The 114,558-nt window shown below is 70.6% G+C and carries 81 protein-coding genes and 9 pseudogenes (1 of these 90 cut by a window edge); 48 read left to right on the top strand and 42 right to left on the bottom strand.

Going from position 1 to position 114,558, the window contains the following annotated elements; genetic code table 11:
* Both LV78_RS29645 and LV78_RS29640 read right to left on the bottom strand, forming a co-directional pair.
* A partial coding sequence (locus LV78_RS29645) for an IS701 family transposase (protein WP_253849104.1) occupies positions 1-779 on the bottom strand: 779 nt, incomplete at its 3' end.
* A 307-nt stretch (positions 780-1,086) separates the two neighbouring features.
* On the bottom strand, positions 1,087-1,932 hold the full coding sequence (locus LV78_RS29640) for a helix-turn-helix transcriptional regulator (protein WP_253849102.1): 846 nt from the start codon (positions 1,930-1,932) through the stop codon (positions 1,087-1,089).
* A gap of 85 nt (positions 1,933-2,017) precedes the next feature.
* Here LV78_RS29640 and LV78_RS29635 point away from each other — a divergent pair, with 85 nt between their 5' ends.
* From LV78_RS29635 to LV78_RS29610, 6 genes and pseudogenes are all read left to right on the top strand, one after another.
* Positions 2,018-2,452, top strand: a complete 435-nt coding sequence (locus tag LV78_RS29635) for a hypothetical protein (protein ID WP_253849101.1) — start codon at positions 2,018-2,020, stop codon at positions 2,450-2,452.
* Between the two features lie 161 nt (positions 2,453-2,613).
* Positions 2,614-3,288: an IS630 family transposase gene (locus LV78_RS29630; RefSeq protein WP_253849116.1), complete on the top strand. Its 675-nt coding sequence runs from the start codon at positions 2,614-2,616 to the stop codon at positions 3,286-3,288.
* An 87-nt stretch (positions 3,289-3,375) separates the two neighbouring features.
* Positions 3,376-3,534 carry a hypothetical protein gene (locus tag LV78_RS29625; protein ID WP_253849099.1) on the top strand — a complete coding sequence of 53 codons (159 nt, stop codon included), beginning with the start codon at positions 3,376-3,378 and terminating at the stop codon, positions 3,532-3,534.
* 132 nt (positions 3,535-3,666) lie between these two features.
* Entirely contained in the window at positions 3,667-4,620 is a 954-nt protein-coding gene (locus LV78_RS29620; protein WP_253849097.1) for a recombinase family protein, read from the top strand.
* Positions 4,621-4,770: 150 nt separating this feature from the next.
* Positions 4,771-4,968, top strand: a pseudogene (locus LV78_RS29615) (IS5/IS1182 family transposase); the annotation flags it as partial.
* A gap of 193 nt (positions 4,969-5,161) precedes the next feature.
* On the top strand, positions 5,162-6,610 hold the full coding sequence (locus LV78_RS29610) for an ATP-binding protein (protein WP_253849095.1): 1,449 nt from the start codon (positions 5,162-5,164) through the stop codon (positions 6,608-6,610).
* A gap of 135 nt (positions 6,611-6,745) precedes the next feature.
* Here the strand turns inward: LV78_RS29610 and LV78_RS29605 are convergent, their stop codons facing one another.
* Positions 6,746-7,186, bottom strand: a complete 441-nt coding sequence (locus LV78_RS29605) for a transposase (protein ID WP_253849093.1) — start codon at positions 7,184-7,186, stop codon at positions 6,746-6,748.
* 671 nt (positions 7,187-7,857) lie between these two features.
* On the opposite strand from LV78_RS29605, the gene LV78_RS29600 reads away from it, so the two are divergent.
* The 6 genes and pseudogenes from LV78_RS29600 to LV78_RS29575 form a co-directional block, all read left to right on the top strand.
* Positions 7,858-8,115, top strand: coding sequence for a hypothetical protein (locus LV78_RS29600; protein WP_253849091.1), 258 nt, complete (start codon positions 7,858-7,860; stop codon positions 8,113-8,115).
* Positions 8,116-8,313: 198 nt separating this feature from the next.
* Positions 8,314-9,831, top strand: coding sequence for a hypothetical protein (locus LV78_RS29595; protein WP_253849089.1), 1,518 nt, complete (start codon positions 8,314-8,316; stop codon positions 9,829-9,831).
* A 249-nt stretch (positions 9,832-10,080) separates the two neighbouring features.
* Positions 10,081-10,651, top strand: a pseudogene (locus LV78_RS29590) (IS110 family transposase); the annotation flags it as partial.
* A gap of 470 nt (positions 10,652-11,121) precedes the next feature.
* Complete coding sequence (locus tag LV78_RS29585) at positions 11,122-11,658, top strand: hypothetical protein (RefSeq protein ID WP_253849087.1); 537 nt, start codon at positions 11,122-11,124, stop codon at positions 11,656-11,658.
* 2 nt (positions 11,659-11,660) lie between these two features.
* A complete protein-coding gene (locus LV78_RS29580) occupies positions 11,661-12,017 on the top strand; it encodes a hypothetical protein (protein ID WP_253849085.1) in 357 nt (118 codons plus the stop codon).
* A gap of 150 nt (positions 12,018-12,167) precedes the next feature.
* Positions 12,168-12,440 (top strand): annotated as a pseudogene (locus LV78_RS29575) (Tn3 family transposase); the annotation flags it as partial.
* On the opposite strand, the gene LV78_RS29570 reads toward LV78_RS29575, so the two are convergent.
* Entirely contained in the window at positions 12,418-13,374 is a 957-nt protein-coding gene (locus tag LV78_RS29570; RefSeq protein ID WP_253849079.1) for an SDR family NAD(P)-dependent oxidoreductase, read from the bottom strand. The pseudogene LV78_RS29575 and the gene LV78_RS29570 sit on opposite strands and share 23 nt — an antisense overlap.
* A gap of 96 nt (positions 13,375-13,470) precedes the next feature.
* Between LV78_RS29570 and LV78_RS29565 the strand changes: the two genes are divergently transcribed.
* Entirely contained in the window at positions 13,471-14,034 is a 564-nt protein-coding gene (locus LV78_RS29565) for a TetR/AcrR family transcriptional regulator (protein WP_253849077.1), read from the top strand.
* A gap of 12 nt (positions 14,035-14,046) precedes the next feature.
* Here LV78_RS29565 and LV78_RS29560 read toward each other — a convergent pair whose 3' ends face one another.
* The 3 genes from LV78_RS29560 to LV78_RS29550 all read right to left on the bottom strand — a co-directional run bounded on the left by LV78_RS29560 (position 14,047) and on the right by LV78_RS29550 (position 16,834).
* Entirely contained in the window at positions 14,047-14,241 is a 195-nt protein-coding gene (locus LV78_RS29560) for a hypothetical protein (protein ID WP_253849076.1), read from the bottom strand.
* A 268-nt stretch (positions 14,242-14,509) separates the two neighbouring features.
* Positions 14,510-15,523: an NsdA family TPR-like regulatory protein gene (locus LV78_RS29555; protein WP_253849074.1), complete on the bottom strand. Its 1,014-nt coding sequence runs from the start codon at positions 15,521-15,523 to the stop codon at positions 14,510-14,512.
* A 51-nt stretch (positions 15,524-15,574) separates the two neighbouring features.
* A complete protein-coding gene (locus LV78_RS29550) occupies positions 15,575-16,834 on the bottom strand; it encodes an IS701 family transposase (protein ID WP_443612914.1) in 1,260 nt (419 codons plus the stop codon).
* Between the two features lie 64 nt (positions 16,835-16,898).
* On the opposite strand from LV78_RS29550, the pseudogene LV78_RS29545 reads away from it, so the two are divergent.
* A pseudogene (locus LV78_RS29545) lies at positions 16,899-17,304 on the top strand (IS110 family transposase); the annotation flags it as partial.
* A 323-nt stretch (positions 17,305-17,627) separates the two neighbouring features.
* Here the strand turns inward: LV78_RS29545 and LV78_RS41125 are convergent.
* Both LV78_RS41125 and LV78_RS29535 read right to left on the bottom strand, forming a co-directional pair.
* The gene (locus LV78_RS41125; RefSeq protein WP_301307549.1) at positions 17,628-17,939 is read right to left on the bottom strand and encodes a transposase; all 312 of its coding nucleotides are present in this window, start codon (positions 17,937-17,939) and stop codon (positions 17,628-17,630) included.
* A 239-nt stretch (positions 17,940-18,178) separates the two neighbouring features.
* On the bottom strand, positions 18,179-21,277 hold the full coding sequence (locus LV78_RS29535; protein ID WP_253849068.1) for an AfsR/SARP family transcriptional regulator: 3,099 nt from the start codon (positions 21,275-21,277) through the stop codon (positions 18,179-18,181).
* 465 nt (positions 21,278-21,742) lie between these two features.
* Here LV78_RS29535 and LV78_RS29530 point away from each other — a divergent pair, with 465 nt between their 5' ends.
* Both LV78_RS29530 and LV78_RS29525 read left to right on the top strand, forming a co-directional pair.
* On the top strand, positions 21,743-22,213 hold the full coding sequence (locus LV78_RS29530) for a hypothetical protein (RefSeq protein ID WP_253849066.1): 471 nt from the start codon (positions 21,743-21,745) through the stop codon (positions 22,211-22,213).
* A gap of 35 nt (positions 22,214-22,248) precedes the next feature.
* On the top strand, positions 22,249-23,160 hold the full coding sequence (locus LV78_RS29525) for a sporulation-delaying protein SdpB family protein (RefSeq protein ID WP_253849064.1): 912 nt from the start codon (positions 22,249-22,251) through the stop codon (positions 23,158-23,160).
* Here the strand turns inward: LV78_RS29525 and LV78_RS29520 are convergent.
* Entirely contained in the window at positions 23,113-24,423 is a 1,311-nt protein-coding gene (locus tag LV78_RS29520; protein ID WP_308208772.1) for a serine hydrolase domain-containing protein, read from the bottom strand. The two genes, LV78_RS29525 and LV78_RS29520, sit on opposite strands and share 48 nt — an antisense overlap.
* Before the next feature lie 655 nt (positions 24,424-25,078).
* On the opposite strand from LV78_RS29520, the gene LV78_RS29515 reads away from it, so the two are divergent.
* The 4 genes and pseudogenes from LV78_RS29515 to LV78_RS29500 form a co-directional block, all read left to right on the top strand.
* Positions 25,079-25,519 (top strand): transposase, encoded by a 441-nt coding sequence (locus LV78_RS29515; RefSeq protein ID WP_253849060.1) that lies wholly within the window; start codon positions 25,079-25,081, stop codon positions 25,517-25,519.
* On the top strand, positions 25,516-25,710 hold the full coding sequence (locus LV78_RS29510; protein WP_253849057.1) for a hypothetical protein: 195 nt from the start codon (positions 25,516-25,518) through the stop codon (positions 25,708-25,710). Before LV78_RS29515 ends, LV78_RS29510 begins: the two co-directional genes overlap by 4 nt.
* A gap of 732 nt (positions 25,711-26,442) precedes the next feature.
* The gene (locus tag LV78_RS29505; protein WP_253849055.1) at positions 26,443-27,486 is read left to right on the top strand and encodes a ParB/RepB/Spo0J family partition protein; all 1,044 of its coding nucleotides are present in this window, start codon (positions 26,443-26,445) and stop codon (positions 27,484-27,486) included.
* 348 nt (positions 27,487-27,834) lie between these two features.
* Positions 27,835-27,995 (top strand): annotated as a pseudogene (locus LV78_RS29500) (transposase); the annotation flags it as partial.
* A gap of 165 nt (positions 27,996-28,160) precedes the next feature.
* Here the strand turns inward: LV78_RS29500 and LV78_RS29495 are convergent.
* Positions 28,161-28,370, bottom strand: a complete 210-nt coding sequence (locus LV78_RS29495) for a helix-turn-helix domain-containing protein (RefSeq protein WP_253849113.1) — start codon at positions 28,368-28,370, stop codon at positions 28,161-28,163.
* Between the two features lie 376 nt (positions 28,371-28,746).
* On the opposite strand from LV78_RS29495, the gene LV78_RS29490 reads away from it, so the two are divergent.
* From LV78_RS29490 to LV78_RS42175, 6 genes and pseudogenes are all read left to right on the top strand, one after another.
* Positions 28,747-29,551 (top strand): IS5 family transposase gene (locus LV78_RS29490; protein ID WP_372495005.1). Its coding sequence is split into 2 segments (ribosomal slippage): positions 28,747-29,090 and positions 29,089-29,551, totalling 807 coding nucleotides; the frame shifts between segments, so codons are not numbered across the junction.
* A 42-nt stretch (positions 29,552-29,593) separates the two neighbouring features.
* Entirely contained in the window at positions 29,594-30,052 is a 459-nt protein-coding gene (locus LV78_RS41810; protein WP_308208773.1) for a transposase, read from the top strand.
* A 354-nt stretch (positions 30,053-30,406) separates the two neighbouring features.
* Positions 30,407-30,610 carry a hypothetical protein gene (locus LV78_RS29480; protein WP_253849051.1) on the top strand — a complete coding sequence of 68 codons (204 nt, stop codon included), beginning with the start codon at positions 30,407-30,409 and terminating at the stop codon, positions 30,608-30,610.
* A 90-nt stretch (positions 30,611-30,700) separates the two neighbouring features.
* Positions 30,701-31,002: pseudogene (locus LV78_RS29475) on the top strand (transposase); the annotation flags it as partial.
* Positions 31,003-31,064: 62 nt separating this feature from the next.
* Positions 31,065-31,843 (top strand): annotated as a pseudogene (locus LV78_RS29470) (transposase family protein).
* A gap of 44 nt (positions 31,844-31,887) precedes the next feature.
* A pseudogene (locus tag LV78_RS42175) lies at positions 31,888-32,799 on the top strand (IS701 family transposase); the annotation flags it as partial.
* 185 nt (positions 32,800-32,984) lie between these two features.
* On the opposite strand, the gene LV78_RS29455 reads toward LV78_RS42175, so the two are convergent.
* Positions 32,985-33,770 carry a response regulator transcription factor gene (locus tag LV78_RS29455; protein ID WP_253849045.1) on the bottom strand — a complete coding sequence of 262 codons (786 nt, stop codon included), beginning with the start codon at positions 33,768-33,770 and terminating at the stop codon, positions 32,985-32,987.
* A gap of 463 nt (positions 33,771-34,233) precedes the next feature.
* Here LV78_RS29455 and LV78_RS29450 point away from each other — a divergent pair, with 463 nt between their 5' ends.
* Positions 34,234-34,845: a transposase family protein gene (locus tag LV78_RS29450; RefSeq protein ID WP_253849043.1), complete on the top strand. Its 612-nt coding sequence runs from the start codon at positions 34,234-34,236 to the stop codon at positions 34,843-34,845.
* Positions 34,846-35,290: 445 nt separating this feature from the next.
* On the opposite strand, the gene LV78_RS29445 is transcribed toward LV78_RS29450, so the two are convergent.
* A complete protein-coding gene (locus LV78_RS29445; protein ID WP_253849041.1) occupies positions 35,291-36,817 on the bottom strand; it encodes a condensation domain-containing protein in 1,527 nt (508 codons plus the stop codon).
* Between the two features lie 171 nt (positions 36,818-36,988).
* Here LV78_RS29445 and LV78_RS29440 point away from each other — a divergent pair, with 171 nt between their 5' ends.
* Positions 36,989-37,804: a hypothetical protein gene (locus tag LV78_RS29440; RefSeq protein WP_253849038.1), complete on the top strand. Its 816-nt coding sequence runs from the start codon at positions 36,989-36,991 to the stop codon at positions 37,802-37,804.
* 253 nt (positions 37,805-38,057) lie between these two features.
* Here LV78_RS29440 and LV78_RS29435 read toward each other — a convergent pair whose 3' ends face one another.
* Positions 38,058-38,267: a hypothetical protein gene (locus LV78_RS29435; RefSeq protein ID WP_253849037.1), complete on the bottom strand. Its 210-nt coding sequence runs from the start codon at positions 38,265-38,267 to the stop codon at positions 38,058-38,060.
* A gap of 142 nt (positions 38,268-38,409) precedes the next feature.
* On the opposite strand from LV78_RS29435, the gene LV78_RS29430 reads away from it, so the two are divergent.
* The 8 genes from LV78_RS29430 to LV78_RS29395 all read left to right on the top strand — a co-directional run bounded on the left by LV78_RS29430 (position 38,410) and on the right by LV78_RS29395 (position 49,042).
* The gene (locus LV78_RS29430) at positions 38,410-39,045 is read left to right on the top strand and encodes a cytochrome P450 (RefSeq protein ID WP_253849036.1); all 636 of its coding nucleotides are present in this window, start codon (positions 38,410-38,412) and stop codon (positions 39,043-39,045) included.
* Positions 39,042-40,310, top strand: a complete 1,269-nt coding sequence (locus LV78_RS29425; protein ID WP_253849034.1) for a hypothetical protein — start codon at positions 39,042-39,044, stop codon at positions 40,308-40,310. The genes LV78_RS29430 and LV78_RS29425 overlap by 4 nt, the downstream gene beginning before the upstream one ends.
* 142 nt (positions 40,311-40,452) lie before the next feature.
* Entirely contained in the window at positions 40,453-41,265 is an 813-nt protein-coding gene (locus LV78_RS29420; protein ID WP_253849032.1) for a phytanoyl-CoA dioxygenase family protein, read from the top strand.
* Between the two features lie 41 nt (positions 41,266-41,306).
* The gene (locus LV78_RS29415) at positions 41,307-43,037 is read left to right on the top strand and encodes a B12-binding domain-containing radical SAM protein (RefSeq protein ID WP_253849030.1); all 1,731 of its coding nucleotides are present in this window, start codon (positions 41,307-41,309) and stop codon (positions 43,035-43,037) included.
* On the top strand, positions 43,037-44,044 hold the full coding sequence (locus LV78_RS29410) for an isocitrate/isopropylmalate family dehydrogenase (protein WP_253849028.1): 1,008 nt from the start codon (positions 43,037-43,039) through the stop codon (positions 44,042-44,044). Before LV78_RS29415 ends, LV78_RS29410 begins: the two co-directional genes overlap by 1 nt.
* Positions 44,041-45,801, top strand: a complete 1,761-nt coding sequence (locus LV78_RS29405; RefSeq protein ID WP_253849026.1) for a carbamoyltransferase family protein — start codon at positions 44,041-44,043, stop codon at positions 45,799-45,801. Before LV78_RS29410 ends, LV78_RS29405 begins: the two co-directional genes overlap by 4 nt.
* On the top strand, positions 45,794-46,483 hold the full coding sequence (locus LV78_RS29400; RefSeq protein WP_253849024.1) for a methyltransferase family protein: 690 nt from the start codon (positions 45,794-45,796) through the stop codon (positions 46,481-46,483). The genes LV78_RS29405 and LV78_RS29400 overlap by 8 nt, the downstream gene beginning before the upstream one ends.
* Positions 46,484-46,501: 18 nt before the next feature.
* Positions 46,502-49,042 (top strand): pyridoxal-phosphate dependent enzyme, encoded by a 2,541-nt coding sequence (locus LV78_RS29395; protein ID WP_253849022.1) that lies wholly within the window; start codon positions 46,502-46,504, stop codon positions 49,040-49,042.
* Positions 49,043-49,136: 94 nt separating this feature from the next.
* Here the strand turns inward: LV78_RS29395 and LV78_RS29390 are convergent, their stop codons facing one another.
* The 9 genes from LV78_RS29390 to valS form a co-directional block, all read right to left on the bottom strand.
* The gene (locus LV78_RS29390) at positions 49,137-50,549 is read right to left on the bottom strand and encodes a class I adenylate-forming enzyme family protein (RefSeq protein WP_253849020.1); all 1,413 of its coding nucleotides are present in this window, start codon (positions 50,547-50,549) and stop codon (positions 49,137-49,139) included.
* A gap of 44 nt (positions 50,550-50,593) precedes the next feature.
* Entirely contained in the window at positions 50,594-51,103 is a 510-nt protein-coding gene (locus tag LV78_RS29385; protein WP_253849019.1) for a LeuD/DmdB family oxidoreductase small subunit, read from the bottom strand.
* Complete coding sequence (locus LV78_RS29380; protein ID WP_253849017.1) at positions 51,100-52,341, bottom strand: aconitase/3-isopropylmalate dehydratase large subunit family protein; 1,242 nt, start codon at positions 52,339-52,341, stop codon at positions 51,100-51,102. The genes LV78_RS29385 and LV78_RS29380 overlap by 4 nt, the downstream gene beginning before the upstream one ends.
* A gap of 73 nt (positions 52,342-52,414) precedes the next feature.
* Entirely contained in the window at positions 52,415-53,548 is a 1,134-nt protein-coding gene (locus LV78_RS29375) for a hydroxymethylglutaryl-CoA lyase-like TIM-barrel protein (protein ID WP_253849015.1), read from the bottom strand.
* 13 nt (positions 53,549-53,561) lie between these two features.
* Complete coding sequence (locus tag LV78_RS29370) at positions 53,562-55,226, bottom strand: carbamoyltransferase family protein (RefSeq protein WP_253849012.1); 1,665 nt, start codon at positions 55,224-55,226, stop codon at positions 53,562-53,564.
* A gap of 96 nt (positions 55,227-55,322) precedes the next feature.
* Positions 55,323-56,303, bottom strand: a complete 981-nt coding sequence (locus tag LV78_RS29365; RefSeq protein WP_253849011.1) for a glycosyltransferase family 2 protein — start codon at positions 56,301-56,303, stop codon at positions 55,323-55,325.
* Positions 56,300-57,586: a cytochrome P450 gene (locus tag LV78_RS29360; RefSeq protein WP_253849009.1), complete on the bottom strand. Its 1,287-nt coding sequence runs from the start codon at positions 57,584-57,586 to the stop codon at positions 56,300-56,302. The genes LV78_RS29365 and LV78_RS29360 overlap by 4 nt, the downstream gene beginning before the upstream one ends.
* A complete protein-coding gene (locus tag LV78_RS29355) occupies positions 57,576-58,724 on the bottom strand; it encodes a glycosyltransferase (protein ID WP_253849007.1) in 1,149 nt (382 codons plus the stop codon). The genes LV78_RS29360 and LV78_RS29355 overlap by 11 nt, the downstream gene beginning before the upstream one ends.
* 205 nt (positions 58,725-58,929) lie before the next feature.
* Positions 58,930-61,479 (bottom strand): valine--tRNA ligase, encoded by a 2,550-nt coding sequence (valS, locus tag LV78_RS29350; RefSeq protein WP_253849005.1) that lies wholly within the window; start codon positions 61,477-61,479, stop codon positions 58,930-58,932.
* 477 nt (positions 61,480-61,956) lie between these two features.
* Between valS and LV78_RS29345 the strand changes: the two genes are divergently transcribed.
* On the top strand, positions 61,957-62,781 hold the full coding sequence (locus tag LV78_RS29345) for a hypothetical protein (RefSeq protein ID WP_253849003.1): 825 nt from the start codon (positions 61,957-61,959) through the stop codon (positions 62,779-62,781).
* 4 nt (positions 62,782-62,785) lie between these two features.
* Here LV78_RS29345 and LV78_RS29340 read toward each other — a convergent pair whose 3' ends face one another.
* Complete coding sequence (locus LV78_RS29340; RefSeq protein WP_253849001.1) at positions 62,786-63,061, bottom strand: acyl carrier protein; 276 nt, start codon at positions 63,059-63,061, stop codon at positions 62,786-62,788.
* A 239-nt stretch (positions 63,062-63,300) separates the two neighbouring features.
* Here LV78_RS29340 and LV78_RS29335 point away from each other — a divergent pair, with 239 nt between their 5' ends.
* The 4 genes from LV78_RS29335 (at position 63,301) to LV78_RS29320 (ending at position 71,442) form a co-directional block, all read left to right on the top strand.
* The gene (locus tag LV78_RS29335) at positions 63,301-64,290 is read left to right on the top strand and encodes an ABC transporter ATP-binding protein (protein ID WP_253848998.1); all 990 of its coding nucleotides are present in this window, start codon (positions 63,301-63,303) and stop codon (positions 64,288-64,290) included.
* Positions 64,291-64,295: 5 nt separating this feature from the next.
* Positions 64,296-65,108: an ABC transporter permease gene (locus tag LV78_RS29330; protein WP_253848996.1), complete on the top strand. Its 813-nt coding sequence runs from the start codon at positions 64,296-64,298 to the stop codon at positions 65,106-65,108.
* Between the two features lie 18 nt (positions 65,109-65,126).
* Positions 65,127-65,918: an ABC transporter permease gene (locus tag LV78_RS29325; RefSeq protein ID WP_253848995.1), complete on the top strand. Its 792-nt coding sequence runs from the start codon at positions 65,127-65,129 to the stop codon at positions 65,916-65,918.
* Between the two features lie 127 nt (positions 65,919-66,045).
* Complete coding sequence (locus LV78_RS29320; protein ID WP_253848993.1) at positions 66,046-71,442, top strand: type I polyketide synthase; 5,397 nt, start codon at positions 66,046-66,048, stop codon at positions 71,440-71,442.
* Between the two features lie 36 nt (positions 71,443-71,478).
* On the opposite strand, the gene LV78_RS29315 is transcribed toward LV78_RS29320, so the two are convergent.
* Positions 71,479-72,288 (bottom strand): SDR family oxidoreductase, encoded by an 810-nt coding sequence (locus LV78_RS29315; RefSeq protein WP_253848991.1) that lies wholly within the window; start codon positions 72,286-72,288, stop codon positions 71,479-71,481.
* A 131-nt stretch (positions 72,289-72,419) separates the two neighbouring features.
* On the opposite strand from LV78_RS29315, the gene LV78_RS29310 reads away from it, so the two are divergent.
* From LV78_RS29310 to LV78_RS29300, 3 genes are read left to right on the top strand one after another with little or no spacing between them, the layout of a single operon-like run.
* A complete protein-coding gene (locus tag LV78_RS29310; protein ID WP_253848989.1) occupies positions 72,420-73,733 on the top strand; it encodes an ATP-grasp domain-containing protein in 1,314 nt (437 codons plus the stop codon).
* Positions 73,730-75,061, top strand: coding sequence for a hypothetical protein (locus LV78_RS29305; protein ID WP_253848986.1), 1,332 nt, complete (start codon positions 73,730-73,732; stop codon positions 75,059-75,061). The genes LV78_RS29310 and LV78_RS29305 overlap by 4 nt, the downstream gene beginning before the upstream one ends.
* A complete protein-coding gene (locus LV78_RS29300; protein WP_253848984.1) occupies positions 75,058-76,965 on the top strand; it encodes a methylaspartate mutase subunit E in 1,908 nt (635 codons plus the stop codon). Before LV78_RS29305 ends, LV78_RS29300 begins: the two co-directional genes overlap by 4 nt.
* Positions 76,966-77,041: 76 nt before the next feature.
* Here LV78_RS29300 and LV78_RS29295 read toward each other — a convergent pair whose 3' ends face one another.
* Complete coding sequence (locus LV78_RS29295; protein WP_253848983.1) at positions 77,042-77,824, bottom strand: 2OG-Fe dioxygenase family protein; 783 nt, start codon at positions 77,822-77,824, stop codon at positions 77,042-77,044.
* Between the two features lie 125 nt (positions 77,825-77,949).
* Here LV78_RS29295 and LV78_RS29290 point away from each other — a divergent pair, with 125 nt between their 5' ends.
* Positions 77,950-82,914 (top strand): non-ribosomal peptide synthetase, encoded by a 4,965-nt coding sequence (locus LV78_RS29290; RefSeq protein WP_308208771.1) that lies wholly within the window; start codon positions 77,950-77,952, stop codon positions 82,912-82,914.
* A gap of 119 nt (positions 82,915-83,033) precedes the next feature.
* Here the strand turns inward: LV78_RS29290 and LV78_RS29285 are convergent, their stop codons facing one another.
* The 7 genes from LV78_RS29285 to LV78_RS29255 are packed head-to-tail and all read right to left on the bottom strand — an operon-like array spanning position 83,034 to position 102,934.
* Positions 83,034-85,271, bottom strand: coding sequence for a lantibiotic dehydratase (locus LV78_RS29285; protein ID WP_253848980.1), 2,238 nt, complete (start codon positions 85,269-85,271; stop codon positions 83,034-83,036).
* 11 nt (positions 85,272-85,282) lie between these two features.
* A complete protein-coding gene (locus LV78_RS29280) occupies positions 85,283-90,505 on the bottom strand; it encodes a type I polyketide synthase (protein ID WP_253848978.1) in 5,223 nt (1,740 codons plus the stop codon).
* A gap of 20 nt (positions 90,506-90,525) precedes the next feature.
* Complete coding sequence (locus tag LV78_RS29275) at positions 90,526-90,855, bottom strand: acyl carrier protein (RefSeq protein WP_253848976.1); 330 nt, start codon at positions 90,853-90,855, stop codon at positions 90,526-90,528.
* Positions 90,852-93,926: a non-ribosomal peptide synthetase gene (locus LV78_RS29270; protein ID WP_253848974.1), complete on the bottom strand. Its 3,075-nt coding sequence runs from the start codon at positions 93,924-93,926 to the stop codon at positions 90,852-90,854. The genes LV78_RS29275 and LV78_RS29270 overlap by 4 nt, the downstream gene beginning before the upstream one ends.
* Positions 93,923-94,678 (bottom strand): thioesterase II family protein, encoded by a 756-nt coding sequence (locus LV78_RS29265; protein WP_253848973.1) that lies wholly within the window; start codon positions 94,676-94,678, stop codon positions 93,923-93,925. Before LV78_RS29265 ends, LV78_RS29270 begins: the two co-directional genes overlap by 4 nt.
* Entirely contained in the window at positions 94,675-97,737 is a 3,063-nt protein-coding gene (locus tag LV78_RS29260; RefSeq protein ID WP_253848970.1) for a non-ribosomal peptide synthetase, read from the bottom strand. The genes LV78_RS29265 and LV78_RS29260 overlap by 4 nt, the downstream gene beginning before the upstream one ends.
* 1 nt (position 97,738) lies before the next feature.
* Positions 97,739-102,934 (bottom strand): type I polyketide synthase, encoded by a 5,196-nt coding sequence (locus LV78_RS29255; protein WP_253849111.1) that lies wholly within the window; start codon positions 102,932-102,934, stop codon positions 97,739-97,741.
* 185 nt (positions 102,935-103,119) lie between these two features.
* Here LV78_RS29255 and LV78_RS29250 point away from each other — a divergent pair, with 185 nt between their 5' ends.
* The gene (locus tag LV78_RS29250) at positions 103,120-104,754 is read left to right on the top strand and encodes a DUF885 domain-containing protein (RefSeq protein WP_253848967.1); all 1,635 of its coding nucleotides are present in this window, start codon (positions 103,120-103,122) and stop codon (positions 104,752-104,754) included.
* A gap of 44 nt (positions 104,755-104,798) precedes the next feature.
* Here LV78_RS29250 and LV78_RS29245 read toward each other — a convergent pair whose 3' ends face one another.
* The 5 genes from LV78_RS29245 to LV78_RS29225 form a co-directional block, all read right to left on the bottom strand.
* Positions 104,799-105,062: a phosphopantetheine-binding protein gene (locus LV78_RS29245; protein ID WP_253848965.1), complete on the bottom strand. Its 264-nt coding sequence runs from the start codon at positions 105,060-105,062 to the stop codon at positions 104,799-104,801.
* Positions 105,063-105,070: 8 nt separating this feature from the next.
* Complete coding sequence (locus LV78_RS29240; RefSeq protein WP_253848963.1) at positions 105,071-105,838, bottom strand: thioesterase II family protein; 768 nt, start codon at positions 105,836-105,838, stop codon at positions 105,071-105,073.
* 74 nt (positions 105,839-105,912) lie between these two features.
* On the bottom strand, positions 105,913-107,115 hold the full coding sequence (locus LV78_RS29235; RefSeq protein WP_253848961.1) for a GNAT family N-acetyltransferase: 1,203 nt from the start codon (positions 107,113-107,115) through the stop codon (positions 105,913-105,915).
* Positions 107,116-107,200: 85 nt separating this feature from the next.
* Positions 107,201-107,986 carry an LLM class flavin-dependent oxidoreductase gene (locus LV78_RS29230; protein ID WP_253848959.1) on the bottom strand — a complete coding sequence of 262 codons (786 nt, stop codon included), beginning with the start codon at positions 107,984-107,986 and terminating at the stop codon, positions 107,201-107,203.
* A gap of 9 nt (positions 107,987-107,995) precedes the next feature.
* Positions 107,996-108,214: a hypothetical protein gene (locus tag LV78_RS29225; RefSeq protein WP_253848956.1), complete on the bottom strand. Its 219-nt coding sequence runs from the start codon at positions 108,212-108,214 to the stop codon at positions 107,996-107,998.
* Positions 108,215-108,847: 633 nt separating this feature from the next.
* Here LV78_RS29225 and LV78_RS29220 point away from each other — a divergent pair.
* Positions 108,848-109,634: pseudogene (locus tag LV78_RS29220) on the top strand (transposase family protein).
* A 24-nt stretch (positions 109,635-109,658) separates the two neighbouring features.
* On the opposite strand, the gene LV78_RS29215 reads toward LV78_RS29220, so the two are convergent.
* From LV78_RS29215 to LV78_RS29205, 3 genes are all read right to left on the bottom strand, one after another.
* On the bottom strand, positions 109,659-109,922 hold the full coding sequence (locus tag LV78_RS29215) for a hypothetical protein (protein ID WP_253848954.1): 264 nt from the start codon (positions 109,920-109,922) through the stop codon (positions 109,659-109,661).
* A gap of 114 nt (positions 109,923-110,036) precedes the next feature.
* The gene (locus LV78_RS29210) at positions 110,037-110,255 is read right to left on the bottom strand and encodes a hypothetical protein (RefSeq protein WP_253848952.1); all 219 of its coding nucleotides are present in this window, start codon (positions 110,253-110,255) and stop codon (positions 110,037-110,039) included.
* A gap of 281 nt (positions 110,256-110,536) precedes the next feature.
* A complete protein-coding gene (locus LV78_RS29205) occupies positions 110,537-110,752 on the bottom strand; it encodes a hypothetical protein (protein ID WP_253848950.1) in 216 nt (71 codons plus the stop codon).
* Between the two features lie 277 nt (positions 110,753-111,029).
* On the opposite strand from LV78_RS29205, the gene LV78_RS29200 reads away from it, so the two are divergent.
* On the top strand, positions 111,030-113,717 hold the full coding sequence (locus tag LV78_RS29200; protein ID WP_253848948.1) for an ABC transporter substrate-binding protein: 2,688 nt from the start codon (positions 111,030-111,032) through the stop codon (positions 113,715-113,717).
* A 526-nt stretch (positions 113,718-114,243) separates the two neighbouring features.
* Here LV78_RS29200 and speB read toward each other — a convergent pair.
* Positions 114,244-114,558: the end of an agmatinase gene (gene speB, locus LV78_RS29195; protein ID WP_253848946.1), read on the bottom strand. 699 nt of this gene lie beyond the right edge of the window; only the last 315 of its 1,014 coding nucleotides appear in the window; its start codon lies off the right edge, out of view; the stop codon is at positions 114,244-114,246.

The raw sequence follows: 114,558 nt of genomic DNA, 5'->3' as shown, positions 1-114,558 counted from the left end.
CCGTCACCGCAGCTCAGGCGCTGCCAGTTCTCGTCCGGGACGGCGGCGATCAGGCCGTCCGCCCGTTCCTTGGTCAACCACATGGTCACGACCGAGGCGCTCTTCGGGACCGCCACCACATGCGCGATATCCCGACCCTCCATCCACAACCGAAACTTCGTGTCCATCCCGTAGAGCTCGTCGGCGGTCACCCACGCGAACGGCACCCCGGAATCGACGGCACGTTCGACCATCCGCCGGGCCAACACCTGCTTGGTCGCGAACCCCACCTCGTCGCCGACACCGGCCTCCCGACACCTGGACCGGTCCGCCGTCCATTCCCTCGGAAGGTAGAGTTCACGGTCGACCAACGCCCGCCCCCGGTCGGACGCGTAGGCCAGGAAGACGCCGATCTGCGAGTTCTCGACCCGACCGGCAGTCCCCGAGTACTGCCGCGCGACCCCGGCCGACTTCACACCCTTTTTCAGGAAACCCGTCTCATCCACGATCAGGACACCGTTCTCCGGATCGCCCAGCACTTCCGTCACCATCGCCCGCAGGTCGTCACGGACGCCGTCCTCGTCCCAGGCGTAGAAGTTCAGCAACCGCTGCATCCGCTCAGGCCCCGACTGGCCGGTCGCCTCCGCCAGGGCCCATCCGTTCTTACGCTCCACTTCGGACAATAATCCTCTTACGTGGCAACGCATCTGACGTCTCGACTCCACACGCGGGAACCTGGCCGCGAAACCGCCCACAAACGCTTCGAACCCCGCCGACCACGACCGCACGTCCTCGACCACCATCAAGACGGTATACCCGCCCCTGGTCAATAAATAACAACCTGTCGTTGTCGTAATAAGGAGGACAGTGCAGGAGTACGCCCGCGAAGTAGGGGATTTGAACTGGAAACTGGTCCCGCCTGGCACCGGGTGGCGACTCAAGCGCGCCAGGAAGAAGCAGCGGACCGGGGTACTCGTGGAAGCCCTTCGACCGGAATCGTCCGCCGGAGCGCTGGAACCTGGGGCTGCTCCGGGACGGCGAGCAGGAGTTCCGCTCGGTGCTCACTGGCGTGCGCCCGAACCGCTGGACACGTCTCGGTGAAGCCCCCTACCGCGCCACCAGCGCCCCCGCCGTGATCATGTGCAGCAACTCCAGGTTCCGCGCGTCCCGCGATCCCGGCTCGGCGGTGAACAGCACCAGGTGCTGGTCGCGGTCCGGGAGGAGCAGGGTGTCGCAGTCCACGGTGATCTCGCCGACCTCGTCGTGCCTGAACGTCTTGGTGAGCACCGGTTCGGGTCGCACGTCGTGGCCTCGCCAGAGAGTCGCGAAGTCGGTGCTGCGCTCGTTCAGCTCGGCCACCAGGGCGCGGATCGCCGGGTCCTCCGGGTAGCGGGCGGTCGCGGTGCGGAGTTGGGCGACCACGTGGTGGCGCAGTTCCGCCAGGTCGGTCACGTCGGTCCTGGTGCGGTGGGTCACCTCGGGAAGGAAGGCGTGCCTGGCCAGGCTGCGGTTCGGCGGGGACATCGCCTGCAGGTCGCCCACCAGGGCCACGGCCAGGTCGTTCCAGGCCAGGATCTCGTACGCGGCGGACAGCACGATGCCGACGGTGCCCTGGAGGCGGTCGATCAGGGTGACCACGCTCGGCCTGACGGTGCGGTCGTGCGCGGTGGTGGTCCTGCGGACGGCGCCCGCCAGGTCGTGCAGGTGGGCGCTCTCCGGGGCGGTGAGCCGCAGGGCGGTCGCGATGCCCGCCAGCACCTCGCTCGACGGCCTGGGGGCGCGGCCCTGCTCGAGGCGGGTGTAGTACTCGGTGGAGATGTGGGCCAGCACTGCCACCTCCTCGCGGCGCAGGCCGGGGGTTCGGCGGCGCGGTCCCGCGACCAGGCCGACGTCCGGCGGGCGTAGCCGCTCGCGCCTGCTCCGGAGGAAGTCGCCCAGTTCCCGCTTGTCCACCCGGCGAGTATGCCCCCGCCCGAGGGCGGCACACCGGTACAGGTTGTGCCTGTCTCACGTGGACGGCCCCGGTGAGGGTGGTGCCGTGAACACCGAAGAGAACGCCGAAGTGAACGTCGAAGAGAATCCTGCCGGTTTCGTGCTCAACATCGGGCTGCACCCCCGTGCCGTCGACGGGCCCGGCAGGCCACGGGACCTGATGCCGCACGTCACCGCCGAGCAGGTGCAGGCCGGGCTGGACGCGGCGGGCGCCGAACTCGCGGGCATGGGGCTGCGGTTCGACACCTGCCTGCTCGACCGCGCGCCCGGCGGGGAGGAGCGGGTGCGCGACGCGCTGCTCGCCCAGGACTACGACGTGATCGTGTTCGGCGGCGGGGTGCGGTTGGACCCTGCGATGACGCCGCTGTTCGAGAAGCTCGTCGACGTCGCGCGCGTCCACGCCCCCGGCGCGGCGCTGTGCTTCAACACCGGGCCCGACACCACGATCGACGCGGTGCGGAGGTGGTGGCCTCGGGGGTGACGCCGTCGGGCGGCAGCCAGGGTGTCGCGGACCTAGTGCTGCATCTCTGAACGTTGTCCCGGTAATTGGCCTGGTGGGTTGACGGTCCAGGCTGGTCCTCCCATGTCGAGCGGGAGGTGGTTGTGGGTCGTCGTCCGGAGGTGTTCGTCCGGCCGTTGTCCATGGATGAGGGCCGGAAGCTGGCCCGAATCGGGCGGACCGCGAAGGACCCGGTGCGCCTGCGTCGGGCGATCGTGGTCCTGATGTCGACCCAAGGGCAAGCCGTTCCCGACATCACGTCGTTGATGCAGGTCAGCGCCGATTACGTGCGGGATGTGATCCACGCGTTCAACGAGCGGGGGTTCGCGGCGCTGGACCCAAAATGGAGCGGGGGACGCCCGAAGGTGATCGGTGAGGCGATCCGGCAACGGATCTGCCTGATCGCCCGGACCTCCCCCGCCTCCCGGGGCATCACCGCGTTCTCGACCTGGTCGCTGTCCAAGCTCCGCGCCCACCTGCTCAACCGCGGCACCGTGGCGGCGATCAGCCGGGAGACCCTGCGCCGCATCCTGCGCGCAGGCGGCGTGCCCCGGCAGAGCACCTCCACCTGGAAAGCCTCCACCGACCAGGACTTCCTGGCGAAGATGCACCGGATCCCGGACCTCTACGACCATCCACCCGCCGACGGCCGGGTCATCTGCGTGGACGAGTTCGGACCACTGAACCTCATGCCACGCAAGGGCAAAGCCTGGCGCCCGGTCGGGTCACCACATCGATTACGGGCGACCTACAACCGCCATCACGGTGTGATGCACATGCTCGCCGCACTCGACCTGACCACCGGGAAGATCCACTAGCGCACCCGGCGCCGCAAACGCCATGGCGAGTTCCTCGACCTCCTCAAGGCCCTGCGCGACCGGTGGCCTGCGCAGAAGCTCTACATCGTGATCGACAACTTCTCGCCCCACCGCACCCACGCCGAGCAGAACGCCGCGATCGCCGCCTACATCCGCTGGCGCAACGCCCGAGCCCGACCCAAGACCGGCTGCGCCACCGACTCACCCATCCGAAGCTGGACCGATTACCCGACCAAGGTTGCGTAACGCGGCACTAGCGCGATCCCGGACCCGTCGGAGCAGGGACCGGGCGGCGCGTGTGTCGTGGGTGCTGGCCGGGGTGACCAGGACCGCGATCAGCAGCCCCATGGTGTCCACCACAAGGGTGAGCGGAACCGGGTGCGGATCAGGGTGCGCTCGGCGATGGCGGCTCAGGCTTCCGTTGAGGGTCGCTTCCTCGGTGGGCGTCCGCCGTATGGCTACCTGATCGCCGACGCCGGGCCGCACCCGAACCCCGGCAAGGCCGCTGACGGCAAGCGGTTGCACCGCTTGGAGGTGGACCCGGTGGCCGCGCCGGTGGTGCGGCGGATCTTCGCGGAGTACGTGGGTGGTCGGGGGATCTTCGCGATCGCGGAGGCGTTGACCCGTGACGACATCGCCTGTCCGTCGGCGCACGACCGGGCGCGGAATCCGCATCGGTCGGGGGTGGCGTGGTCGAAGGGGGCGGTGCGGGCGATCCTGGCCAACCCGCGCTACACCGGGCGGCAGGTGTGGAATCGGCAGCGCAAGGACGAGGTGCTGATCGACGTCGACGATGTCGCTCTGGGGCATGAGACGCGGTTGCGGTGGAACGAGCGGGACAAGTGGGTGTTCTCCGAGCAGGTCGTGCACGAGGCGATCGTCGACCCCGACACCTTCACCCGCGCCCAGGAGATCGCCGGCGCCCACGGGGCGGGGCGCAATACTCGTGAGGGGAACAAGCGGGTCACCAACACCTACCTGTTGCGCGGTCTGGTCCGGTGCGGGTTGTGCGACCGGAAGATGCAGGGGCAGAAGGTGAAGGAGTTGTTGTACTACCGGTGCCGGTTCCCGAACGAGTACGGGCTGGCGAACAAGGTCGAGCACCCGGTGAACGTCTACCTGGCCGAGCGGGACGTGATCGGTCCGTTGGACGACTGGTTGCACACCTGCTTCGCGCCGCACCGGTTGGACGAGACAGTGCGGGCGATGTGCGAATCGCAGCCCAATGACGCCCACGATCCGGCCGCTGAGGCGGCGCGGGTGGTGGTGCGGGAGTGCAAGCAGAGGATCGCCCGGCACCGGGCCGCGCTGGAGGCGGGGCGGATCCGCTGATGATCGCGGAGTGGACCCGGCAGGAACAGGCCCGACGTGCCGAGGCGATGGCGCGTCTGGCTGCGTTGCCCGCTGTGGTGCCGCGCATGAGCGAGGGGGACATCCGGCACGTGATCGACCGGCTGGGGGATGTCCGACGGGTGCTCCGTGCGGCCACGGCTGTCACACGGGCAGAAGGCCGCCAACCGGGCACACGCCCGCAACTGAGCCCAGGGTGAACGTGCCGTGTCACCGCTCAAGGGCTGGAAACTCCTTGCCACGCTGCGCTGCTGCCCACGCCGAGCCACCGCGACCGTCGCGGCCATCCTCGTCCCGCACCCCATCGAGCCCCGCCGCCAACCGCGATGAAAAGGCTCAGTGGTCTGGGTCGCCATTCGGATCTCCGTCGGCCTTGAAGTGGACGATGGTGCGATCGGAGCGACGTGATCGACAATCAAAGGATGCTGGGCGGTTTCAGCTCTTTGGTCTAGGTTTCAGACCCGCGCGGAGTAACGGTCATGCCGTAGATGGCGTCTATGTAGATGTCACCTACACTAAGTGTATGGCTGGTTTTGTCGGCAGGACTGCAGAGTTGCGGCTGCTCTCCAAGCGTCTGGACCGGGTATCGGGTTCAGGGGAGGGTGCCGCGGTCGCGGTCCGTGGTAGGCGTCAGGTGGGCAAGTCCAGGTTGGTGCAGGAGTTCTGCGACCGCGCGGACGTGCCCTACTTCTACTTCGCCGCCACCAAGGGGGCTTCGCCGGTCGAGTCGGTCACCGGGTTCCTGGCCGAACTGGCGGACTCCTCGTTGGCTGCCGCTGCGGACGTGTCGCCTCCTTCCGGTGTCACGGGCGGGTGGGCGGATGCGTTCCGGGTTCTGGCGTCTGCGTTGCCGGAACGGCCGTCGATCGTGGTGCTGGACGAGGTGCCGTGGTTGGCCGAGCAGGACGAGGTGTTCGGCGGGGCGTTGCAGACCGCCTGGGACCGGTTGTGGTCGCGGCGTCCGGTGCTGCTGGTGTTGTTGGGAAGCGACCTGCACATGATGGAGCGGCTGACCGCGTACGACCGCCCGTTCTACGGGCGTGCGGACAACCTGGTGCTCGGACCGCTCAACCCGGCCGAGGTGGGAACCGCCCTGGGGTTGGAGGCTGCGGAGGCGATCGACGCGCACCTGGTGACCGGGGGGCTGCCCGGCATCGTGCGGAGTTGGGCGCATGCCGTGCCTCCGGCGGAGTTCTTGCGGCAGGAGTGCGAGGACCCGGCGGCTCCGTTGTTCAGCGTTCCGGAGTCGGCGTTGATGGCGGAGTTCCCGGCGCCCGATCAGGCGCGGCGGGTGGTGGAGGCCATCGGCGGGGACAGTCGCACCCACGCCAACATCGCCGCTGCGGCGGGCAGCAGTCACGGGCAGGTCCCCTCGGGCACCTTGTCGCCGTTGCTGCGCAAACTGGCTGAGGAGAAGCGGGTCCTGGCCGTGGACCACCCGCTGTCGACGGTGGCGGGCAAACCCGCGCTGCACCGGGTGGCGGACAGCAATCTGCGGTTCTACCTGTCGATCGGGCGTGCGGTGCAGGAGCAGGCCCGGCGGGGACGGCCGCAGACGGGCAGGCGGGTGCTGGAGCGGCAATGGACCACGTGGCGTGGTCGGGCGGTGGAGCCGCTGGTACGCGAGGCGCTGGAGATCGCCGGGCAGGCGGGGGAGTTGCCCTGGCCTGAGACCGCGGTGGTGGGCGGCTGGTGGAACCGGCAGCACAACCCGGAGATCGACCTGGTCGGCGCGGACCGCACACCGGTCGCGGGCAGGATCGACTTCGCGGGGTCGGTCAAGTGGATCGGCACCCCGTTCGACCGCCACGACCTGACGGCGCTGCGTCGAGGGGCCCTTGAGATCCCCGGTTACGAGGCTGGGCGCTGTGGCCTGGCCGTGGTTTCACTATCCGGCGAAGACCTGGGAGGTGAAGAGGTCGACCTGCTCTGGGGGGCCGGTGACGTCATGAACTGCTGGAACGCGCTCTAAACTTGTCTTTTCGCCCTCCTTTCAGGATAAGTGGAGGCGTCGGTAGCAGATCAGGGCACAGGCCAGGTGCAGAAAGCCTTGGTGAAGGTCGGCGCGGCGGTCCCAGCGGGTGCGCAGGCGTCGGTACTGGTGCAGCTAGGACATGGTGCGTTCGACCACCCAGCGCAGTGTGCCCAGCCCGGAGCCGTGGGGGTGGCCGCGGCGGGCGATCAGCGGGACGATCCGTCGTTGTCGCAGGGCGTTCCGGTTGGCCTGGCTGTCGTAGCCGCGGTCGGCGAGCAGCACCGCGGGCCGCCACCTCGGCCTGCCGGGTTTGCCCGCGATGCGGGGCATCGCGTCGAGCATCTCGGTCAGGGCGCTGGTGTCGGGGGTGTTGGCCGCGTGGGACCAGTCGATCCTGTTCGCCGCGTGCAACTCGACCAGCAGCACCTCGTGCAGGCGCTGCGTCCAGATCCTTGCCAACCCGGCCGGACGACTGGTGCGGACGGCATGATGCGCACTCCGTTCAAGCGCCACACCGGCGTTATCGAACGGCTCGCCGTCCTCACCGGCTACAACACCACCCAGCTCGGGCACGTCTTCCCGATCACCCCGAACCCACCCCGCGTCCCCTGGGCCTTCGCGTCCCGGAACCAGCCGAGCCTGGCCGACCTGCACCAGCGCTACCTCCCCTGGGCGCTGGTCACGTGCGAGCACTGCGCCGCACCCAGGCCCCCACCGCGTCACGGTCCGCTGCTGGTACCGCCGCGAACAACGGACCTGCCTGCGCCACCGACGATGGCTCGGTGCCGCAGGCATCCGCGTCACACAGGACCAGCTCGCTCTCGACCACACCCCCGACGTTCTCAAGGCCGGCCACCGACTGCACGACCTCGCCCGCCGCCACGACCCCATCCAGGTGGCCGGAACCTGGTCTACGCCAAGCAGTGGACCCTGGACCTCCAGACGATGGCCGGCTCGTTCAACCACGACCGACACAAACGCCCCATGCGTTCCGGCGAGGCCCCACGCCAGCGCTTCTCCTCCGGGGTGGAAGTCCAGCGCACTGCCCGATCCGAACCGGCAGTTCACCTTGTGGCCGAACCCGTACGGCCCGTGCGACGCGGCGACGGACCGGTCAGGGAACCCCTGGGACATCACGGCGGCGCCACCCCGGAACCCCGGCGCCAACCCGGCCAGGGCACACTTCTGCCTTGACCGGAACCTGGCGACCGACCCGTCGCACAGCCGGGGAGGGTGAGGCGAACGTGGTGGTGATCGCACTGCTGGTTCTCATCGCCGTCGTGTCGGTGGTGGCAGCGGCGCTGAAGGTGGGCAGCAAGCGCACGACGGCGGCGGTCCTCCTGCTGCACGTGGTGGCGTCGGTGACGCTGATCGCCACCCTGGAGGGCCCGCTGAACCTGTGGATCATCACCCTGGGCCCTGGCCTGCTGGTGGCCACGCCCCGCCTGGTCACCACCCTGGTGGGACTGAGCCGGGCCCGGAGCGCATCCGCAGGCGCGTAGCACTCGGCGGCTGCCGGTGGAACCCGGCAGCCGCCGCCCGGTCCGTGCCCGCCCGGCGTCGCTGTCGCGACCTGCCTCAACGGGCACGTCATGGGGGAGCGGTCGTGCCCGCGCGCCCCTTCCCCCCCGGTCCGTCCCCGCTGGGACCGTCCTCGTGACCACCGCGCCCGTTCCCGGTCACGAGGATGTGGAGTGCCCATGCGCGCACAGGAGCACGACCCGGCAGCCCCGCAGGGACCTCGGTCGCGCCGGGGCGCGGTGCCGATCCCCGGCCAGCTGGCCCCGGACGCGCCCTGGGGGCGGCACGACGTCCTGCACCTGCAACGCACCCTCGGCAACGCCGCAGCGTCCCGCCTCGTCGAATCCCGGCGGCAGGGCTCGCGAGCGCAGGCGAGCGTGCCGCCGGTGCAGCGCGTGCCGCACCAGACCCTCGAAGCACAGGTGAACCAGCTCGACAACCTGCCCGCGATGTGGGTGCCGAACGAGGAGTTCGACCAGGACGGCAACGTCGTCGGCGCACTGCCCGCCGCCCACGCGGGCAGGCGCGGCGGGAACGTGGTGGACGCGCTGCGCGTCGAGCGGAAGCTGAGCCTGCCCCGCGTCGGCGGACGCCGGGACCGCCTGGTGACCACCTGGGAGGTCGAGTACCAGACCTCGTTCTTCGTCTACACGGTGCAACTGATCAACGACCCGTCGGCGTCGACTTCCGGCACCCTGATCGACCTGGAGCAGCCGTTCCAGGTCGTCAAGAGGGTGCCCAAGGGGTCGAAGGGCGTCTCGATGGGGCGGCCCTACCGGTTCGGGGACTACTGGGCGGTCAACCCGGCCTGCCAACCCGACTTCGGCACGCTCGGGCGCGACAAGGGCATGGAGGAGCTGGCCAAGGCACGCGGTCTGAAGAAGGAGGACCAGGTCGACAACGCGGGCCACGACTGGCTCGTGCAGCTGCCCAGCGACCCGACCCAACCGTTCCTCTTCTACACGCGCGGCGCCACGGACCCGAACTTCACGCACCGGGACGGCAGGCGCAAGGACGACCGCCGCTTCCTGCTCCCGGCTGATTACGACGCGCTGGCGCAGCAGGCCAGGACCGGGGGCCGGACGCGCGACCAGGTGGGCGTGAGCATGAACCCCACCGTGACCCGGCAGGACGCCCGCCGCGGCACGGCCGCGGCGATGGGCGGCGTCCAGGCGCACGCCACCATGCCGGACACCGGTCGCGGCGGGGGCGGCGGCCGGCTCGCCTCGCACGAGTGGTGCCACCTCATCGGCGACGGCGACGGCGGCCCCAGCCAGTTCCAGAACCTGGTGGTCGGTACCAACGCGGTCAACACCGAGCAGCTGGCCATGGAGACCGCGCTGCGCGACTTCCGGCAGCGCATGGACGGGATCGGGTGCGCGATACGGCTGAACGTCGAGGCGATCCTGGAGCAGGTCGAGGCGCAGGACGTCTCCGGGATTCCCGGCGGTCGCTACAACAAGGCCGACTGGATCAGCTTCACCATCGACGTGGTCGACAAGGACCCGAGCGCGGGTCCCGTGCGGGACAGGCCGCGGAAGGAGCTCGTGCACCGGCAGGTCATGGACGCGAATCGCGGCACCATCAGCGAGCTGGAGTTCAAGAGCCTGCACATGCAGGTGCGGAACCAGCTGAGGTTGACGCACGAACGGCTGAAGCCCCAACGGGCTGGCTCTCCCATGGACGTCGACGGTTAGGGCTTCGGGGGCGGTGCACGTGCCCCATTGCCTTTTTCGTAGCTCCTGATCAAGGAGTTGTGGTCGCCGGGTCCGGCATGACTGACGCCCCCAGTCGAAGGCACGATCCGGGGGGTGTCACCGGAGTCGGTGGCATCGCCGGACCGCTGACAGGGACACGGCCACCCCTGGGCAGGTCTCGTCGTAACGTGGGTGCCGGCCTGCGACGCCCACCCGGCGGCCACCCGCGACGAACGAACGGCATGACCTGTGAACAGCGGTTACCAGGTGTTCCCAGGCCTGGACGTGGGCAAGGGCGAGCACCACGCGGTGGGCCTGGAACCCGCCGGAAAGCGGCTGCACGACGCGCCCCTGCCCAACAGCGAACCGAGGCTGCGGGCCCTGTTCGACAAGCTCGCCGTCCACGGGCCGCTGCTGGTGGTGCTCGACCAGCCCGCCACGATCGGCGCGCTGCCGGTCGCGGTGGCCCATGGCCCGCGTGGCCTACCTGCCCGGTCTGGCCATGCGCCGGATCGCCGACCCCTACCCCGGCCGGGCCGAGACCGACGCACGCGACGCCTTCGTCATCGCTGACGCCGCCCGCGGCCTGCCGCACACCCTGCGCCCGGTCGACGTCAGCGACGAGGCCCTGGCGGAGCTGGACGTGCTCGTCGGCTTCGACGACGACCTAGCCGGCGAGGCCACCCGCATCGCCAACCGCATCCGCGGCCTGCTCACCGGCGTCCACCCCGCACTCGAACGCGCCATCGGCCCGCGCATCGCCCACCCGGCGGTGTTGGAGCTCCTGTCCCGTTGCGGCGGCCCCACCGGCATCGCCAAGCCCAGGCCCTGCGCCGCACCGCGCACCGGGTCGAGGTGCTGACCGAGTCCCGCAACCGGCTGCTACTGGTGGGCGGGCGCCGGGTGCGGGTGTTCGCCCGGCGCACCGCCGAGCAGCGCCCGATGCGACGAGGGCGCTGGCAACGGCGTCGGACAAGGACGCGCAGGCAGCGGCCACGGCGGCGTCCGACGCGTTGAAGGCCTCCCAGGAGAAGCAGGAAGCGGAGGACGCCCTGCGCCGCAACCAGGTTCCGGGCAAGGGGGCCCTGGCAGCGGTATCGACAACTTCGCGGAGTTCGACAACGGCGCGGTCATTCTGTCGTTCGACGGTGTCTGCTACCTGAACGAGTACCAACTGCCCACGAACATGGGGAGTTCGACTGCCAGTCGATAGGCCGGTCGTTCGATAACTGGGTTGGCCGTAACAGCGGTGACATAAACTGGAGCGGCCTCGAAGACCGCTCGGATGCCGTGAAGCAGTTGCTGGGCGCGTTCTGCCACAGCTTCTGGCGCGACTGCGGCCCCGACCTCGCCAAACTGATCTATGAGCGCGAACCTTTCTTCGTCTTCAACCCGCCACTGCCGATACCCGGTGTGGCTGGCGCTGCAGCCGTGCCGCTCAAGCGGCTCGTCAGTCTGATCCCTCGAAGCACGCTGCCGAACAACCGGGCGCTACACGAGCAGCTCCTCGAAACCCTCCGCACGGAGATGGGCAAGCCCAGCGTCAAGGGCCCGAAGCTCAAGGGATTGTTCGACGACCTCTGGCGGCCCGGTGCGAAAGTCGGCAACGGCAGCACCGTCGCAGCGGCTAGATTCGAGGTCAGGGGCGGACCGATGGTCAAGGGCGGGGACCACATCACCAAGGCGAAGAACTATGCCGACGCCCTTCAGAAGTGGATCAAGAAGCAGGACAAGCCGCCAGCGGGTACCGATCCTGCTTCAGCCCACGACTACCGAGCCGCGCAGAACGTCTTGCAGGACCTGCTCAACGCATTGGAAGGAAAATGACAATGGAGCCGGTCTGGTGGGCGGAGCTGCGGCAGACGATCGGCCCACTGGACACCGGAGACCAGGACGAGCCGCTCATGATACGCCTCGCCTACCTCGGCAGGGCGCTCACCGACGACGTGGACGCGCTGACCGAGCAGCAGCGGGCGGACCTGTTCGCCCTGCTGGAACGGGTGGTAGTGCACGGCGCCAGGAACGAGAGCACGTCGGTGACCACCGGCTTCTTCGAGGCGCTGCTCAACGCCTGGGACCTCGGCTTCGACCTGAAGCTGGTCTGGCACCACGTCGGCCCGGAGTCACGGGCCTTCTGCCTGGCGTGGAACGCCTACAACGGCATCGCTTCCCCGGACTGGATGTGAGCTGAGCGACGGGGCCGCGGGCAGGCGCGGCACAGCGCCTGCCCGCAGCCCGTCCGCTGCACCGGCCCTCACTCCGAATATGGAGGACCGGCTCGGCGTTCTGGGCCTGGTCCTGAACGCGATCGTGCTGTTCACCCCCGCTACCTCGACGCCGCGATCACCGAACTGCGCGCGGCCGGGCACGAGGTGCGCGAGGAGGACGCCGCCAGGTTGTCGCCGTTCGTGCGCCACCACGTCAACCTGCTCGGCCGCTACTCCTTCCTGCTGGCCGAGGTGTTCGCCGGGCGGCTGGCCACGCTGATGCGGCGCGATGCGACCGTCCGGAGAACACCAATACCGGAGGCGGGCGGAGCACCCGGCATCGGCGCGGGAGCTGTCACCTGCCTACGCGGGACACGTCTCAGCTCAGCGCCGCGAGGGTGAGGGCGAAGAGCCGGTCGGCCAGTTCGCGGTCGAGCGCGTAGTCGGCCACGCCGGGCTTGAACGGGTCACCGTCCGGCGAGGGCGCGGCCTCGGCCGCGTCCTCGAAGTAGCGGCCGGTGATACCGGCGACCAGTGGTGAGGCGGCCAGCAGCACCGACGTCGCGGCGCCCTGCTCGACGGTTTTCCAGCCGGGCGGGACGGCGAGCGTGGTGCCGTCGGCGTCCTTGGCGCCGATGGCGGCCAGGCCGGCGTCGTCGAGATGGCGCTGGAGGTTGGTCATGATCCCGCCGGGGTGCAGGGCGTTGACGGTGATGCCGTCCGACGCCCACCGCGAGGCGAGGGCGACCGTGAACAGGATCATCGCGGTCTTGGACTGGCCGTAGGCGCCGTAGGGGCTGTAGGGGCGGTGTTCGAAGTTGACGTCCTCGAAGTCGACAGGCGCCATCAGATGCCCGGAGGAGGAGACGTTGACGACCCTGGCGCTGTCGGCGACGGCCAGCGCGCGGTGCAGGCCGAGGGTGAGCGCGGCCGAGCCGAGGTGGTTGACGGCGAACTGGCGCTCCCAGCCGGAGTCGACGCGTTCGAGCGCCGGGAGCGCCATCACGCCGGCGTTGTTGACGAGGATGTCGAGTGGGCCGTTCCAGGCGTCCGCGAACGCCTGGACACCGCCGAGGTCTGCCAGGTCGAGCGGCGCGGCCGTGACTGCCGGATTGCCGGTGGCCGCGGTGATCGCGGCCGCGACCTCCGTGCCTGCGGCGGTGTCGCGGACGGCCAGGGTGACCTCGGCGCCTGCCGAGGCGAGCGCGCGGGCGGTCTCACGCCCGATGCCCGAGGCGCCGCCGGTGACGACGGCGCGCTTGCCGGTGAGGTCGACGCCGGTCACGACGTCCGCGGCCGTGCTCGTGGCGTCGAAAGGGGTGGTGACAAGGGTCATGGCGAGGGCTCCCAGAAATAATCCAACCAGATGGTTTAAACCTAGGGCGGCTCGGCGGGTTTTTCAACCATCTAGTTGGGTTTACTCTTGGCGGCGATGTCCTACGACTCGACAGCCACCCGCGCCCGCCTGCTCGCCGCAGCCCACGACGAGTTCGCCGAGAAGGGCTTCGCCGGGGCGCGCGTGGACCGCATCGCCTCCGCCGCGACGGTCAATAAGCAGGCCATCTACGCGTACTTCGGGTCCAAGGAGGCGCTGTTCGACGCGGTGCTCGCCCAGCGCTACACGGTGCTGGCCGACGCCGTCCCGATGGACGCGCGGGATCTGCCCGCCTACGCGGGCGCACTGTTCGACGAGATCACCAACGATGCCGGGCTCCAGCGCCTCACCCTCTGGAAGACGCTCGAACGCCCGGAGGTGTTCCCCGAGGAGGCCCAGGCGCACCAGGGCAAGGCGCAGGCTGTCGTCGATGCCTACGGCGTGAGCGCGGAGACCGCGATGGACGCCCTGATGCTCGTGCTCGCTGCCGCGCAGGCGTGGAACCTCACCCCGCCGGCTGTCCGCACCCCGGGAGAGCAGGATGAGACCGCGCGTCGCGCCCGCCACCGCCACGCGGTCGTGACCGCCGTCGCCGCGATCACCGCGACATTGCTCGAATAGCGTACCCACCGATCAGGCCCCGACGTCCTCGTCCGGCACCACGGGGTCGACGACGACGGCCGGGATCGCGTCCAGCAACTCCTGGCAGTTCTCCCCGGACTTGGCGCGTTCGGCCAGGCAGTCGCGCATCCTGCACGCGCGGCCTTGCTCTCCCACGCCGCCGGTCTCCAGGTCCGAGCTGGTGCGCATCCGCTCCAGGCGCTGCACCTGGACGATCTCGGTCTCGCCCCCGGCCCGGCGGTGGTGTGGGGCTGATCCCGGCCGGCATCCGCTCGACCGGCTCCCGGAGCCGCCCGCCTGTGGCGACGGCTGCCAGGGCCGCGGTGAAGGCGCGTCTCATCGAGTCGTCTTTTTCCCCTTGCTGTGGGGCGATCTCGGTGAAGGTAGTGACGTTGTCGTGCTCGTGTGGGGTGGTGACGGGGTGGCCGAGGGCGTGCTCGTAGGCGGCGAGCAGGTCCCTCCGGGGTTGATGCGCTCACTTAGCCGGTAGCGCCGCCCGCAGAGCACTACTGGCCTGGCGCGCCTCGCTGTGGCGACGCAGGCGGCTGGTGTCGAGGTCGGTGGCGAGGGCTTCGAGAATGCTGTGGTTCCAGGTGGAACGGACGGTCGCGGCCTGCGGTAGTAGTGACCTGGTGGTGACCAGCGCCTGCTCGAGTTCGTCCTGGCGCAGGTAGGAGCGGGCCAGCCAGGCGCCGTGGAGCAGGCCGTCGCGGTCGCGGGTGTGCTCCGCGTGGGGGCCCAGCCAGCCGCCGATGAGCGGGGTCGCGGCGGTGAGCAGTTCGGTGCGGCGGCGGTCGGGGGTGCTGTCGGCGAATCCGGCGATGATCATGCTTTGGCCGGTGACCACGCGCAGGTCGCTCATCCAGTACAGCCAGGGCGGCCGGGTGGTCAGGGCGTCGGGGTGGTCGAGGTGGGTGTGGGCCTCGTCGGTGGAGCGGTGCAGGCCGTGCAGGTCGCCGAGGGCGGCGTGGACGTGGGCGTGGCGGGCGGCGGCCAGCGCGCGGGTGGCCGGTGGTGCGGTGCGGGCGGTGGTGATGGCGGCGTTGGTCATCGCGAGGGCGTCGCGGAGTCGGTCGCGGGCGATGGCCTGGTAGGCCAGGCAGCCGTAGAGGTGTGAGCCCAGGGCGGGGTCGGCGGTGTGGTGGGCTGCGCGCAGTCCGGTGAGCCAGTAGCGCTGGGCCAGGCCGAGGTGTCCGGCGTCCATGGCCATCCAGCCGACGGTGGCGGCCATCTGCGCCCACAGGTGCACGGTGCGCTTACCGGTGGCGGTGTCGGTGTAGCTGTCGCGGTGCACGTGCTCGGCCAGGAGCGCGAATTGGGCGCGGGCGTGGGTCAGGGCGCCGCCGCCTTCCGCGTCGTCCAGGTCGCGCAGGTTCGTGAGCGTGGCGGCGAAGAAGTCGGCTAGTAGGGCTTTGTTAGGTGCTGTTGACCTGTGGTTTCTGTGGGTTGGTTGTGGCCTGGACGGGTTGTCGGCAGGTGTGGCAGACACCGGTCCAGGCCGCGAGTAATGCCTGAAGTTCGCGCAGGACGGCATAGAGGGTCAGTCCCGCGCAGGGGCTTTTGGGGTGCGGCGCAGCTTCGTGCAGATCGCCTGGGCGACCGAGGCGAGGGTGACGTGGCGGTGCCAGCCCAGCCATGAGCGGCCCTCGAAGTGGTCCAGGCCGAGGCCGTCCTTCAGTTCGCGGTAGTCGTGTTCGACGCGCCACCGCATCTTGGCGATCCTGACCATGTCCCGCAGGCGGATGTCGGCGGGCAGGGTGGAGAGCCAGTAGTCGGTGGGTTCGGGTGCGTCGGTGGGCCATTCGGCCAGCAGCCAGCACTCGGGCAGGCTGCCGTCGGGGTGGCGGACGATGTTGCGGTTGGCCGGGCGCACCCGCAGCGCCAGGAAGCGCGAGCGCATGGTCGCGGTCGGGTTGGCCGTGCTCTTGCGGGAGCCGTGGCGCCAGAGGACGAACCGCCCCGCCGAGCGCCCGGCCTCGGTGACCAGCGTTTTGGCGGTGACGGGCTTGTCGGGGTAGGTCGTCTTCGTCGGTGGGCGGCCGGTGCCCGACCAGGTCGGCGGGACCGGGACCGAGGAGGCCGGGTGCAGGCTGGTGGAGGCCGAGACCGCCACCGCGTAGGTCAGGCCGCGGTCGGTCAGCCCTTGGCGGAATGCGGTGTTGTCGCCGTAGGCGGCGTCGGCCACCACCGGCCGCCGGGGCATGCCCCAGCCCAGCAGTTCGTCGATCATGTCCAGGGCCAGGCGCCACTTCTCCCGGTGCCGCACCTGGTCGGGGATCGCGCAGCGGGCCCGCTTCCGGACGATCTGTGCGGCTGTCGACTCGTCGTCGGTTGTGCGGTCGTCCCAGGACTCGGGCAGGAACAGCCGCCAGTCCACCGCCGCGGAGGTCCAGTCGGTGACCGCGTGCACGCTGACCCCGACCTGGCAGTTGCCCCGCTTGCCCAACGCCCCGCAGTACATCCGCGCCACCCCCGGCGACGATGTTCCGTCCTTGGGGAAGCCGGTGTCGTCGATCGCCAACGCGTCCGGATCGACGAACCCCGCCGCCCACACCGCCAACCGCCGCCTCACCTCGACGTGATCCCAGGTCGAGGTCGTGACGAACTGCTGCAACTGCTGATGATCGACACCGAGACGCTCCGCCATGGGCTGCATCGACTTGCGCCTGCCGTCCAACAACAGCCCACGCAGGTACAGCTCGCCCTTCCCGCGCTGGTCACGACGGGCGAACCCGCCGAACACCTCCGCGGCGAACCCCTCGATCACCGGCCGCACCTCGGCCATCTCCTCCGGCATCACTCCGCAAGAAGACCACACCACCACCGGACGCTCTCGACCAACCTAACAAAGCCCTACTAGTGGTGTGCTCGACCAGCCCGCCACGATCGGCGCTGCCGGTCGCGGTGGCCCGCGCGGCCGGTCCCACGGTGGCCTACCTGCCCGGTCTGGCCATGCGCCGGATCGCCGACCTCTCCCCCGGTCGGGCCGAGACCGACGCCCGCAACGCCTTCGTCATCGCCGACGCCGACGCCGCCCTCCGCACACCCTGCGCCCTGTCGACCTCGGCGACGAGGCCCTGGCGGAGCTGGACGTGCTCGTCGGCTTCGACGACGACCTGGCCAGTGAGGCCACCCGCATCGCCAACCGCATCCGCGGCCTGCTCACCGGCGCCCCCCGCACTCGAACGCGCCATCGGCCCGCGCATCGCCCACCCGGCGGTGTTGGAACTCCTGTCCCGTTGCTGCGGCCCCACCGACATCGCCGAGGCCGAGGGCCCTGCGCCGCACCGCGCACCGGGTCGAGGTGCTGACCGAGTCCCGCAACCGGCTGCTGCTGGTGGGCGGGCACCGGGTGCGGGTGTTCGCCCGGCGCACTGCCGAGCAGCGCCCGATGCGCCAGGGCAGATGTGGCGTTCGCGCCCTTGGACCTTCTTGGCGCTGTTCCATCCCCGGCTGTCGCGGCCGACGGTCGGGGCGGCGCGCAGCGACTGGGAGTCGATCACCCCGGCTGAAGGCGCCACCACGTGCCCGGCCCTCGAGCGCGCCCGGTCGCGGACGGTGTCGAGCAGGCGTTGACTCACACCTGCCGACTCTCAGGCGGCGAAGCGCTGGTAGACGGTGTTCCAGGGCGGGAAGTCGGTGGGCAGGGCGCGCCACTTGATGCCGTTGTCGACCGTGTACAGGATCGCGTCCACGACCAGGCGTCGACAATGCTTCTCCGGACGGCCGCCCCGCCCGGAAAGCCAGGGCGGGTCGGACAGCAGCGGGTCGATCACCGCCCACTGGGCGTCGGTCAGATCTGTCGGGTGGCGACGTTGCCGAACGGCAGGTCGGTGGGTGGCCGCCAGGCGGCAACACTGGGTGTCGCCGGTGACAGCTCCCGCCGGGATCGGGCAGGATAACAACGGAACTCCCAGTGGAGCGAATGCCTAGACAACACCCGATCTACCAGGAGTTCCTCTGTCCTCGCACCACAGAGCTCAACTCGCCAACACTTCCCAAACAGCCACTTAGCACAAGCAACTCTGCCTCCTTGGCCGCCTCGCCGCGCAGCAGCACCGACGGGATGGCCAGTAGCTTCCGGGTCACCTCGAATCCTCGACCGACAACAGGATCTCGGCAGGATCGGGCTCAGGCGGCTGATCTACCGGATCGCCCGGACAACCAGCGGTTCCCCGGCAGACGAGGTGGAGGCGGTCTCGCAGCGGAAGCATGTCGTTCGCCTGTTGTCCAGCGAGGCGAGGTGGGTGCGAGCGTACCCGATGTCTACCAGGCCCGCCGGATATATATCGATGGCCCGCTCCCAGTACTGCCTGGCACCTGCGACGTCATCGTTTGTCAACGACAGGTGCGCCAGCCCTTCCAGCGCACGAGCCTGGTATCGAATCGATTGATCGCGCTCGCCCAACTGGCCCACCTCTACGAATACCTGCCGCGCCCGCTCCAGATCGGCCAAGAGGAAGAACGCCTCGCCGAGGCAGCTGAGCGCTTCGCGCTCGAACTCGCGAAAACCGAACTCCCGTGCCGTTTTCAACGCTTGCCGCCCGTATTCCACCGATGCTGTGAGGTCACCCAACAGCCGGTACACGGAGGAAACGCCCTGCAAGGCCATCACCTCGCCGTGCGGGAACCTGTCCGCAGTGGCCTCGCTGAGCACCTTCTTGAGCGTGTGCAAAGCCCTGTCGTGATCACCGCGCAGGTGCAGCACGGTACCCAGGACGCCCTCGGTGATCAACTCGTCCCGCAACGAGTGCCCTGGCATCTCGACTGCTCGATACAGATGGTCGAGCGCCTGGTCGAACTCGCCGAGGTCCCGGCAGAGCACCCCCAGGTTGTTCACGACCGCGGAACGCAGGCGCGTGTCCGCGGATCCGGCGAGCAGCCTGTCCGCCGTCAGGTACAGGTCGCGTGCCTCCGGCAGGCGGTCCGTCTGGAACGTCAGGTTGCCGAGATCCACGGTCTGATGCGCTTCCCGATCAACGTCGCCCACCTGTCTCATGAGCTCAAGCGCGCGGTTGAGATGCTCGATCGCCTCGGTGACGGTTCGTTGCTCCTTACAGGCTGCCGCAAGGCCATGCAGGGAGATCGACTCACCGAACTCGTCACCCGCCGCACGCGCGGCTTCGACCGCGCTCTTGTAGAGCTCGTACGCCTTCCCTCCGAAGTTGCGCAACTTCAAAAACGGGTGAAGCGTGCACACCAACTGCCACGCGTGCCGATGCCAGCCGCGCTGCGCGGCGAGTAGCGCGGCCGCGGTGAGGTTGGCGAACTCGGCATTCAGCGCATCGACGGCTTCCTCATAGGAGCTGACCTCGCGGATCTCTCCCGGTGTGTAGTCCACTTGGGGTGCGTGCGGGTAAATACCAGGGTCCAACCGCCTGCACCACGTGTGCGCCACGTGGAGGTAGTAGTCGAGCAGCCGGTACACGGCGGCGCGTTCCTCTTGCTCCGCAGCGGCTTCCGCGAGCAACTGAGTCGCGCAGTCACCGATGAGGTCGTGGAAGTGGTAGCGCCCAGCGACGTTCTGCCTTAAAAGGTTGTCGTCGAACAGGGACTCCAGTGCGACCATTGCCTCCTCGACGTCGAACCCGCCCAGTGCTGCGACCGTGTACGCGTCGAAGTCCGTGCCCGGATGCAGACTCAGCAACCGGAAGAGCCGCTGTTGCGATGGCGCCAGGTAGCGGTACGACACCCTCAGCACCGCCATCACGCTCTGTCCACCCGCTTGGAGGAACAGTGAACGCTGCTTCTGTGTCTTCAATCGGCGCACCAGGTCGGCGACCGCCCAGCTCGACCTGTCCCGCAGCCGTGCGGCGGCGATCCTGATCGCCAGTGGCAGACGTCCGCACAGCTCGACCGCAGTGTTGACGGCGTCCGGCTCGCTTTCGACGCGGTGGGTGCCAGCCACTGTGGTGAACAGGGAAATGCCATCTTCTGTGGTCATTACGTCCAACGAGAGCGGTACCGCGCCATCCAGCGCGCTGAGCTTGCGGCGACTAGTGATCACCACGAGCACGCCGGCGGTGCCAGGCAGCAGAGGAGTCACCTGGCCGGCATCGACGGCGTTGTCGAGTACGAGCAGTGCACGCTCTCCTGCCATGCGCGAACGCCACAGGGCACTGCGCCGATTCAGGTCTACCGGCACGAGCTCGGGCGGCACCCCGCTGTCGAGCAGTAACGCATCGAGAGCCTGCGCCGGCGTGACGGGGTCCATCCCGGGGCTGAACCCGCGCAGGTCGATGAAATACTGGCCGTCGGGGTACTCACCCGCAACACGGTGGGCGAGGTGGATCGCCAAAGCCGTCTTGCCCACCCCGCCCATACCGTCGATGGCAGAGATCACCAGAGCAGTCGGCAGTGCGTTCCTCGTGACCTCGACCAGCTCAACGAGTTCGGCGACCCGCCCAGAGAAGCTCGTCGTGTCACGCGGCAGGTAAGACCTGGTTGGTACCCGCCGATCTGCGGCCCGCTCGACTTTGTCGACTGACGGCGCAACGGAGTCAGTGGTGCCCCTCAAGATCTTCGCATGGACCTCACGCAACCGTGGACCCAGGTCGAGGCCGAGCTCGTCGGCAAACAGCCGCTCGCCTTCCGCGTAGACAGCCAGCGCGTCGGGCTGCCGTCCACTGCGGTGCAGAGCGAGCATCAGGCTGCCGCGCAACGATTCCCGCAGCGGGTGCTCGGCCACCAGTTGAGTGAGCCCACCGACCAGCGAGGCGGACTCACCCACACGCAGATGAAGGGCGAACAGCTCCTCCAGGCAGAGGACCCGCTGCTCGTGCAAGTTCGCCGCCGCGCTCTCGATCACACTCCCGCTGAGACCGGAAAAAGCGTCACCGCGCCACACGGCGAGTGCGGACTGCAGTAGCTTCACGGCTTTCGGCAGGTTCCCCTGCTTCTCGGCCTGCTTCGCGTCCCGCATCGCGGTGACGAAGTGGTACGTGTCCACTGCGTCGTCCGGTATGTCGAGCAGGTACCCAAACTCGGTCCGGACCAGCCGGGTGTCCCCACTCTCTGCGGCAAGCGACCGGCGGAGAGCGCTGACCGCGTTGTGTACCTGCTGCCGCACCGACGCGGGCGGCTCGCTCCACAACTCGTCAATCAGCCGGTCCACTGGCACTACCCAGCCGGGCTTGAGCAGAAGCAGGGCGAGGAGCTTCTGTTGGCGTGCCCCCCCGATCCGGATGCGTTCGTCCGAGACGTATACCTCTAGCGGCCCCAGGACCCGGAACTTTGCCGCCATGTCTCCCTCAGGCTCCCCACCTGCCGGGCCCAGCCTCCCCACGGCCATGACCGGAGCGGTAGATTGTTAGACTACGGATGGTAGCATCGTGTATACTCTTGGTTGCTCACGCGGGGGTGCGGAGAGCGCGAATCCAGGGGGAACCGATGGGGCGTTCATTCTTGGCCGGGCTGAATTTAGCGCTGGTGGCACTGGCCTTGCTGGTCACCACCACGATGTTCGCAGCGGAACCGATGGCCCAACCGTCGGCGAACACAGTCGTGCGCACTGCTTTCTACGACAGCATGAAAGCGTGGAGCCGGTGGCCCAACCCATGAACACTGTCGTGCGCACTGCTTTCTACGACAGCGTGAAAGCGCGCTGATGCCCCGAAGGTATCCCGATGAGGTTTCGGACGCGGATCGAGCGCTGCGGAGTGCCATCCTGACCGGCACCCTGTTGATGACCAGTTTAACCATCGCCGTGGTGGCACAGCTCGACTTGGGCGCGGTGAGCGGCCGGTTGGCCGGATATCAGGTGCTGTGGCCACAGAACTGGTACTTCTTCACCGGTTTTCACCGGCCGACACCCACCGCGTACCGGATCGAGCCTGCTGCGGCGGATTTGGATCCACGCGACGAACGGCACGGAAGGGCCGAGCGGCTGTGGGGGATGAACCGAATCGACGACGTGCGGCAGACCGAGGTCAACCCGCTCGCCAGGCTCGTGCCCGACCGGTACTGGCAACCGTGTGCGCAAGAGCTGCTGACCGCGTGCGTGAACCAGCTGGACCGCAGTTTGTCGTATCGAGTGCTGAATCCGGCGCGGCGGCCGGTCGTGTGCGGTCCCACTGCGATAGCCGTCGAAATCACGCCGACGCCTGACTCCGGACGTCTGCCGAACCGCCCGAGCAGCGTGGCTCAAGTCGCGTTCACTGAGGTGGAGTGCGCGGGATGAGGGCTGCGGGTCCGGCGCACAGCCTGCGGTGGGCGGTGGAGCAAGCGGAACCCCGTGTGCTGTCCCTGGCGCTTGGCCGCACCCTGATCGCCGCTGTGCCGCTGCTCACGCTGCTCGCCAACCCGGACTCCACGCTGTTCTCGGCCAGCGCCGAGGCGCCACGTTGTGCGGGCGTGCGCGCCATGTCGCTGTGGTGCTTGACGGGCCCGACTGACACCGGCCTATTGCTCGGCCGGATCCTATCCATCGTCATCCTGGTGGTCGTCATCTCCGGGTACCGCCCGCGGTGGACCTGCGTGCCGCATTGGTACGTCACGTTCAGCCTGACCGTGAGCGGATCCATCACGGACGGGGGCGACCGGATCGCCCAGATCGCCGCCATGCTGCTTATCCCGGTCTGCCTTGGTGACGGCAGACGCTGGCAGTGGTTACCGCCGACAGCCCCGCTCACGCCGAAGTGGTGTGGTAGCGCGTTCGCGGGCCTGATCACGCTGAAGGCTCAGATCTTTATCATCTATGCCACTGCGGTTATCACGAAGCTCAACGACCCGCTTTGGCGACAAGGCAGCGCCATGTACCTGGTGGTACACGACCCCGATTACGGCTTCCCTGCCCAGGTCCGCGCGTTCCTCGGGCAGGCACTGCGTTCGTTTCCGGCGGTTGCCGCAGCCACTTGGTCGGTGATCGGGATACAGGCGGTACTCGCGCTCGCGATTCTTGCGGGAAAGCGGCTCCGCAAGGTCGTCCTAGTGCTCGGCATCGGTTTGCACCTGAGCATAGCGACACTGATGAACCTGCCTACCTTTGGGATGGCCATGATCGGGCTGCTGACCGTAGGCACGATCGTGCTGATCGGTCCTGAAAGGGCGTCGGTGCCGATGGACGAAACGAGCCGACGACTATCCGCTGACGAGGTCGCGGACGACTGCCCGCCCGGTCAACCGTAGGAACCTGGCGCGGCCTGCTGCATCGGCATCGCCGAGGCCATACACCACGTGCCTGCCTTCCTGTGGTGTCACGGTGATCAACGCGTCAGCGTTCAGCGCGACCAGCTCGAATTCCTCGTCCTCCTCGTCCTCGTCCGACGACGACACGCCGACCCACGCACGACCGTCGGCGTCCACGCGCACCACCCACTCACCCGCGGAGGACCGGTACGTCCCGACCACCCGATTCGCGTCGACCGGCGGAGGGCTCGCAGGAGGAGAGGGAAGTTCGGGCTGGCGCACGCCCGCCAACTCGTGCAGCAAGTGCCCGAACACCTCGGTAAACACCGGGAACACATCACCACCGTTGGTCAGCATCGCCACCGCGACACCAGCATCGGGCACCACGCGCAGGAACGCGCGTTGCCCCATCGTGTAGCCGTTGTGACCCAACACGACCGGCCCACCGTAGTCAGGCATGGACCAACCGAGACCCCAATGACCGTTGATCGGCCCAGGCTCGGGCACCTCGACCTGGGGCTCTCGCATCGCCTCGTACTCGGGCGTCGAAAGATGGTGGCGGACGAAGCCGACCAGATCACGCGCGCTCATCGCAAGCATCGCACCGACGGGAGCTGCGGCTGGCACGAGCGACCACTTCCGCACCGGCTCAAGCGGTGCGTCGGGCCGCGCCTTCTCGTGCCCCACCGCAGGCGAGGCCAGGATCGCCTCCTCGACGGACGTCGCGGCGTTGGCCAGTCCGAGCGGTTCGATCAGGTGCTCGCGCAGCGCGCGGTTGTACGATTTCCGGCGCAGCACCTCCACCAATCTGCCGAGCACCACGTAACCGCTGTTGCAGTACGAGAAAAGCTCACCGGGTGCAAAGAACTGGACGGCCCCGGCGAGAGTCTCGACGTACTTCCGCACTGCGTCCTCGTTGCGGCCGGTGTCCGTCCAGATATCCCCGTCGAAACCTCCTGTGTGGCTCAGGAGTTGCCGAGTGGTCACGGTCCTACTCGCGCCCCCGTCGGCGAGCCGGAATCCGTCGAGGTAATCGGCCACAGGCCGGTCCAGGTCGACCGCACCTTCGCGCACCAACTGCATCACCAGCGTCGCGGTCCACACCTTGGTGATCGAGCCGATCTGGAACAACGCGTCGCTGGTCACCGGCACACCGGTGGCCAGGTTGAGCACCCCGGCCGCCGCATCCACGACTTCCCCGTCCACCAGCACGGCCACCTGGGCGCCAGGCAGTCCGTGCCGGGCCGCAAGCTCTGGCAGCACCTTGCTGATCCACTCATCAGCGGCTCGTGCTCGACTCGCCAATTCCCCGCTCCGCTCCACTCGGCGCCCCCTCGGTACGCGTGTTCCAACGAGACTACTGCGCCACACGCGCCCGACAGTGCCAACATGCACAACATAGGCACCAGCATGAAGCCCGCCGACCTTCGGTCGGATCACCCGTCTCGCCAAGGAGCGTGCCTCCGATCGTCAAGCCGGGAATCGATCATCGCGCGGATCGTTGACATCGAGTTGGACGGACGGCTTGCCTCGCGTTAGGCCAGGTGGAAGAACGCCTTCGGATTGCCGATGCCCGCCGACCTCGATAATCCGACTGAGGTGCTCAACCACCCGTATCTCCTGGCCGAGCACGGGTACCCGGTGTGGTCAGGGCTGGCAGCAGATCCATGCCCTGCACGAGGTCGAAGTTGGGCTGCTGGACTACTCACGCAGCCTCGGCCTGGCACTGAACACGGTCAAGCGATACGCCCGCGCGGCCAGGCGAAACGCATCCAGCGGGCCCCAAGCACCGGGCCTGCATGGTCGACCCGTAGCGGGACCACCTGCGTGCCCGTCGTGCACAGGAGCCGGGCGTGGTGGCCACCGCGCTGCTGGGTGAAATCCCCGCTTTGGGCGACAACGCAGCCAGAACCTCCTCGTGCGATACCTGAACCAGGGGCGGCATCTCGACAAGCATCCGCACCCCTCGCCACGTCGGGCCGCTCGGCTGCTGCTAACCTGGCCGGAGAATCTCACCGAACGGCAACGCGAACAAGTCGAAGCCCTGACTGCGGCCTGTCCCGAGATCGCGGTGCGGGCCGCCGCCGTGCGTTCTTTCGCCGAAGACCTTTTACGCTGCAAGGACAACCCGGTCCGGATGGCGGCATGGACCACCGCGGCACGCGAGGCGGAGCTACCACATGTGCATCCCTTCGCGCGAGGCATCGACCAGGCCATCGATGCCGTCACCGCTGCGATCACCCTGGACCACCACAATGGGCGCACCGAAAGCATGAAAACCAAGTCAGAGCTGCTCAAGTGTCAGATGCACGGAAGAGCCAGCTTCGCTCTCCTGCACCACCGCATCCTCCTCGGGTGACACCACCACCGGAAGTGCGCCAGAGCCGCTTGATTGACAGACTCCTCCAGGGCGACACGGCGGTCGTGGCAGCGCACTGCGGCCGCAGGCTCGGCAAATGCTCGCAAGCCGGGATGGTGATATGGCTGCTCGGTGACCGGGAAGTCATTCAGCGGTTCGAGACGGTGACGAACGCCAACACCAGCACATGACCTGGGTCAACCAGAGCCTCGGCTACACCATCCGGCGCACCGCACTCGTGGTCGCGACCGATCTCGCGGTTCTGGCGGACAGGCTCGCGGCACCGGGGTGACCGGGGAGCCGGACCACCCGGTGGACTACTCGCCGGTTCCCGACTTCGAGTAGTCCATCGGTAACGACCCCTGCGAGCCTGACTCCGCCCACGCCGAAGCGTGCGCGATCCTTGAGGGCGGGAAGCGATGGGAAGGGGCAGGGACGGGCGACGCGGCGAGCACCCAGTGTGCGGGCTCGCGGCGGGCACACCATGCCGCTCCAGCAGTTCAGGCAACATACCGGTGATCTACTCGGCGGCAGCGTGCACTCGGCTCATCACTGGATCCTCCGATCAATAGGGTTCCCGGCACCGCACCCAACCCAGATTTCCGGAACACACACGTGTGCTGTCGGCTCTGATGGGATTCCTGCGCAGTCCCCGGATATCGTTGGCGGCGACCTCGGGACCGGCGTCGGTCGGCGGGACGTCGTCTTCGGGCAGAAGAGATCGCGTACTGGTCGTACGACCCGATCCGCGATGCTAACGCGATAAATTCGCCGCGGATTCGCCGCGCCGCGTTTCTGGTCGGGATGCCCCATCGGCACGCGTAGTGCCGTCTAGTAGCCCACCGGTAGTGGCCTCTGCCAGCCTGGTGTCGTCCATGGCACCACAGCACGCGAATCACGTAATGAATCCGGACCGGGGGTCGGTGAGCAACACGGTGACCATCAGATCAATACGCCAGGCCGATGTGCCCGAAGACGCCGAGGCGCACTTGGAGAACCTCGAAGAGGAGCGGCTGGGGGAGGCGTTCGACGCCCTTGTACCGCTCACCGCACTCCTGCCTGCGGACTCGCCGCGGTTGGGCGGGAGGGACGAGACGCACTCCGCACTGCTCGCCGAGGTGGAGTCGGACCTACCGCCGATCCTGGTGCACCGCAGGACGATGCGCGTCGTAGACGGCATGCACCGGCTGCGTGCGGCCGAAATGAGGGGCGCGAGCGAGATTCGCATCCGCTTCTTCGACGGGGACGAGAACGAGGCGTTCTTGCTCGCGGTCAAGGCCAACGTTGCGCACGGCCTGCCGCTCTCGCTCGCCGACCGGAAAGCAGCGGCGCTCCGGATCATGGCCTCGCACCCGCAGTGGTCGGATCGCGCGGTGGCTGTCGCCACCGGACTGGCCCGGCGCACGGTCGCGCACATCCGGTCGCGTTCAACCGGCGCAGTGAGCCAGTTGAACAGCCGCGTCGGCCTTGACGGCCGGGCTCGGCCGCTCAGCAGTGCGGACGGCAGGCGTCAGGCGAGTGAACTGTTTGAGCAGTACCCCGGCGTCACCCTGCGCGAGGTGGCGAGCGCGTCCGGCATCTCGGTGGCCACCGCGCGCGACGTCCGGGAGCGCATCCGCAACGGCGAGGACCCGGTGCCGCCTAGGGTGCGGCGTGCAGAGGCGGTTGCGCGCGCCACGGACCTGCGGCAGGAGACGGGGCGTTCCGGCGGTAGGGTCGAGACGATCGACCTCGACTCGGCGTTCCACCGGCTGGCGAGGGACCCGCGCCTGCGCCTCAACGACTCGGGACGCCGTCTGTTGCGCTGGCTCAACGCCAACGCTATCGGGCGCGGTGAACGGGACGTACTGCTCGATGCCGTGCCGAGTTACTGCGCGTCGGTGGTGGCAGGGCTCGCACGGGAGTACGCACGGATGTGGCACGAGGTGGCCGATGAACTCGACCACCGGGCGCGGAGCGCTTCCTGAGCAGGCTATCCGCTCGGCCGAGAGGTCAGCTTGGACACCGAGAACTTTGTTGTACAGCAACGGGTCAGGCACCGAGACTCTCCTCGTGGGGACGCAGCTGAGCGAGCCGGCGGACGTGCTGAGGGCATCGTCCGCCGGGACGCTGCACGGCCACGCCAGTATCGACGGCGGTATGGCTCGCTTCATCCGACATCGGCGCGCAGAACATCGGCGCACCGCATACCACGCGGCTGGCATGAGACTGAGGCGGTGTACTGCCCGCAGGGCAGGCAGCGCGCGTCGCGACCGATGCCTATGCCGTCGAACACCTCGCCGGTGGTGACGGCGTGCTGGTGGCGGCAGTACTCCGAGTCCTGGGCTTCGGATCGGGATCGTTGCCGGGCCGCTGGCGTCCCGGACGGGGCGGGGTCGTCACCAAGCCGCGTCTGGCGATGGCTATGCTTGAACGGGCCTTCGACGCGCGGGTGCCGTTCGGGTGGGTGACCGGCGACGAGGCCTACGGCCAGGTCGGGCAGGCAGCAGGTCGCGGACATCGCCAAGAAACTGGAAGGGTTTCTCGTCCATGCACACCACCGGACGGACGGGATCGTGCGGGCGGGCGTAGACGGAGAGGACGTCCTCCATGCGGGCGGTGAACTCCGCGTTGACCCGCGGCAGGATGTGCCAGGACTTCCTCAGATAAGGACGCAGTTCCGTTTTTTCAAAACCCGGCCGATTGTCGAGTGGTCCAGGTTCGGGATGTCCTCGGTGAGCTGGACGTGTTTCTCCAGCAGCCGCAACGACCACCGGGCATATCCTTCCGGCTGCGCCGAGCACGCCAGGGCGATCAGCCTCGCCTCCACTTCACCCGTCACCGGCAGGAGCCCCCGCTTCTTGCGCGAGATCGTGGCCAGGACACCGCCGCCGGTCTCGGCGAACCGCCTGGCGACCAGCGCAGCGTCTCATCTGAGACCCCGAGTCGGGCCGCGACCACTTCCTTCGGATCCGGCTCGCCTGCCGAGGTGTCCAGCGCGAGCAGCACCCAGGCCCGCATGATCGGCGACGCCGGATGTGCACCCGTCGTGGTCCACCGGATCAACTCCTCACGATCCCGCGCCAGCAACCTGACCGGCCGCTTCAAATTCGATACCACCACACCAGGGCTTGTCCAACAGGGAAAAACCTGGCGGACAACAGCCTCCCAGCTGCAAGCACCACAACTAATAGCTCCTTTCAGAATGAGTTGGTTGGGGATTTGGCTGGCGGAGAACCCGACGGGGCATGGGAGCGCCGTGGATCGTCGATGACGAACTATGGGACCTGGTCGAGCCACTGATCCCGGTCCCGACCAGGAACTTCCGCCACCCCGGCCGCAAGCGGCTGCCCGCAAGTGAGTGTCTGCAGAGGATTCTGTTCGTGCTGCATACCGGGATCGAGTGGGCCGACCTGCCCACCGAGTTGGGGTGCGGCTCCGGTTCGACCTGCCGCCGCAGAATGCTCGAATGGGCCGAGGCAGGGGTCTGGCAGCGTCTGCACGAGGTGATGCTCGCCGAGTTGCACGCGGCGAACAGGATCGACTGGTCCCGTGTGGCGCTCGACTCCTCCCACGTGAGGGCGTTAAAAGGGGCGCTTCACCGGCCTGAGCCCGGTCGACCGCCGCAAGAGCGGGGCGAAACACCACCTGGTCGTCGACGGCGCTGGTCACCCGCTGACCGTCGCGGTCAGCGCGACCCACACCCACGACACCAGCACCCTGACCGAGATGCTCGACGCCCTGCCCCGTGTCGCGGGCAAACCCGGACGCCCGAGGTGGCGGCCTGCGGTGATGCTCGCCGACCGCGGCTACGACAGCCAGACCAACCCGAACGCCCTGCGACAGCGAGGGATCGTCCCGCTGATCGCCCGACGCGGCCAGGCTCACGGCCCGGGATTGGGCACGCTGCTGTGGGTGGTTGAACGCACTCTGTCCTGGCTGCACCAGTACCGGCGACTGCGCACCCGCTGGGATCGCCGGGCCGACCTACACCAAGGCTTTCTCATTCTGACCTGTGCGCTGATCTGCTACCGACGCCTCCACTCATTCTGAAAGGAGGTCTAAGTGGCTGTTTGGGAACTGCTGGCGGGTTAAATTCTTTGGTGCGGAGACAGGGGAACTCCTGGTAGATCGGACGGTATCGAAGCGCCGTTCCACCAGGAGTTCCGTTGTTGTCCTGCCCGATCCCGGCGGGAGCTGTCACCGGCGACACTCCGTGTTGCCGTCTGGCCGCCACCCCGTCGCTCGGCGGCGTCGTTACCCCACCGATCTGACCAACGCCCAGCGGGCCGTGATCGACCCGCTGTTGCCCGATCCGCCCTGGCTTTCCGGGAGGGGCGTCCGGAGAAGCATTGTCGACGCCTGGTCGTGGACGCGATCCTGTACACGGTCGACAACGGCGCCAAGTGGCGTGCCCTACCCGTGGATTTCCCGCCCTGGAACACCGTCTACCAGCGCTTCGCCGCCTGGGAGTTGGCCGGTGCGAGTCAACGCCTGCTCGACACCGTCCGCGACCGGACACGGTTAAAGACCGGGCGCGTGGCGGCCCCCTAGGCAGGGGTGATCGACTCCCAGTTGCTGCGCGCCGCCCCGACCGTCGGCCGCGACAGTCGCGGCTGGGACGCGGCCAAGAAGGTCCAGGGCCGCAAGCGCCCCATCGTGGTGGACACGATGGGGCTGCTGTTCGCGGTCCTGATCCCCCCCCCCCCCCCCCCCCCCCCCCCCCCCCCCCCCCCCCCCCCCCCCCCCCCCCCCCCCCCCCCCCCCCCGGCGAGCACCCACGACAAACGCGCCGCCCGGTCCCTGCTCCGACGGGTCCGGGATCGCGCCGGAACCCGATTCTCACTGGTCTGGGCCTACGCCGGCTACCACGGCGCCTTCCCCGACTGGGCCCACACCACCCTCGGAGTGACCATCGAAGTGGTGTCACGACCACGCAAGACCCTGTTCCAGGTGTTGCCACGCCGCTGGGTGATGGAACGAACCCTGGCCTGGATCACCGGCCATCGCCGCTGCGCCCGCGACTACGAACGCCTCCCATGCCACCACGAGGCCATCGTCCGCTGGGCGGTAATCCGCACCACCATCTGCCAACTCACGCCACAAACCTAGGTACACAAAAAGCCATTAAGCAGCGACACGCTACTGCCCACTCACCTGAGTTCTGTTGGAGTACTAGTACCCCAGCCGCAGTTCGTGATCATGGTCTGCCAGCTTGTCGATCTCGTATTGGTCGATAAGGACGCCCAGGCGTGGGTGAGCGGCCTGGATCAGTTGTTCGGGCGAGTAGCGGGCCGGTTTCTGCGGCGGAGCCGCGTAAACGGGCGCGTGCGTACGTACGAGGTCTGTTGGCTCCGATCGCGGGCAAGAACGGCTGGACATTGGCGGAAGTGGCCGGTGAGGCGACGCCCGACGGGATGCAGCGACTGCTCAACGCCGCGACGTGGGACGTCGACGGGGTTCGCGACGACGTCCGTGACTACGCGGTGGAACACCTGGCTGATGCCTAAAGGATGTCTCGTAACTCGGTGATTGGTCGCCACGGGAGCTCGGCGATCATGGTCGGATGCAGATGATCTCAACGCCCCGGTCAGAGTGGATCGTCCCGTTCACGGGCTTGCAACCAGGCCAGTTTCACAAACTGGTGCGCGTGGTGGCCGAACGCAGCGGTGACACCGCCGCCGACGGTCGCCCCGGCAAACAGTGGCGCCTCGACTTGGCCGACCGAGTGCTGCTGGTGGCGACCTACTGGCGGACCAACCTCACGATGCGCCAGATCGGGCCGCTGTTCGGGGGTTCGCACTCCGCAGCACACCGGGGCGTGGACAGTCTGAGCCCGCTGCTGGCCTTGGCACTGGTGCGGCGACGCCGGATCGACCAGATCGCCATCGTCGACGGAACCCTCGTCCCCACCCGTGACCACCGCTTGGCCGCACGCAGCAAGAACTACCGGTACTCGACCAACCTGCAGGTCGCCATCGACGCCGACACCCGCCTCGTGATCGCCATCGGCGACCCGCAACCGGGCAACCGCAACGACTGCAGCGTTACCGCGACTCCGGCATCAAGGACACCCTGACCGGGCGACCGGTGATGGCCGACGGCGGATACCAGGGCAACGCCGACGTGATCATGCCCCACCACAAACCTCATGACGGCAACGTGCCGACCGACTGGCAGGAAGACCTCAACACCCAACACCGCAAGGTCCACGCCCACGTCGAGCACTGCCTGGCCCGGATGAAGAACTGGAAGATCCTGCGCGACTACCGCCGCGCCGCCCGCACCCTGCACGACATCGCCTTGGGCATCGCGAACCTGCACAACCTCGCCCTCGCTGGCTGACCGACACGACCAAACTCACCGACCAGTTACGAGACATCCTTTAGGGCGTGCTGGTGGTGGACGAGGCCGGATTCCTGAAGAAGGGCAGCAAGCCCGCCGTGGTGCAACGCCAGTACCCCGGCACCGCCAGCCGGGTTGAGAATTGCCAACTGGGGGTGTTTCTCGCTTACGCCACAAGCAAAGGCCGGACGTTGATCGACCGGGAGTGGTACCTACCGAAGTCCCAGGTCGCCGCCCGGGGGCGATGCCGGGAGGCGGCGGTACCCGACACCGTGGAGTTCGCGACCAAGCCCGTGCTGGCCCGCGCAATGCCGGCCTGGGCCTTGGCCGCAGACGTGCAGGCCCGGTGGGTGACCGCGGGACGAGGCCTACGGCAGCGACTCGAAGTTCCGGGCCTGGCTTGAAGATCAGCGCATCGCCTACGTGGTGGTCGTGCCGAGCAACCAGACCATTCCCGCCACTGCGGGCGCCAGCCGCGCCAGCCATCTGACCGCCAACGCCCCGGATGCGGCGTTGAAACGCCGTAGTGGCGGGCAGGGAGCCAAAGGTCTTCGCCTGTTCGACTGGGTGGTGGCCTCGTTACCCGTCTACGACGACACCACCCCTACCTGGGGGCGGCGGTGGCTGTTGATCCGCCGCCCCCTACGCCCAACCGTCGTGGCGAGCACGAGCCGGCCTACTACTTGTGTTGCGCCCCAACCGGAACAGTCGACGAGGACCTGATCCGGGTGGCAGGGATGGGGTGGTCGGTCGAGGACTGCTTCCAGACCTCCAAGACCGAGGTCGGCCTGGACCAGTACCAGGTCCGCCGCTACGACGCCTGGTACCGCCACATCACCCTCGCGATGCTCGCCCACACCTACCTCGCTGTCACCGCCGCCATCGCCCCAAAAGCCCTGGCAGCGGCCTCATCCCGGTCCCCCTCGGCGAGGTCAGGCGTCTCCTGGCACACCTGATCACCACCATCCCCGCCCGCGCCTGCACCTGGTCCCACTGGCGCAGACGCCACCAAAACCGCGCCAAACAAGCTCACTACCAGCGAAGACAAGCCAAATATCACGAACTGCGGCTGGAGTACTAGCGTGCCAGCAGGCGGTTGCCACTTCAGGTAGGACCGCTGACAGGGGAGGCTCGGAAGCGCTCAGTGGTTGCAGTCGAGTTTCCGGAGGGGGTCGGCGTGGCCCTCGTGGTCGAGCCGGGCACCGGGCTCCTGCTCGGCGTGCGGGCGTTCGGCGGCCTGCTCGGCACCGTGCTCGTGGACACCCGAACGGCGAGGTACGGGCAGTCGGAACGGCGTCCGCGCTTCGCCGCCGCGGCAACCGCCCCCGCAGACCGCCGTGCTCAAGCCCAGCGCGGCGCGGGTCAACTCGGCCTTGTTGCCTAGTCGGAGCTTTACCCGAATCCTCTTGACGTACGTGTCGACGGTGTGCCTGCTGATGCCCAGCCGGTTGGCGACCTGGCTGTGGGTCAGCCCGCGCGCTATCTGGCGGAGGACCTGGCGCTCGCGCGGCGACAGTGTGTCCTCGTCCTCGGGCGCGCCGTCCCCCACCGCACTGCTCTGCCAGTGCTTGTCCCAGTACTGCCCGCCGTTGGCGACCTCGTGGATCGCGCCGATGATCCTGTCGGCGCTGGCGCGGCGGTCGACGAAGCCGCGGACGCCCGCGCTGACGTACTCCGTCACCGAGTCCTCACCCAGGTCCTGGGTCAACAGCAGCACCGGGGCCGCGCCTGCGGTGGCCGAGACGACGTCGGATAACCCGATGTCCGCTAACGCATGCGGGTCCACCAGGAAGATGTCGGCGCGCCACGAGATCTCCTCATCCCACGACACCTTCGACCCGACGACCGCCAATCCGCTGGCCGTGAGGATCACCGAAAGGCCTTTCAGGTAAACCGGCGAACTGTCGACTGCGTAAACCCTGATCACTTACCCCCCAATCACATCGAGCTTGTGGGCGCTGCGCAGCGAAAACGCATCCGCCCACCCTCCCTTCGACACCGCGAAACAAGCGTCGGAGTCATTCGAAGAACTCGGAAGAACCGACGTTCCACGCACGTTCAACCCCTCAGGTCGAAGATAAACTCCTGGACCAGAGCCCAGCGAATTCCGCACCTACCGCGGGAACCACACTGACGAAAACGTTCCCACAATTGAGGTGATCTCAGCAAGGTCTGTGCTGGCCAACAGGTCTGTAGACGAGGGCGGGGAGCTTTCCGTTATGACTGGGTTTGCGACGACTCAGCCAGAGAAAGCTCCCCGTGATTCCCATCCTGCCATCCCCGACGTCCCCGACGCACTGGCCCGGCACCTGGCCCTGCTGTTGAAAGCCGAACGCGCACGGCGCGGCACCCGCCGACGCACTCGTGCCCTGACCTGCTTCCACCAGGCCGTGCTGGGCCTGCGGTGGCTGCGCGACCACACCACCCCCGACCGGCTGGCCCGTGACCACTGCGTCTCCCGCGCCACCGCCTACCGCTACCTCGACGAGGTCCTGAAAGTCCTCGCCGACCAAACGCCGGAACTGCCCGCCGCGCTCGCCCACGCGAAAAAACACGGGGCCACGCACGTGGTCCTGGACGGGAAGGTGTTCCGCACCGACCGCTACCACGGTAAGACCGGCCGCAACCGGCACCATCGGGTCATCGACGCCTGGTACTCGGGCAAGACCCGCCGCCACGGCGGCGTGATCACCGCCGTCACCATGCCGAACGGCTTCCCCATCCGGGTCTCGCCGGTGGAGCCGGGACGGGTGCACGACCTGGTCGCTGCCCGACGCCACGCCCTCCCGGCCCTGGCCCACGCCGCCACCGCACTGGACCTGCCCACCCTGGCCGACCAGGGCTACCTCAACGCCGAACACGGGTTGATCACCCCGAACCGCACCCCACGCAGGCGCTGGGCCGAACCCGAGTTGACCGTGGACCAGAAAACCCACGACCTGCTACTACGCGGCCTACGAGGCCAGAGCGAACGCGGGTTCGCACTGCTGGTCGGACGGTAGAAGGCGCTACGCCGCACCACCGCAAGCCCACGAAAACTCACCCTCATCGTCGCCGCCACACTGGCCTGCACCCACTACGAACACGACCGGAACACCGACCAGACACCTCGCTGAGATCACCTCAATTGAGCGCCAGCTACCAGGAAAATACATTACCGGGTGTCGCTCACATCCCTCTTAAACTGCGCACGCGTCCCACATTCGAGCGTAGCCGACCGGGAGCACCCGCGCCGTCGAGGACGCCGACGTGGGCGTGGAAGTCCCGCAGGTGTGGGGAATCGCCGCACGACCGCGATCACACGACCGGGTGGCACGGGCGCCCGAGGGCCGGCCACCCGTACCCGGTGAGCGAATATCACGCCACCGGAGAAGCCGCCGTCGGCGGACCTGTGGGTCGTGAAAGCCCTTGAGCCCTTTCACTGCGGTTCGGACGCCTGCGGGCGTCCTAACCGCGGTGCGTCCGATCCCCGGCGTGTGCGGCCGCCAAGGCCGCGATCCGGTCGACCATCGCCTGGGCGAGGCGCACCACCGTAGCCGGTTCGTGCAGCCCACGGCTGAACTCCCAACTCACGTCCAGGGTTTCCGGGCCGGTCGACACGTGGACGCGGAAGACGTACGGCCTGGTGCCGCCGGGGTGGCGCCGCCGCACCAGTGCGACTCCGCTCGGGCGCAGCACGGCCGCCTGCCCTCCCGGCCGCCAGAACCGCCCCCCGTAGTAGTCCAGCAGGACCTGGGCCGACGGGAACCGATCGATCGCCGGGTGGGGCTCACCGAGGGGACGGCGCAGCAGGCCGTACCCCAGTCCCGCCGACGGGACAGCCTCCAACTGCCGGAGGACCTCCGTGACGAGCGATTCGTCGTCCACGTCGCGGGGCAGCCTCAGCAGCAGCGGGTGGGCCAGGGTGAACGCGCCGACGGTGCCGGCGACGTCCGTGCCGAGTTCCGGGACGTGACGGCCGTGGTACCGCGTGTCGATCAGGACGGTGTCGTTGCCCTGCCAGTCGGCGAGCACGTCGGCGAGCGCGGCGATCACCACCTGTCCGGGGAGCCCTTCGGAGTGGTCCGACCGTGCGACCACGCCGTCCTGGAGCTCGAACGAGTTGCTGCCCGCGGGCAGGTCCAGCGGCACGTCGGTCACGCGTTCCACGGGCAGGCCCGCCCAGTAGGGCAGCTCGTCCAACACGCGCCCGTCACGCTCGTACCGCTCCACCGCCCGCGCCCACCGACCCCAGGTCGCGCCCACGGCGGGCAGTGCCGCCGGTCGCCCGGCGAGGAGCTGGTCGAGCACGGTGTCGAGGTCGCGGCACAGCACCTGCCACGAGATCAGGTCGCAGACCAGGTGGTGGGCGGCGAAGAGGAGCAGCACGCGGCCCGCCACGACGTCCTCGACGAGACAGAGGCGCACGAGCGGATCTCGTGTCGAGCGGTACTCGGGCAGCAGCTCGATGATGACGTCGTTCAACGGGGTCGTCCCGTCGTGCACGAACACCGGGTCGACGACGAACTCCAGGAGCGGCAGGTCGAGCAAAATCCTCCTGTCGGTGGCGAGCCGCGTCCGGAGCGCGTCGTGCCGTTCCACCAACGCGCGCAGCGCGTGGGTGGCCGCCTCCGGCGTCACCCCTCGACCGGTCACCTCGAACACGTCGAGCTTGAGGTATTCGATGAGGTCGGCGCCGCGAGCGACGCTCCGGTTGGGCAACGACATCAGCACCCGCTGCGGCGGGGTCAGCGCGAGTTCGGCACCGGGCTCCTCGTCCTCCGCCTCCGCGGGCGCGCCGGGGCTCGCGATGCGGGCGGCGACCTCGTCGAGCGGTGACGCCGCCAGGATGTCGGCGAGCCTGAGCGACAGGCCCGCCGCGCCGAGTTGGGCCACCACGGCGAGCGCCGTGATCGAATTCCCGCCGAGGGAACAGAAGCTGGCCTCCGTCGAGACCTGGTCCAGTTCGAGGACCTCCTCGCAGATCCGCGACAACAACGCGATTTCTGCGGAACAGTCCCGATATGCGCTAGCGGGTGCGGTCACAGTGCACGACCGTAAGGTGGGGGCGCGTTCACGACTGCGTCCCGTATATCGGCGACAAGCCGCGTGCTGGCCCACGTCGTTACGGTCGCGAAAACCGCACGGGCAATCGAGGAGCGACGCGTGCCGACCTATACGAAGGTGCTGAAGCCGGGCATGACGGGCACGGCCGTGGTCGGGATCGACTTCACCGAGGGAAGGCAGGTCGCGAGCTTCCCCGAACTGGCCCGGTCCCTGCCGGCCGAGTTGGCGGTGCTCGAGTGCCAGCCCGCGATCGTCGAAGACCTGGCGGACGACCGACTGCGACCGGACGAGTACGCACGTCGGGTGGTCCAGGACGTCACCACCGCCGGTCACAGGGTCCGGGCGGTCCTCGCCAGGTGCGGTGGCGCAGGGCTCGCCTGCCGGGTGGCGAAGGAGATCGCGGTCAACACGGGGGCGACGCCCACCGTCGTCCTGTTCGACCCTGACGTCGTGGACGCGGATCACGTGCACATGCAGTTCGAGCGCGCGGTGCACGCCATCCGACAGGGCGTTCCGCCCGAGCTCGTTGCGGCGACCCTGTCGCGCGGCGACGACCTCGCCCGTCGTCACCGCGGCGACCTCGGGGACCTGCTGACCGAGCTGCACCGGCTCTACGCGCCACTGGTCCCGTCGGCACTGGCGCACTGGAAAATCCCGGTCGAGCTGGGCGCGGAGCTGATCGAGCGGTTCACCGTCTTCAGCCGCTACCTGCTGTGCGCCAGCCGGGCCCCCGTGCCCTTGGCACACGTGCCGATCCACCAGGTGCTCTCCAGAGGACGCTCACCGGTGCCCACCGGCCAGGAGCACCTGGTCACCCGGCTCGACGCGGACTGGGCGGAACTGCTCGCCGCGCCGGAGACCGCCCAGGTCACCACCGACCTCGTCCGGGACTCCCAGGTTCCGGCGTCACCGTGATGACGGGACGACAGGGGCCGGTGAGCCGTCCGCACCCGGACCGCTCGACCGCCGCACCCGCCCGCCGCGCCGCGCCGCTGCGGCGGTTGAGCGACGCCAGACCGGTCCTGCGGGTCGAGGACGGCGTGTGGGTGGTGACGAGCTGGGCCAGCTGCCTCGCGGTGCTGCGCGCCCCGGCGTTCGGCGTCGACGCGGAGGCCAGGTGTCGGTCCTGCGGGGGGGCGCTGGCTGGCGGGCCCACCCCGCGCTGCGGCTACTCAGCCAGCCCCTCCTCGTGCTCAACCCGCCGCACCACACCCGGTCCCACCGGGTCGTCGCCGCCTGGTTCACCCCGGACCGGGTCGCGGTCATGGCCAGCTCGATCCGCCGCGTGGTCGACGACCTGCTCGACGCGCTGCTCCGGGAACACCCGGTCGACCTGATCGAGGGGTTCGCCGACCGGCTCCCGCTCGGCGTGGTGCAACCAGTCCTCCGGGGGGAGCGGTGGCCGTTCGGCGACTTCCGGAAGCAGACCAAGGAGTTCAACCTGCTGCTCGAACGCGCGCCCCCCGGAGCACATCAGGCGCGCCGAAGCGGGTGCGACCGAGATCGAACAGTGCCTGCGAGTGCTCGTGGACCAGCGCCGCAGGTCCGCCCAGGAGGACCTGATCTCGTTCCTGCTGAACGCCGCCGAATCCGGTGAGATCGAGGAGGACGAGATCGTGCCACTCGTGTTCCAGGTATTCAACGCGAGCTACCAGACGACCGCGAGCCTGTTGGGGAGCGTGCTCACAGCGGTACTCGGCGGCGACGGCCCGGCGCTGGGCCGGCTGGCCGAGGACCTGGGCCTCGTCGCCGCCACGGTGGGCGAGGTGCTGCGCACCGACCCGCCGGTCCAGAGCACCGGCCAGCACGCCCTGCGCACGGTGCGGCTCGGCGGTCACCGCATCGCGGAAAGCGATTTCGTGATCGCCGTGCTCGCCGCAGGCAACCGCGACCCGGAGCAGTTCGCCAGCCCCGACGAGTTCCGGGCCGACCGTACGCCCAGGCAGACGCTCGGCTTCGACTGGGGCGTGCACCACTGCCTAGGCGCGGGTTTGGCACTGCTGGAGGCGCGGACGGCGACACAGCGATTGGCGGAGCGCTTCCCAGACATGCAACTGGTGGCCGAGCCACGGCGGTGGCCCACCGCCAACATGCGGTCGTTCCGCTCCCTCGAAGTGCTGCTCGACAGCCGCGCACGGCCAGCGGTGTCGCCGTGAGCACCCGAGTGCTGGCCGTCCCGGTGGGCTCTCGGGCCGACCTGCTCGACGCCATGCGGCAAACACTCGCGGATCGCGTGTTCGACGCCACCACGATGTTCGTCGACCCGACCGAGACCCGGCGGTCGCCCCTCCGGTCGGTGCGGCTGCGGCTGTCGGTGTTGCTGCGCACCTACCAGGGTGATTACCACACCGACTCCTTCGAGCTCGACCGGCTCGTCGAGCAGATCCGCCGCGGCGACGAGCACATCTGGTTCTGGGGTGCGCCCGACCAGGTGGCGGCCGCGCGGGCCGTGCTGCGCGATCCGGACGACGCGCCGGTGCCCGACCTCGCCCTGGGTACGGTGACGGTGCTGTCGGCGGAGCACGAGTTCGGCCCAGGGCAGGGCGAGCTGTGCCGGTCCGGCAGCATGGACCAGACCGTCGGCGCCGTGCCCGCCATCCTGCACCGGATGATCGGTTACCACTCCGGCGCGGACCGCAGCGTGCACGACCGCTACCACACGCTGCTGCTCGCGGCGCGCAACCGGGCTTCGGCGCCCCCCGTCCGCGGCGGGGAGGCCGTCCAGCACATCCACTGCGCGCACGTCCGGTCGCGGTACTGGGGAATCGTACCGTTCTACGTCATGCAAGGGGGCGTGCTGGAGTGCACGGAGTTGCGGGAGAGCAACCGCGACCCGGACGACCTGCGCCGCGCGTTGGCGGTCGGCGAACCGTGGTGGTTCGCCGACCCGGACGACGCCGACTTCGCCGCGGCACTGGTCCGACTCAACACCGGGGCACCGGTCAACACCCAGGTCCGCAGCGGGACGCGACCCACCGCCACCCGATCGACGCTGATCGCCCCACCGTCCGCCGACCTCGTCCCGACCAACCACGCCACCGTGCGCCCCTCCCGTACGCACGAGGTCAGCGCGCACGTGTCGTCCTTCACCGACGGGGTGCGGGCCGCCGAATCGCTCGGGAGCTGCACCGTGGCGGTGCGCCTTCCGCTCGACGCGCCCGAGCGGACCGCGGACCAGGGATGGCTCAACGGGCGGGGTTACACGCTCACCGCGATCTCCCCGCCGAAGCGGAGCTGGCAGGTCATCGACGGGACGCGACGGGACACCATCACCGGTCCGACGGGGGTGTGGTGCGCGAGCCGCCCGGACCTGTCCGTGGTGCCACCGCACTACCTCGACCGCGATGACCTCGACGACGACGAGACGGCCGTGCTCGAGCACCTGCGGCGCCGCCTCGCGGAACTCCGCGCGCACGCGTGAGCACTCGGCTCACCGCAGCTGTGCGCGGGATGTCCCCCATACCTGCTACATGACGGCGGCGAACCATCGACCATACGCTGCGCGAGAACGGATGAATCCGTATGCGGTGACGGAGTCGGGCAGTTCTTCTCGAGGAGGGGTCGTGCGGACCGGGGCGACAACCGAAATGGCTTCGACCGACAGCTCGCAGGTTCGACTGGACACGGCCGAGCTCGCGTCGCGATTCCTCGTCGACGGATTCGTGATGCTGCGCGGCGCGCTGTCCGCCGAGGAGGTGGAACCGCTCCGGCGTGGTGTGCGCGAAGCGCACCGAGCGCCCTGCCCGACCGGCAACCCCACCCGGTTCCACCGGCACCAGATGTTCCGCCGCGGCCCGGAGTTCGAGGCAATGCTCGACCGCGAGCCCGCCGTGGACGTCGCGGAAGCGCTCCTGGGCGACAACTGCCACGTGATCGCCAACAACACCGTCTACACCGGACCGAACAGCGGGATCGACCGCTGGCACGTCGACGAGACGGTGCTGTTCCCCCTGCCGGAGGGCGTGCTCCTTGATCCCCGGATCGAGATGCCGTGCTACATCGTGACCGCGCTGTACTACCTCGACGACGTGCCGCTCGAACTCGGACCGACACAGGTCGTGCCGGGCAGCCACCGCAGCGGGCGGCTCCCGCCGCAGACCGAGGCGGAACTCGTCTGGGACGGGCGCGGCTACGAGACCCTGACCTCGAGCGCGGGCGACTGCCTCCTGCTCAACGGTCAGACCTGGCACCGGGGGGCCACGAACCTCACCGACGACCGGCACCGGCACGTCCTCCAGGTCACCTACGGTCGCCGGTACATCGCACAACGGTTCCACCCGTACGTCAACCATGTCATCCCCCAGGAGATCCTCGACCGCGCCACTCCGCGGCGGCAGAGGCTGCTGGGCATGCACGAGCACGGCCCGTACGGCTGACGGCCCTACCGGCAGGTGCCAACCCCAAGGGAGAGCGCCGCATGTTGCCACTGCAACTCGACGTCATCAAGGGCTCGGATCTGCCGGATCCGGTGGACACCCGGCTGGTAGTGATCGCGAACGCGTGTCAGACCGTCGGCGAGACGCTCGACCACTACCGGCTGACCGCGACCGACCCGGATGTGCTCGAACAGAACAACAACCACTACCTCGACCGGTACGTCAGCATGATCCCCCAGCTCGACGGACAGCGCAGAGAGATCATCGACGCGGTGAACCACAGCCGGTCGGCGGCCGGGGTCGAGTCCTTTGTCAGCGAGCACAACTCGTGCTCGCTGAACGGTGTCTACCTGTTCGACCTGCTCCGCAGGCACGGCTACGCGAACCGCGTCGAACTGGTCGACAACATTGACTTCGAGGCCGACCGGGCCCGGGACCTCGTCCGGGCGACCGACGTGGTGCTGCTGTCCTCCACGTTCATCACGAGCGCGGCCACCATCGTCCGGGTCGTCAAGGTGCTGAAGGACTGGAACCCCGCGGTCAAGGTGATCGTCGGTGGCGCCAAGCTGACCCAGTTCGCCCACGAGTCGGAGATCCACGAGGCCGCGCGCGTCGCCGACGCGCTCGTGTTGTCCCCCAACGGGGAGCGCACGATGCTCGCCGCTATCGGTCGGCTGTTCCGGGGCGAGTCCCTGACCGACCTCCCCAACCTCGCGCTCGACGACGGCTCCGGCTTCCTGCGCACCCGCTCCGACCCCCACGACGGCCTGGACCTGAACGCCGACGCAGTGCGCTGGGACGAGCTGCCGCCGTACGTGCTGCGCAGCTCGGTGAACATCCGCACCGGTCGGGGCTGCCCGTTCAAGTGCAAGTTCTGCACCTTCCCGAGCTACAACGACCAGAAGGTCGACCTGATGTCGGTCGACACGGTCATCTCCCAGCTCCGCCGGATCATGCGGTCGCCGTCCACGCGGTCGGTCCGCTTCGTCGACGACACGCTGTTCCTTAACAAGAAGCACCTCATCTCGGTGTGCCAGGGCATGATGGACATCGGCTTCGACAGGCCGTGGACGGCCTACCTCCGCTCGACGACGCTGACCGCGGAGTGCACGCGGTACCTCCGCGACGCGGGCTGCCAACTCGTACTGGTCGGGGTCGAGTCGGCCGACCAGCAGGTGCTGGACAACATGCTCAAGGGGACGAAGGAAGCGCACAACTGGGCCGCGGCGCAGAACCTGCGCGACAACGGCATCCTGGGCTTCGCGTTCATCCTCACCGGTTTTCCCGGTGAGACGGCCAAGTCGGTTGACAAGACCATCGACTTCCTCAACAACTCCGGCATCCACAGCTACGTACACTCGCCGCTGTTCGTCTTCCCCAACTCGCCCGTCGCCAGGGAAGCGCAGAACTTCGGGTTGTCCGGCGGTTTCAATGACTGGCGACACCTCACCATGGACTGCCGTCAGGCGATCGACGAGTGCTCCCGCATCTTCACCGAGGTCACCAACGCCGCCTACATCGACCGGGGCTCGTCGGTTACGAAGATCCTGCTGGACCACGGGTACTCGGTCGACGAGGTGACCAGGCTCGGAATCCTGCACAACAGCCTGGCCAGGGAGGAGCTCGCCGGTGGGCAGCGGCAGGACACCCTCGACCGGTTCCGGCGACTCGCCTGTGACGCGACCGGGGCGACCGGCGCGGTGGACGAGTTCACCTCGCCGTACCGCCGCACCGGGGAGACGCCGCAGATCAACTCGTCGGCGCGGTACTGATGACCAGGCCGACACGGGTGGTCGCACTCGCAGGTGACGGCGTCGGCCCCGAGGTCATGGCGCCCACACTCCGGTTGCTGGCCAGGGACTCGGCGCTGCAGGTGCTCGAACGGCCCGCCGGGTACGGGGCCTGGTTGGATACGGGCCGGACGATCGACGAACCGACGCTGGAGCTGGCTCGCACCGCCGACGGCGTGCTGTTCGGCGCGACCGGCACGCCGTCACCACCGCCGGAGAGCTACCAGAGCCCGATCCTGCTCCTGCGGAGGCAACTCCGGCTCGTGGCCAACATCCGGCACTGCCGGCGTCCCGGCGGTGACCTCGACGTGATCATGGTCCGGGACTGCGTCGAGGGCCTCTACAGCGAGGTCGAACGCCCCATCCCGGACGGCTACCGGGCCGACTACCGCATCACCCGGACCATCACCCGTCAGCTCGCCGCAGCGGCGGCCTCGATCGCCGCGACGCGACGCGGGGTGGTGACCGTGGTCCACAAGGCCAACGTACTCCGCCACAGTGACGGGCTGTTCAGGGCGACCGCCATCGAGGAGTTGGCGAAAGCCGGCGTGGCGCACGAGGAGGCGCTGTCCGACGCGGCCGGCTACCACCTGGTGGCCGATCCTGACCGGTACGACGTCATGGTCATGACCAGCCACGTCGGCGACATCCTGTCCGACGTCGGCGCGGCGCTGGCCGGCGGGCTGGGCCTGGTGCCGTCGTTGACCACCGGCGATGGGCCGCCGCTCGCCGAACCGATCCACGGCTCAGCGCCCGACATCGCGGGCACCGGCACCGCGGACCCGGTGGCGATGATGCTGTCGGCGGCGCTGCTCGTCGAGCGGCTCGGTCACCACGCGTTCGCGGCGGCGTTGAGGACCGCGGTCAACGCCCACCTCGACCGCCGCGCCGGGGCACCCGCGACGCGGTGGCGCACGGTCGAGGTGTACGACGACGTCGTGAGGCGGCTCGACTCCCTGCTGGCGGCGGCAGAGGCGGTGGCGGGATGAGCGGTTCCGGCGACCGTCACGATGTCGTGCTCGGCCTGACCGGTCTGTCGCACGACCCGGCGGCCTGCCTCGTCGTCGACGGCGAGCTCGTGGCCGCGGTCGAGGAGGAACGGCTCAACCGGCAGAAGCGGACGATCGCCTTCCCGCACCGATCGATCGACTTCGTGCTCGCGCACGCCGGTCTGACCATGGACGACGTCAGCGACATCGCATTCTACTGGGACGACCGGGGGCAGTTCGCCCGGACCATGTGGCACAGTGCGGCGCAGCTGCCAGCCAACCCCGGCGGGATGCTGCGGATCCTGCGGCAACGGCTGGGCACCCTCCGCGCGCCCGCCCTGCTGGCGCGGGAACTGGCCGTGCACCGTGCCGGGGACGTTAGCGCCCTGCCGCCGATCCGGCCCGTCGCCCACCACGAGGCCCACCTGGCCGCAGCGGTGCTCAGCGCGCCGTTCGAACCGGACGCGGGGCTGGTGGTCGATGGGCGCGGCGAGATCGCCGCCACCACCCTGTACCGGCTCGGCGGCGCGACGACCGAGCCGGTGGAGCTGGAGTCCTTCCCCTTCCCCAACTCGCTCGGCGTCTTCTTCGGCGCGGTCACGCAACTGCTCGGCGGCTCCGCGCTGTCCGACGAGTACAAGGTGATGGGACTGGCCTCCTACGGCCGGCCCGACGCGCGCGCCACCCGCCGGGTCGAACGGCTGATGCGGGTGCTGCCCGATGGGCGCTACCAGGTCAACACGGGGTTGCTGCGCCCGGAGCGGTGCTCGACGGCGGACCTGCCCTGGCTCGCCGAGCGCGCCGCGGCCGAACTGCGCGGCGGATTCCGCGAGGACGGCCGCTTCACCCAGGAGGCCCGCGACTTCGCCTACGCGGCCCAGAACTCGCTCGAACGGGCGATCACCGGACTGGTGCGCAGGCTGGTGGCCCGAACCGGTGCGCGCAGGCTGGTGATCACGGGCGGAGTCGCGATGAACGCGCGGGCTATTGGCAGGCTGCGGGCGGAAGGGCTGGTCGACCAGCTCCACGTGCCGCTCGCCCCCACCGACGCAGGCGCGAGCGTCGGAGCGGCGTTGGCCCTGCTGCGCCGCAGCGGCCGCGCGGTGCCCCGCCCGGCCGCGCTCGTCGACCCGTTCCTCGGGCCGCGCTTCAGCGACGGGGAGATCGAGGAGTTGCTCGTCGCCAGCGGCTGGCACCACGAGCACTGCGCGGACGTGGCCTCGGCGGCGGCCGAGGCCATCGCCGGCGGCCGGGTCGTCGGCTGGTTCGACGGCCGCATGGAGTTCGGCGAACGCGCGCTCGGCGCACGGTCCATCCTCGGCGACCCGAGGTCAGCCGAGACCCGCGACCGGATTAACGCGTCGGTCAAGCGGCGGGAGTCCTACCGCCCGTTCGCGCCGTCAGTGCTGGAGGAGGAGTCGAGCCACTACTTCCACCTCGACCGCAGCCGACGGATGGGCGAGATCACCCGCGTGACGGCCCTGGCGGCCCGGGAGGTCCCCGCGGTCGTGCACGTGGACGGGACCGCGCGCCCTCAGACCGTGCCAGCGGACTGGCCGGTGGCCTCGTTCCGCAGGCTCATCGAGCGCTTCCGCGACCTCACCGGCACCCCGATGGTGGTGAACACCTCGTTCAACGTCCACGACGAACCCATCGTGTGCACACCGGAGGACGCGCTGCGCTGCTTCGCGACGTCCGGCCTCGACCTGCTGTTCATCGGACCGTTCCTGGTGCGCAAGGGGACCCACCGTGTCTGAACCCGTCAACCTCATGAAGGCGACTCGCATGGTCCGCCTTGTCCTCACGCGCGCCCTGCCGCCAGCCGCCGCCGTCCTCGCGGCGCCCCGGCTCCGCAGGCCGGACGTCGCCCTGCCGCTGCTCGGGCTGGCCGGTTGGACGCTCGTCGAGGCGCTGGCCGAGCACGAGTCGGCCAACCGCGCCGCCGGCGGCGGCACGCAAGACCGGGGAACCCGGCGCGGCCTCGTCGGCGTTCACCTGCTCGCCTGGTGGGCGCCGATCGCGACGACCGCGCTGCGCCCGACGCGGCGGTCGCGGGCGGCGCTGCTGCTCGGCACCGGATTGCTCGCGGGCGGCGCGGTGATGCGGATCACCGCCGTGCGGACCCTCGGCGAGTTCTTCACCGGGCACGTCCGGGTCACCGACGACCAGCAGGTCTGCGACTGCGGTGTGTACGCGGTGGTCCGGCACCCCTCCTACCTCGGGCTGTTCCTGCTCAACGTGGCGCCAGCGGTCAGCGTCGGCGCGTGGTGGACCGCCACCGCAGTGGCCGCCGCCACCACGGCCGCGATCGGTGCCCGGGTCGTGGTGGAGGAGCGGTCCCTGGAAACGGTGCTCGGAGAGCCCTACCGCGACTACCGTGCGCGGGTCCCGAGGTGGCTGCCGAGGACGAGAGCCATGAACGCTCCGAAAGCCCGATGACGAATGGGAGGCAAGACGGTGCGCACACCGGCGACCATGGTGGACCTGGACGGCACGCACGGCATCGACCCGCTGCGTGCGACAGCCGACCTCGATGGGCACGTGTCGCACACCGCTGTCCGGGCGCTGCCCTGGCTGGAACGGCTGGTCGGGGTGCCGGTCTGGGCCAAGCTGGAGTCCACCCAGCACACCGGCTCCTTCAAGTTCCGGGGCGCGTACCTCGCGGTCGCCCGCGGCTCGGGCCAGCCGGTGATCGCCGCGTCGGCGGGCAACCACGGGCTCGCCGTGGCGGAGGCCGCCCGACAGCTGGGCAAGAAGGCCAACATCTGCGTGCCGGTTGTGGCCAGCAGGCTGAAGCGGGAGCGGATCCTCGCCACCGGGGCCGGGCTGATCGAGCACGGCAACGCGCTGGAGGATGCGATCGAGCATGTGCGCGGGCTCGCCGAGGCGAACGACCTGGACTACATCTCGCCTTACAACAACCGCGACGTGGTCGCTGGCGCGTCCACCATCGCGCTGGAGTTCCTCTCCGACGTGCCGTCGCTGACCACGATGATCGCCCCGATCGGCGGCGGTGGGCTTATTTCGGGCCTGGGCATCGGTGCCGAGGCCGCCCACCGCGACGTCGAGCTGATCGGTTGCGAGCCGAGCCGGTACGCCACGATGACCGCCAGCCTCGCGGCTGGCGGGATCGTCCGCGTCGTGCACCAGCCGACGTTCGCCGACGGGCTCGCCGTGAACCTGGAGGCGGACTCAATCACCTACCCGCTGGTGCGCCGCTACGTGGCCGAGACGATCACCCTCAGCGAGGAGGAGCTGGCGGCCGCCACGCTGGCGCTCCTAGTGCACGAGAGCATCCTGGTCGAACCGGCGGGCGCCGCCGGGGTGATCGCCTGCCTGCGGCTGGCCCAGCAGGGGCGGCTGACCGGACCGGTGGGTATCCCCCTGTGCGGCGGGAACCTCACGCACGGCACCCTGTCCCGCATCCAGCGCTTCCCCTACCGCGACCCGGACCTGGTGCGCCTGTTGGACCTGCGAGGCCGGCGGGTGACCGACATGCCGGTCCTTCGCGCGCGCCCGGTCAGGGAACGGGCCACCGAACGGGACGACCTCGGTGACCGGCTGGGCGAGCTGACCGACCAACTCTCCACATGCCTCGACGAGCTGGGGGCCGCCGTCCACAGCCTCGACGAGCACGTCGACTACGCCGCGGAAAACGACCTGGTCGTGGACGAGGCGCTGGTGCGACGGCTACGCGACCTCGCGGAGGACACCCGGCAGCGGATCCGCTGGCAGCGGGACTCGCCGGCGGACGACGGTGAGGGCGGCGCCGACCGGTTCGCGCTCGACCAAGCGGTGCTGCGGTTCGGGCTCGCCACGGTCGCGCACGTCCGAGGCGCGCTGGAGTGGTGTTCGCCCTCCTACGCACAGTCCCGGGTCGCGCAGTTCTTCGACACCGGTGTCCAGGACTCCCCGACCGTCAACTACGAGCGGTACGAGAGCAAGTCCGTCCAACGGGTCGAGAGCCAACTCATGGAAGTGCTCGACCTGCGACCGGACGAGCACGCAGTCAGCGTCACCTCCTCCGGGATGGCCGCGTACACCTTGCTGGAGTCGTTCCTCCTGCGCGCCAGGCTCAAGGCGGGCGACACGGTCCTGCGCGCGCCCTATGTCTACTTCGAGGCCGACGAGCAGCTGGCCGCCCTGCCGTTCCTCCGGTTCGAACGGGCCCCCAGGTACAGCACCGAGGAGATCATCGCCGCCGTGCGCGCGCACCGACCGCGCTGCCTGTTCATCGATCCGGTCGCGAACACGGCCGTGCAGCGGATGGTCGACCTGCCCGCGGTCCTCGACCGGTTGCGGTCGACGGTCACCGAACCGATCACAGTGGTCGTCGATGGCACCATGCTCTCCGGCGCGATGCCCGCCGGGGCGCTGGTCGGCGGCGGCCTGGTCGAGGTGCTGTACTACGAGAGCTGTTCGAAGTACCTCCAGCTCGGGCTCGACGCGGGGATGGCGGGCCTGCTCGTGTACCCGGTCCAGCTCAGGGCGCACTTCGACCGGCTGCGCCGCAACACCGGGACGATCCTCTACCGCCACTACGCGGATCTCTTCCCCCGGTACGACCGGACGCTGTTCCGCCGCCGGATGCGCCGCATCGGCGCGAACGCGCTGCGGCTGGCCACGCGGCTCCACGACGACCCGAGGGTCCGGGAACTGGGAATGGTGTGCTACCCCGGCCACGACAGCCATCCCGACGTGGCGATCGCACGGAAACTGCCTTACGCCGGCGGGTGCGTGACCTACGTCTTCCACGAACCGGGGCGCAACCACCACACCGAGCTGGAACCGCTGTTGGACCACGTGGTCGCTGGTTCGAAGCGCCTCGGCCTGCACGTGACCAAGGGGGTCAGCTTCGGCTTCTCCGCGCCGCGCGTGTCCGCCGCGGCGAGCATGGCGGAGACGGAGCCACCGTTCCTGCGGCTGTATGCGGGCGACCAGACGGACGAGCAGGTGGATCGCTTCGCCGAGGTGGTCGCGGAGGCCCTCGTCCGCTGACCGACCCGTCTCGTGCCGGAACCGGTGGGGACGGCACGGTGGGAACATGGGGCGGCACCGCCGGGTGACCCGCCCCCCGCAGCACCTCAAGAGGTCAACGCGTCCCGAACTCGACCACGTCGCCGGACGACTCGCACGAGGCCATGCGGCGCATGGCCTCGTGGTCGAGCTTGCCGTGACCGGTCCTGGGCAGCTCCTCCAGGACGTGCACCCGGTCGGGCCACGACGGCCTGGCGAGCGTCGCGGCGACGCGGGCGCGCAACTCCTCCTGCGCGAACCCGGCTCGCACCGCCACGAACGCCACCGGCCGCTGCCCCCACCTCGGGTGCGCGATCGCCACGACCGCCGCGCCAGCGACACCGGGGGCCTCGGCCAGGCACCGCTGGACCTGGTCGAGGGACACCCATTCTCCGCCGCTGCGGATCCGGTTGCCCAGTCTGCCCAGCAGGCGTAGTCCCCCGCCCCGCCATTCGGCGATGTCGCCGGTCGCCAACCAGCCGTCCCTCAGCCGTTCCCGGGTCACGACCGGGTCGCCGAGGTAACCGGCCATCACGTGGGGGGAGCGCACGTGCAGTTCCCCCGTCCCCGGCGCGACGCGCACCTCCACGTTCGGCGCGGGCACGCCGACGTCTCCGGGCGCGGGCAGCGTGGCGCCCCGGTGCGCTGAGTCCGGCAGGATCGACACCAGCGGCCCGGCCTCGGTCAGGCCGTAGCCGCGCGTCACCCGCCCCCGGTAGACCTCCAGAAGCTGTCGGAGCAGTTCCGCGTCGATGGCCTCGCCCGCGTAGTTGAGCAGCCGCAACCGGTTCAGCGCGGTGAGCCCGCCCGCGCGGTCCGCGAGGCCCGCCAGCAGGGCGGGGACCACCGTGGCGACCGTGGCTGGACCGGCGCTCAGCCCCGCCGCCAACCCGGCCGACCCTGGCGCGGGCAGCAGCCGGAGGCCACCGCCGACGGTCAGTGCGCTGTCCTCGAACAGGGAGCCTGCAGCGTGGTGCGGCGGCAGCGCGCACAGCAGCACGTCGCGACCAGTGATGCCGCGTCCGGCCACGTTGGACGCCGCGGCGCTGTCCAGCTGACCGGCGAGCTGGAGCACGGCACGGGCGGTGCCGGTGCTGCCCGTGGTGAACAGCACCCGCGCCGGCGTGCCCGGCCCAGTCGGCGCGACCGCATTCGCGGACCCAGGTGCGCCGTCCCGACCCACGCACACCAGCGCGGCCAGATCGGTTCCGGTGAGCACGGCCGCAGCGCGGACCGCACCCGCCCTGGCCGCCAGCTCGGCGGTGGGCAGCGCCGGGTCGAGGAGCGCGTCGACCGCGCCCGCGAGGTTGGCACTCCAGCGCAGCAACCGCGCCGCCACCGGGTCGGCGGTCGCCGTGCACACCACGTCACCAGGCCCGATCCCCTGGCCTCGCAGCGAGAAGGCACAGCCACGCACGGTCTCGTACAGGCGGCGGTACGTCCACGTGGCGCCGTCCGGCTCGTGCAGGGCGACGGCGTCCGGCGTCACCGCCGCCCAGTGCACGAGTCGGCCTGCGGGTCCGTGCCCGGCGTTCACCCCGCGAGTGCCGTCGGGTCCTGGCAGAGCAGTGGGAGGATGCCACCGGCTCGCACGATCCTCATCAGGTGCGGTGTGAGCGGCGTCCCCCGGAGGTCGGCACCCGGCGCGGTGACTGTCCCGGTGGCCAGGTCGGCGGACAGCTCCGCATCGTGCAGCTCCGCGAACGCGGAGCTGCACGCCACCTTGAGTAGTCCCAGCCCGAGGTTGAGCGCGTTGCGGAAGAAGATGTTCCCGAAGCTCTCCGCGACGATCAGCCGCACCCCGCAGCCCAGCAGCGCCTTCGGCGCCTGCTCCCGGCTCGAACCGCAACCGAGGTTCGAGCCGCCGACCAGGACGGTGCGCCCGGCCAGCCGCTCGCGGAAACCCGGCAGCACGTTGTGGAAGGCGTGGTCACCCAACTCCTCCTCCGGCAGCCGGAGGAACGCGGCGGGCAGGATCGCGTCGGTGTTCAGGTCGTCCCGGAGTTCCTCCGGCAGGGCGAACACCCGTCCTCGAACGATCACCGGTCGCCTCCACCCAGGTTGCCGTCGAGGGCCGCGCCAGCCGCCGTGGTCGGTGAGCCGAGGAAGATCCGGGCCGACGCGCTGCCCGACCGCCCGACGAAGTTGCGGTTCTGGGTCGACACGCAGACGTCGTCGTCACCGAGCGTCCCGGAGCGACCGAGGCACGCACCGCAGCCGGGCGGCAGCAGCGTCGCGCCCGCTTCGAGCAGGGTGCCGATCGTGCCGTCCGCCGTCGCCTGTCGCAGCACCTCGGCGGACGCGGGCCCGACCAGCAGCCGCACCCCGTCCGCCACCCGGTGGCCGCGGAGCACGTCTGCGGCCTCGTGCAGGTCCTCCAGTCGGCCGCCCGCGCAGGACCCGATGAACACCTGGTCCACCGGTGTCCGGTCGATCGCGCTCAGCAGCCTCACCTTGTCCGGCCGGGACGGCAGCGCCACCACCGGCTCGACGTCGGCGAGGTCGATCGAGACGTCCCACGATCCGTCGTCGTCGGTCCCGGCGACCCGGTCGCAGTGGGTGAGGTCGGCCCCGCGGTCCGCGAGCCACCGGCGGCACGTCTCGTCCACGCCGAAGAGGCCGCACACGGCGCCCATCTCCACCGCGTGGTTCGCGAGCTTCATCCGGTCTGGGATGGGCAGCCCGGCCACCGCGGGACCGAAGAACTCCAGGGCCGTTCCCAGCGCGCCGCTCGTGCCGACCGCCTCGACCACCCGCAGCGCGAGGTCCTGCCCGGTCGCCGGCGCGCGCAGTTGGCCGGTGAGCCGGATCCGCAGAATGGGGGGCACTTCGAGCCACAACCGCCCGGTCGCGAGCACGGCCGCCACGTCGGTCGCGCCGAGGCCGATGGCCAGCGCCCCGAACGCGCCGCCGGTGCAGGTGTGCGAGTCCGCGCCCACCACCACGGTGCCCGGGTGGACGAGACCGAGCTCCGGCAGCAGTTGGTGCGCGATCCCCTCGCCCGCGTGTACCGGGATGCCGTATTCCGCCGCGAATGCCCGCGCCCGCGATTGCAGGGTGGCTTCCCGCACGGAGCTCGGCGGGTAGTAGTGGTCGAACACGAAGACCGCGCGGTCGGCCGCAGCGAGGGAAGAGATGCCGTGCCGCCGCAGGGTCTCCGCGATTACCGGCCCCGACCCGTCGTGCGCCATCACCCGCGCGACGTCAACGGTCACCACGTCGTCGGCGGACACCTCCCGCCCGGCGAGGTCGGCCAGCAACCGGTGCACGGACCCGCTCACCACCGCACCCCGCCCTGTGCCCGCAGGTGCCGGGCAGGCAGGCGCCGGTCGTATCCCTGGTGGTCGGCTCCGCTCATCGCAGGTTCCTCTCGATAATCCGGGAGACCAGCTCGGAGTCGATCGTGTCCCGTCGCTCCGCATGGCCCTTGATCTCGTCGAGCACCCGGCGGCAGGTCTCGTCGTCGAGATCCCCGTGGTCCCGCCCGGCGAGGTGCAGCAGCGCGGCCCTGCCGCTGGTCTTGCCGAGCACGTACGCCCGGCGCGCGCCGACCAGAGCGGGATCGTACGGTTCGTAACAACTCGGCTCGCGCAGCATCGCGGCGACGTGGATGCCGGACTCGTGCAGGAAGGTGTTCGCCCCGACGACCGGGCTGTTCGCCCGGATCGCGATCCCGGAGGACTCCGCGACCAGCCGGCAGACCTCCGCGATCCGGTCGAGGCGCAGGCTGGTCGTCCTGCCGTGCAGCACGGTCAGCGCGAGCGCGCACTGCTCGGTGGACGCGTTCCCGGACCGCTCGCCGATACCTGTCGTGGTCGTGGAGATGACGCTCGCCCCGTGCAGCACCGCAGCGACCGTGTTCGCGGTCGCGAGCCCGAAGTCGTCGTGGCAGTGCACCGAGATCGGCACGTCGACGGTCCGGGTCAGGGTCCCGACGATCCAGACCATCAGCTCGGGCGTGCCGACGCCGACGGTGTCAGCCAGCCCGATCCGCTGCGCGCCAGCCTCCACCAGGGACTTGGCCGACGCCTCCAGCCGGTCCAGCGGTGTCCTGGTGCCGTCCTCCAGCGAGACCTGGACGAACAGCCCCTTGCCCAGCGCATGCTCGACCGCCTCGCACGCCTGGTCGAGGGCCTGCTGGTACTCCATGCGCAGCTTGTGCCGCAAGTGGATGTCCGACAGCGCGGTGAAGATGATCACCCCGTCGACACCGGCCTCCTCCGCCGCGTCGAGATCCGGGCGGAGGGGACGGGCCAACGACAGCGTTCGTGCCCGCAGCCCGGAGCCCACGACCGCCGCCATGTCCGCGCGGTGTTGTGGCCCCGAGGCGGCGAACCCGATCTCGATCTCGTCCACGCCCAGCTCGTCCAATGCCGCGGCGATGTCGACCTGCTGCTGCCTGCTGAACGCAACACCCGGCATCTGGGCCCCGTCGCGCAAGGTCGTGTCGTAGATCCGGACGTGGTTGGCGTCGACTTCGTCGACCATCGCACGCTCTCCTTCAGGTGGGTCGTTTGGTGACGATCGAGTTGCCCATCACCAGCGCGTCGAGGCCCGAGGCGAAGAAAGAGCGGATCGCGTCGTGCGGGCCGCATACGAGTGGTTCCCCGGCCTGGTTGAACGAGGTGTTCAACACCACCGGCGTGCCGGTGGCGGCGGTGACGGCGTCGAGCAGCCCGGCGTAGCAGGCGTTGGTCTCCTCGCGCACCAGCTGCGGCCGGCACGACCCGTCGACGTGCACGACCGCAGGCACCTCTTCGCGCGCCCGGTCAGTGACCTGGCAGGCTGTCAGCATGAACGGGGCCCGCCCCGCCGCGGTCACGTACCGGTCGGCGTCGGCCGCGAGGATCGACGGCGCGAGTGGCCGCCACTGCTCCCGTCCCTTGATGTTGTTGACTGCGGTGTGAACCCGCCGCTCACGGGGAAGCGCGAGGATCGACCGGTTCCCCAGGGCACGCGGGCCGATCTCCATCCGGCCCTGCACCCAGCCGACCACCATGCCGCGGTCCAGGAGCGCAGCCGTGTCCGCCGCCACGTCCGTGGCCTCGCAGGAGGGCAGGTCAAGCTCGTGGAGCAGCGCCGCGATGTCCGCGTCGGCGAACTCCGGGCCGAAGGCGGCGGTCTCGATCGCGGCCTTCGGCCGTTCTCCGTTCTCAGCGGCCACCGCGAGGGCGGCGCCGAGACCGGTGCCAGCGTCCCCGCTGGCCGGGAAGACGTACAGGCGGTCGACCAGGCCGGAACGCTCGACGACGCCGTTCGCCGTGCAGTTAAGCCCAACCCCGCCGCCGATGACGAGGTCGCGCACCCCGGTCCCGGCCACCGCCAGCTCCACCAGGTGCAGCAGCACGCGTTCGAGCTCGGCCTGCCCTGCCGCCGCGGCTTCGTAGTGGTGCGGTGCGAGGGTCAGGTCCACGCGGGCCCGTCCGCGGATCGGGTCGACGCGGTAGGTCGGGATGGCCGGCGGTCCGAACCGGTCGGTGAACCACTGCTTCCAGCCGCCGACGACGGCGCGGTAGGTGTCGTGGTCGGAGTCCGCCGCTGCCACGTCGAGTGGGCTGCGGTAGCCGTCGCCGGTGAGTTCGAACGGGTTCGGCGTCGAGGTCGGAGTGGTGTAGGACGCGAGGCCCATCACCTTGCCCTCCTCACCCAGTTCGAACCCAAGGTAGTTGGTGAGGGCCAGGTAGAAGAACCCGAGCGAGTCGCGGATGCCGAAGGATGCGTCGGCGGTCAGCTCGGTGCCCGATCCCCGGCCGAGCGTGGTGGACACGGCGTCGCCCTGGCCGTCCACGGTGAGTACCGCGGCATCGGTGAAGCCGGAGCAGGAGAAGGCGGCTGCGGCATGCGCCCTGGCGTGGCCGACGACCTGGACCGCCGGCCTGGGGGAGCCAGCGAAGAACGGGTGCCCCAGCAGCCGTTCGTGCAGGGTAGTCGGCCAGTCCGGGTGCCGGTGCCTGGGGTCCCAGCTCACCGCGAGGCAGTCGATGTCGGCCATAGTGATACCGGCGTAGTCGAGGCAGTACATCGCGGCGTTCGCCGGCGTCAGCCCGTAGGCGTGCTTCCGCCGGACGAACCGCTCCTCCTCGGCACAGGCGACGACCTCGCCGTCGATCACGAGCCCGGCTGCCGCGTCGTGCCCCAGCCCACCGCTGATACCGAGAACGATCAAAGCCCCTCCCACTTTCGCTTTGTTCGAGCTTATGCGCTCGAATACCGAGAGCATCTGTCCCCAGATCGCGTTACGCGCGGTCTTCCGCTCAGTCGGCTAGAATGTGTTCGCAGCGCGCTCCGGCTGCGGTCCGGCGTGACCGAGTTCGGCCAGCCTCAACCGCAGCCGGACATTATCCCGCCTCAACTCGTGCAGTTCCTGGGAGAGTAGTTCGAAGGTTTTCGCGCTCTGCTCGCCGGAATTTTTCACCGCAGCGAGCACCGGGGCAACGTCCAGTTCGAACGGGAATGTCCGACCATAATTCACCCGTATCAAACCGTCGTCGACGTAACGAGCGAAGTCGTCGGCCGGCAGCTGGCCCCAACGCCGCACGAACTCCCGTTCCGTCTCGGCGAACTCGGCCACCCGGTGCTCCCGGCTGGCCGAGACCAGGTGTGTGAGCACGCTGCGGTGGCAGTAGTGGACCTCCCCGCCGGCCTCGGCAGCGCGCAGGCAGTAGTCGACGTCCTCGTACCCGTTGCGGTACCGGTGGTCGAAGCCGCCGAGCCCGCGGAACCACGACGCGGGCGTGAGCAGGCAGGCGCCGGTGACGATGCGGACCGGGCCGGAACGGTTGGTCACCTCGGCCTCGGCCGGGAACCCGGCGTAGACGTGTCGCGGGTAGCCGTCGGAGCAGACGACCACACCGGCGTGCTGGACGCGGCCGTCTGGGAAGAGCAGCTTGCTGCCGATCACGGCCGCCTCCGGCGTGCCGTGCGCGTACCGCAGCAGCTCGTCCAGCCAGCCGGCCTGCGGCAGGAGGTCGTTGTTGTAGAACAGGAGGAGTTCGCCCCGCGCCACGGCGGCCGCCGCGTTGCAGGCCTGGGCGAACCCCAGGTTCTCCGCGCTGCGCACGACCCTGACGTGCGGTGCGAAGGCTTCGAGCACCGCAGGCGTGTCGTCGGTGGAGCCGTCGTCGGACACCACCACCTCCACGTCCGGGCGCCCGCCGAGGTCGGTCAGCAGCGCGGTGAGGCACTCGTGCAGGAGGGCCGCAGCGGAGTAGGTCGGCACGAGCACCGAGCAGCGCGGCGTCATGCTCGGTCCTCCACCGGGACCGGGCCCGCACCAGCCAGCCGGTGCGAAACGGACACAGGCAGCGAGGCCAGGCCCCGCATGTTCGAGCCAGCGAGCCGCAGCGGCCGCCCGGCGGGCTCGACGTGGACGTCGTGGCGGGCCAGCGCGGTGAACGCGGCCACCCCCTGCATGGTGGCGATGGCCGCGCCTAGGCAGTAGTGCGGCCCGTAGCCGAAGCTCAGCGAGCCGGGGCCGCTGCGGCCGATGTCCAGGCCGTGCGGGTCGGGGTAGCGACGCGGGTCGCGGTTGGCCGCCCCGATAACCACGACCGCGATGTCGCCCCGGCTGATGCGCTCGCCACCGAGGTCAAGGTCCACTGCGGCATGCCGACCGGTGCTCTGGACGGGCGGGTCGTAGCGGAGGAACTCCGCGACGGCGGACGCCGCCAGCGACGGGTCGCGGCGGAGCCGGCGAAACTGCCAGGGGTGTCGCAGCAGCAGGTGCAGCCCGTTGCCGAGCAGGCTCATCGTCGTCTGGTAGCTGGCGTTGTAGATCTGGAAGACGAGCGGGACCAGCTCCTCATCCGCCAGCTCGCCGGAGTCGGCCGCCCGCACCAGGTCCGAGGCGAGGTCCGGGCCGGGACGCCGTCGCTTCTCCGCCAGGAGGTCGGTCACGTAGTCGGTGATCGCACAGACCGCCAGGTCCGCGGCACGCAGCTGGTCCGCCGTCACGCCGCGCTCGAACAGCGTGTTGAAGGTGCGGGTGGGCTCGCGCAGGTCCATGCCGGCGTGCTCGTCGATGCCGAGCAGGTGGTGGATGACGCGCATCGGCAGGACATCCGCGAAATCGGTGACGAAATCCGCCTCGCCCACCTCTAGGAGGTCGGTCAGGAGGGCGTCGACGGCCGTGTCGACCACCGGTGACAGCGCGGTGACCCGGTTGGCGGCGAAGGACCAGTTCACCCTCTGGCGCAACCGTGCGTGCCGGGGCTGGTTGGCCATCAGCAGCATCTTGGTCAGCATCACGATCGCGGGGTGCGCCGCCCAGTCCGGGCCACCCTTGGCAACGGCGACCGCTTCGACGTCGTTGACGAAGCGCGGGTCGCGCAGCACCCGCGCACCGTCCTCGTACCCCGTCAGCACCCATGTGCGCCGGTCGACCCGCACGACGGCGCCGCTGTCGCGCAGCGACTCGTACAGCGGGTACGGGTCCTCTACGAAGCCCGTGCTGAGGAACAGCCGCGCGAAGGCGTCCGAACGCGGCGGGTCGAAAGCCGAGGGCCAGAGCGTACGTTCAGCAGGCATCGCGTTCTCCAGTCACCAGGTCGGAAGCTGCGCCCGGCACCGGCCGACGCGTCCTCGCGACGGTCTCCACCAACGTCGCGGCCGCGCTGGCGCCGGGCAGTTTCTCCATCTCGGCCCGCTCGGCACGAGCCCGCGCGGCGAACGACGGGTTCGTCAGGACCGCGTTGACGGCGTCCGCCAACACAGCAGCCGTCGTCGACGGTGAGACCCGCACCCCGACGCCGAGGGCTTCGCACCTGGCCGCATTGACGGGCTGGTCCGCGTTGACTGGGGCCACCACCACCGGGAGTCCGTGGGTCAGCGCGGCCATCACGGTTCCCAGACCGCCGAGGGTGAGCACCGCGTCGCACGACGGGAGCACTTGGGACAGCGGGGTATACCCGATGAAGCGGACGTTCCGCGGCACGGAGCGGTCAGGCGCGACCTCCGTGACGAGCACCTGCCAATCGTTCCGCTCAGCAGCGCCCAGCAACGCGTCCACCAAGTCCGGCGTCACGAACACCGTGCCGAAGCTGGCGAGCACCCGCGGCGAACCTCCGCCGCTCGCGCGGCCGGGACCGGCGTGCGCGTCCGGCGACTCCGGCCGGGTGAACCGCGTGGTGGGGTGCACGTGCGTGCCGAACTCCCGCGCGGGCGGGCGTCCAGTGCGGACCAGGGCGAAGCGCGGCGACACCGGCGCGAGCCCCAGGTACCGGTAGAGCCGGTGCACCCCCAGGTCGTCGATCCCGGCCCGCTGCCCGAGGTGCTGGAGCGAGTCCCCCAGCTCAGCCGCCCACGCCGCCGACGATAGGAAGCGGTTCTCGCGCCCCGTGGCGTGCGGCAGCCCGAGCGCCTCGGCGACGGCCAGGCTGGCGAACTCGACCGGGTCACGGAGCACGACGTCCGGCCGCCACGACGAGGCAAGGGCGAGCACGTCGGCGACGGCCGCCGCTCCCAGCGTCTCGACAAGCACGCGCCGGGTGTAGGGAAAAGCGTCGTCCCGCCGTTCCCTGGCCGCGGCCAGGTCGGGAACCAGGCGTGCTTCCTCGCCCACCCGGAAATCGAGTCCGACGGCGTGCGGGCGAAAACCGGCTGAGGCGATCGCACCGGCGAACGAACTGGCCGAGGCGACAACCACTTCGTGCCCGCGCCCGGTCAATTCTCTCAACAATGGCACCACGGGGTGGAAGTGACTCGGTGCGGGCTGCGTGGTGCACAAAATCCGCAGCCGAGGACCAGGATCGGCTGAATTCCGCGAGTAGCCCACATCGGCTGAGCCTAGGAGATCACTTGTACCGGATCCACCACAAAACCGGAAAACGCCTGTCCCGTGATAACGGGACAGGCGTCGTCAATTCCGTCGGTCACGATTCAGGCAGGGTCACCTCGAAGCGGAGCGGCTCGGTCGTGGCTTCGAACTCGATCACGTCGACGTGGCCCGCCGCGCGGATGTCGTCGGCGATCAGCTCGATCCGGTCGAGCTGATCGCGGGGGCCGAGCACGCGGACCTTCTCCACAGACGCCCGCATCGACTGCTTTGCGTCGCTCTTGGCCTTGCGCACCGCGCTGATCGCCGTGGTCGCCAAGGTCACCAGCTCCACCGACGGCGCGGCGTCGCCACCAGCCGTGGTGGGCCAGGACTCGGCGTGCACGGACCCGGTGTGCCACCAGGACCAGGCTTCCTCGGTGGCGTATGGGACGAACGGGGCGAACAGCCGCAGCAGCGTCGACAGCGCGGTGCGCAGCGCGAGCCGCGCGGACTCGTGACCCGCGTCGCCGCCGATGTCGGCGTAGGCGCGGGGCTTGACCAATTCGAGGTAGTCGTCGCAGAACAGCCAGAAGAAGCGCTCCGTGACCTCCAGCGCGGTGGTGTACTCGAACGCCTCCAGCGCCGCCGTGGCCTGGGCGACCACGTCGTCGAGCAGGTCGAACACCGCGCGGTCGAGCGGTTCGGTCACCTCCGCGCCCGCCGCCGGCTCCGGGATGCTGAGCACGAACTTGCTCGCGTTGAGCAGCTTGGTAGCCAGCCTGCGGCCGATCTTCATCTGCCCTTCGTCGAACGCCGTGTCCGTGCCCGGCCGGCCGCTGGCCGCCCAGTACCGCACCGCGTCGGCGCTGAACTGCTCCAGCAGGTGCATCGGGGTGACGACGTTCCCCTTGGACTTGCTCATCTTCTTGCGGTCCGGGTCCAGGATCCACCCGGACAGCGCGGCGTGCCGCCACGGCACCGCGCCCTCGGACAGGTACGAGCGCAACACCGTGGCGAACAGCCAGGTCCGGATGATGTCGTGGCCCTGGGGGCGCAGGTCCATGGGGAAGGTCTGCGCGAACAGCTCGGGGTCAGATTCCCAGCCGCAGACAATCAGCGGGGTGAGCGATGACGTCGCCCACGTGTCCATCACGTCCGGGTCGCCGACGAAGCCACCTGGGCGACCGCGCTGCTCATCGTCGTACCCAGGTGGGGTGGCCGAGGAGGGGTCGACCGGCAACGACTCCTCGTCGGGGATGATGGGCTCGGAGTAGACCGGCTCACCCTCGTCGTCCAGCGGGTACCACACCGGGAACGGGACGCCGAAGAACCGCTGGCGGCTGATCAGCCAGTCGCTGTTGAGGCCGCGCACCCAGTCGTCGTAGCGGGCCTTCATGTAAGTGGGGTGCCACTCCAGCTCTGCACCGCGTTCGAGCAGGGCGTCCTGGTGCGAGAGGGACCGGATGAACCACTGCCGGCTGGACACGATCTCCAGCGGCTTGTCGCCCTTCTCGTAGAACTTGACCGGCCGCACCACCTTGCGCGGCTCGCCGTCCAGGTCGCCGGACTCGCGCAGCATCGCCACCACGCGCTCGCGGGCGGTGTGCACGGTCGCACCGGCCAGCGCGGCGTACGCCTCGCGGCCCTCGGCGCTGTCGAGGCCAGCCGGGGCTTCCGGCAGGATCCGCCCGTCCCGGCCGATGATGGTGCAGGTGGGCAGCTTCAGCTCGCGCCACCACTGCACGTCGGTCGTGTCGCCGAACGTGCAGCACATCGCGATGCCGGCGCCCCGGTCCTGCTCAGCCGCAGGGTGGGGCAGCACGGGCACGGACACCCCGAACACCGGGGAGGTCACGGTGGAGCCGAACAGCTCCTGGTAGCGCTCGTCGTCGGGGTGCGCGACCAGCGCGACGCACGCTGGCAGCAGCTCCGGCCGGGTCGTCTCGATGAAGACCTTCTCGCCGCCGGGGGCGTGGAACGAGATCCGGTGCCACGCGCCGGGGTGCTCCCGGTCCTCCAGCTCGGCCTGCGCGACTGCGGTCTGGAAACCGACATCCCACAGCGTCGGCGCCTCGGCCTGGTAAGCCTCACCGTCCCGCACCAGGCGGAGGAACGCGAGCTGGGAAAGCCGCTGGACGCGCCGGCTGATCGTCATGTACGTCATCGACCAGTCGACCGACAGGCCCAGCCTGCGCCACAGCTCCTCAAACGCGAGCTCGTCCACCTCGGTCAACTTCTCGCACAGCTCGACGAAGTTGCGCCGGGACAGGTTGACGAGCGGGCGCTCACCCTTCTTCTTCAGCGGCTCCGGGTAGGTGCAGTCGAGATCGTAGGGCAGCGACGGGTCGCACCGCACGCCGAAGTGGTTCTGCACCCGTCGCTCGGTCGGCAGCCCGTTGTCGTCCCACCCCATCGGGTAGAAGACGTGCTTGCCCCGCATCCGCTGGAAGCGCGCGACGACATCGGTGTGCGTGTAGGAGAACACGTGGCCCACGTGCAGCGAGCCGCTGACGGTCGGCGGCGGCGTGTCGATCGAGAAGACGGCGGAGCGGTCACCGGGAGCGTTGAACCGGTATACCCCCGACTCCTCCCACCGAGCTGCCCACTTGAGCTCCAGACCATCCAAGAACGGCCGCTCTGGAACGTTCGGCGTGAACTCAGACACGCGCTCGCCACCTCATCAACTCGAACCGGATGCGCACGGGCACGGTGGCGACTCCCTGCCTGCCACGACCCTTGTGACGGAGCAGCCTAGCGCAATGACCTACCCGCTCATCCGGCGGCGACGGCGCGCTCCGCCCCAGGTAGGGGCGGTGCGTCCTGGGCACCGGGAGCGCGTGTGATCGCCCGTTCGCGGCGGGTTGGTCAACGTCCTGCGCCAGCGGTCACGAAGCCGTCACGAAGAGGTCGCGCACCGCCCTGGACGCGGCCCGTGCGGCTGGCTGGCCGCGCGCGGCCGCTCCCCCGCAGCGCTGGGAGCGGGGTCGGCGGGGCGCGGGCGGGACCGGGCCGGTGGTCGGTCCCCGTCGCCGTACCCGTTTTCGGGGACGACGACGGGTTGCCCCTATTTCGGGGGGCGTGCGGATCGGGCGCTCGGCGTCCGACACTCCGCTGACGACGGTTCGCGGAGGAGGGCCTGCACATGTCCGGTCGGCTGAGAACGCTGCGGCGCGGTACCGGCGGCCGGATCGTCCTCGGGGTCGATTTCACCGAGCGGCGTTCGGTCACGAGCTTCCCGGAGATGGCGGCGGCGTTCCCCGACGAGAGCGTGTCGTTCCTGGAGTGTGACGTATCCCTGGTGGACCAGGTACCGCCCGACCGCGCGCACCCCGACGAGTACGTCCGCCTCGTGCTGGACGAGTTGGGCGACTCCGGCTACGACGTGATGGCGGTGCTGGGGCGCTGCGGCGGCGCCGGGCTGGCCTGCCAGGTGGCGGAAGGCCTGCACGCGGCAGAGCTGGCGACCCCTGTCGTCGCGGTGTTCGACGCCGAGGTGGTCGACGAGGACGTCGCCTTTGTCCAGTTCGACACGATCGTCCGCGGGCTCAACACGAGCCTCGACGAGTCCGTCGTGACCGGGGCGATCAGGTCTTTCCACGACGTGCTGGCCTCGCGGCGGAAGGGTCTGCCGCGGGACGGGGGTGACCTCGAACCCGTGCTCCGACTGATGCGCGAGACCTACCGGCCGCTGGTGCTGCGCGCCATGCGGGAGGAGGGCACGCCCGCGCAGTTCGGCGAGTACATGGCCGAGCGGTTCTCGATGTTCACCCGGTACCTGATGTGCGCGAGCCGTGCCCCGGTGGAGGTCACCTACGGTCCCGTCCACCGCATCCTGTGCCGCGACCACGACACCCGGGGGACCGAGCATGGGCGGCCCGCCACCCGGTTGGCCGTCGACCACGGTGACCTCATGGACAGCCCCCAGGTCAGCGACCTCGTGCTCGACCTGCTCGGCGCGCCGTGGTGACCGGTCAGGCCTCGGCGCGTCCCCGCGACCGCCCGGCCAGCCAGGCCGTCACGCCGCCTGCCGTGGGGTCGCGGAAGAACTCGGACAGCGGCATCGGTTCGCCAGCCACCTCTGCCAGCTTCGCGCAGATCCGCGCCGCGTGGATCGAGGTGGCGCCGAGCCGGAAGATCGGCGTGTCCCCCGGCACCTCGCCGAGGCCGAGCACCTCTCCGATGATGCCGACCGCCCGCGCCACCGGGGGGTCGTCTGCGGGACAGTCGTCGCGCTCGGGCACCGACACCTGAAGCCTCCAGTGGACACCCCGACCGGGACACCGGGTTGGCCCCATCGTGGGTCGCCCCCCGTGGCGCCGACCCGTCCCCAATAGCTGCGACACCGCGAGCGCGGTGGGACCCTGCCAGCGACGGCGACCGGGCGTGCCCCGCGAAGAGGGGACGTGCGCGCCCGTGCCGGGCACGGGACCATTCCGCAGCAGCCGACCGCGCCGGTCGCCGTCGGCGGCACGACGAGGGGGTTCTCGTGAGCGACGCGTCACCGGCGGTGCGGGTGGACGGTCTGGAGGTGACGTTCCGCGTGCCGGAGCGGGAGGCAGGGCTGGCCGCCGCAGCGCGCAGCCTGTTCGTCAGGCGGACGCGCACCGTCGCGGCGGTACGCGGCGCCTCCTTCGAGATCGGTGACGGCGAGGTGGTGGGCTTCCTCGGTTCCAACGGCGCGGGCAAGACCACGACGCTCAAGGCGCTCTCCGGGCTGCTCCACCCGACCGGCGGCAGCGTCCACGTCCTCGGACACGTCCCGTCCCACCGGGAGCGCGCCTTCCTGTCCGGGATCGCCTTGCTGATGGGCGGCCGCAACCAGCTCCAGTGGGACCTGCCCGCGATCGAGTCCTTCGAGCTCAGCCAGGCGATCTACCAGATCCCCGACGCGCGATTCCGCCGGACCAAGGACGAGTTGGTCGACCTCCTCGACATCGGCGACCTTCTCCGACGGCCGGTCCGTAACCTCTCGCTCGGCGAGCGGATGAAGGTGGAGCTCGCCGGATCGCTGCTGCACCGGCCGCGCATGCTGTTCCTCGACGAACCCACTCTCGGCCTGGACGCGGCCACCCAGCGACGGCTTCGGTCCTTCATCGCCGACCACAACCGCCGGGACGGCACGACGGTCCTGCTCACCAGCCACTACCCGGCCGACATCGAGGCCCTATGCGCACGGGTGGTCATCATCAACCGGGGGCGGATCCAGTACGACGGCCCGTTGGACGCGTTGAGCGCCGCGCTCGCCACCTCGAAGGAGATCCGGCTCACCCTGGAGGCGGCGGACGTCGATCTGTCCGGGTATGGGCAGATCGTCCGCCAGGAGGGGCACTCGGTCGTCCTCACTGTGCCGAAGGCGGAGGCGGCCGGCGTGGTCGCCGCGATCCTGGCCGCGCACACGGTGGTCGACCTGGTCATCGAGGATCCCCCGGTCGAAGACGTGATCGACCTGGCGCTGTCCGCAGGAGAAGCGGGGTGAGGCGGGTGGGTGGTGTCCAGTTCCTCGCGACCTTCTACGCGCGGGCCATCAGGTTCGCCATCAGCAGGCAGTTCCAGTACCGCGTGACCAACTACCTCGTGCTGACCGCGATGTTCATCGAGTCCCTGATCTACCTGGCGCTCTGGCACGCGGCGACGCAGGCCAGCGGCGGCTCGGTCGGCGGATGGAGCACCGGCGCGCTCTCGGCGTACTTCCTGGTCTGGATGCTCGTGCGGAACATGGTGATCGCCTTCACCCCGTACGGGTTCTCCGCGCGAATCGAATCGGGGCAGTTCTCGTCGCTGATGCTCCGGCCGATGCACCCGATCCACCACGACATCGCCGCGTTCGCCGGGTGGAAGCTCGTCATGATCGCCTTCTGGCTGCCGGTCGCCACTGTCCTGGCGCTGGTGGTCCGCCCGGAGCTGTCTGTCACGCCGCTGGGAGTCACGGTGTTCGTCGTCGCCGCGTGGGGCGCCTACCTGATCCGCGCGCTGTACTTGTGGTTGCTCGGCCTGACCTCGTTCTGGACCACCAGGTCATCGGCCTTCTTCGACGTCTTCCTCGTAGTGGAGATCCTGCTGTCGGGTCGGATGATGCCGATGTCGCTGCTGCCGCAGTGGCTGCGCGATGTCGCCGAGCTGACGCCGTTCCCCTGGACCTTCGGCTTCCCGGTCGAGTCGCTGCTCGGCACCCTGACCACCGACGAACTGCTGCACGGCCTGGTCATGCAACTGGTCTGGATCGCCGTGGCGAGCGCGGCGGTGGCCCTCGTCTGGCGCCGCGCGGTGCGCAGGCACACATCAGTCGGGCACTGAAGTCGAATTGAGGCGGTCATGCGCGTCCACTACGTCCGGCTGGCGCGGCACCTGCTGCGCGTCCAGGTGATGAACGACCTCCAGTACCGGGCCAATTTCTTCATCCAGCTGTTCCACTCCGCGTTGGCCGTCATCGCCGCGGTCGCCGGTGTCCTGCTGGTCTACCGGCACATCTCCGAGCTCAACGGGTGGAGCCGGATGGAGATGTTCGTGCTGCTCGGGGTCTTCACGATGGTCAGCGGCCTGCTGCGGGTGTTCGTGCGGCCCAACCTCTACCGGATGGCGACCGACATCAACCGGGGCTCACTCGACTTCGTGCTGACCAAGCCTGTCGACGCCCAGCTGCTGCTGAGCATCCGCCAGGTGGACGTCTGGCAGGGCACCAACGTGCTTGCCGGCGCGGGGCTGGTCACTGCGGGGGTGCTCGGCTCGTCCAGCCGCACCGGACCGGTCGACCTCCTCCTGTTCGCGCTCACTGCCGCGGTCGGGCTGTTCATCCTCTACTGCTTCCTGTTCAGCCTCGTGTGCACCGCCTTCTGGCTCGTGGACATCACGGAGGTCGTCGCGCTGTTCGAGTCGGTGTACGAGGCGTCGCGGTGGCCGCTGACCATCTACCCATCGTGGTTGAGGTACGCCCTGACGTTCGTGGTCCCCGTGGGTTTCGCGGTCACGCTGCCAGCCGAGGCCGTCACGGCCCGGCTCTCCATGACGGCCGTGGCGGTCGAGCTGTGCTTCGCGGTCGCGGCCTTCTGGTTGACCCGGCGGTTCTTCCACTCAGGACTGCGCCGCTACTCCGGCGCTTCGGCCTGAACCACCCCTCGCCCGTCCGCGCGGACCATGCGTACCACCTTTGCGGGACCTGTCCCGGTCGAGTCGTCGCCGAAGGATGGGAGACCACCGTGCTGTCTGCCGCACGACCTCGCGAGGAGTGACCCAGATGGGAAATGTCGAACCGATCGCCATCATCGGGATGGCGGCGAAGTTCCCCGGTGCGAAGAACATCACCGAGTTCTGGGAGAACCTCGACGCGGGGCGCACCTGCATCACCGAACTGAGCGACGAGGAACTGCTCGCGAACGGCGAGCGTCCGGACCGGATGGCCAAGCCGAACTACGTGCGCCGCCGCCCGGTGCTCGACGACGAGGGCGAGCTGGACGCCGAGCTGTTCGCCATGACGCCCAAGGACGCGGAGCTGCGCGACCCGCAGCAGCGCATGTTCCTGGAGACCTCGCACGCCGTACTCGAACACGCCGGGTACGACCCGGCCCGCTTCGACGGCCGGATCGGCGTGTACGCGGGCACGAACGTCAACCGGTACCGGATCGACCACGTCGAGGAGGTGCCGGGACTGATCGCCACGCTGGGCTGGACGGCGATCGAGATCACCAACGCGCCCGACTACGTCTCCACGTTCGTGTCGTACAAGCTCGGGCTGCGCGGGCCGTCGATGACCGTGCAGACGGCGTGCTCGACCTCCCTGGTCGCGATGCACATCGCCAGCAACGCCCTGCGGGTGGGTGAGTGCGAGATGGCCATCGCAGGCGGCTCGGACATCGAGACCCCGTTCCACCGCGGCTATCCCTACCTGCCCGGCGGGATGTTGGCGAGCGACGGCCTGCCCCGCCCCTTCGACGGGAAGGCGACCGGGACGAACTTCGGTTCCGGAGTGGGAGCCGTCCTTCTCAAGCCGCTGTCCGCAGCGATCCGGGACCGGGACACGATCCACGCGGTCATCCTCTCCTCATCGATCAACAACGACGGCGACCGCAAGGCCGGGTTCACCGCGCCGAGCGTGGACGGGCAGAGTGACTGTGTCACCGAGGCGCTGCGCCTCGGCGGGGTGGACCCGAGGAGCATCGGGTACGTGGAGGCGCACGGCACCGGCACGGTGGTCGGCGACCCCATCGAGGTGGCCGCGCTGACCGACGCCTACCGCCGGGCCAGTGGCACGGACCTGACCACGCCATACTGCGCCATCGGGTCGGTGAAGTCCAATGTGGGCCACCTCGGCCAGGCGGCCGGCGTCGCCGGGGTCATCAAGGCGGTGCTGGCTCTGCGGCACGAACGGATCCCGCCGACCATCAACGTCAGCGAGCCGAACCCGGAGATCGACTGGGCGACCTCCCCGTTCTACCTCGCCACCGAGCCCGTGCCGTGGCCCCGCGTGGACGGCAGCCCGCGGCGCTGCGGCATCAGCTCGTTCGGAATCGGCGGCACGAACGCGCACCTCATCCTCCAAGAGCCGCCCGTGGGCGCGGCTCCCAGGTGCGCGAGCCGTCCGACCGGGCAGACCGGGCAGACCGGGCAGGTGGAGGCCATTCTGTGGTCGGCGTTGGACGACACCGCCGACGACGCGCTGCGCGAGCGGCTGGCCGACCACTTCGCGGGCTTGCCCGAGCGGGAGTTCGCCGACGCGGCGCACACCCTGCGCGTGGGCCGGACCGCGCTGCCGAGGCGCGGCGCGGTGCTTGCATCGAGCGCGGCGGACGCGGCCGAGGCCCTGCGCGACCACGGCCGGATTTTCCGCTGCGACAAGGTCGACCGCAGGCTCGTGTTCGCCTTCCCCGGCCAGGGCGCGCAGAGCCCGAGGATGCTCCGCGGCCTCTACGAGGACGAGGCGCTGTTCCGCGAAGGCTGCGACGCCGCGTTCGACCAGTTGGAGCCGCTGCTCGGACGCGACCTGCGGAAGCTGTGGCTGACCGCGTCCACGACGGAGGAGCTAACGCCCACCGAGGTTGCCCAACCGCTGCTGTACGTGCTGGAGTACACCCTCGCGCACTGCCTGATGCACTGGGGCATCACGCCCGACGTCCTGGTCGGGCACAGCCTCGGCGAGCTGGTCGCCGCAGCAGTGGCGGGCACGTTCGGCTTCGCCGACGGCCTCACGGTCATCGCGGCCAGGTCGAAGTTCATGGCGGAGGCGCCACCCGGTGGGATGCTCGCCGTGTCCGCTGCGGAGGACACCGTGCTCGATGCTGTGGACGACCTGATCGGCGCGGAGCTGGCGGTAGCCACGACCAACAACTCGCGGCAGACCGTCCTCAGCGGCTCCCACGAAGCGCTCGCCGAGGCGGGGGGGCGACTGGAGGGCAGGAAGATCAGTTGCCAGCCGGTACGCACCGCGCACGCGTACCACTCGCCGAGCATGCGGGAGTCTGCGGACAAGCTGCACGAGGTGCTGGGCGGCGTGCGGCTCCAGGAGCCTCGCATGCCGGTCGTCTCGGCCACGACCGGTGGGCCGATCAGCCCGGAGCAGGCCTGCTCGCCCGCATTCTGGTCCGAGCAGCTGGTCGCTCCCGTGCGGTTCGACCGGGCCGTGCGCGCGCTGGTCGCCAGCGGCCCCTTCACCGCGCTGGAGGTAGGACCGGGCCGCACCCTATACTCCCTGCTCAAGCCGAACCCGCAGGTGCGGTCGAGCGGGTCGGTGGTGCTGGCGACCGCGCCGAAGCCCAAGGGCGACGTCACCGACCAGGCCGCGCTGACCGAGGCGCTGGCCACCCTGTGGGCGCACGGGCAGCCGGTCGGGTACTGGGAGTCGGAGGCGTTCGCCGAGCGCCGCCGCGTCGCCGTTCCCGGGTACCCCTACCAGCGGAAGCTGTACTGGATCGAGCGCGGCGGCGGTGCGCCCGCCACCCCGGCGGCGCTGGCGCAGGCACCCATCGAGGCGCACCGGACGCCCGAGAGGCACACCGCGCCCGAAGACCCCGACACGTGGACGCTGAGCCACCTCACCTGGCGCAGGCACGACACGGTCCGCCTGAACCGCAATGGCCGGGACGCGGGCGGGTTGACAGCGCTGGCACTGCTGCCCGCGGCCCAGGACACCGCCGCCACGGTGAGTGCGGCGTTCCAGCGCGCGTCCTACCGGACGGTCCGGGTCCACCCGCACGACGTCCCTGGCGCCACCTGGGTGCTCGACGCCGCCTCAGGTGACGAGTGGGCCGCCCTGTGCGCCGAGCTGGAGCGCCGGGGCACGGTACCTGACGTGATCGCCCACTGCCTGCTGGCGGGCGACGACGCCCCGACCGGGACCGCCGCGCTCGACGCCGTTCGCGGTCTGCTGGCGACGGCGAGAACCGCGGCGTCGCTGCACCGACGGCACCGCAAGTCGATCACGGTGCTCGTCCTCACCAGAAGCGGCGTCGACGTCACCGGCGACGAGCGGGTGAACCCGGTGGCAGCCATGGCAAACGCCTTCGTCCGCTCCGCAGAGCGCGAGATCCCCGGCGTGCGGTGGGGCTGCCTCGACATAGGGCACAACACGCCGGAGTCGGCGCTGAGCGCCGAGCTGGCCGAACCGACGCGCCCGCTGGTGGCGCTGCGCGGCTCCGCGCGCTGGCTGCCTCGGCTGGACGCCGAACCCGTGCTCGGGCGCGCCGATCGGCCCCTCCTGCGGCACAGCGGCACCTACCTCGTCACCGGCGGGCTCGGCGGCATCGGCCTGGTGGTCGCCCAAGCGTTGAGCGAGTCGGGGTTGCGCCCCAGGATCGCGTTGCTCAGCCGGACCGGCCTGCCCGAGGCAGATTCGGCGCGGGGCAGGCAGGTCGGAGCCGCGCTCGACGCCATGCAGAACGCGGGTGCCGAGACGCTCGTGGTCACCGGAGACGTCGCGGACCTCGCCTCGCTGCGCGCGGCGGTGGCCGAGGTCGAGCAGCGCTTCGGCCAGGTCGCGGGCGTGGTCCACTCGGCCGGTCTGCCCGGCGGCGGCCTCATCGAGCGGCGCACGGCCGATGAGGTGGAGCGGGTACTGGGGCCGAAGGTGGCGGGCACCCTCAACCTGGAGGAGGTGTTCTCCGACCGGCTGGGTCTGGACTTCCTCGTGCTGTTCTCCAGTCAGGCCGCGCTGTCCGGGCTATACGGCAGCGCCGACTACGCCGCCGCGAACGCGTTCCTCGACGCGCACGCCCGGCAGGCGAGCGGGCGGGAGCGGTTGACGCTGTCGGTGCAGTGGCCGGGCTGGGCGGAGGTCGGCATGGCCGCTGCCTCCGCCGTGTCGCTCGGCGTGCTGACCGGGGTGACCTCCGCCGACCGGGTGGTCGACACCGGGGGTCTCCACGCCGAGTACCGCCGCGTGGTGACGCCCGGCGTCGACTGGGAATTCGACGAGCACCAGTTCCTCGGCCGCCGGATCCTGCCCGGCGCCGCGCTGCTGGACATGGTCCTCTCGGCGGTGCGCAGGACCGGCGTGCACTCGCAGGACTACCCGGTGCGCTTCCAGGACGCGATGTTCCTCGTGCCCGCGCCGGGTGACCACGCGGTCGAGTTCAGGGTCGTGCTCACCCCCGTGGGCGACATGCACCGGTTCCGGGTCGAGTCCCGACCGGCGGCTCCCGGCGACGGGGGCTGGGCCGAGCACGCGACCGGACTGGTGGCGGCCGGGGGAACGCCGCCGGAGGCCGTCGACCCCGACGACCTGCGGGCCCGGTTCCCGAGCACGCCCGTCGCCGACCTGCCGCCGTGGATCACCTACGGACCCCGGTGGCACACGGCGGTGGGTCGGTGGGGCACCACCGACGAGGCGTTGTGCGAGCTGGTGCTGCCCGCCGAGTTCCACGACGACCTGGACGCCCACCCCCTGCACGCGGCGCTGCTCGACGCGGCAACGGCCCAGCTGGCGCACGCGGAGCCCGGCGTCGAACTCGTGCCGTGGATGCACCGGAGGCTGACCACGTTCGCGCCGATGCGCCCCCGGATGCTGGTGGTCGGCAGGCTCGGTACGGCCGACCGCTCACCCCGCACACTCGACTGCGAGTTCTATGACGCCGAGACCGGGGAGCCGCTGGCGACGATCGAGCAGTTCACGCTGCGAGCGCAGGCCGCAGCGCGGATGGCCGACAGCGCCCCCGCCCGCGAGTCCGCTCGCGAGCCCGCCGCCGGGGACGGGCTGCTGACCCCGGCCCAGGGCGCCGCAGCCTTCTTGGAACTGCTGAACGGCTCGTACCCGCCGGTGGTGGTGGTGGACGCGCCCGGCCCCCTGCCGCAGGTGAGCGGCGTGCTGCGGGTGGGTGGAGAAGCCCCAGGCGAACCGATCCCCCCGGTCGCGGCATCGGTGGAACCCGCGCCGGTGGTCGTCAACGTCCCGGCGACGGCTCCGGCGGCCACCCCGTCCGTGATCACCGACCAGCTGCGGGTGCTGTGGGAGCAGACGCTCGGGATCCGCGACATCAAGCCGACGGACGACTTCTTCGACCTCGGCGGCAATTCGCTGTCGGCCGTACAGCTCACCGCGCGGATCGGGGACCGCTTCGGGGTCGAGCTGGGCGCGGGGGCGATGTTCGAGCTGTCCACCATCGAGACGATGGCCGCCGAGCTGGCCGGGCAGGGCGCGCGCTGACGGCGGGGTGGGGCGGGAGCGGACCCGCCCCACCCGTCACGGCACGGCGGGGAGGTTCATCCCACCGTCCAGGGTCAGCGTGGTGCCGGTGATCCAGGACGCGGCATCGGAGCACAGGAAGACGGCGGCGTTGGCGACGTCCTCGACCCGTCCCAGGCGACCGAGCGGAGCCGAACCGAGGTGCTGGGCGAACGCGTCGTCCGCGTGCTCCGCCGGCTTCCCGAGCATGTGCTCGGTGACGCCGGGGGTCGGGACCGGCCCTGGGGCGATCGCGTTCGCCCGGATCCCGTGCCGCCCCCACTCCCGGGCCCATGACCCGATCAGCGACGTTATCCCTGCCTTCGCCGCGCCGGCGTGGGAGAACTCGGGGAAACCACGTTCGGCCTGCGCCACCGTGATAGCCAGCAGAGCGCCCCCGCCGGCCTCGATCATGTCGCCCACGAAGGTCGTGGTGACCGTTGACGTGCCGATCAGGTCGGTCTCCACGACCGTGCGCAACGCCCGCACCGTCATCTTCTCCGCCTTCACCCTGAAGTTGGCCGCGGCGTTGTTCACGACGACGGTCGCCGGACCGAACCGGGCGCGCACGAACTCGCGCAGGGCACCCACCTGATCTTCGTCCCGCACGTCGCACGGGACGCCAGCGCACAGCCTGCCGGTCTGCTCGGCGACCACCAACTCGGCCTGTTCTAGGCGCTCCTGGGATCGGGACGTGATCACCACGTCGGCACCGGTAGCGGCGAGGGCGCAGGCGATGCCCAGCCCGATGCCGGTGGCGCCACCCGTCACCACGGCCACCTTCCCCGCCATCAGCCGCGGGTTGAAGTAATTCTCGCGCACGCACACCCCTCCGTTCCGGCGACCGACGGTAGGACGCGTCCACCGGCGTGTGGTGACCCCGGAACAAGTGACGACCCGACACCGGCTGAAGCGTTTACCGTCGTGCTCGGCAGCAGTCGAGAGCGCGGAGGCAGGACATGGGCGATGTGGTGGCGATCGTCGCGGGGGCCGTTTCGCGGCGTGCGCACGAGGGGTTCGTCGCGACCGCGCACCAGGCCGGGTACGCGCCCGCGCTCATCACGACGCAGGAAGCGCTCGGCGGCGCCCGGTACGATGTCCGTTCGCTGTTCTCCGCCGTGGGTGTGGTCCAGGATCTGCGCGCGCCGGAACTCATCGCGGAGTGCGCGCGGAAGATGGGGGGCGATCGCCTCGCCGCCCTGCTGTCGTGGAGCGACAGCACGATGGTGGCCACGGCCTACGCGGCCGAACGGCTCGGCGTGGCGAGGACACCGGCCGACGGGCTCGCGCGGGCCCGCAACAAGTACGCGATGCGGCGGGCCCTGCGCGCCGCTGGCCTGCCGTCTCCGCCGTTCGCGTTGTTGAGCGGTGAGGACGAGGTGGACCGGGTGGCCCGCGAGGTCAGCTTTCCGGCGATCATCAAGCCGGTCAACGGTTCGGGCAGTGCCCTGGTGCGCCGGGTGGAGTCCTCCGGCGACCTGCGGCGAGCGTACCGCGAACTGCTGGCGGGCGCACCGCACGCGGTGGGGGGCGCGCTGGATCAGCGAGCCCCAGTCCCCGGTGGAGATCCGCTGGCGGCCACCAGCCAGTTCCTGGTCGAGCGGGTGCTGACCGGGATCGAGTACGACGCCGAGGTCGCGGTCCACAACGGTCAGGTCAGCCCGATGCTCGTCTACCGGGTGCTCGCCCAGGAGGGGACGTACTTCGGGTACGGGTTCGCCCACCTGCCAGCGGACCCGCCAGCCGAACGCCGGGCACTCGTCGAGACGGCGGTCGAGCAGGCCGTCCTGGCGCTGGGCATCGACAACACGACGGTCAACGCCACCGTCATCGACGACGCGGTCCTCGGCCCGACCGTGGTCGAACTGAACGCGGGGCGGTTCGGCGGGCAGATGGTCTGGCGGCTGGTGCAGGACCTCACCGGGGTGGACCTCCAGGCGCAGAACCTGGCTCTCGCCGTCGGCGAGCCGCCGCCGCTCCGCCTGTCGCCGCCCGAGCCGGTCCCCTACGCCGCGCTCAGCGTGTTCGCCGAGCAACCGGGCGAGGTCGTGGCCGCGCACGGCCTCGACGAACTGCGCGCGCACCCGAACGTCGCGTACGTGGCGCCCTTCGTGGAGCCGGGCGACGTGGTGGCGGGCGACCACGTCGTGTACGCGGTCAACGCTATGGTGCTCGGCGTCGACACCTACGAGGACCTCGTCGAGCTGCACGGCCGACTCACCCGGCTGGTCCGCGTCGAGACCCGCCCGGTCGAGGTCGCCGACCCGTCATGACGAACAGGACCACAGCGGCCTACGTCGCGGGCTGCGCCGCCGACGGGAGCGGCCTGCGGACCGCGGGGCTCGTCGCGGACTTCTCCTCGGTGCTGTCCGACAAGGTGGCCAGGCGCGTGCTCCCGCGGCCGCTGTTCGTCGACGACGCCGAGATCCGCCGGTTCGCCGACGACGCCGTTCGGGTGTTCGACCTGATCACCTCGCTGCCCGCGCGGCTGTTCGACGGCGACCTGCGGGCCTACTGCGCCGCCCTGCGGATCCCCGAGTCGTGGTACCCGCTGCTCACCCGGCTTGGTGGCGGGCCACCACCGCTGTACGCCCGCGCGGACATGTACCACGACGGCGGTTCCTTCCAGCTGCTGGAGTTCAACATCGAGAGCAACCTGGGCGGCCTGGACAGGACCGGTGAGATCCCCAGGAAGTTCCTGGAGGTCGATGCGTTCGCGCGGTTCGCGGCCGAGCACCGGCTGAGCCACACCCATACCGGCAAGCGGGTCGCCGCGCTGCTGCGCGAACTGGGCGCCGAGGTCGCGGAGGGCCGTGAGCCCACGGTCGTGCTGCTCGACGGTCCCGGCGGGCTCGCCGAGGACGGCGGGGAGAGCCACTCCATCGGCGAGTTAATGCGGCGCTGCGGCCTCGACTTCCACGTCGGAGAGCTGGACGAGGTCTCTGAGCGCGGCAGCCACCTCTTCTTCCGCAGCAGGAGGATCGACGTCGTGCTCCGCGACTTCTCCGCGCACCAACTGGCGGTCGACCCGGTCGCCAGGAGGTGTGCCGAGCTGGTCTTCCGCAAGCACGAAGATCGGGAGATCGTGCTGTGGACCCCGCTGGAGAGCACCCTCTACAGCAACAAGGGCTGCCTGGCGATGCTGTCCGACCCGCGCTTCAGGTCCGCGTTCACGCCCGGCGAGCTGGCCCTGGTCGACCGCGTGGTCCCGTGGACGAGGGCAATCGGCCAGGACGCCGCGCCCGAGTTGCTCGACGAGTGCCGCGAGCACAAGGACGAGATCCTGCTGAAGCCCAACTCGCTGTTCGGCGGCGCGGGCATCGTCGCGGGGTGGGAGAGCGACGACCGGACGTGGGCCGAGTCACTGCGGACGGCCCCGCGCCAGGGGTACGTCGCCCAGCGGCGGGTCGTCCCGGACCGCGAACCGGTCGTCGACCCGGTCAGCGGGGAGGTCGAGGACTGGGAAGCCACCTGGGGGTTGTACCTCACGCCGGGCGGCTACACGGGCGTCTCCGCCAGGGTGTCGCCCATCGGCGCGGGCGCGGTCATCAGCATGACCGCGAACGCGCGTACCCGCGCGGCCGGCGTGTTCACTACATGAGCCCGCCCCGGTACTCCATCGCCCTCGGCGGGATCGGCGGCGACGCGCACTCAGTCGGGCTCACCGTTCTGCGGCGCGCGTTGACCGGAGCCAGCTACCGCCTGCACCACATGGGCACCCAGAACTCGCTGAGCGACTTCTTCTCGGTCGCCGGTCACGTCGACGTCGTGATGATCTCCTGCCTGGACGGGCACCTGCGCCACTACCTCGCCGAGTTCGCCGACCTGCGGGCGGCGGCGCCGGGCGGCGGGGCGCTGTGGTACGCGGGCGGGAACCTCGCGGTGGACCACCCGGAGCGGGTGCGAGCCGAGGTGCTCGGGCTCGGCTTCCGCCGGGTGTTCCCCGGCTACGTCGGCATCCCCGAGGTCCTCGCGACGCTCGTCGAGGACCTCTCCGGCCGGGCCCCGAACCGGGCGTTCCCGCCGCCCCCGCCGCGACGGCCGGTGTCCGTCGTCGAACCGCCTCCCGACGAACGCGTGCCAGCCGTCGCGTTCCACCGGGAACGGCGGGAGGTCCTGGGAACCTGGCGCACGGGGTGGCAGGCGCGCAGCCTCGACGACAACGCCCGGTTCCTGCTGCGGCAGCCGTCGTTCGCGGGCCGTCAGGCCGCGAGCGGCACCCCGCTGGTGCAACCGCGGTCCGGCGTCGCGCTGGTCGAGGACCAGCTCGCCGCTTTCCGGGCGCTGCGGCGCGCGGGCGCCGACGTGCTCTCCTACCAGGTCGACTCCCTGACGAGGAACAACGCCTACGAGTCCGCAGCCGACGGCATCGCGGGCAGCCGCGACACGGGGACGTCGACGCTCAACGGGTTCCCCATGGTCAACCACGGCGTCGAACCGCTGCGCCGGATCAGCGCAGAACTCACCGTGCCGCTGCAAACCCGGCACAGCACGCGCGACCCGAGGCTGCTGGCCGAGATCTCCTGCGCGGGCGGCGTGACCGGCTTCGAGGGCGGGGCGATCAGCTACGACGTCCCGTACTTCAAGGACCACCCGCTCGCGCTCTCCCTGCGACGCTGGCAGTACGTCGACCGCCTCGTCGGCGGGTACGCCGACAAGTACGGCGTAGTGATCGACCGGGAGTTCTTCGGCACCCTCACAGCGGTGCTGGTGCCGCCCTGCCTGGCGATCGTGGTCAACCTGGTCGAGGCCGTCCTCGCGGTACGCCAAGGGGTCAGGTCGGTCTCGTTGGGCTACGCCGAGCAGGGCAACCGGTCGCAGGACGTCGCCGCAGTGCGCGTGCTGCGCGAACTCGGCAGGAAGTACCTCGCCAACCTCGGCCACCCCGACGTGCGGGTCAACACGGTGTTCCACCAGTACATGGCGGCCTTTCCCGACGACGCCGCCCGCGCCAGCCAGCTGATCACGGCGTCCGCGCAGACCGCGCGGCTGGCCGACGCCACCCGGTTGATGGTGAAGACGCCGGTGGAGGCGACCGCGATCCCCTCTCCGCGCGACAACGAAGAGGGGATGAGGCTCTGCCGCCGGGGCATCGGGGCCGCTGCCCGGATCGCACTCGACGAGCACGCGGTCGCCAAGGAGGCCGCCGTCCTCCGTGTGGAGGTCGAGCAGATCTTCGAAAGTATCGTGGTCTGCGGGGGCGGGAGCCTCCCCGACGGCGTGGTGCGGGCCTTCACCAAGGGGTACCTCGACATCCCGTTCGCGCCGAGCGGCGAGAACCGCGGTGACGTCGTGACCGTTCGGGACGCGCGGGGGGCGGTGCGGTTCCTGGACGCCGGCAACCTTCAGCTCTCGGACGAGGTGCTGCGGTTCCACCGGCAGAAGGCCGAGGAGCGCGTGCGTGCCGAGGCGGAACCCTTCCAGGGCGCGTGGGAGATCGTCGCGCGCGACGTCCTGCAGGTCCCGGAAGGCCGCTACCGGGGCTGGCCGCTGGACGGCGGTTGAGCCGACCCGGCGCGCTCGCGGAGCCGGGAGAACCAGGCGCGCGGCACCAGGCACTCCGAGAGGAGCGGTGAACCGGTCAGACGCGCCGGCGCATGGGGGTGAAGTCGACGAGGAGAACCACGCGCTCCCCTGGTTCCACACCAGGTCCCTTGCCGACCGGGCCGACGTAGTGGCTCACCATTTCGTCAGCGACGCCGTAGGACTCCAGCGGTCTGGTCAGCTCGAACCGGGAGAGGATCAGCTCGGCCGGCACGTTCGCCGGGTCCATGCCCCGGCACCCAGGGGACGCGATCACGTTGGTCCCGCCCTCGGCGTTACGGCGCACGAGCAGGTGGGCGAAGGTGAACGGCTCGCCGTCCTGGTGCAGGGTCGGCGGCGACGACACCGCCAAGGCACCCGCCTGGTCGACCGACAGCTTGATGACGTGCACACCGACGTGCAGTGGCCAGGTCGAGTCCTCGGGGGTCCACCAGGTCTGGTCGAAGTCGAACATGATGACGCGCCGCAGCAGTGCGTTGTCCCGGATGCCCTCGGTGAGGGGCATCAGGTCGCGCGACACGCCGACGTACTCCGGGTTGTGCCCACCCTGGTAGTAGCTGTTCCGGTACGACCTGCCGTCCTGCACCGGCACCGGCGGCAGCCAGCTGAACTCCCGCTGCCACGGCAGGAGGACACCTCGCCCGTACCGCCGGCGTCGACCGGCGGCAGGGGCGTACGGGTCGATCGGCAGGTCCTCGCACTCGACGCGCAGGGCCTGCAGGTTTGCGTCCTCATCGGACAGTTGGAAGGACTCCCCGAGGTCGTAGCGGGCGAATCCGTTGCGGGACAGCTCAGTGGACGTACCGATCAATTGCTTCACCGGGTTCACTCCGTCATGTCGGCACACCGCGACAAACAGGCTCGACGGTACGACGCCCCACTGTGCCCGGCATGTCCCGGGAAGTGGCGACAGAAACCGCGAGGGCGCGCGTTTAGGTTCGTACTGTGTCGAATGCTTCTCCGCCCGACGGCGACGCCTGGTTGGTCCACGTGCGGCTGGCGAGAGTGGTCTCGCGGTGCCCAGATCGGGATGCCGTGGTCACCGAGGACGAACGCGTGACCTACCGCCACCTGGACGCACGCTCCGACCGGCTCGCCCGCCTGCTGCGCGCATTGGGAGCCGGGCCGCGTTCGGTCGTGGCCGTGCTGGTCGACAAAACCGCCGCAGACTTCGTGACCGCCGCCGTGGCCTGCTGGAAGCTGGGCGCGGTCTACGTCCCGGTCGACCCCCGCATCCCCCTACCCCAGGTCGAGCGGATGTTCGCCGGCGTCGAGCCCGCGGTGCTGCTGGGTCCGCCCGAGCTCACCGCCTCCTACCAGGGCATGTGCCCGGCGACCTCGTCCTTCGACGAGCCCGACTCCGGACCTGCGCTCTCGTTGGACGCTCCTGCCGAGGACCAGGTCGGTGCGGACGACCTGGCCTACATCGTGCACACGTCGGGGTCGACCGGGACGCCCAAGCCCGTGGCCATGTCACACCGGGCGCTGGTGAGCCTGTACGACGGCTGGGCGCAGTGCTACGGCCTGGCCGAGCGGGCCCCCAACTGGCTCCAGGCGGCGAGTCCCGCCTTCGACGTGCACATCGGCGACCTAGCCAGGGCACTGCTATCCGGCGGCACCCTGGTGCTCTGCCCGACGCCCTGGCTGCTCGACCCGCCCCGGCTGCACGAGCTGCTGGTGCGGGAGTCTGTCGACTCGATGGACCTCACGCCGACCGTGCTGCGGCTGCTCGCCAGCTGGCTCACCGAGACGGGCTGGCAGGTGCCCGCCATGCGACTCGTCATCTGCGGTGGCGAACAGATGACGACCGCCGACTTCCGACACTTCCGGCGCGGCCTCGGGCCTCGAACCCGGATCGTAAACGCCTACGGCGTGTCCGAGGCAGGGGTCGAGAGCACCCTTCAGGACGTCACCGAGGAGACGATCGCCGAGGCGGTCGGCGAGGACGACGCGGATCTCGTCCCCATCGGGTTCCCACTGCCCGGCGCGGCCGTCGCGGTGCTCGACGACCAGCTGCGGCCGGTCGCCTGCGGCGAGGTCGGCGAGCTCTACATCGGAGGCGATCGGCTGGCGCGCGGCTACTACCACCGCCCGGACATCACCGACGAGCGGTTCCTGCCCGCCGTGCCGGGGATCGCGGGCCCGAAGATGTACCGCACCGGGGACCTGGTCCGCCTCCGTCCCAACGGGGCGATCGTGTTCCTCGGTCGCACCGACGACCAGGTGAAGGTTCGCGGGGTACGCGTCCAGCTCAGTGCCGTCGAAGCCGCGTTGCTCAGCCTGCCGGGGATCGCGCAGGCCGCCGCAGTCCGCGTGGACCGTGCGGGCGAGGGCACACTGGTAGGCCACGTCGTGCCGGCAGGCGACGGGATGACCGGCAGGGGGGCGGCCGAGGCGCTGCGCGCCGAGATGGCCGCACACGTGGCCGACGCGATGGTCCCGGCCGAGTTCATCGTGCACGAACGGCTGCCGTTGACCAGGTCCGGCAAGGTCGACCGGAAGGCCCTGGCCGCCATCCCCCTGCCATCGAGCCGCACGGACATGGTCCCGGCGACCGAGGCCGAGCGCGTCGTCGCCGACCTGTGGGAGCGGGTGCTCGGCCGCCCGCCGCGGGGCCTGGACGACAACTTGTTCGAAGCGGGGGGAACGTCCCTCACGGCGGCGACGCTAGTCGCCGCCGTGCGTGGCGAGACCGGCCTCGACCTGACCGTCTCGGCGTTGTTCGCCGAACCGACCGTGGCCGCGCTGAGCCGGTTCGTCGCCACGGCCGAGGCGCACGCCGAGCCGATCAGCGCTGCTCACCCCACCCCGGACGACGGCCCACCCGGTCCCGGTCAGTACGGGTTGTGGTTGCTCCGGCAACTCCGCCCCGAGGACCCCACCTACCACCTGCCCACGGTGCTCACCCTGACGGGCCCGCTGGACCTGGTCGCCCTGAGGCGGGCGCTCGACCTGCTGATCGAGCGGCACGACGCGCTGCGCACCGGGCTCGTGGCCGGGGCTGGCGGTCCGGTGCTGCGCACCGGACCGCCGATGCCCTTCCCGCTCGAAGTGCGAGAGGGCGACACCGACGCTTCCGCTGCCGTCGACGAAGTGGTCCGACGGCCGTTCGACCTGTCACGACCGCCGCTCATCCGCGCGGTGCTGGTCCGACACGCCGTCGACCGGCACGAGCTGGTCGTCGTGACCCACCACGTCGTCTTCGACGACTGGTCGGAGCGGATCCTCCTGCGCGACCTCGGCGAGCTGTACTCGGCGGCGGTCGAGGACCGCCCGGCGGTGCTGCCCGCCAAGGACATCGGTTACCAGGACTACGCGCGCTGGCACACTGGGCGGGCGGAGTCGCCCACCAGGACCAGACAGCGGGCGTACTGGCGACACCGGCTCGCCGATCCGCCCGCGCCGCTGGACCTGCCGAGCACGCTCGGCGGGCCGGCCGGAGGACGCGCTGCCGTGCTGTCCCGGACGCTGCCCCCCGGCAGCGCCGACCGCGTCCGTCAGGTGGCGGGCATGCACGGCATGACCCCGTACACGACGCTCCTGTCGGCGCTGACCGTCCTGCTGCGACGCTGGTCCGGACAGGAAGACCTGATGATCGGCGCGCCCTTCGGCGACCGGGACCGGCCGGAGACCCAGGATCTGGTCGGGTTCCTGGTCGGCACGCTGCCGCTGCGGCTGTCCGTGCCCGCCGGGGCGAGCTTCACTGACGTGCTGGGCTCGACCCGGCACGCCCTGGCGAACGCGCGGGCGAACGCCGAGGTCCCGTACGACCAGGTGGTGCGGGACGCGGGTCTGGCGGGCACGGGCGACCCGGTCTTCCGGGTGTGGTTCAACTGGCTGGGCCAGCCAGCCAAGTCGCCGGCCATGACCGGGCTGACGACCGGGCTGGTCCGCGCGGTGCCGCCCGGCGCGTTGTTCGACCTCGTGTTCTACGTAACGGACGGTCCGGCGGGTTTCGAGCTCACCGTGGTGCACGACGAGGACGTGCTGGACGGCGCGCACATGTCGGCGCTGGTCGACCAGTACGTGTCCCTGGTGGACGGTCTCTGCGGACGGCCGGATGTCCCGGTCCTCGAACACCCGCTCCGGACCGCGCGCGACGGTGCGATCGGCGGAGACGACGACCTGCGGACTGCGGTGCCGCCGCTCGTGCCCACCCTGGCCGCATCGGCGACCGCGTTCCCCGATGCCGTCGCCGTCCGCGGCGACGGGGGGACCACTAGCTACGCTGAACTCTTCGGCACGGCCGGGATCCTGTCACGGCAGCTGCACGCCGCAGGGGTGGCCGCGGGCGACGTCGTGCCGATTCACGCGGAGCGGACCCCTCGGCTGGTGACGGCGGTGCTCGGGGTGCTGGGCGCGGGCGCCGCCGTCTGCGTGTTGGACGCCGAGCACCCACCGGCGCGGCTCGCAGACCAGCTCGGCGAGCTGACCGCTCCGGTCGGGTTGCGCCTCGGCGACGAGGTCCCGGCCGAGCTGCGAACCGGCCGGACGCGGTGGCTGGGCGTGGAACCCGCAGGCAGCGCACTGTGGCCGATGGTGACCGGGGAGGCGTTGGCCTACGTCGCGTTCACGTCGGGCACGACCGGACGCCCCAAGGCGGTGCGCGGCGGGGGCGAACCGCTGGCCCACTTCCTGTCCTGGTACACCGAGCGGCATGGGATCGGCGCGGCGGACCGCTTCGCCGCGTTGTCCGGCCTCGGACACGACCCCTTGCTCCGGGACGTCCTGACCCCGCTCCGGGTCGGGGGCACGCTGTCCTTACCGCCCCAGCGCCTCCTGCGCCAGCCGGTCGACCTGCTCGCGTGGCTGCGCCACGAGTCGACGACGGTGGTCCACGTGACCCCGGGGCTCGCGCGGATGCTCGCGCTCCCCCGGACCGTGACGCCCGCACCGGGCATCCGGTTGGTGGTGTGCGGTGGCGACGAGCTGCACGGGGCGGACGTGGACCGGATCCGGCGCTGGGCGCCGAACGCCACCGTCGTGAACGCATACGGGACGACGGAGACACCGCAGGTCGCCAGCCACTACGAGGTGACCGGCCCGGCCACGCCGCGGGTGCCCGTCGGCAACGGCGTGCCGGGTGCCGAACTGCTGGTCGTCAACGCCGCCGGCCACCCCGCCGGTATCGGTGAACTCGGCGCGGTGGTGGTCCGCAGCCCGTACCTGGCCGACGCCGACGACGCGGTCTGGGAGCCGGACGCCTTTCCGGGCCACCGCCGCTTCGTCACCGGTGACCTAGGCAGGCTCGGCCCGGACGGGCTGGTGACCGTCTGCGGTCGGTCCGACGGCCAAGCACAGGTCGACGGCTTCCGCGTCGACCTGGCCGAGGTCGACCGGCGCCTGCACGAGCACCCGGCCGTCCGGGACGCCGCGACGCGAGCCGTCCGGCGTGAGGGCGGCGGGAACCACCTCGTCGCCTGCGTGGTGCCCCGCGGCGGGATGCCGCGGCCAGAGGAGGTCCGGGCCTTCCTGCGGACCCGCCTGCCCGCAGCCGCGGTCCCCTCGGTGGTGGTCGAGGTTACCGCGATCCCGTTGTCGCCCAACGGGAAGGTCGACCGCTCCGCACTCCCGGCACCCCGACCCGTCGCGCCGCGGAGCGCCACCCCGGCCACCGAGCTGGAGCACGCCGTCAGCGCGGTGTGGTGCCGGGTGCTGGGTGTGGAGCGGATCGACGCCGACCGGAACTTCTTCGACCTCGGCGCGACTTCGCTGACCCTGGCCGCGGCCAGCGTCGCCCTGGGGGAGGACTTCGGGACCGACATCCCGATCGCCGCCCTGTTCGAGCACACCACGGTCCGCGGCCTGGCCGGCTACCTCGGCGCACGGGCGGCCGAGTCGACGCCCACCAGGTCCCGACGCGGCGCGTCGGCCGCTCGCGAGCGCAGGATCAGGGCTCGGCGTGGTTAGCGTCCGTCAACGCGCGCCGGTCTCGCGCCGGGGGGTGTGGGGCGGGGACGGCGCGCGTCGACCACCCGCGGGCCCGCTGAGCACCTCCGAACGGGTCGTGGTGCGTCGTCCGCCGGTCCTCACCGCGGCCACGACGCCGGTGCGGGCGGCGTCGAGTCGACGGCCACCACCCGCAACTCGGAGGTGTACCGCCGGCCCGCGGGATCAGTGAGCCACAGCTCGTCCGGTGTCGGCAGCATCTCCACGACGTCCACCCAGTCCTGCCCGCGTGCGGCACGGACCAGGTTGGTCACCAGGGTCGGAGCCTGAAAGTCGACGTAGAACGGCTTCACCTCGCTCAGCGTGCGGACGAACACGTGACGGGGGATGCCCAGTTCGCGGACGAGCGAGCGCAGCCGGTCGTGTGCGACGTCCCGCGACCCGGCCGGTGCGAGTTCGGCCGGGTCCAACCGCCAGCTCTCCCGGCACACAACCAGGTCGCCGATACCCGCCCGCGGCGAGTGCGGCCGCGGCGATCGGATCCGGAACAGGTTGACCACCAGCGCGGTCACGAACTCACCGAAGCACTCCAGCACGGGCGCTTCCCAGCCGTGCGCCGGCGACCGGGCGAGGAGGTCGCCGTCGCGCACCGTGACGATGAGCGCGGTGGCCGGGGTACTGTCCACCCCCTCGGGGTGCCCGTCGTCGGACCCGTACGACCAGTAGCGGTACCAGCCGGGCGGGTCGAGCGCGAGCGGCGGGTAGGTGCGCGAGCTGATCGCCGGCGAGGACCGCGGGTAGACCGGCACGACTCGTCCCCGCGGCACATCGGCGGCGACGGCGGCCACCAGCTCGGCCGGATCGTCCGCCTGGGTGCGGAACACCCTGCTCTCCAGGGTGTTCAGCGCCACGTGCAGCTCGCCCAGCACCCAGCCCGCCCGGCCGGAGCCGAGGTCGCGCAGCATTAGGTCGGGGCTGCTCGACCGGGCCGCGGTCCACAGCCGGCCGCTGTGGGAGAACAACACGTCGGCCAGCCGCCTTGCCCGGTCGACAGCCTGCCCGGCGGCCTCGCCGTCGGCGGGCAGGACCTCGGCCCACCGCAGCTGGAAGTCCTGCTCCACGTCGGCGGTGAACGTCCCGCCGGGGTCGAGGACGTCCGCAGCGGCCAACTGGAGGTCGGCCAGCGTCACCTCGTCCCGGCGCGCGGCCAGTCGCACGTACCGGCGGCGCAGTTCCTCCTCGACCACCTCGCCGACCTGTCCGGCGAGCCACCTGGCGCTGTCCAGCACGATCCCGAGCGGCTCGGCCAGGCCTGCCAGCAGGTCGTCGCCGATGGTCACGTCGAGGTCGCGCCGGGCGTCGAGGTAGACCGGGGTGCGACCTCCAGGGGCGAGGTCCGGCGCCGGGTTGACCGGTGCTCCCGCCGCGGCGGACAACCGCTCCCCCGCTCTCGAGAGCTCGGACGCCAGCGCGACCGGGTCCGTGGCGACCCCGGACACGGCCGCGCGGACGCCGTCGAGGTCGTCGAGCACGGCCAGCATCCGGTCCCGGGCACGCCGGTCCGGCACGTGCTCGACTTGGGCGCGCAGGGCCAGTTCCGGCTTGCTGCCGAGCGGCACCCGGAAACCCACCTGGACCACCTTGCCGTCCCTCAGCTCCTCGACGACCCGGTCGGCGTCCCGCCCCAGGGCGCGGACGAGTCCGCCCACCGTGTCGGGCAACGAACCGGTCAACGCCGAGGACAGCGCGTCGAGCGCGAGCGGTCCGCGGGTCGGGCGGTGGGCCACGCTGCCGCAGATCGACACCGAGGGATCGAGGCGGACCGGGAGGTAGTCGCGGAGCGCGGGGTCGGTATTCCACGCCTCGGCGACCGCCTGCACAGCCCAGACCTCGAAGCTCACGTCCTGCCCGCGCAGGTTCCAGGAGCCCGCGGTCCGCGTGGGCCCGCCGCCGAACCGCGCCCAGGCGACGGGACCGAAGAACCCCACAGTGTCGTTCTTCGCGCCGTACCGCTGCGCGTAGTGGGCGATGACGGTCGCCCGTCGGTCCATCCGGGAGAGCTCGGGCCGCCTGCCGTCCGCCAGCGCGTCCGCGTACTCACCGGCCCAGTTGTCGATCAACCCAGGGTTCTGCCACGTCAGCGCGCACCGCAGCATCCCATCGAGCAGAGCGGCGTCCATCGCCCGTCGGCTGGCACGGCGGATGGCGCGATCCCGCCCAGGGCCCACGGGAAGTGCCAGCTCCTCCGGTGCGGCAAAGGGCCGCACCACGTCAAAGGGCAACCCGGCCGACCGCAAGGCGGCGAGCTTCCAGACCTTCCAGCCGGGCACGAGGTCCACCGCGTGCCCCGGCTCGTCCTCGGATCGCACGAGTTCCACCCGCCCTCCCGTCAGGCCGCAGCCTGCTCGATGCGCGCCAGCAGCGCGCCGAAGGTCCGGAGGTCGAGCAGCAGCCCGATGCTCAGCTCGATCCCGAACGCCCCCCGCACCTTCGCCATGAACTCCACCGCCGCCAAGGAGTCGCCACCGACCTCGAAAAAGTCGCTGTCCCCGTCAGCGGGTGGTGCGCCCAGCGTCCGCATCCACAGCTCACGCAGTCGGTCCCGCACCGGCGCCGGGGTCGGTGACCGCGCGGGCTCGACGGGCGCCGGAACCTCCGGTGACCGCGCGGGCCCGGCCGGCACCTCCCGCGCAGGCGACGCCGGGCCGGTGTGCCTGGGTGCTTCCAGTGGCGACGGGCGTCCCTCCCGATAGGGGCGGACCAGGACGTTCGCTGGCACGTCGCCGCCCAGCAACCGCATCAGCAACTCGACCCCGACCTCTGGTGGCAGCCCGCCGACATCGGCTCGCGGCTCCTCGGTGACGGGTGCGGTGGCCGCGCGGTCCCAGTCGCCGTCGAAGTCGACCCGCCGCATGGTGTAGTCCTCGATGGACACCACGACCGTGCCGTCGTCGGCGACGAGGTCCACCGCGCCGACTGCGGTGTCGGGGTTCGAGGGCAGGCGGCGCACGTAGCTGTGAAGGGACATCGGAATGTCCGCGTACCGGGTCAGCTTGCGGATCAGAAACGGCACGAACGCGCCCTCACCGGCGTCGCGCACCGCGGCGGTCCCCATGTCCAGCAGGGCCGGGTGCAGCCGGTGGGCGTCCAAGTCCCCTGCGAACGCGGATATCAGCTCCAGCCGGACCAGGCGCTCGTCGCCCGCCTGCCACGTCTGCCGGACGTTGCGCCAGCGCGGCCCGAGCGTGAATGGGACGTCCACCTCGCGCTGCGGGGAACCGACCGAGGCCACCCGCATCCGTTCGCGCAGTTCCGCTAGGTCGACCCTAGCGGGCGCACCCGCCGTGTTGGCGATCCGGCCGGTCGCGTGCGTGACCTGGGTGGAGCCGTCCAGCGAGGTCACCGTGAACCCGTAGCCCAGGCCGTCGGGGACGAACTCCACCCGGACCGGCCGGGAGCGCTCCTCCGCGAGCAGCGCCCGGAAGACCACGTCCGTCAACTCGACCGCCTTGTCGTGCTCGCCGAGTTCGGCCTGGAACACGGTGGTCACGAGGTCCACGTACCCGGTGCCGGGGAGCAGCGGCTTGCGGCCCACCCGGTGCTCGTCGAGCACCCAGTGCGTGGCCGCGCCGAGTTCGCCCTCCCAGACCACCATCCGCTCCGACGGCGGGCTGTCGCTCAAGCGCGCCACAACATCGGCGAGACCGGTGATGTCCGGACCGTCGTGGTCGACCATCCCCGCGCCCAGCCACACCGGCCATCCGACGCTGACCACCCGGTGGACAGCGGCCCAGGCGACCGCGTCGACGAAGGCGTTGGCCGACGCGTAGTCCGCGCCACCGACCAGACCGTCCTCGGCCGCCCGGCTCGAGAACAGCACGGCGAAGTCGGCCGAGTCGCCCAGTTCCTCCAGGACGTTCACCGTGCCGTACGTCTTGGGCGCGAGCACCGCCGCCGCGTCCTCGTGCTCGCGGAAGGCGATCATCCGGTCCCCCGGCACCCCGGCGAGGTGGAACAGGCCGTTGATCCGGCCGTGGTGGGCGGTCACCCGGAACATCGCGGCACGCACCGCTTCCCGGTCGCCGACGTCGCACGCGAGCGTGAGCACGTCCGCACCCAGGGCACACAGTTCTGCGACCCGTTCTCGGACGTGCTCATCATCGGTGGTCCGGTCACTCCGGCCCATCAGCACGAGCCGGGGGCGCAGGCCGGTGCTCGCCAGGTGCCGCGCCAGCACCAGACCGAGGCCGCCGAACCCGCCCGTGATGACGTACACGCCGCGTTCGCGAAGCACGTCCCGCCCACTCGGGGACACCTCCAGCGGTGTTTCCACGGGGACCCACCGCCGGCGACCCCGCAGCGCGACGGCCCGCGGTGGGTCGGCGAGCCGTAACTCGGCGGCGAGGTCGGCGCACGTGACGCGGTCCCCGACGTCTATCACACCGCCGCGCAGCAACGGCGCCTCGGCCAGCAGCGTGCGCACCAGGCCGTGCGCGGTGGCCCTCGCTGGCGACACCGGGTCGTCCCCGGACACGTCGACCGACCGGCTGGTGATCACCCTGAACCGGGTCACCGGGTGGCGGGCTACGCTCCGGGCCAGTTCGAACAGGCTGCCGAACGCGGTTCGCAGCCCGTCCCGCAACGACGGCTCCGGTTCGCCGAGCGCGGCGGCGTGGACGACCAGGTCGAGGTCGACACCGCGGGCGGCGAGCCGGGACCGCACCGCGTCAAGGTCGGCGGGCTCGGTGAGCCGAACCTGGAACTCGCCCCGCGCTTCGGCGTACGCGGCCCCGGGACGGACCCGGACGGAGCGGTAGCCAGCGCGTTCCACGGCCGACACGACCTCGACCGCCCGGTCCCCGTCCGAAGGCAGCAGCACGAGCGCCGTGCCCCGCTCTCCGGGTAGCCCGGCAGGCCGTTGCCCGCATACCCATTCGGTCGTCGTGAAGGGCGTGTGGTTCTCGTCGGCGCGGGTGGTGGGCACGGCGTGGGCGCTCTCCGTCCTGAGGTGCTGTCGCGTCGAACGGTCGGGATCGATCCAGTACCGCCTGCGCTGGTACGGGTAGCCGGGTGCGGCGACCTTCCGCGCCGGCCGGGCCTGCCCCGTGGCCGTCCAGTCCACGGGCGTCCCGTTGGTCCACAGCCCGGCTGCGGCCAACAGCACGGCCTCTTCGTCATCCGCTTCCGACGACGGCAGGCTCGCGACCGCTGGCACGGCCACCGGGTGCTGCCGCACCAGCCCGGTCAGCGTGCTGCCTGGGCCGACTTCCAGCACCTGCCGCCGGGGATCGGCCAGGACGGCGTCCAACGCCTGTCCGAAGATCACCGGATGGACCACCTGGTCGGACCAGAAGCCGGGGTCCATCGCCTGCTTGGGAGTGACCAGCGCACCGGTCCGCCCCGAGTACAGGGGTATGCACGGCGGTCGCGGGGCGACTGATTCGAGGACTTTCCGGAACCGGTCGGCCGCAGGTCGCCAGTCGGGGTGGTGGAAGGCCAGGGACACGGCCATCACCCGCGTGCTCGTCCCCTCCTCGGCTAGTGCTCCGGCTAAGCGCCGCAGCAACTCCACCGGTCCGGTCAGCACCGTCTGCCGAGGGCTGTTGACCGCCGCGACCGAGATCCCGTCGGGCAACCGGTCCGCCATGGCTTCGACACCGGCCCGCACGGCCAGCAGACCACCTGGGACCGGGTGGGCCGCCATCGCCTCCGCTCGCCCGGCCACCACGCGCACCGCGTCGGGCAACGAGAACACCCCGGCAACGGCCGCCGCGCTGATCTCGCCGAGGCTGTGGCCGAGGACCCCCGCCGGGGTGACGCCCCACTCCCGCCACATCTCGGCCAAGGCGTACTCGACGGCGAACAGCAGTGGTTGGGTCGTCGCGGTGTCGTCGGGAAGGGTTTCGGCGAGCAGCAGGTCGTACAGCGGGACGTCCTCAGCCTCGAAGAGTTCGACGCACTCGTCCAACGCGATCGTGAACGCGCGCACGGTCCCGTACAGCCCTGCGGCCATCCTCGCGCGTTGCGCGCCCTGCCCAGGGAAGGCGAACACGACCGCCCGGTCCTGGTCCGCCCGGCCGGTGATCACCCTGGCGGGGTCTGCGAGCAGGGCGGCGACGTTGCCCGGCCGACCCACGACAGCCGCACGCACCGGGTGCTCGGTGCGTCCGTGCCGCAGCGTGGCGGCGGCATCGGCGAACACCGCCCCGTCGTGCGCCGCGAAGAACTCGACGAGTGCCTTCCGCAGCGCCTCGACGCCCTCGCCAGTGTGGGCCGACCACGGCACGATCCCCGGTTGGTCATCGGTCCGGCGCACCGGCGGTCGCGGTCCCTCCGTCAGCACCACGTGGGCGTTGGTGCCGCCGACGCCGAGCGAGCTAACGGCGGCGGTCCGGGTCCCGTCCTCCCGGCGCGGCCACGGCCGGAGCCGGGTGGCGAGAGTGAACGGGCTGTCCTCGATTCCGAGGGCGGGGTTCGGCCGGTCGACGTTGATGGTCGGGACAATGGCCTCCCGCTCCAGCATCAGCACCGTCTTGATCAGGCCCGCGATGCCCGCAGCGGCGTTCATGTGACCGATGTTGGCCTTCACCGAACCAATCGAGGTCCGCCCGGTCCGCAGTGGCTTGTCCGACAACGCCCGGTAGCCAGCGGTCAACGCGTGGACCTCCACCGGATCGCCCAGCGCGGTGCCGGTCGCGTGGGCCTCCACGTGGTCCACGTCGTCCGGGCGCACCCCGGCGAGTGCCATAGCCTCGACGACGACGGCGCTCTGGCCGGACACGCTGGGCGCTGTGAACGACACCTTGTCGGCACCGTCGTTGTTGATCGCGCTGCTGCGGATCACGGCCCGGATGTCGTCGCCGTCGGCGAGAGCGTCGGAGAGCCTTTTGACGGCGACGATCCCCGCCCCGCTGCCGAAGACCGTGCCGGTCGCCCCCGCGTCGAACGGCCTGCAGTGCCCGTCGGCGCTGTGCACGCTGCCCGGCGTCCGGACGTAGCCGTGGTCCAGCGGCACCTCGACCACCGATCCACCGGCGAGGGCCATGTCGCAGTCCCCCGCGCGAAGCGCCTGCGCGGCGAGGTGCACGGCGACGAGCGAACTCGAACACGCGGTCAGCACGGTCATGCTGGGCCCGCGCAGGTCCAGCCGGTGCGAGGTGAGCGTCGCGAGGTAATCGGCGTGGTTGAGGGTGAACAGCTGCACGTTCGCCGAGTCGGCGACCAGGTCGGGCTGGTTCACGATGCTCTGGCGGAGGTAGCCGTTGGGACCGGTGGTGCCGTACACCCCGACGCTGTCCGTGGTCGCGAACGGGTCGTAGCCCGCGTTCTCCAGTGCCGCGTGGCACAGCTCCAGGAACAGCCGGATCTGCGGGTCGCACATCCGGGCTTCCTGCTCGGTCATGGCGAACAGCCCGGCGTCGAACATGTCCGCGTCGGAGATCCGCGGCACCGCCGCAACATAGTCCGGGTCGGCCAGCTCCTCCTCGGGCACGCCGGCCTCGCGCAGCTGCCCCGTGGTGGGGAACGAGATCGACTCGTTCCCCACCACGAGGTTGCGCCAGAACTGCTCGACGTCGTCGGCGCCGGGGAAGCGGCATGCCAGGCCGATCACGGCAATCGGTTCGACAGCACTCAACCTCGTCGCCTCCGTTGTCTCAAACCCGCCCGCAGATCCCGCCGCGCCCCGGTGGTCCATCCGGAGTTCCCATCGGTCCGCACGACGGGGCCGCTCCGGTCGCCACCGCGCACGAGGTGGTCCACCAGCGCCCTGCGGGTGGGGTGTTCGAAAAAGACCGAGATCGGCAGCTCGCGCCCGAGGACCTCTTGCAACCGCCCGTGGATCAGCACGACGTGCGCCGAGGTCAGCCCCGCCTGGAAAAAGCTCTGGTCGGCGGGGAGGTCCAGGCCTGCGTGCGCGACGATCAGGTCGACGAGCGTGGTGTCGAGCGCCTCGGCGGTCATGGCGCCGCCACCGGTTCGGCCACGGCTGACTCGATCGCGGCGGCGAGCGCGGCGGGGGTCGGCGCCCGGAAGACCATGCCCATGCTCACCGTCGTCCCGCACCGGGCGCTGGCCTGGGCGGCGAGCCGCACGGCGAGCAGGGAGGTCCCACCGCTGAGGAAGAAGTTCGCGTGCGGGCCCAGCGAGTCCTTGCGCAGCACCCGGCGCCACAGATCTGTGAGGGCGGCGCGGAGGTCGTCCTGGTGGGTGTCGGTCGCGTCCGAGGCGGAACTCCGCTCCGCCAGCGGCAGAGGTCGTTCGGCCAGCGCCCGGTGGTCGACCTTCCCGTTCGCAGTAACGGGCAGGGCGTCGAGAACCGCGTAGCCGGCCGGAACGCTGTAGCCGGGCAGCCGCCGGGAGGCGTAGCGCCACAGGTCTTCGTCCAGGCCGGGCCGAGCAACCGCCACCACGTGGGCCACGAGCACGCCGTCGCCGCTGAGGTCGCCGTGGGCCGTCACTGCGGCGTCAACGACGTCGGGGTGCTCCCGCAGCACGCTCTCAACCTCGCCGAGCTCGATCCGGTGTGCCCGGAGCTTGACCTGCCGGTCGTCCCGGCCGAGCAGGTCGAGGGTGCCGTCCGCGCGCCAGCGCGCCTGGTCGCCGGTGCGGTAGTACCGGCCCAGCTCGTCCTTGCGGAAACACCTGGCCGTCAGCTCCGGCCGGTCGTGGTAGTCGATGGCGACGCCGAGACCACCGATACACAACTCACCGGGCAGGCCGACCGGTTGCGGCCGGCCCCGCCGGTTCAGCACGGTAACGACCGTGTTGGCGATCGGAACGCCGACGGTGACGTCGGCGTCCGGGTCGGTCAACTCGGCGGAGGTCGACCAGATGGTGGTCTCGGTGGGTCCGTAGACGTTGTGCACCCAGGCCCCGGTGGCCAGCAGCCACCTCGCCAGGTCCGGTATGAGCGGCTCGCCACCGCACAGCAGCGTGCGACCGGCCAGCCTCCCCTCGGCGAGCGGCGCCGCCACCCGCCACGTCGTCGGCGTCGCCTGCACCACCGTCACCGACTCGCGCTCCACCAACTCCAGCAGCGTCCCAGGCTCCGCGCGGGCGGAGTCCGGCGCGACCACGAGCCTGCCGCCCACCGCCAGCGGCAGGCACAGCTCCAGGGCGGAGATGTCGAAGGCGAAGGTGGTGAGCCAGGCAACCGCTGCCGACCGGTCCAGCGCCAACGCGGCGACGAAGTGCCGGACGACGTTGGCGAGGTTGCCGTGGCTAATCCGCACGCCTTTTGGCCGGCCGGTCGAACCGGAGGTGAAGATCACGTAGGCCACGTCGTCGGGGGAGGGCTCGGGGAGCGGCCCGACAGCGCCGGCGCCCGCTTCCGTGTCCCAGGCGGGCACGGCGAGGCACACCCGACCCTCTCGGACCTCCTCGGGCAGTGACTCCCCGCCGATGACGACTCGGCAGCGGAGTTCGTCGAGCTGCCACCGCAACCGCTCGGCCGGGTGGTCGGGGTCCAGCGGGAGGTAAGCGGCCCCGGCAGCCCAGACACCGAAAACGGCAGCCGCTGCTCCGATGCCGCGCGGCGCGGCTATGGCGACGACGCCTGGATCCGCGCCGAGGTGGCCCAGGACCTGCTCACGGACGGACCACACCATCCCCAGGAAGCTCGCGTACGTCGTCCGACGCCCGGAGTCCACCACAGCCACCGAACGCGGCTCGGCTGCCGCCAAGACCATGCCCGGCACAGTGTGCGGCGCGGGCCACTCGCGGCGGGTGTCGTTGGCCGCTTCGACGACCCACCGGTCCCGGTCGGTGCGCAGGTCGAAGTCCCCGACCCTGCGGCCGGGGTCCGCCGCAGCGGTGCGCAGCACCAGTTCGAGGCGGTCCAGGAACCGCTCCGCGAAGGGCGTGTCGTGCACCTCGGTCGAGTGCAGCAGCTTCACCACCAGCTCATCGCCCACCCGTTCCGCGCTCAGTTCCAGGTCGAACCGGCTAAGCCCGGTACAGACGTCCCGGAACAGGGATCCCGTTCCCAGCGGCCGGTAGTCGCCCTGACCCGGCCGGAAGTTGAACAGGTGGCGCACCAGCCGGGAACGCCACCACAGCGGGTCGTGTGGGTCCTGGACGGCTTCCTGGGCCAGCACCTCGAACGGCACTGCGGCGCGGTCCATCCCCGTCACCATGACGTCGGCGACGCGGCGGGCGAGTTCCGCGAAAGTCCTGTCGTCCTCAACGGCGGCCCGCACCGGCAGGGTGACCACGTGGTAGCCGACGGCATCTGCGGCCCGACCGGCGCGGGTGTTGACCATGACCCCGACGAGGGCGTCGGCAGCCGCGCCGTGACCACGCAGCGTCACGAAGTAGGCGGTGAGCAACGCGATCGCGTCAGTGACGCGGCACTGCCTGCGCAGCGAGGCGAGCCAGTCCACGGCGGCGGCCGGGAACACCCGCTCGATCATCTCGCCGCCGAAGCTCGCGTCCGCCCCGACCGGGCGGGCCTCGGCCAGCCGCATGCCAGCGGCATCGAACCCGGCGACGTGCTCGCGCCAGAAGTCCAGTGCCGCTGGACCCGGCGTGATGACCAGCGCCGGATCCAGCGGCGGGACATCCGGAGGGTTGCCCTCGCGCAAAGAGTGGTAGGCCCTGCCGAGGTCGGCGGCCAACGTGCCGAGGCTGACGGCGTCCACCCCGATGTGGTGGGCCACCACGCAGATGACCTGCTTGGGAGCGCCCGTGAACAGGCCGATGCGCACGAGCGGGGCGATCGACAGGTCGAACGGCCGCGCGGCGAACTCACGCAGGTCCTGTTCCAGCCGCGCCTCGTCGGTACCGTGCACGTCGACCCGCAACTCCACCTGCTCGGGCGCGTGCTCGCGGACCACCGGCACCCCGTCCGCCGCAGGGAACGAGCGCCGCAGCGCCGGGTGCCTCGCCACCAGCCAGTTGGCCGCCTCCTGCAACGGCCACCACTGGGCGGTGCGGTCCAGCTCGACGCCGACGGCCACGTTCGACACGCCTCGGTCGGGAACCAACTGCTGCAGCATCCACAGGGCCTGTGCGCCCACGTCCAGTTCGGTCATCGGCTTTCCCCTCCTGGTAACGAGTCGGCGATCGCAGCGGCCAGCTCCGCGCACGCGTCGTCGAGCAACCAGTGCCCGGCGTCCAGCCCGCGCAGGCCGACGGGTTCCGCGGTGTGCCTGCGCCAGCCGAGCAGCGCGCCTCGCCTGGTCTCCTCGTCGCGCTCGCCGAAGCAGACGGTGATCCGGGTCGGCAGCGGTGGGTTCACCTCGTGGCGGTAGCTGGCGAGCACCGCGAAGTCGGCCCGCAGGGCGGGTTCGGCGACCTGGCGCAGTCGCGGGTCCGCAGCCAGGGCGGGTGGCACCCCACCGCTCTCACCGAGGTAGCGCCAGAAGGACTCCGGTGGCAGCCCGGACAGCTCGCGCGGCCGCCTTGTGATGTCCGGCGCGTCGTAGGACGCCACCACGAGGTGCACAGGTAATGGTGCGCCCATCGTCCGCAGGCGGTGAATGACGCCGTAGGCCAGCAACGCGCCGCCGCAGTAGCCGAACACCGCGTAGGGCGTGCCGTCCAGCAGGTCGGCCAACGCCTCGGCCAGTTCTTCGGTCAGTCCGGTGAAATCGGTCCTCGGTATTTCCTTGAGCCGGGCCTGCCTGCCCGGCAGGTTGGCCGCCCACACCGACACGCCGTGCTCCCCGGCGGCCTGGGCGAAGTCCGCCAGCTGGGCGCATCCCGCGCCCGCGTGGGGAAACGCGTACAGGCGCACCCCGTCCACGTCCGCCATCGGCACGAACCAGTCCTCGGCCCCCGTCACGGTTCGCTCCTACCCGCCAGCAGCAGCGCGGCCAGCGCGCCGGGAGTGGGCGCCTCGAAGACCATGTCAAAGGTCATCGGGTGCCCGGTGACTGCGGTGACCCGATCGGCGAGTTCGACGGCGAGCAGCGAGTGGCCACCAGTGAGGAAGAAGTTCGAGTCGTCCGAGAGCTGGCCGTGACCGAGGACCTCGCGCCACAGCTCGACCACCGTTCTGACGAACGGGTCTGCCGGGAGCGGCGAGGTCTCCTCCCGGTTCGCCGCGACCAGGCGTGCCAGCGCACGGTGGTCCACCTTGCCGTTCCCGGTCAGCGGGAACGCGTCCACGAGCACGAATCGCGTCGGCACCACCGCGGCTGGCAGCCTGCAGGCGGCGTGCTCCCGCAACCGCTCCGGCAGCCGGTCGGCCCGGTCGGCCCCGGTCCGCACGGCCGCCACCAGGCGCAGGTGGCCCGCCGGATCCGATTCAGTCAGCACGGCCACCTCCGACACCTCGGCGTGCTCCTCGAGCACCGACTCGACCTCGTCCGGCTCAACCCGGTGGCCTCGGACCTTGGCCTGGCGGTCGGTCCGGCCGATGAACTCCAACTGCCCGTCGGGGCGTTGCCGGACGAGGTCCCCCGTCCGGTAGTGCCGCAGGCCACCGCCGTCGTCCCGGAAGGCCGCCGCAGTCCGGGCGGGATCGCCGCGGTACCCCACCGCGACGCCCACGCCCGCGATGACCAGCTCACCTGGGTTGCCGGGCAGCACGGGCCTGCCGTCGGGCCCGTACACGAATACCTCGGTGTTGGCTATCGGCGACCCGATCGGCACCCGCTCCGGAACAGGCGAGGTCAACTCCGCCGCGGTCGACCAGATGGTGGTCTCGGTCGGTCCGTAGACGTTGAACAACCGCACCCCGCAGGCGAGAAGCTGTTCGGCCAGCCGCGTGGTCAGCGGCTCGCCACCGCACAGCACGCGGCAGCCGCGCAGCCGCTCGCCGATCGCCGGGGCGAGCTGCCGCCAGGTCGTCGGCGTCGCCTGCACCGCGGTCACCCGCTCGACCTCGATCAACGCAGCCAGCGCGGCCGGGTCCGCCCGGACCTCGTCGTCCGCCACGACCACCCGCGCGCCGGTCACCAGCGGCACCAGCAGTTCGAGCGCGGAGATGTCGAACGAGAACGTGGTCAGCCACAGCATCCGGTCGGCGGGGCTCACCGCGAGCAGCTCGGCGAAGTGCCGGACCACGTTCACCAGGTTCGCGTGGGTCACCTGCACGCCCTTGGGCCGGCCGGTCGATCCGGAGGTGTAGATGACGTAGGCCAACGGCCCGGCCGCGGTCCCGAGCCCGAGGTCGCCCGCGGGGACCTGTTCCAGGGCGACGACCGCACGCCCGGCGCCGCACTCGTCGGGGACCGGGCGGTCGGCGAGCACCACCCGCACGCTGGAGTCGGCCAGTTCGTACGCGGCCTGGGCGGCCGGGTGCGCGGGATCGAGGGGCAGGTACGCGGCGCCCGCCGCCCACACTCCCAGGACGGCCGCGGCGGTCGAGGGACCACGGGTGGCGTAGATGCCGACCACGTCCCCGGAGCGCACCCCGCGCCGAACGAGTTCGTCACGAACCCCGCTGGCCCGTGCCAGGAGTTCCCCGTAGGTCGTCGTCCCGACGGCGGGCGCACCGGGGGCCGCGGTAGCCCGTGCCCTGACCCGGTCGGCGACCGTGTCGGGACCCCACGACCGGTGCGTGTCGTTGACCGCACGCGACAGCTCCCGGTCGGCGGGGGTCGCGATGTCCACCCCGGCCAACGGCGCGTCGACTGCCGCGTCAACGGCGATCAGCAGGCTGTCGTACCGGGCGAGCACGGCCTCGACGTCCTCGCGCTGGTGGACCTCGGTGCTGAACAACGCGGTCATGTTGACCACGTCCGGTTCGGTCCACACGATCAGTTCGAGGTCCAGCCTGCTCATGCCGTGGTAGGCATCGACCGACTCCAGCCGTTCGCCCCCGATAGTCAGGTGCCCGTACGAGGTGGGCCGGAAGTTGAACGAGTGCCGGAACAGCGGCACCCGCCAGTCGGTGGAGTGGACACCTAGGTCGTGCTGGAGGTCCTCGAACGACACCTCGCCGTGCTCCAGCCCACCGAGGAACGCCGTCCTCGTGACGGTGACCAGCTCCGCGAAGCTCATCCCTGGATCGACCCGGACGCGCACGGGCAGCGTGTTGACGTGGTAGCCGACGAGGGCGGACTCGTCGCGCCCTCGCCGCGCGTTGGTCAGCACGCCAGCCACGAGGTCCGGCCCCGCGCCGTGGCGGGCGAGCAGCAGGTAGTACGCGGCGAGCAGCACGATGTTGTCGGTCGACCGGGTCCTGGAGCGCAACCTAGCCACCGCGCGCACCGCTTCCGGCGACAGGGAGACGTCCAGCCGGCCACCGGCGAAGGTGGGCCTGGTCGGCGTCGGCTCGGCGGACGCCAGGGCCAGCGCTCCGGCGTCGACCCCGGCCAGGTGAGCGGTCCAGTACTCGACGGTCACTGGATCGGGCGCCGGCTCGGCGCGCAGCGGCACCGGGCCGGCGAGGTCGACGGGCGCGGGACGGCCTTCGGCGAAGGCGTCGTAGAGCGCGATCAGCTCTCGCACAACGATCTGGACGGTGATCGCGTCACCCACCAGGTGGTGCAGCACGACGCACAGGACGCTGCTGGCCGGCAGGAACACCAGGTGGGCCTTGATCAGCGGCCCGTTCTCGACGTCCAGCGCCTCCGCCACGAACCCGGTCAGCAGTTCGTCGAGATCCTCCTCGGTGCTGCCGCAGGTGCTCAGGGAGAACTCGGCCCCCTCGGCGGGCGCGATGTGTTTGCGCAACCGCGAGCCGGTCCCGCGCACGGTCGTCCGCAGCGCCGGGTGTCGCCGGATCACGTGGTTCAGCGCCTCCTGCAGCGGCCACCACCGCAGCGGCTTGCCGACCCGCAGGGCGAACCCGATGTTGCAGATGCCCCGCCCCGGCGCGAGCCGGTGCAGCATCCACTGCGCCTGCTCCTTCTCGGTGAGCGGGAATCCCGAGGACGTGGCGAGCACCGCCATCTCACCGAACCCCTTCAGCCGTGAGCGCCTTCGCCAGCTCGGTGAGCGTCGGGTGGTCGAACATCGCGACGATGCTCATGCGCACGCCGAACTCGTCGCGGATGCCCGTCATCAGCTCGACCGCGGTGAGGGAGTTGCCGCCGAGGGCGAAGAAGTCGTCGTCCGGCTGGATCTCGGTGATCCCCAGCAACCTCGACCACAGCCAGGTCAGGCGTTCCGCGACGTCAGTGGCTGGCTCCTCGGCCAGCCCCGGCACAGCAGGCTGCGCCGGGGCCTGTGTCACCGGGACCAGCGCGGGTGCGGCTCGCGGGCTGGCTGGCTGCGGTGCGACCACCAGAGCCGCCGGCGCGAGCGCAACCGGCACGCCGTCGAGGTGGGGGCGCACGGCGACGTGGTACGGGTGCCTGCCGCCGAGCAGGGACAGGAACAGCTCGCCGCCCCGTTCCAGCTCGATACCCTCGACCGGTGCGGCCTCCTGCGGAGCGGTGACGAACCCGTCGTCCTTGACCGCGCGCATGGTGTAGCCGGAGATCCGGGCGAGCAGCCTGCCGTCCGGGGCGTAGAGGTCGACGTCGGCGACGATCAGCCCGGCAGCGGCGGGGCGGCGGCGGATGTGGCTCACCAGCTCGGCAGGCAGGTCCTCGTGGAGGTCCAGGCCGGCGTAGCCGAACGGCAGGTGCGGAGCGTCCCGGTCGGGCACCCGCGCGTTCGACGTGGCCGAGTCCAGCAGTGCCGGGTGCAACGGGTGCCGGGCGGTGTCCGCGTGGAACGGCTCGGGAAGCGCGAGGTCGACCAGCCGCTCCGCGTCCTGGGCCGGGTTGACCGAGATCCGCCGCACGTTGTCCCAACGCGGCCCGAGCGTGAACAGCCGCTGCCCCCGGTCTTCCTGGGGAACCGGTCCGCTGATCCGGTCGCGCAACGCCGCGAGCGGCTCCCCGGTGGGCCGGGTGGGCACGTGCGCCGAGACGAACCCGGTCGCGTGCTCGACCTCCGCCCCCGCCAAGTCGCGCGGCGTCGAGGCGATCGTGAACCGCAGGCCGTCCCCGTCCGGCCTGAAGGCGATCCGAACCGTCCTGGGGACGTCGCCGGTGAGCACCCGCTGGAACACGACATCGGAGAGCCGGACCGGTGCTCCGGGCCCAGCGTGGGTCTCGCGGAAGGCCCGGACGACCAGGTCGAGGTGCCCGGTGCCGGGCAGGACGGGAACAGAGTCGATCCGGTGCTCGTCGAGGACCGGGTGGCCGTCCACGTCCAGCACGGTCTCCCACCGCGTCCTCTCCACCGGCTCCGCGGCCATGCCGGCGGTCCGCCAGGCGGGCCAGTTGACGCTGACCGCAGGGATGCCCGCGCGAGTCAGCAGCCTGGCGTGGGCGTCGAGGAACGAGTTCGCGGCGGCATAGTCCGCGCTGCCGACCAGCCCGTCGACTGCGGCTCGGCTGGAGAAAGACACGAAGAAGTCCACCGGCGGCATCTCGGCCAGCAACTCCGCCAGGACCAGGGTTCCCATGACCTTGGGGGCGAGCACCGCGTCCGCGTCCGCGCGGCTGCGCAGCAACAGCATGCCGTCGCCTGGGACACCGGCGAGGTGGACCACCCCGTGCAGTGCCCCGTGGTGCGCCCGGACGACGTCGAAGACCCTGCGCATCCCCCGGTGGTCGGTGACGTCACAGGCTTCCACCCGCACCCGCGCCCCCATGGACTCCAGTTGGGCGACTGCGGTCCGATCCGCGGTCCCGGCGCGGCTGACGAGGACAAGGTGCGGTCGCATCCCGGTGCCCGCGAGGGCTCGTGCGACCACGAGCCCGAGACCTCCGGAGCCGCCGGTCAGCAGGTACACGCCGTCGCGCCGCACCACCGGCACCGCAGGGGCGACCGGTCGGTGCGGGCGCTCCACACGGACCCACCGGCCGGGTCCGCGCAGCGCGACGACCGGTTCGCCCTCGTCCGACGTGATCTCCGTGGCCAGGTCCTCCTCCGCAGTGAGCGGTTCGACGTCGATGAGCCGGGGGTTGAGCTCCGGCGCTTCTAGGCCGAGGGTGCGGACCGCGCCGTGCAGCGTCGCCTTGACCGGGTCGACCTCCTCCGCCCCGGTCACGTCGACGGACCGGGTGGCCAGCACCAGCAGTTCCGCGTCCGACCGGGCCGTGGCGCGAGCGAGTTCCGCCAGGCTGTGGAAGGTGTCGGCGAGCAGGCCAGCCGCGTTGGCGCGGTCGGGGCGGTCGGAGGTCCGCAGGCCGAGCCCGTGCACCACCAGCTGAGGGCTCCGGCCACGACCGGAGAGTGCGTCGAACACTGCTCGGAGGTCGCCGGGGTGGTCCGGGCGCACCCGGAACTCGCCCGCCTTCTCCGCGAACCCGTCGCCGGGACGCACTACGACCACACGGTGCCCCGCCTGGTGCAACGCCACGAGGGCGGGCAGGGCGTCCGCCGAGTCGGGCACGAGCGCCAGCGCGGTGGTGCCGTCGGCGCGGCGCGGCCCAGTGGCCCGGGGCTGCCCGGTCCAGGTCAGGACCGAGAACGGCTGCGGCTCAGGCGAAGCTCCGGTGATCGCCTCCGCCCGCTCCGGGACGTCATCCGGCACCGCGGCGGTCGCCCCCAACTCCAGCCAGTGCCTCTTGTTCCGGTACTGGTAACCGGGCACCGCCAGCCGGCGCAACGGGCGGCTGCCGCGCAGGGCCGCCCAGTCGAGGGGGTGCCCGAGGGTCCACAGGGTCGCGGCGGTGGTCAACGCACTGCGCTCGTCGTCCCCGTCCTCCCCTGGGGGGAGGGTGGCGGTGACACCGCTGTCACCCGAGCGCGTGGCGGGGTGCAGCCGAGCGAGCCGCGTCAGTGTGTGCCCCGGCCCGACCTCGAGCAGCGTCCGCCGCTCCCCCGCCAGCACCGCGTCGAGCGCCCGGTCGAATCTGACCGGGCGAACGAGTTGCCGCGTCCAGAACTCCGGGTCCGACACCTGGTCGCCGAGCAACCCGCCAGCCGCTGCCGAGAACACCGGCACAGCGGGTTGCCGGAGCCGGACCGTGCGCACGACTGCCGCGAACCGGTCCGACGCCGAGGCCATCAGCGGGCTGTGGAACGCCCGTGACGTCGCCAGCAGCCGGCAACTCACCCCCTGAACCCGCAACACCTGCTGCGCCGCGTCGAGGGCTTCGGGCGGACCCGCGAGCACGCTCTCGGCTTCGCCATTCACCACGGCGAGCACCACGCCGTCCGGCAGGTCGGTCAGATCCCTGGGGCGGGCGCGCACAGCCAGCATCCCACCCGGTAGCGCCGCGTCGCTCGCAGCCGCACGTTCGGCGATGAGTCGGGCGGCGTCCGGCAGGTCGAACACGCCCGCCACGGTCGCCGCGGTCAGCTCGCCGAGGCTGTGGCCGAGCACCGCGTCAGGTCGGACACCCCTGTGGATCCACGTCATCGCGAGGGCGTACTCGACCGAGAACAGCAGCGGTTGGGCCAGCGCGGTGTCGGAGAGCCGGGCCGCGTCGGCGTTCAGCCAGCTGTCCCTGAGCGACAGCCCGTGCGTTGCGAACTCCTCGAAACAGCCGTCCATCGCTTCACTGAAGACCGCGTCCGCGCCGTAGAGCCCGACGCCCATCCGCGGGTGCTGCGCCGACTGCCCTGGGAACAGGAAGACAACGGACCGGGATTCGCTCGCGTCACCGCTGAGGACCGAACCCATGCGCAAGGTCTCGCGGGCTTCCTCGGCGTTGCCCGCCACCAGCGCGGCGCGCACCGGGTGGTGCGTGCGGCCCTCCTGCAGGACGCCCGCCGTGTCCGCGAACGCCTCGTCCCCCGTCCGCTCCAGGTGTGCCGCCAGCTCGGGCCGGAAGGAGTCCGCCGCGGCGACGTCGCGCCCGGACCATAGCAGGACCCGCGGTCGCCCATCGAACGCGGTCCGTTCCGTGGCCGGCCCCTCCTCCAGGACGAGGTGCACGTTGGTGCCGCCGATGCCGAGGGAGTTCAGGCCGGCAATCCGCGGTGTTCTGGGCGTGCGCTTCCACTCGACGAGCTCGTCGCACACCGAGAACGGCGTCTCCTCCAGCAGCAGGCGGGGGTTGGGAGCGGTGAAGTTCGCGGTCGGTGCCCGGTGCTCGTACTCGAAGCACAGGGCGAGCTTGATCAGGGAGGCCACACCGGAAGCGTGTCCGAGATGGCCGATGTTGCCCTTGACCGACGACAGCAGCAGTGGTTCGCCGCGCCGTTCGGAGCCGATCGCGCCGTATGCCTTGGCGAGCGCCGCGACCTCGATAGGATCGCCGAGTGGTGTTCCAGTGGCGTGGGCCTCCACATAGGACACCTGAGTGGCATCCACTTCGGCCAGTGCCATCGCCTCGCGGACCACGGCGGCCTGACCGCTGATACTCGGCGCGGAGAAGCCCGCCTTGCGCCGGCCGTCGTTGTTGACCGCGGAACCGCGGATGACGGCCCACACATGGTCGCCGTCGGCACGCGCGTCGCTCAGCCGCTTCAGCACCAGCGCACCCGCGCCGGTGCTGAACACGGTGCCGCCAGCCGAGGCGTCGAAGGGCCGGCAGTGCCCGTCGGCCGACATCGGTCCACCGGGGTCCCACTGGTACCCGTGGTGCGCGGGCATCTCGGCCTCGGTGCCGCCCGCGATCGCGATGTCGCACTCGCCGAGGCGCAACGACTGACAGGCGAGGTGGACCGCGAGCGCGGAACTGGAGCACGCCGTGGAGACGGTGAGCGCGGGCCCGCGAAACCCGAACCGGTAGGCGAGTTGCGTACTCAGGTAGTCGGGGTAGCTCAACACGCTCAGGGCCAGCCCCGCCGTCGAGGACGGGCTGAGCTCAGTGGCCGCTCGCACGTGCAGGTCGACGTACCGGTTGACCCCGGTCGCCCCGAACACCCCCATCCCCTCGGCCACCGCGTGCGGGTCGTACCCCGCGTGCTCCACCGCCCGGTGCGCGACCTCGAGGAACATCCGGATCTGTGGGTCGAGCAGGTCGGCTTCCCTGGGTGTGAAGCCGAAGAAGTCCGCGTCGAATACCTCCAGGTCGGGCGGCTCGGCCACGGCCTTGACATAGGACGGGTCGCGCAACACCCGTTCGGGCACTCCTGCGGCGAGCAGCTCCTCGTCGGACGGGAAGCGGACGGCTTCGCGCCCGGCTCGCAAGTCGTCCCAGAACCGGTCGATGTCCGCGGCACCAGGCAGCTTCGCGGCCATGCCGACCACTGCCACCAAGTCGTCGTCCGCATCGGAGATCAGCCCTCGCGTGCCACCGGTTGAGCCGCCGAACGGCATCGCACACCCCCACCACGCCTCGGATTCCTTCCGGCGAAGGTAGTCAACGCCACCGCCTGCGACATGTCGCCGCTTTTCGGGACGTGTCCGGCCCCACCTCGGCGAGCAGTGTCCCGGTCGACATGACGATCACCTCGCTTTCCGACGATTACCTGGCGCGGTTCGTCGAGCTGGACCCGGTCACCGCCACGAACTGCGGTGTCGGTGGGCACGACGACCGGCTGACCGACCTGTCCCCCGAGGGGCACCAGCAGCGAGCGGACCTCGCACGCGCGACGCTCACCCGGCTGCGCGCCACCGCCCCCCTAGACGCGGGCGAGGCCGTGGCCGCCGACGTCCTCGGCGAACGGCTACGCAGCCAGCTGGAACTGCACGAGAGCGGCGTCGCCGCGACCGCACTGAACCTCCTAGCGAGCCCGGTCCAGGACATCCGCATGGTGTTCACGCTGGCGGAGCCGCGCACTTTCGAGGACTGGAAGGCCCTCGCCCTGCGGCTGCGCGCGGTCGACGGCGCATTGCGGGGCTTGCGTCGATCGCTCACCGAGGGCGCCCAGGTGGGCCGCGTCGCCGCGCGCAGGCAGGTGCTGGCGGTGGCGCAGCAGTGCGAGGCGTGGGCCGGCGGGTCCGCGTTCGACCCCCTCGTCGCCCAGGCCTGGCAGGTGCCGGACGCACCGGTGGAGGAAGTCGACGAGGCGGCGTCCGAGGCCGCTGGCGCGTTCGCCGCCTTCGCCCGGTTCCTGCGCGACGAACTCGTGCGCGTCGCGCCCGCCGAGGACGCTGTCGGCACCGAGGTGCACGGCCTGTGGTTGCGGCACTTCCTCGGCACCGAGGTCGACCCGCTGGAAGCCTACGCATGGGGTTGGGAGGAGTTCCACCGCATCGAGTCGGAAATCCGCCGGGTGGCCGCCACCGCCGAGTCACCGGTGCAGGTGGCGAACCGGCTGGACGCCGACCCGCGCTATCGGGCGGCGACCGCGACAGAGTTCGAGGCGTGGCTCCAGCGCGGCGTCGACAGCGCCATGACCGCGCTGCGCGGCGCCCACTTCGACATCGACGCCGCCGTCACGCGGCTGGAGTGCCGGATCTCCCCCGAGGACGGTGCGACCGCCGCCTACTACACCGCGCCCTCTGCGGACCTCACAAGACCGGGTCGGGTCTGGTGGCGGGCCCCGACGTCAACCGGCCCGATACCCACCTGGCGGGAGCTGAGCCGGGTGCACCACGAGGGAGTGCCCGGCCACCACCTCCAGCAGGCTGCCGTCGTGGCCGGTAGTGCCGGGCTGAACCGCTTCCAGCGGCTGCTGTGCGACGTCCCCGGCCACAGCGAGGGCTGGGCCCTGTACGCCGAGCGGCTGATGGCGGAACTGGGGTTTCTCGACGACCCAGGCTTCCTCCTCGGCATGTTGGACGGTCAACTGCTCCGGGCCGCGCGCGTGATCCTGGACATCGGCCTGCACCTGAGGTTGCCGGTGCCCGGCGGCAGCGCGCCCTGGACACCCGCGCGTGCCCTAGAGTTCCTGCGCGCCCGGACGACCACCGACCCGGCGCTCCAGCCCCGGGAGGTGGCCAGGTACCTGGGGTGGCCCGGTCAGGCCGTGTCCTACAAGCTCGGCGAGCGGGCCTGGCTGGCGGCCCGGGAGGCGTACCGGGCGCGGCTGGGCCACCGGTTCGACCTCAAGGCGTTCCACGGGCACGCGCTGGGCATCGGTCCGATGGGCCTGGGTGCCTTGCGCGAGCACCTCCTGCCGCGGCCCTGACCGCCTCCGGCTTGTGACCGGCCCCGGTCAGCCCCGCGCCCAGGTCAGTCCTGCCACGGCAACCGCCCCCGCCCGGCGTTCCCTCCGCAGTCGCCAGCGCGCTCGGCCAGCGCCGCGCCCAGCTGGCGCAGGCTGGAGAACCGGTAGAGGTCGAGCAACCTGACGTCGAGGCCCGCAGCCCGGAGTTCATCGAGCACGGACACCAGCGTCCGGGAGGTGAGGCCCAGTTCGAAGAAGTTCGAGTCGTCGAGGAGGGCGCGCCCGTCCGGGAGGTGCGCCTCGAACGTGGTCCTCACGGTGTCGGTCACGGCGGTCATCAGGGCAGTCGCTCCAGGATCCCTGCGATCTCGGCCTCCGCCGAGTCCAGCAGCCAGTGGTCGCCGTCCAGCAGGTGCAGCGTGAACGACGCGGTGGTCAGTTCCGACCAGGCGGGCAGCGCGTCGGTCGCCCATAGCGGGTCGTGCCGCCCGGCTATGACGACTATCGGCACGTCCAGGGGCGGCTCGTCGGGGAAGCGGAAATCGGCGAACAGCTCGTGGTCACCGCGCAACGCCGGCCCGAGCACCTCCCGATAGTCCGGCTGCCCGGCCAGTTCCGGCGCGATGCCGCCGTAGGAGATCATCTCCGCCCAGAACCCTTCCTCCGGCAACGCGTGCAGCTCGCGCGGCGGGTCGGCGACGTGCGCGGCGGGATAGGAGATCACCACGAGGTTGGCGCAAGGCCGCATCCCCGCCTTCCGCGCCTGGCACGCCACGAGGTAGGCCAGCAGGGCGCCCGAGCAGTACCCCACCAGGTCGTACCGCCCGTCCGCGTGGGCGGACAGCCCGGCCACGATGTCGTCGACGAGGCCGTCGAGGTCGGTCCGGGCCGGTTCGCCGAACCGGGCCTGCCTGCCGGGCAGGTTCAGTCCCCACACCGCCGTGTCCGGACCCACCCCGGCCGCGCACCCGGCGAACGTCGCGCAGCCACCGCCCGCCTGTGGGAGCGCGAGCACCTGCCTCGGTCGGCGGTCGGCCGTGAGCGGCACGAACCAAGGCAGCTCCGCGTGACCGCCGGTCGACCCCGGTGCCGTCGTGATCGTCATGTGGTCCCCTTGATTCCGGTTCGTCCGCCTGTCGGCCTCCTCCCGCCGCCGGGGGTGACCGGCGACCGGGGACCTCAGAACTCGGTGCCGCACCAGGCGACCTCGTCGGTGGCGAAGAGGCGGTCCGCCGCGGCCACCGACTTCACGTCGTGGACCCGGATCCGTCCCGCCGCCGCCAGCGCCGACGGCCGCACCGCGCCCAGGTAGATCATGGACAGCACGTCCACCCGCAACTCCAGGTCCGCGGCCCGGGATACGCGCGATACCCCCGCCGAGGAGATCTCGTAGGTCCCGCTGTTCTCCGGCACGAACCGGTCTTCGACCGCCACGACCACGGGCTCGGCGTCGCCGTACGACCGGGCAGCGAGCGCCGCCAGCACGTCGACGAGCCTCACCCAGACGTGGTCCGCGAGCTTGCCGGTGCGGCACCTGCGGGGGTCCACCAGCAGCAGCTCGGGTTGCTCGTCGACGGGCCGGTGCTCGGCGACGACCTCGCCCACCAGGTCGATGCCGAGCACGAACTGCCACAGGTCGTTGACGGCGGCGGCGCTCGCACCGTGCAGTTCGGTGATCGTCAACCGGCCCCGGTGGTCCTCGTTCTCCTCGTTGACCATCCGACCGGTCCGAAGCACCGCGAACCCGTCGTCGCCGTCGGGACCGGACCGCACCAGGAACCTGTACCCGTACCGCACCGACCTCCAGATCATCGCCCACAAGTCAGGGCCACGGCCGATCATCCCGGGGCGGTGCAACCCGATCCGCTCGTAGAGGGCGGGCAGCACCTTCTTGGCCTCGTCGATCCCCACCAGCCGCACCTGTCCCACGAACGGGACCTCGGGCAGCACGCGAGCCCCGCGCAGGCTCACCTCGCGGGCGTAGGCGCTCACGCCGTAACCGACGCGGCCGTAGAGCATGGCTTCACTGGGCCGGCACGATGCCAGGAGCTCTCCGCGGCGCTTCGCGTCCTCCAGTTGGAACCGCATCAGCGCGTTCATGATGCCGCGCCGGGTGCGATCCGCGCGCACGCTGCCTCGGCTGGTCCCTCCCATGGGCACGACGTTCCCGCCGGGCACTGCCATCGAGGAGGAGTACGTGTAGAGGGTTCCAACAACCGCGCCGTCCTCGACCACGCCCAGGTACCGCTCCGGGACGAAGTCGTCCCGCGTCGCCTCCCACTCCTCATTACCCGGCGGGGGGAAGTGCAGCGCGCGCCGGTACACCGCGGTGGCTTCACGGAGTTCACCGGCATCCAGAGCCCGCACGTCGAAGTGTGCCATGCCGCAATGATGTCCAAGGCGCGGAACGCTTTCCAGACCACCGGACGTCACCGAATCCGGGTACGCCGGTCCTGTCCGGGCGTCGTCAGCCAGCACGTCCGGTGACCGCCAGCTCCTCGGTGCGCCGCACTGCGGCGGCTGTATGGAACAGGTCGTCCTCGTCGTGCGGGACGTTAAGGATCAACGTCGTCACCCCAGCCCGGAGGTACCGGTGGAGTAGCTCGCCCACCTCGTCGTAGCTGCCCACCAGGAAGGGACAGAAGTCCCGACTCTGCTCGAACGGGCGCATCCAGTAGACGTCTCGCTCCGGCCTCTCGTCCTGCGAGTCGCGCCAGAACTTCCTCAGCCACCCGCTCTCGGTCCCTGCGAGCACCCGCACGGCCTCGCGAGCAGGCCGGGACGGGTACCTCTTCAGCGCCGTGCGCCAGGCCTCATCACCGGTCTCCCGCGCGATCACCCCGAAGCGAACCCCGGTGCCAGCGAAATCGGCGTCGTCATCGGCACCCAGTTCCCCGAGGTAGGCGAGCCGGGTCGCCCCGAGCGCCTCCGCAGCGCGTACAGCGGCCTGCGACGCCCCCGCCAGGAACGTCCTCGACCTCAGGCCCGGCGGTAGTGGCGGAAAGACCTGCGCGCCGGACAGCTCGTAGTGCTCCCCCTCGAAGGCGAGGCGGTCGTCCGGCCCCTGGTCCAACAACGCGGCCATCACCCTGCCGTACTCAACCAGGCGGTCATAGCGCTGGTCCTTGCCGATCAAGGACCCGAGCGCCCGCAGGTCCGGCTTGTACCCGCCAACGACCAGGTTGAGGTCGACCTCCCGGTCGTGCAGCGCGCCGATCGTGCTCATCATCCGGGCCGCGGTGTACGGGTGCATGTAGCTCGGCTAGACGGCCACCAGCGGCACCACCCGGTGGGTTCGCTCGATGATCAACTGGGCCGCCATCCACGGATCGATGGAGTCGTTGTCCGTGAGCACCAGCAACCCGCGCATCCCCGCCGCCTCGGTCCACCGCGCCACGTCGACCAGCAGCCCGCTGAACCGGATCGCGGCCGACCCGCTCGCCCTGGGACAGGTGGTGGTAAAGGGTCGACAACGCAACATCCTCCCTCAGCCCAGGCCCTCCGCTCCGACCGGCCGTGACGCGACCGCCCCTCGATTGACGATCCCTGACTGGACGCAATGTATGCGACTCGCGCACCCGAGCGTCCGTAACGGTTTCAGGGGACTGCGCCCCTATCCGGCCTCTCCCCCTGCCGTGAAACAGCACGACGGGCGCGAGCCCCGCACGTCGCCCAATCACGGGTTATCGGGGTGGCTGGCCCGGTGCCACGACCGATTCGTGCGCACGTGCACACTTGCGCCGCACCGGTCCGCTCCGGCACCCACACGGCCTCCATCCCTGGGCGGTCGCGGACGGATGAGCGAGGGGGTACGGTGCCACCACCAGGTGTGCCAGCTCGACAGGTGGACGCCCTGGTCGCGAAGGTGCGCGCGTGCGGGCTGCTGGCGGTCGGATCGGCCCGACCGCCGGCGCCAACGTGGCCCTGCGCCCAGGGCCAGTGCCGCGGACCTGTACGGGGACGCCACCGGCACGGACCGCTATGAGATCCGCCATCAGGTGGCACTGAGGCCTTTCCAACCTGACGGCATGGGTGGTGACCGTGGTGGAGACATGGCGAAGCTCCTGTTAGATGACTTCTCGACCAAGAGCAAGGCCATCGCCAGGAGCTTCGTGTGCTTGTCTACCCATCCGCGATCGACCTGTCCAGTCCGCACCTTCAGTTCCTCGCCCATCAGCTGACCGCGCACCGTCGCCGGATCGGCAGCAGGTGACGCAAGCTCGGACCCGGCCGCCAGGCCCTGCTTGTGCTGGCCCATCTGCGCCGTGGTGACACTCACACCCGTCTCGCCGTGGTGACACTCACACCCGTCTCGCAGCCGGATTCGGCATCGGCTTGGCCACCGTCTGCCAGCACATCCACGAAGCCGTCGGACTCCTGGCCGGTCCCGCCCCGGACCTGGCCGATGCGATGCGGGTCACCGCGCGCAAGGCCTACGTCATCCTCGACGGCACCCTGCTGCGCATCGACCGGATCGCCGCAGACCGGCCGTACTACTCCGGAAAGCACAAGCGCCACAGCATGAACGTCCAGGTCATCGCCGACCCGATAGGGCGACTGCTGCGGACCTCGCCCGCACCGCCCGGCTAGGCACACGCCCTCACCGCGGCCCGAACCCACGGCATCGTCGACGCCCTGACCGAAGCGGGCATCCCGTGCTGGGCGGACAAGGCCTATCGAGGCGCGGCCGGGCATATCCGCATGCCCTACTGCGGCAAGTGGCACAACCTCTCGTCCGGCCAGCAGGCGGTAACCGCTCCCATGCCCGCATCCGCGCCTTGGGCGAACGAGCCGTCTCAATCCTGAAGGCCTGGCGGCTCCTGCGCAGACTCCGCTGCTCCACCACCCGCATCACCGCCCTGACCCGAGCTGTCCTCGCACTTCACCTCAACGCCGGATGAGGTTGGAAAGGGCTCAATGACTGTTCAGGCGGTCATGGTTAGGTTGCGCATCTGAGCGATACCTCGGGCAGCGCACCAGACACCATCGCGTTTGCGGCGGCGGTTGCACAGAATGTTCCAGGGCTTCATGTACGCCAAGGCATGCTTGCCCCGCGCGCGGATGCTCGTGTGGACGGGGTTGAGCTCTTCTTTCCATCGCGGTAGCGGTGGTTGGTCTTTCCGGGGTGTGCCATAGGGCGTGATCACCCTGGGGTTGCCCTGGTAGCCGCCCTTCGCCATGACCTTCACGTCCCGGCACTACTCGTCGACGCCCAGTCGGCGCAGGCACGACAGTCGTGGTGAGCGCCCGGAGTGGCGTTGCCGATCTCGACGACCAGGCGGGTGGTTGGCGTCGATGACGACCTACGTGTTGACCGAGTACCGGTAGTTCTTCAACGACGCGGAGTCCAATCGTTCGTAGGTCGGGACAAGGGTGTCGTCCACGATCAGCAGCGGGTCACCGATGAAAGCGCGAGCAGTGGCACCGAGTGATCCGCCACGCGGCCCGCAGCGGAGGTCGAGATCCTGAACAAGCAGCGCGATCTGCCGCAACATCAGATTCGTCCGGTAGTACACCGCCACCCACGATCCGCACGAGCCGGTGGAACACCGGCACCGAAAAGACAGTGAACACCGGTACCCACTCCTGCCACTCCGCGCTGACCACCCGATCCAGGCCAAGATCATCGACTGCGCCAAGGTGGTGTCACGGGATAAACTTCAAGTTTTTTCTTTATGCGTGAAGGGCTTGCCCCACTACAGAGTCCGCAGCGGACGGAGCGCTGACCGTCCAGCGGGCTTGCGGAGACGCCGGGACGCGACACCCCCGCAAGCCGATCAGCCGCTCACGCCCCAGGTCGGGCCTACCCCCGAACGCGGCTCTGGTCCGGGGACATCAAGCCCACGGGCATGTCGCCCCAGTAGACGATGATGTCCGGCAACCCGATCAGGTCAATGATCCCAACGACCCGCATCCGGCACTTCTCCGCCTCTTTTCTTTTTAGATCCCTGCCGCCCGTCACATCGGCGTTCATCCTGGGTTCAGGGTTGAGGTCGACCGTCAGCCACGGAGTGGTCACGCTGAGAGAATCGCGACCAGACCGTTCTCGACCTCCGCAGACGAGACGTCGATCACCCGCAATGCGGAACCTGCGGCGCCCGTCCCACTCCCACTCGGGCACAAGAACCCCACCAACCCGTCCTCCTCCGTCCCGAACGCCCCCAGAAACACCCCGAGAGCGATTCACGGCAATATGGAATTCCTCCACGAACCCCCGCCTCCCCGGCAAAATCCACCTCCACGGGCTACAGTCGGTTTCCCCTTTCACCAGCCGAACTCACCCTGCGAGGAAGCCCGTGCCCGAATACAGCCGCGTCGAGCAGACCTCGTCCGTCGAAGTGGTGGACGAACTGGTGAAGCTGTTACAGGACCTGACCGAACGCCCCCGCTTCGGCGAGCTCCCCGGCGGTCGTCCGGGCGCACGCGCCGGTGACGACCAGGGCATCCCCCTGGTCTGCCTGGTCCGCGAACCCAGTTCGTCCGGGCTGCTCAAGGTGCTGCGCGGGCACCTGCGGGGCGCCCACCCCGGCCGGGTGCCGCACGCGTACCACGGGTTCGAGGAAGCTTCCGAGGAGACCCCGACCCAACTCCAGGCGGTGGGCGCGGTCCTGGCCTCGGTGGCGCGCGAGCTGTCCTCCAGGGCCAACGAGCACTACGGGCTGCACCGGTTCCCCCGGTTCCGGCTCGTCTACTGGCTGATGAACCAGCCTGCGGCGGGCAGCGAGCACGAGTCGCCCACCAGCCTGCTGACCCGGCTGCGCGAACGTGACCTGCGAAGACGCAGCGACGACGAGCTCATCCCCAGGGCGGCCGTCGACGCCGCCGCCGAGGCCGCGCCGTGGTGGGCCAGGGTGGTGCTCATGCTGCTCCCCGCGTTCCTGTTCCGGGCGAAGCTGCGCGGGCTGGTGCCGGGCCGGGAGTACCGGTGGCTGCTGCGCCAGCCCTACCTCGCGCCGCACGACCCCGGCACGTTCCTGGGGTTCGCCGAGCGGCTGGCCTCCGCGCTGGCGCCCTCGTCGGGTCCGGAACCGCGCGAGGACACCGGGCAGTTGGCCAAGCTGCTGGTGAACGCGTTCCTGGAGGACATCCGCCACACCTACCGGCGCTCGTTGTGGCGGGTCCGCTCGGCCCGCCGCACGACGTACCCGGTGGTGCTGCTGGACGGAATCAGCCGGGACAACGGCGGGTACGCCCTGCTGAAGCTGATCAACGACGTGCGCAACGACACCGGCGCGTTCGACCCGCTGATCATCATCAGCGGCAGCGAGAAGGTCCCGCCCGACGCGGAGGCGGCCGATGAGCGCGCCCCGGCATGGGTGACCAGCGCGAGCCGCGCCTACGAGACGTGGACGCGCAAGCTGGCCACCGACAGCCGCGCGCGACGGCCCACCGCGTGGTTCCTCCCGCTGCGGGTGCCCGGCGTGGAGATCGCGCTCGGCGAGGTGCCGCCCACCGCGACGCTGACCGTGCGCTCCGCCCCGCTGTGGTCGCGCACCTGGGTGCTCACGGCGGTCGTCGTGCTGCTGGCGGGCGCGGTGACGGCGGTCGGCTACCAGCGGTTCCAGGCCGTTCTCGCCGTGCACGAGCTGCACTGCGGGCTGTCGGAGAGCGACCAGAGCTTCGCGACGCTGGAGAAGGTGGGCCCCGACGACTGCGTGGGGGTGAGCCGCAGGGCGATCCCCCTGTTGCAGGACAAGGACAGCCCCAGGGGCAAGAAGTTCACCGAAGTGCAGGAGAAGATCAGCACGCAGAACGAGGACGTGCTGGCCGCCCACCGGAAGTCCCCGAGGAGGCCGTTCGCGACGGTGGTGTACGTGTCGGCGCTGAGCGAGAGCGGCGACACGCTGACCACCAACACGGCCCGGCTCATGGGCATCGCCGCGCACCAGGCGGAGCTGCTGGCGCGTGGTAGCGACGCCGACCCGCTGGTCCAGGTGCTGCTGGGCAACGCGGGCAAGACCATGCAGCACGGCACGCGGATGGTCGAGAAGTTGCCGAGTCTCATGACGGACGACACGAACGTCGTCGGCGTGCTCGGCATGGCGCAGAGCCGCACGTCGACCCTGGAGACCATCGTCGCGCTGGGCGCCTTGGGGCTGCCGATCGTCGCCGCGACCCTGTCGGCGGACGTCCTCCCGTCGAAGTCCCCGCTGTACTTCCAGGTGTCCCCCAACAACGACCACGAGGCCAAGATCGCCGCGCAGTACGTGAAGGCCTACAAGGGCGGCAAGACGAAGGTGCAGATCGTCCGCTCGTCCGACGATAAGGACCTGTACTCGGTCAACCTCGCCGAGGACTTCCGCGCGCACTTCACGAAGACCGGTCTGGGCGTGCTGGACGACATCCGCTACAACTCCGGATCGGACACGGACGTCCCCAACGCCCGGACCGTCGGCCACCAGCTGTGCGCCTCCGCCCCCGACACCGCGGTGGTCTACGCGGGCAGGCCCGCCGAGTTCGCGAGCGTCCTGGACGGGATCGTGGACAACTGCAAGGACAACCCGCCCTACCTGCTGGCGGGCGACGACATGACCCGGCACGCCGCCAACGACGACCTGCGCTCCCGCAGGCCGGAGATCGCCTACGACGTCCTGTCGTTCACCGACGGCGTCCAGGGCTGCGACAAGCCCACCTCGCTGTACGAGGGCCTGAAGAAACTGTTCCCCGGCGAGTGCACGGGCGGGAACTCCGTCGACAGCCAAGCCGAACTGGCGTACGACGCCCTGCACGTCTACTCCTACGCGATGCAGCACCTCGGCCTGGCGCTGCCGACACCGGGCCACCTGTGGAAGGCGATCAGCGACATCGGCCGCGCACCGAAAGGCGGCCTCATGCCGCTGACCGGGCAGAGCGGCGTCATCGACTTCGAGGGCGGGCAGATCCCGAGGGAAAAGACGATCTCGATCCTCCGCGTCGAGGCAGGCAACCCGCCGAAGCTGGTCACGACCTGCGAACCCGACCGCCCTTGCGTCGCGCCCAAGTGAGCCATTCCCATCGTGGTGCCGCAGGTCGCGGCGCAGGCTGAGCAGTGGGAGCGTGGTGGGCGAGGCGCCCGGCAAGACAGCGGTCGGCCAAGATCCGATGCCCGACCGGGAGCCTCGCCGAGCTGCCCTGCCCCGCCGCGATCGCGCTGTCCAACCACACCCTCGCCCGCCTGGCCGGTCTGATCCGCGCGGAACAGGCGCGGCGTCGGTCCCGACGGCGCGCACGACCTGACCGCGGCCCGCACCCACGGCCTGATCGACATGCCGACCGGGCACGACGTCACCACCAACGTCTCATCGGCGCTGTGGGCGCTGTGGGCGCCGTACCTGCACGAGATGCCGCTTGGCTCGGGCTGCGCCATCGAGGTCGAGTCGCCCCTCGGAGGCAACGGCAAGAACCCCGACTTCCTGATCACCCACAGCGGGTGCGGAACTGGTCGACGTGCCGGGCAGCCACCCGGCGTGCGGCGGACCGTGATCGCGGTCTGCGAGGACCGCCCCTGGGACAAGCGGGTGATCGCCGCCCTCACCTCCCCTCCAACAACCCCCTCCCCGCCACCCACGTCGTTCCGTCGCGCGCGTCCGCGCGGCGGCGGGCGATCGCGGCCAGTGCTTCGAGCACGACCCGGTTGGCCAGTGCCGCAGTGATGTCCGCGTGGTCGTAGGGCGGGCAGACCTCGACCACGTCGATGCCGACCACGGGGAGTTCCAGGCAGGTCCTGCGGACGGCGTCGAGCAGTTCGCGCGCGGTCAGGCCGCCTGGTTCCGGGGTGCCGGTGCCGGGGGCGTGGCCTGGGTCGCAGACGTCGATGTCCACGGACAGGAAGACGCCGTCGCAGTC

This window comes from Actinosynnema pretiosum, assembly GCF_024171695.1.
GTDB classification, from domain to species: Bacteria; Actinomycetota; Actinomycetes; order Mycobacteriales; family Pseudonocardiaceae; genus Actinosynnema; species Actinosynnema pretiosum.
The sequence above is the reverse complement of the archived record's forward strand: the minus strand, read 5'-3'. Positions and strand labels throughout refer to the sequence as shown.

Bases quoted from the DNA above. Each gene is read 5' to 3' on its own strand.
- LV78_RS29630 (WP_253849116.1), top strand. From the start codon at position 2,614: ATGGATGAGGGCCGGAAGCTGGCCCGAATCGGGCGGACCGCGAAGGAC.
- LV78_RS29610 (WP_253849095.1), top strand. From the start codon at position 5,162: ATGGCTGGTTTTGTCGGCAGGACTGCAGAGTTGCGGCTGCTCTCCAAG.
- LV78_RS29595 (WP_253849089.1), top strand. From the start codon at position 8,314: ATGCGCGCACAGGAGCACGACCCGGCAGCCCCGCAGGGACCTCGGTCG.
- LV78_RS29580 (WP_253849085.1), top strand. From the start codon at position 11,661: ATGGAGCCGGTCTGGTGGGCGGAGCTGCGGCAGACGATCGGCCCACTG.
- LV78_RS29570 (WP_253849079.1), bottom strand. From the start codon at position 13,374: ATGACCCTTGTCACCACCCCTTTCGACGCCACGAGCACGGCCGCGGAC.
- LV78_RS29565 (WP_253849077.1), top strand. From the start codon at position 13,471: ATGTCCTACGACTCGACAGCCACCCGCGCCCGCCTGCTCGCCGCAGCC.
- LV78_RS29535 (WP_253849068.1), bottom strand. From the start codon at position 21,277: ATGGCGGCAAAGTTCCGGGTCCTGGGGCCGCTAGAGGTATACGTCTCG.
- LV78_RS29415 (WP_253849030.1), top strand. From the start codon at position 41,307: ATGTTGCCACTGCAACTCGACGTCATCAAGGGCTCGGATCTGCCGGAT.
- LV78_RS29410 (WP_253849028.1), top strand. From the start codon at position 43,037: ATGACCAGGCCGACACGGGTGGTCGCACTCGCAGGTGACGGCGTCGGC.
- LV78_RS29405 (WP_253849026.1), top strand. From the start codon at position 44,041: ATGAGCGGTTCCGGCGACCGTCACGATGTCGTGCTCGGCCTGACCGGT.
- LV78_RS29375 (WP_253849015.1), bottom strand. From the start codon at position 53,548: ATGGTCGACGAAGTCGACGCCAACCACGTCCGGATCTACGACACGACC.
- LV78_RS29365 (WP_253849011.1), bottom strand. From the start codon at position 56,303: ATGACGCCGCGCTGCTCGGTGCTCGTGCCGACCTACTCCGCTGCGGCC.
- LV78_RS29360 (WP_253849009.1), bottom strand. From the start codon at position 57,586: ATGCCTGCTGAACGTACGCTCTGGCCCTCGGCTTTCGACCCGCCGCGT.
- LV78_RS29345 (WP_253849003.1), top strand. From the start codon at position 61,957: ATGTCCGGTCGGCTGAGAACGCTGCGGCGCGGTACCGGCGGCCGGATC.
- LV78_RS29325 (WP_253848995.1), top strand. From the start codon at position 65,127: ATGCGCGTCCACTACGTCCGGCTGGCGCGGCACCTGCTGCGCGTCCAG.
- LV78_RS29320 (WP_253848993.1), top strand. From the start codon at position 66,046: ATGGGAAATGTCGAACCGATCGCCATCATCGGGATGGCGGCGAAGTTC.
- LV78_RS29310 (WP_253848989.1), top strand. From the start codon at position 72,420: ATGGGCGATGTGGTGGCGATCGTCGCGGGGGCCGTTTCGCGGCGTGCG.
- LV78_RS29305 (WP_253848986.1), top strand. From the start codon at position 73,730: ATGACGAACAGGACCACAGCGGCCTACGTCGCGGGCTGCGCCGCCGAC.
- LV78_RS29300 (WP_253848984.1), top strand. From the start codon at position 75,058: ATGAGCCCGCCCCGGTACTCCATCGCCCTCGGCGGGATCGGCGGCGAC.
- LV78_RS29275 (WP_253848976.1), bottom strand. From the start codon at position 90,855: ATGACCGCCGAGGCGCTCGACACCACGCTCGTCGACCTGATCGTCGCG.
- LV78_RS29270 (WP_253848974.1), bottom strand. From the start codon at position 93,926: ATGACCGAACTGGACGTGGGCGCACAGGCCCTGTGGATGCTGCAGCAG.
- LV78_RS29260 (WP_253848970.1), bottom strand. From the start codon at position 97,737: ATGGCGGTGCTCGCCACGTCCTCGGGATTCCCGCTCACCGAGAAGGAG.
- LV78_RS29250 (WP_253848967.1), top strand. From the start codon at position 103,120: ATGACGATCACCTCGCTTTCCGACGATTACCTGGCGCGGTTCGTCGAG.
- LV78_RS29240 (WP_253848963.1), bottom strand. From the start codon at position 105,838: ATGACGATCACGACGGCACCGGGGTCGACCGGCGGTCACGCGGAGCTG.
- LV78_RS29235 (WP_253848961.1), bottom strand. From the start codon at position 107,115: ATGGCACACTTCGACGTGCGGGCTCTGGATGCCGGTGAACTCCGTGAA.
- LV78_RS29230 (WP_253848959.1), bottom strand. From the start codon at position 107,986: ATGCACCCGTACACCGCGGCCCGGATGATGAGCACGATCGGCGCGCTG.
- LV78_RS29225 (WP_253848956.1), bottom strand. From the start codon at position 108,214: ATGTTGCGTTGTCGACCCTTTACCACCACCTGTCCCAGGGCGAGCGGG.